Source organism: Mycobacterium sp. KBS0706 (assembly GCF_005938675.2).
GTDB lineage: Bacteria > Pseudomonadota > Alphaproteobacteria > DSM-16000 > Inquilinaceae > Inquilinus.
Genome location: NZ_VCCH02000009.1, coordinates 56400 through 138828, shown reverse-complemented (window position 1 = coordinate 138828; position 82429 = coordinate 56400). Strand labels below are relative to the sequence as shown.

Annotated in this window: 75 protein-coding genes and 1 tRNA gene (1 of these 76 running past the window's edge); 52 read left to right on the top strand and 24 right to left on the bottom strand. The window is 68.9% G+C overall.

The genetic code is table 11. From position 1 onward, the window contains the following. Window positions 1–81: 81 nt before the first annotated feature. From lepB to FFK22_RS07255, 7 genes are all read right to left on the bottom strand, one after another. Window positions 82–750, bottom strand: a complete 669-nt coding sequence (gene lepB / locus FFK22_RS07285; protein ID WP_186002350.1) for a signal peptidase I — start codon at window positions 748–750, stop codon at window positions 82–84. Window positions 751–767: 17 nt separating this feature from the next. Beyond that, window positions 768–1706 (bottom strand): acetamidase/formamidase family protein, encoded by a 939-nt coding sequence (locus FFK22_RS07280; RefSeq protein ID WP_138886091.1) that lies wholly within the window; start codon window positions 1704–1706, stop codon window positions 768–770. 50 nt (window positions 1707–1756) lie between these two features. Beyond that, window positions 1757–2608, bottom strand: a complete 852-nt coding sequence (locus tag FFK22_RS07275; protein ID WP_138886092.1) for a carbohydrate ABC transporter permease — start codon at window positions 2606–2608, stop codon at window positions 1757–1759. A 1-nt stretch (window position 2609) separates the two neighbouring features. Beyond that, complete coding sequence (locus tag FFK22_RS07270; protein WP_138886093.1) at window positions 2610–3533, bottom strand: carbohydrate ABC transporter permease; 924 nt, start codon at window positions 3531–3533, stop codon at window positions 2610–2612. A 67-nt stretch (window positions 3534–3600) separates the two neighbouring features. Further along, window positions 3601–4869: a sugar ABC transporter substrate-binding protein gene (locus FFK22_RS07265; protein ID WP_138886094.1), complete on the bottom strand. Its 1269-nt coding sequence runs from the start codon at window positions 4867–4869 to the stop codon at window positions 3601–3603. 28 nt (window positions 4870–4897) lie between these two features. After that, on the bottom strand, window positions 4898–6076 hold the full coding sequence (locus FFK22_RS07260) for a PLP-dependent transferase (RefSeq protein ID WP_138886095.1): 1179 nt from the start codon (window positions 6074–6076) through the stop codon (window positions 4898–4900). Further along, window positions 6073–6801, bottom strand: coding sequence for a FadR/GntR family transcriptional regulator (locus FFK22_RS07255; protein WP_138886096.1), 729 nt, complete (start codon window positions 6799–6801; stop codon window positions 6073–6075). Before FFK22_RS07255 ends, FFK22_RS07260 begins: the two co-directional genes overlap by 4 nt. A 149-nt stretch (window positions 6802–6950) precedes the next feature. Between FFK22_RS07255 and FFK22_RS07250 the strand changes: the two genes are divergently transcribed. From FFK22_RS07250 to FFK22_RS07215, 8 genes are all read left to right on the top strand, one after another. Further along, window positions 6951–7790 (top strand): lytic transglycosylase domain-containing protein, encoded by an 840-nt coding sequence (locus FFK22_RS07250; RefSeq protein ID WP_221938451.1) that lies wholly within the window; start codon window positions 6951–6953, stop codon window positions 7788–7790. A gap of 64 nt (window positions 7791–7854) precedes the next feature. Then, the gene (locus FFK22_RS07245; RefSeq protein ID WP_138886097.1) at window positions 7855–8493 is read left to right on the top strand and encodes an OmpA family protein; all 639 of its coding nucleotides are present in this window, start codon (window positions 7855–7857) and stop codon (window positions 8491–8493) included. Between the two features lie 115 nt (window positions 8494–8608). Further along, entirely contained in the window at window positions 8609–9577 is a 969-nt protein-coding gene (locus FFK22_RS07240; protein ID WP_138886098.1) for a thiamine pyrophosphate-dependent dehydrogenase E1 component subunit alpha, read from the top strand. Window positions 9578–9589: 12 nt separating this feature from the next. Beyond that, complete coding sequence (locus FFK22_RS07235; protein WP_138886099.1) at window positions 9590–10621, top strand: alpha-ketoacid dehydrogenase subunit beta; 1032 nt, start codon at window positions 9590–9592, stop codon at window positions 10619–10621. Then, the gene (locus FFK22_RS07230) at window positions 10618–11736 is read left to right on the top strand and encodes an acetoin dehydrogenase dihydrolipoyllysine-residue acetyltransferase subunit (RefSeq protein ID WP_138886100.1); all 1119 of its coding nucleotides are present in this window, start codon (window positions 10618–10620) and stop codon (window positions 11734–11736) included. Before FFK22_RS07235 ends, FFK22_RS07230 begins: the two co-directional genes overlap by 4 nt. A gap of 148 nt (window positions 11737–11884) precedes the next feature. After that, the gene (locus FFK22_RS07225; protein ID WP_138886101.1) at window positions 11885–12148 is read left to right on the top strand and encodes a hypothetical protein; all 264 of its coding nucleotides are present in this window, start codon (window positions 11885–11887) and stop codon (window positions 12146–12148) included. Between the two features lie 134 nt (window positions 12149–12282). Beyond that, complete coding sequence (locus FFK22_RS07220) at window positions 12283–13791, top strand: ankyrin repeat domain-containing protein (protein ID WP_138886102.1); 1509 nt, start codon at window positions 12283–12285, stop codon at window positions 13789–13791. A 116-nt stretch (window positions 13792–13907) separates the two neighbouring features. Next, window positions 13908–14171: a DUF2285 domain-containing protein gene (locus FFK22_RS07215; RefSeq protein WP_138886103.1), complete on the top strand. Its 264-nt coding sequence runs from the start codon at window positions 13908–13910 to the stop codon at window positions 14169–14171. 133 nt (window positions 14172–14304) lie between these two features. Here FFK22_RS07215 and FFK22_RS07210 read toward each other — a convergent pair. Further along, window positions 14305–14378, bottom strand: a tRNA-Gln gene (locus FFK22_RS07210). A gap of 19 nt (window positions 14379–14397) precedes the next feature. Continuing rightward, a complete protein-coding gene (locus tag FFK22_RS07205) occupies window positions 14398–14652 on the bottom strand; it encodes a hypothetical protein (protein WP_138886104.1) in 255 nt (84 codons plus the stop codon). Between the two features lie 311 nt (window positions 14653–14963). Between FFK22_RS07205 and FFK22_RS07200 the strand changes: the two genes are divergently transcribed. The 10 genes from FFK22_RS07200 to FFK22_RS07155 all read left to right on the top strand — a co-directional run bounded on the left by FFK22_RS07200 (window position 14964) and on the right by FFK22_RS07155 (window position 26820). Further along, the gene (locus tag FFK22_RS07200) at window positions 14964–15932 is read left to right on the top strand and encodes a hypothetical protein (RefSeq protein ID WP_138886105.1); all 969 of its coding nucleotides are present in this window, start codon (window positions 14964–14966) and stop codon (window positions 15930–15932) included. 258 nt (window positions 15933–16190) lie between these two features. Beyond that, on the top strand, window positions 16191–17237 hold the full coding sequence (locus FFK22_RS07195; RefSeq protein ID WP_221938450.1) for a Ppx/GppA phosphatase family protein: 1047 nt from the start codon (window positions 16191–16193) through the stop codon (window positions 17235–17237). A gap of 13 nt (window positions 17238–17250) precedes the next feature. Then, window positions 17251–17988: an RlmE family RNA methyltransferase gene (locus tag FFK22_RS07190; protein ID WP_138886106.1), complete on the top strand. Its 738-nt coding sequence runs from the start codon at window positions 17251–17253 to the stop codon at window positions 17986–17988. Between the two features lie 66 nt (window positions 17989–18054). Then, on the top strand, window positions 18055–19515 hold the full coding sequence (gene guaB, locus FFK22_RS07185; RefSeq protein ID WP_138886107.1) for an IMP dehydrogenase: 1461 nt from the start codon (window positions 18055–18057) through the stop codon (window positions 19513–19515). 84 nt (window positions 19516–19599) lie between these two features. Then, window positions 19600–21627 carry a prolyl oligopeptidase family protein gene (locus FFK22_RS07180; protein WP_138886108.1) on the top strand — a complete coding sequence of 676 codons (2028 nt, stop codon included), beginning with the start codon at window positions 19600–19602 and terminating at the stop codon, window positions 21625–21627. A 3-nt stretch (window positions 21628–21630) separates the two neighbouring features. Next, window positions 21631–22875 carry an NAD(P)/FAD-dependent oxidoreductase gene (locus tag FFK22_RS07175; RefSeq protein WP_138886109.1) on the top strand — a complete coding sequence of 415 codons (1245 nt, stop codon included), beginning with the start codon at window positions 21631–21633 and terminating at the stop codon, window positions 22873–22875. A 101-nt stretch (window positions 22876–22976) separates the two neighbouring features. Continuing rightward, on the top strand, window positions 22977–23330 hold the full coding sequence (locus FFK22_RS07170) for a DUF4406 domain-containing protein (RefSeq protein WP_138886110.1): 354 nt from the start codon (window positions 22977–22979) through the stop codon (window positions 23328–23330). Beyond that, window positions 23330–23908: an NUDIX domain-containing protein gene (locus FFK22_RS07165; protein ID WP_186002349.1), complete on the top strand. Its 579-nt coding sequence runs from the start codon at window positions 23330–23332 to the stop codon at window positions 23906–23908. The genes FFK22_RS07170 and FFK22_RS07165 overlap by 1 nt, the downstream gene beginning before the upstream one ends. Before the next feature lie 149 nt (window positions 23909–24057). After that, complete coding sequence (locus FFK22_RS07160) at window positions 24058–24972, top strand: LysR family transcriptional regulator (protein WP_138886111.1); 915 nt, start codon at window positions 24058–24060, stop codon at window positions 24970–24972. Between the two features lie 141 nt (window positions 24973–25113). Continuing rightward, window positions 25114–26820 (top strand): amidohydrolase family protein, encoded by a 1707-nt coding sequence (locus tag FFK22_RS07155; protein ID WP_138886112.1) that lies wholly within the window; start codon window positions 25114–25116, stop codon window positions 26818–26820. A 7-nt stretch (window positions 26821–26827) separates the two neighbouring features. Here the strand turns inward: FFK22_RS07155 and FFK22_RS07150 are convergent, their stop codons facing one another. Further along, the gene (locus tag FFK22_RS07150) at window positions 26828–29158 is read right to left on the bottom strand and encodes a xanthine dehydrogenase family protein molybdopterin-binding subunit (protein WP_221938449.1); all 2331 of its coding nucleotides are present in this window, start codon (window positions 29156–29158) and stop codon (window positions 26828–26830) included. 211 nt (window positions 29159–29369) lie between these two features. On the opposite strand from FFK22_RS07150, the gene secG reads away from it, so the two are divergent. From secG to FFK22_RS07125, 5 genes are all read left to right on the top strand, one after another. After that, entirely contained in the window at window positions 29370–29696 is a 327-nt protein-coding gene (gene secG / locus FFK22_RS07145) for a preprotein translocase subunit SecG (RefSeq protein WP_138886113.1), read from the top strand. A 91-nt stretch (window positions 29697–29787) separates the two neighbouring features. Next, window positions 29788–31416: a CTP synthase gene (locus FFK22_RS07140; protein WP_138886114.1), complete on the top strand. Its 1629-nt coding sequence runs from the start codon at window positions 29788–29790 to the stop codon at window positions 31414–31416. Window positions 31417–31426: 10 nt separating this feature from the next. Further along, window positions 31427–32269 (top strand): 3-deoxy-8-phosphooctulonate synthase, encoded by an 843-nt coding sequence (kdsA, locus tag FFK22_RS07135; protein WP_138886115.1) that lies wholly within the window; start codon window positions 31427–31429, stop codon window positions 32267–32269. Between the two features lie 65 nt (window positions 32270–32334). Next, window positions 32335–32568 (top strand): CopG family ribbon-helix-helix protein, encoded by a 234-nt coding sequence (locus tag FFK22_RS07130; protein ID WP_138886116.1) that lies wholly within the window; start codon window positions 32335–32337, stop codon window positions 32566–32568. Beyond that, entirely contained in the window at window positions 32565–32849 is a 285-nt protein-coding gene (locus tag FFK22_RS07125) for a type II toxin-antitoxin system RelE/ParE family toxin (protein ID WP_138886117.1), read from the top strand. The genes FFK22_RS07130 and FFK22_RS07125 overlap by 4 nt, the downstream gene beginning before the upstream one ends. A 43-nt stretch (window positions 32850–32892) precedes the next feature. On the opposite strand, the gene FFK22_RS07120 is transcribed toward FFK22_RS07125, so the two are convergent. Further along, window positions 32893–34128, bottom strand: coding sequence for a cyclopropane-fatty-acyl-phospholipid synthase family protein (locus tag FFK22_RS07120; RefSeq protein WP_138886118.1), 1236 nt, complete (start codon window positions 34126–34128; stop codon window positions 32893–32895). Between the two features lie 201 nt (window positions 34129–34329). Between FFK22_RS07120 and eno the strand changes: the two genes are divergently transcribed. The 8 genes from eno (at window position 34330) to FFK22_RS07080 (ending at window position 43048) form a co-directional block, all read left to right on the top strand. After that, complete coding sequence (gene eno / locus FFK22_RS07115) at window positions 34330–35610, top strand: phosphopyruvate hydratase (RefSeq protein WP_138886119.1); 1281 nt, start codon at window positions 34330–34332, stop codon at window positions 35608–35610. A 44-nt stretch (window positions 35611–35654) separates the two neighbouring features. Next, window positions 35655–35996, top strand: coding sequence for a septum formation initiator family protein (locus FFK22_RS07110; protein ID WP_138886120.1), 342 nt, complete (start codon window positions 35655–35657; stop codon window positions 35994–35996). Window positions 35997–36186: 190 nt separating this feature from the next. Further along, entirely contained in the window at window positions 36187–37164 is a 978-nt protein-coding gene (gene pdhA / locus FFK22_RS07105; protein WP_221938448.1) for a pyruvate dehydrogenase (acetyl-transferring) E1 component subunit alpha, read from the top strand. Window positions 37165–37222: 58 nt separating this feature from the next. Continuing rightward, the gene (locus FFK22_RS07100) at window positions 37223–38608 is read left to right on the top strand and encodes a pyruvate dehydrogenase complex E1 component subunit beta (RefSeq protein WP_138886122.1); all 1386 of its coding nucleotides are present in this window, start codon (window positions 37223–37225) and stop codon (window positions 38606–38608) included. 22 nt (window positions 38609–38630) lie between these two features. Further along, entirely contained in the window at window positions 38631–39959 is a 1329-nt protein-coding gene (locus FFK22_RS07095) for a pyruvate dehydrogenase complex dihydrolipoamide acetyltransferase (protein ID WP_138886123.1), read from the top strand. A gap of 90 nt (window positions 39960–40049) precedes the next feature. After that, the gene (gene lpdA, locus FFK22_RS07090; protein ID WP_138886124.1) at window positions 40050–41447 is read left to right on the top strand and encodes a dihydrolipoyl dehydrogenase; all 1398 of its coding nucleotides are present in this window, start codon (window positions 40050–40052) and stop codon (window positions 41445–41447) included. 86 nt (window positions 41448–41533) lie between these two features. Further along, window positions 41534–42517, top strand: a complete 984-nt coding sequence (gene lipA, locus FFK22_RS07085) for a lipoyl synthase (protein WP_138886125.1) — start codon at window positions 41534–41536, stop codon at window positions 42515–42517. Window positions 42518–42583: 66 nt separating this feature from the next. After that, the gene (locus FFK22_RS07080; RefSeq protein WP_138886126.1) at window positions 42584–43048 is read left to right on the top strand and encodes a type II toxin-antitoxin system RatA family toxin; all 465 of its coding nucleotides are present in this window, start codon (window positions 42584–42586) and stop codon (window positions 43046–43048) included. Here FFK22_RS07080 and FFK22_RS07075 read toward each other — a convergent pair. From FFK22_RS07075 to FFK22_RS07050, 6 genes are all read right to left on the bottom strand, one after another. Next, on the bottom strand, window positions 43003–44535 hold the full coding sequence (locus FFK22_RS07075; RefSeq protein ID WP_186002348.1) for an alpha/beta fold hydrolase: 1533 nt from the start codon (window positions 44533–44535) through the stop codon (window positions 43003–43005). The two genes, FFK22_RS07080 and FFK22_RS07075, sit on opposite strands and share 46 nt — an antisense overlap. A 107-nt stretch (window positions 44536–44642) precedes the next feature. After that, entirely contained in the window at window positions 44643–44924 is a 282-nt protein-coding gene (locus tag FFK22_RS07070; protein WP_138886128.1) for a type II toxin-antitoxin system prevent-host-death family antitoxin, read from the bottom strand. Between the two features lie 309 nt (window positions 44925–45233). Beyond that, the gene (locus tag FFK22_RS07065) at window positions 45234–45752 is read right to left on the bottom strand and encodes a CinA family protein (protein ID WP_138886129.1); all 519 of its coding nucleotides are present in this window, start codon (window positions 45750–45752) and stop codon (window positions 45234–45236) included. Continuing rightward, on the bottom strand, window positions 45749–46237 hold the full coding sequence (locus FFK22_RS44370; RefSeq protein WP_138886130.1) for a phosphatidylglycerophosphatase A: 489 nt from the start codon (window positions 46235–46237) through the stop codon (window positions 45749–45751). Before FFK22_RS44370 ends, FFK22_RS07065 begins: the two co-directional genes overlap by 4 nt. Further along, window positions 46237–47397 carry a bifunctional 2-C-methyl-D-erythritol 4-phosphate cytidylyltransferase/2-C-methyl-D-erythritol 2,4-cyclodiphosphate synthase gene (locus tag FFK22_RS07055; protein ID WP_138886131.1) on the bottom strand — a complete coding sequence of 387 codons (1161 nt, stop codon included), beginning with the start codon at window positions 47395–47397 and terminating at the stop codon, window positions 46237–46239. Before FFK22_RS07055 ends, FFK22_RS44370 begins: the two co-directional genes overlap by 1 nt. 76 nt (window positions 47398–47473) lie before the next feature. Next, window positions 47474–48469, bottom strand: a complete 996-nt coding sequence (locus tag FFK22_RS07050; RefSeq protein WP_186002347.1) for an OmpA family protein — start codon at window positions 48467–48469, stop codon at window positions 47474–47476. Between the two features lie 258 nt (window positions 48470–48727). Here FFK22_RS07050 and FFK22_RS07045 point away from each other — a divergent pair, with 258 nt between their 5' ends. The 12 genes from FFK22_RS07045 (at window position 48728) to FFK22_RS06990 (ending at window position 64914) form a co-directional block, all read left to right on the top strand. After that, window positions 48728–49870: a nitrogen regulation protein NR(II) gene (locus FFK22_RS07045; RefSeq protein ID WP_138886133.1), complete on the top strand. Its 1143-nt coding sequence runs from the start codon at window positions 48728–48730 to the stop codon at window positions 49868–49870. After that, window positions 49867–51321, top strand: coding sequence for a nitrogen regulation protein NR(I) (ntrC, locus tag FFK22_RS07040; RefSeq protein WP_138886134.1), 1455 nt, complete (start codon window positions 49867–49869; stop codon window positions 51319–51321). The genes FFK22_RS07045 and ntrC overlap by 4 nt, the downstream gene beginning before the upstream one ends. A 33-nt stretch (window positions 51322–51354) precedes the next feature. Beyond that, window positions 51355–53682: a PAS domain-containing sensor histidine kinase gene (locus FFK22_RS07035; RefSeq protein ID WP_138886135.1), complete on the top strand. Its 2328-nt coding sequence runs from the start codon at window positions 51355–51357 to the stop codon at window positions 53680–53682. Further along, window positions 53672–55075: a sigma-54 dependent transcriptional regulator gene (locus FFK22_RS07030; protein WP_138886136.1), complete on the top strand. Its 1404-nt coding sequence runs from the start codon at window positions 53672–53674 to the stop codon at window positions 55073–55075. Before FFK22_RS07035 ends, FFK22_RS07030 begins: the two co-directional genes overlap by 11 nt. A 20-nt stretch (window positions 55076–55095) precedes the next feature. Further along, a complete protein-coding gene (locus FFK22_RS07025; RefSeq protein WP_138886137.1) occupies window positions 55096–55950 on the top strand; it encodes a D-amino-acid transaminase in 855 nt (284 codons plus the stop codon). 118 nt (window positions 55951–56068) lie between these two features. Then, a complete protein-coding gene (gene hfq / locus FFK22_RS07020; RefSeq protein ID WP_026870608.1) occupies window positions 56069–56311 on the top strand; it encodes an RNA chaperone Hfq in 243 nt (80 codons plus the stop codon). A gap of 5 nt (window positions 56312–56316) precedes the next feature. Then, complete coding sequence (gene hflX / locus FFK22_RS07015; RefSeq protein ID WP_138886138.1) at window positions 56317–57648, top strand: GTPase HflX; 1332 nt, start codon at window positions 56317–56319, stop codon at window positions 57646–57648. Between the two features lie 10 nt (window positions 57649–57658). Beyond that, a complete protein-coding gene (locus FFK22_RS07010) occupies window positions 57659–58477 on the top strand; it encodes an inositol monophosphatase (protein ID WP_138886139.1) in 819 nt (272 codons plus the stop codon). A gap of 30 nt (window positions 58478–58507) precedes the next feature. Then, entirely contained in the window at window positions 58508–58864 is a 357-nt protein-coding gene (locus FFK22_RS07005) for an FKBP-type peptidyl-prolyl cis-trans isomerase (RefSeq protein ID WP_138886140.1), read from the top strand. A 129-nt stretch (window positions 58865–58993) separates the two neighbouring features. Further along, window positions 58994–61246, top strand: a complete 2253-nt coding sequence (locus tag FFK22_RS07000) for a calcium-binding protein (RefSeq protein ID WP_138886141.1) — start codon at window positions 58994–58996, stop codon at window positions 61244–61246. A 129-nt stretch (window positions 61247–61375) separates the two neighbouring features. Further along, the gene (locus FFK22_RS06995) at window positions 61376–62917 is read left to right on the top strand and encodes a calcium-binding protein (protein ID WP_138886142.1); all 1542 of its coding nucleotides are present in this window, start codon (window positions 61376–61378) and stop codon (window positions 62915–62917) included. 170 nt (window positions 62918–63087) lie between these two features. Continuing rightward, window positions 63088–64914: a calcium-binding protein gene (locus FFK22_RS06990; RefSeq protein WP_186002346.1), complete on the top strand. Its 1827-nt coding sequence runs from the start codon at window positions 63088–63090 to the stop codon at window positions 64912–64914. Between the two features lie 10 nt (window positions 64915–64924). Here FFK22_RS06990 and mazG read toward each other — a convergent pair whose 3' ends face one another. Further along, on the bottom strand, window positions 64925–65755 hold the full coding sequence (gene mazG / locus FFK22_RS06985; RefSeq protein ID WP_138886144.1) for a nucleoside triphosphate pyrophosphohydrolase: 831 nt from the start codon (window positions 65753–65755) through the stop codon (window positions 64925–64927). 151 nt (window positions 65756–65906) lie between these two features. On the opposite strand from mazG, the gene FFK22_RS06980 reads away from it, so the two are divergent. Further along, window positions 65907–66767 (top strand): hypothetical protein, encoded by an 861-nt coding sequence (locus tag FFK22_RS06980; protein WP_138886145.1) that lies wholly within the window; start codon window positions 65907–65909, stop codon window positions 66765–66767. 37 nt (window positions 66768–66804) lie between these two features. Here FFK22_RS06980 and FFK22_RS06975 read toward each other — a convergent pair whose 3' ends face one another. Beyond that, window positions 66805–67728, bottom strand: a complete 924-nt coding sequence (locus tag FFK22_RS06975) for a DMT family transporter (RefSeq protein WP_186002345.1) — start codon at window positions 67726–67728, stop codon at window positions 66805–66807. Window positions 67729–67799: 71 nt separating this feature from the next. Between FFK22_RS06975 and FFK22_RS06970 the strand changes: the two genes are divergently transcribed. After that, complete coding sequence (locus FFK22_RS06970; protein WP_138886146.1) at window positions 67800–68594, top strand: helix-turn-helix domain-containing protein; 795 nt, start codon at window positions 67800–67802, stop codon at window positions 68592–68594. A gap of 158 nt (window positions 68595–68752) precedes the next feature. Here the strand turns inward: FFK22_RS06970 and FFK22_RS42755 are convergent, their stop codons facing one another. Then, window positions 68753–68959, bottom strand: coding sequence for a hypothetical protein (locus FFK22_RS42755; RefSeq protein WP_186002344.1), 207 nt, complete (start codon window positions 68957–68959; stop codon window positions 68753–68755). Window positions 68960–69470: 511 nt separating this feature from the next. Here FFK22_RS42755 and FFK22_RS06960 point away from each other — a divergent pair. From FFK22_RS06960 to FFK22_RS06945, 4 genes are all read left to right on the top strand, one after another. Continuing rightward, on the top strand, window positions 69471–71924 hold the full coding sequence (locus tag FFK22_RS06960; RefSeq protein WP_138886148.1) for a hypothetical protein: 2454 nt from the start codon (window positions 69471–69473) through the stop codon (window positions 71922–71924). Window positions 71925–71991: 67 nt separating this feature from the next. Next, window positions 71992–73065 (top strand): M4 family metallopeptidase, encoded by a 1074-nt coding sequence (locus FFK22_RS06955; RefSeq protein ID WP_138886149.1) that lies wholly within the window; start codon window positions 71992–71994, stop codon window positions 73063–73065. A 22-nt stretch (window positions 73066–73087) separates the two neighbouring features. After that, window positions 73088–73420, top strand: a complete 333-nt coding sequence (locus tag FFK22_RS06950) for a protealysin inhibitor emfourin (RefSeq protein ID WP_138886150.1) — start codon at window positions 73088–73090, stop codon at window positions 73418–73420. 108 nt (window positions 73421–73528) lie between these two features. Continuing rightward, window positions 73529–75037 carry a calcium-binding protein gene (locus FFK22_RS06945; protein WP_138886151.1) on the top strand — a complete coding sequence of 503 codons (1509 nt, stop codon included), beginning with the start codon at window positions 73529–73531 and terminating at the stop codon, window positions 75035–75037. A 16-nt stretch (window positions 75038–75053) separates the two neighbouring features. Here the strand turns inward: FFK22_RS06945 and FFK22_RS06940 are convergent, their stop codons facing one another. Both FFK22_RS06940 and alr read right to left on the bottom strand, forming a co-directional pair. Continuing rightward, the gene (locus FFK22_RS06940) at window positions 75054–76382 is read right to left on the bottom strand and encodes a D-amino acid dehydrogenase (RefSeq protein WP_138886152.1); all 1329 of its coding nucleotides are present in this window, start codon (window positions 76380–76382) and stop codon (window positions 75054–75056) included. Beyond that, window positions 76379–77524, bottom strand: a complete 1146-nt coding sequence (gene alr / locus FFK22_RS06935; RefSeq protein ID WP_143956802.1) for an alanine racemase — start codon at window positions 77522–77524, stop codon at window positions 76379–76381. The genes FFK22_RS06940 and alr overlap by 4 nt, the downstream gene beginning before the upstream one ends. A 137-nt stretch (window positions 77525–77661) precedes the next feature. Between alr and FFK22_RS06930 the strand changes: the two genes are divergently transcribed. Beyond that, entirely contained in the window at window positions 77662–78120 is a 459-nt protein-coding gene (locus tag FFK22_RS06930; protein WP_138886154.1) for an Lrp/AsnC family transcriptional regulator, read from the top strand. A gap of 14 nt (window positions 78121–78134) precedes the next feature. Further along, on the top strand, window positions 78135–78482 hold the full coding sequence (locus FFK22_RS06925; RefSeq protein ID WP_138886155.1) for a DUF3088 domain-containing protein: 348 nt from the start codon (window positions 78135–78137) through the stop codon (window positions 78480–78482). 4 nt (window positions 78483–78486) lie between these two features. Here the strand turns inward: FFK22_RS06925 and FFK22_RS06920 are convergent, their stop codons facing one another. Then, a complete protein-coding gene (locus tag FFK22_RS06920; RefSeq protein ID WP_138886156.1) occupies window positions 78487–80025 on the bottom strand; it encodes an ABC transporter substrate-binding protein in 1539 nt (512 codons plus the stop codon). Then, on the bottom strand, window positions 80022–80864 hold the full coding sequence (locus tag FFK22_RS06915; protein ID WP_138886157.1) for an alpha/beta hydrolase: 843 nt from the start codon (window positions 80862–80864) through the stop codon (window positions 80022–80024). The genes FFK22_RS06920 and FFK22_RS06915 overlap by 4 nt, the downstream gene beginning before the upstream one ends. A gap of 264 nt (window positions 80865–81128) precedes the next feature. Here FFK22_RS06915 and FFK22_RS06910 point away from each other — a divergent pair, with 264 nt between their 5' ends. Continuing rightward, window positions 81129–82429, top strand: the 5' portion of a protein-coding gene (locus FFK22_RS06910; protein WP_138886158.1) for an MFS transporter. It continues 466 nt past the right edge of the window; only the first 1301 of its 1767 coding nucleotides appear in the window; it begins with the start codon at window positions 81129–81131; the stop codon falls past the right edge of the window.

The following is an 82429-nucleotide window of genomic DNA, read 5'->3' as shown; positions in this document are numbered from 1 at the left end:
ATTCCCGGCCGGCTTCAAGACGCTGAAGCCCTATCTCCGCACCACCGCGCAGCCGCGCGACTGACGATCGTGCTCCCGGGCTCAGCCGAGCCCGGGAACCGTCTCCGGTGGCACCAGCCAGCCGGAATTCGGCCGCAGCCGATAGGCGACGCGGCCAATGGTGTTTGCGACCGGTGTCGGGCCCATATCGGGCACGCGGCTGTCCATCGAGTTATCCCGGTTGTCGCCGAGCACGAAGACAGCGTCCGGCGGGACCACGGTTTCGGGAGCCTCGTCCAGCATCCCTGCATCGGACATTTCAGCGATCTGGTAGGGCCGGACGCCGCTCAGCGCCTCCTCATAGAGCGAGACCGGCGCCGGCCCCAGGGGCGGGTCCAGTTCAACCTGCCCTTTCGGCCGCCGTTCCACCACCTTGCCGTTCAGGACCAGCCGCCCGGCTTTCAGGGCGATCCGGTCCCCCGGCAACCCGATCACCCGCTTGACATAGACCGTGTCCGGGCCAGGCGGACGGAAGACGATGATGTCGCCGCGGCCGGGCATGGTTCCGCCCGTGCGCAGATCGGCCAGCAGGACATCCTGATCGCCCAGTGTCGGCATCATCGACGTGCTGCCCATCGCGTAGCTCTTCACCGGGATGCCGGCGGCGACGAAGCGGGCGGCGATGTCGGCGCCGTCCACCCAGTCGCCGAACGTCGCTGCGGCGGCCCGGCCTGCCGACAGGGCCAGCAGGGCGGACCCGGCGAGCCCCATCGCCTCGCGTCGGCGCATCATCGGCCCAGCAGGTCCTTCGCCATCATCATGTGCACGCCCTTGCAGCCGTTCACGGTCTGGGTGATCCGCAGGTCTCCGACCAGGCTGCACAGGGTGTAGGCGTCGTGGCGCGACAGCCCGGCGGTCTCCCCCAGCAGCACGATCATGTCGCGCAGCGCCATCTCGGCGCAGCGGTCGAGGTCCGGGTCCATCCCCATGGTGATGTGGTGGGTCGGGGTCTCGGCGCGGGGATAGGCGAAGTCCAGGTCGTCGCGGACGATCAGCTGGAAGGTGCCCTGCAGCGCCGTCTCGATCGCGGTGACGCAGACCTCGCCGTCGCCTTGCGCGCCGTGGCCGTCGCCGCAGGAGAACAGGGCGCCGTCGTTGAACACCGGCAGATAGAGCGTGGTGCCGGCCACCAGCTCCTTGTTGTCGATGTTGCCGGCATGGGCGCGCGGCTGGATCGAGCTGATCCGGCCCCAGCCCTTCGGCGGCGCGACGCCCATGACGCCGAAGAAGGGCCTGAGCGGCAGGTCCAGCCCCCAGGGCAGCCGGGCGGTGCCGCGTTCCGCGTCGAGCGGGATGTTGAGGAGGCGCGACTCCTCGAAGTCATAGGGCAGGGTGCCGGCCAGCGGCCGGATCACGTTGTAGCCCCAGTCCTGGCGCAGCGAGACGTCGAGGATCCGCACCTCCAGCACCTGGCCGGGCCGGGCGCCGCGGACTGCGACCGGGCCGGTCAGGATGTGGCCGGGCGTCGACCGGTCGCAGCGCTGATGGATCTCGTGGATCTCGGGCGGGATGTGGAAATCGCCCTTCGGCAACACGTCCGGCCCGCCGTTCACGGTGTCGATCACCACCGTGTCGCCGCTGTCGACCGTCAGCACCGGCTCCCGCGCGGCGTCGAAATAGCCCCAGGCACAGGTCTCGGCCGACGCGGGCACATGGTGTCGCGGCATGATCACTCCCTCCGGTGGAGGCGACACGCTCCGCCGTTTCGGGCGCCGGATCAACCCTTCACGGCGCCGGCGGTCAGCCCCTGCACCAGGTAGCGCTGGATCACGGCGAAGAAGATGCAGACCGGGATCAGCGCCAGCACCGAGGCCGCGGTCATCTGGCCCCAGTCGACGCCGAACTTGGCCACGAAGGTCAGGAGGCCGACGGCGAAGGTCTTCTGGCTGTCGGAGTTGATCAGCATCAGCGCGAACAGCAACTCGCTCCAGGCCGCGGTGAAGACGAAGCCCAGCGTCGCGCCCATGCCTGGCAGGGTCAGCGGCAGGATCACCCGGCGCAGCGCCTGGAAGCGGTTGCAGCCGTCGATCATCGCCGCCTCCTCCAGGTCCTTCGGGATGGCGTCGAAGAAGGACTGCATCAGGAAGGTGGCGAAAGCGACGTTGAAGGCGCTGTAGATGACGATCAGCCCCATCAGGTTATTGGTCAGCCCCAGCGGCGCCATCAGCCGGTAGACCGGCGGGATGATCATCACCAGCGGGAAGGTCTGGGTCAGCAGCAGCACGAACATCACCGCCGGCTTGGCCTTGAAGCGGAAGCGCGAGAAGGCGTAGCCGGAGGCCGAGGCGCAGAGGGTGACCACCCCCGCCGTGGCGATCGAGACGATGACGCTGTTCAGGAAGTAGCGCGGGAAGTTGCTGGCGGTCAGCACCGAGCTGAAATTCGCCAGCGTCCATTCCGACGGCCAGAAGGTAATGCCTTCGGAGAACAGGAGCTGGGTCGGGGTGACCGAGATCTTGATCAGCCAGTACAGCGGGAACAGCGCGAACAGCAGATAGGCGCCGATGCCGAGATAGAAGCCGGTGCCGCCGGCGAGGCGGCCGAGGGGCGAGCGTCCGACGATGGTCATCTCATTGCCCCGCGAGCAGGCTCTTGCGCATCCGGATCAGGATGGCGGCGTAGAGCAGGAGGAGAAGCAGCAGCACCGTCGCCACGGCCGAGGCATAGCCGAAGTTCAGCCGGGAGAAGGCCTGGGCGAAGATGTAGGTCGACAGGATGCTGGTGGCGTTGGCCGGGCCGCCATTGGTCATCACCCAGATCAGGTCGGCGAAGGTGGCGATCCAGATCGTGCGCAGCAGCACGGTGATGGCGATGGTCGGCGCCAGGAACGGGATGGTGATCCTGGTGAAGCGCTGCCAGGCGTCGGCGCCGTCGATCGCCGCCGCCTCGTAGTAGTCGCCCGGGATAGCCTGCAGCGCCGCCAGCAAGGTGATGGCGAAGAACGGGATGCCGAACCAGATGTTGGCCAGGATCGGGCCCCACATCGCCAGGTCCGGGTCGGACAGGATGTTCAGCGGCTCCGGCAGCAGGCCGAGATCGGCCATCCAGTAGGGCAGGGGCCCGACCACCGGGTTGAACAGCCAGGCGAAGACCAGGCCGGACAGGAAGGTCGGCACCGCCCAGGGCAGGAACACCAGCGCCTGGACCAGGCGCTTGCCGCGGAACGGCCGGTTCAGCAGCAGGGCCAGGCCGAGCCCGCCGAAGAACTGGAACACCAGGCTGCCGACGGTCCACCAGACGGTGTTCTTCAGCGCCCGCCAGAAGTTCGGGTCGCCAAGCAGCGTCTCGAAGTTCTTCAGCCCGATCCAGGTCGGCTTCCCGAACGGCCCGAAATTCTGGAAGGCATAGGACAGCCCGACGATCAGCGGCACCAGCATGCTGAGCGTCAGCAGGATGATGGCCGGGCTGAGATAGAGCCAGGGCTCCAGCGCATTGCCCAGCGCGCGGCGGAAAGATCCCGGGCGGGCGCCCGGGATCGCATGGGTCACGGTCATCTGACTCGTCTTGTGTATCGACCCGTCATCCCGCGCAGCGCGGCACGGGATGACGGGTCGGTTGACGTCACTTCTTGCTGGCCAGGAACTTCTGCTGCGCGGCGGTGAGGTAGTCCGACCAGTCCTTCGCCACGTCGGCCGTCGGCTTCTGGCCCAGCAGGGCCTCCTGGAAGCTCTGCACCGACATCACGTCGAAGAAGTAGCCGAACTCCTCGAGATGGGCCGGCCACGGGATCGGCTGCCACCGCGGGTCGTTCAGCTCCTGGAACCAGCCGGCATAGCGCTCGCCGGCGAAATGCTCGTCCTGCTCGGCGCCCTTGTGGATCGGCAGGACGCCGACGAACTTGGCCCATTCCTTGTTCTGGGCGCTGTCGAGCAGGAAGGACATCAGCTTCCAGCTCTCCTCCTTGTGCTCGCTGTTGGCGAACATCGACCAGCCGGCATAGCCGATCGAGGGATAGGCATGGCCGCCGGGCCCGAGCGGCATCGGCGCCACCGCGAAATCCTCGGGCTTCATATGGTCGAGGATGCCGATCATGGCGTCGGGGTCGTTGTCCAGCATCGCGCAGGTGCCGGAGTAGAAGCCGGTGACGGTCTCGTTGAAGCCCCAGTTCAGGGCGTCCTTCGGCGCGCCGCCGGCCTTGTACAGGTCGACCAGGAACTGCATGCCCTTGGCCGCGTCGGCGTCGCCCAGCGTCGAGGTGCCGTCGTCGTTGAAGAACTTGCCCTTGCCGTCCATGGTCAGCATGAAGAAGGCGGTGCCGCCGGTGCCGCCCTTGCCGCCGCGCAGGCAGTAGCCGGTCTTGCCGCCGCCCAGCGCCGCGATCTTCTTCGACACGTCCATGAACTCGTCGAGCGTCTTCGGCGGCTCCTTGACGCCCGCCTCCTGGAACAGCTTCTTGTTCCAATACAGGCCGCGCAGATAGAAGCCGTAGGGCACCATGTAGGGGGTGTCGTTCACGGTCTTCGAGAACTGCACCGCCCGGTCGCCCAGGGTCTTGGCCTCGTCCCATTTGGCGATGTAGGCGGAGAGGTCCTCGAGCTGGCCGTTGTTGGCGTAGAGCGACATCCAGCGCTCCGGCATCTCGGCGATGTCCGGGGTCTCGCCGGCCTGCACCATGGTCAGGAATTTTTCGAACGCCTCGCCCCAGGGCAGCGAGACGATTTCGACCTTCACCCCCGGGTTGGCGGCCTCGAACTTGCTGATCTGGCCTTTCAGGAACTCGGTGCGCTGCGGGCTGGTGATGACCTCGACCAGCTTGAGGTTGGTGTCGGCCAGCGCCGGGCCGGTGAAGGCGATGGCGGCCAGACCGGCCAGGAGCAACAGACGTTTCATTTTTGCCTCCCTGTTTGCAAAACGACGTTCAGTTCACGGAGCCGGCGAGCGCGCGCTCGAGATCGGCCCACAGGTCTTCGGTGTCCTCCAGCCCGACGGCGAGCCGGACGATGCGCTGGGTGACCCCGAAATCGGCCATGGAGTTCGGCCCCTGGGCCTGGCGCAGCGAGGCGCGGGCCGGAACCACCAGGCTCTCATGCCCGCCCCAGCTGACGCCGAGCTTGAACAGCTTCAGCGCGTCGACCAGGCGCGGCACGTCGACCTGCTCCTCGACCTCGAAGGAGAACAGGCCGCTGTGGCCGGTCAGCGTGGCGCCGCCGGGGTGGTTGGAGAAGGCCGGGTGCAGCACCCGCGTGACCAGCGGATGATCGGCCAGGCGGCGGGCGATGGTCAGGCCGCTCTCCTGGTGCTGGCGCATCCTGAGCGGCAGGGTGCGCATGCCGCGGACCAGGAGCCAGGCCTCGAAGGGCGACAGCTTGCCGCCGAGATAGGGGTGGGTCAGGTCGTTGACCCGGGCGAGGCGCTCGGCCGACCCGGCGATCACCCCGGCGACGGTGTCGCTGTGGCCCGAGAGGTATTTCGAGGCCGAATGCACAACCAGGTCGACGCCATGCCGGATCGGCTGCTGGAACAGCGGCGTGGCCCAGGAATTGTCGATGATCGTGGCCACGCCCTGCGCCTTGGCCAGGGCCGCCAGCCGCCCGATCTCCTGCAGCTCGAACATCATCGAGGTCGGGTTCTCGAGATACAGCAGCTTGGCCCCGGGAAGCGCCGCCTCGACCGCGGCCGGATCGCTCGCATCGACGTATTCCACGGTGATGCCGAGCCGCGGCAGCAGCTTCTCGAACAGGCGGTAGGCGTCGCCATAGACATGGCGGGTGCACAGGATGCGGTCGCCGGACCCCGCGATGCTCAGCACGGCGGCGCTGATCGCCGCCATGCCGCTGGCCGTGCCGCGGGCCGCCTCGGCGCCTTCCAGCGCCGCCACCTTGCGCTCGAACTCCTGCACCGTCGGGTTGTCGCCGCGGGAATAGACCGGGCGCTTCACCTGGCCGGAGAACGCCGCCTCCATCTCGGCATAGCTGGCGAAGGTGAACAGCGAGGTCTGGTAGATCGGCGGCACCACCGCGCCGGACGGGAAGCTGTCGTCATGCGCCAGCGTGGTGGCGGCCGCGTAGGCGTCGGGGGCTGGGAAATCGTCGGTCATCGGGTCCGTCTGCGGTCGGCGTCTCGGATGTCCTCATCGACCATGTCGATGATGGTCAGCGCGGCGGTGCGGGCGCCGTCCGGGTCGCGCCGGACGATCGCGTCATACATCACGCGGTGATAGGGGAAGGTGCGGCCGGCGAAGTCCGGCATGTCCAGCGGGTTCTCCCAGAACCGGTGGAAGGCGTCCCGCATGCTGGCCAGGATCTGCTCGAAGATCGGGTTCTCGGTGGCGCGGAAGATCGACTGGTGGAACTCCCAGTCCTGCTCCGGCGCGTCGCCGTATTTGGTGTGGTGCGCCTCCATGACGTCGAGGCGGCGGCCGATCTCGGCGATCTGCTCGGCGGTCGCCCGGCGGGCGCAGATCGCCGCGGCCTCGCCCTCCAGCGCCCGCCGCACCTCCAGCGTGTGCAGCAGCGTGGCGACGTCGGAGGCGCGGTCGATGGTCAGAGGCATGTGGATGCTGGCGGTCGACACCAGCACTTTCAGATAGGTGCCGCTGCCCTTGCGCATCTCGACGATGCCGAGGCCCTCCCAGCGCTTCAGCGCCTCGCGGATGGTGGAACGGCTGACCTGCAGCTGCTCCGCCAGCTCGCGCTCGGGCGGCAGCCGCTCGCCGGGCCGGATGCCGGCGCGCTCGACATGCTCCGCGATGGCCGCCAACGCCGCCTCGTCACGCGTCGGCGTGCGGATCGGCGACAGGGAGGAGCGGAGGCGGGCGGACATCGGCGGCTGATCAAAATTGGTCTGACATCCCGACCACTTTGAGCGAATGCATTGAATGCCGTCAATATCGGTTTAAGGCGGAGGCGACGGCCGCTACAAATCGCAATATCATTGCGGGATTGCCGGTGTCCGATTTGACGATGGTGTGGATGCGCATGCGTTCGTTGGGCTGGATCGCGATCGCCTGCGCCCTGCTGTCGTCGGAGGCCGCTGCCGCGCAGGGCAAGGATGAGACGGTCGAGCAGGCGGTCTGCCGGCTGATCGAGCAGTCGGCCGCCGCCGAGAACCTGCCGCTGGAGTTCTTCACCCGGCTGATCTGGAAGGAGAGCCGGTTCCGGCCGCGCGCGGTCAGCCCGAAGGGGGCACAGGGCGTGGCCCAGTTCATGCCCGGCACGGCCAAGATGCGCGACCTGGCGGATCCGTTCGACCCGGAGACGGCGCTGCCGGCCTCCGCTGCCTTCCTGGCCGAGTTGCGCGACGAGTTCGGCAATCTCGGCCTCGCCGCCGCCGGCTACAATGCCGGGCCGAACCGGGTCGAGAGTTGGGTCGGCGGCCGCGGCTTCCTGCCCCTGGAGACCGAGGATTACGTGCTGTTCGTCACCAAGCGCCCGGCCGATGACTGGGTGCCGAAGGCGGATGGCAGCGTCCCCGTCTTCGACGGCAGCCCGAAGCCCTGCCTGGAGCTTCTGGCGGCGCTGCGGACCGAAGCCGACCGGGACGAGCTGGTCTCGCCGACCGCGCCCTGGCACGTGCAGATCGCCGGCAACTTCTCCAAGGGCCGGGCGCTGGCGTCCTACAACCGTGTCCGCCGGCGCTTCCCGCAGCTGATGGCGGAGATCCAGCCGATGATCGTCGGCACCCGCATGCTCAGCATGGGCACGCGGCGCTTCTACCGGGTCAGCGTGCCGGCGCAGAGCCGGGCCGAGGGCAACCAGTTCTGCACCCGTCTGCGCCGGGCCGGCGGCGCCTGCATCGTGCTGCGCAACTGACCGGGGCTTGAAGAAGCCGCATTTCGCGCCGATCCTCACTCCTCTGCCTGCGAGAGAGGATGCCATGCGGTTCCCGAAATGCCTGATCGTGGCCGGCCTGGCCGTGTCGCTCGCCTCCTGCCAGTTCGACAGCGCGCCGAACACGATCGGCGGAGCCGCCGCCGGCGGCCTGGCCGGGGCCGGCATCGGCGCCCTGGTCAGCGGTGGCAACCGCGGCGAGGGCGCCCTGATCGGCGCCGGTATCGGCGCGCTCGCGGGCGGCGCCATCGGCAACTACATGGACCGGCAACAGGCCGATCTGCGGCGCAATCTCGCCGGCACCGGTATCGGCGTCACCCGCCAAGGCGACAACCTCGTCGTGGACATCCCGGGCGATGTCACCTTCGCCACCGATTCCGCGACCATCAAGCCGGCGTTCTACGGCCCGCTCGACAGCGTCGCGACGACGCTGAACCAGTACACCAACACCTATATCGACGTGGTCGGCCACACCGACAACACCGGCTCTGCCGACTACAACCAGCGGCTGTCGGAGGCGCGGGCGCGCTCGGTCGCCGACTACATCTCCTCGCGCGGGGTCTACCCGCCGCGGATCAATATCGGCGGTGTCGGCGAGGCACAGCCGATCGCCAGCAACGTCACGGCCGCGGGGCGGCAGGAGAACCGGCGGGTGGCGCTGACGATCCGGCCGAACGGCCAGTGATCCGGAGAGGATTTCTTCGACCAAAGGCGTAGACGGTACGCGGCGGGTTCCCAACCCGAAGCACGGCGCGTTAGGCTCATTGCCGGACATAAGATCCGCAACGGGAGGAACGGCCATGCAGTTGAGTCGCGACGACCTTTTGCGTGCCTATCGACAGATGCGCCTGATCCGGGAATTCGAGGACCGGGTGCATCTCGAATTCGCCACCGGGGACATTCCGGGTTTCGTCCATCTCTATGCCGGTGAGGAGGCCAGCGCCGTCGGCGTCTGCCTGCACCTGACCGACCGCGATTCGATCGCCAGCACGCATCGCGGCCACGGCCACTGCATCGCCAAGGATTGCGATCCGGTGGCGATGATGAAGGAGATCTACGGCCGCAAGGACGGGCTGTGCGGCGGCAAGGGCGGGTCGATGCACATCGCCGACCTGTCCAAGGGCATGATGGGCGCCAACGGCATCGTCGGCGGCGGCCCGCCGCTGATCTGCGGCGCCGCGCTGGCGGCCAAGACGCTGGGCACCGGCGGCGTCGCCGTGTCCTTCACCGGCGACGGCGGCTCGAACCAAGGCACCACCTGCGAGGCGCTGAACCTGGCCACGGTGTGGAAACTGCCGGCGATCTTCGTGTTCGAGAACAACGGCTATGCCGAGGCGACCTCGAGCAAGTATTCGGTCAGTTGCAAGGACATCGTCGAGCGCGCCCAGGGTTTCGGCATGCCGGGGGTCATGGTCGACGGCCACGACTTCTTCGCGGTGTGGGAGGCCGCGCGCGAGGCGATCGACCGCGCCCGGTCCGGCGGCGGGCCGACCCTGATCGAGGTCAAGCTGAACCGCTATTACGGCCATTTCGAGGGCGACGCCCAGACCTATCGCGCCCCCGGCGAGGTCGAGGCCATCCGGGCCGAGCGCGACAGCATCGACCTGTTCCGCAACCGGGTCACCGAGGCCGGGCTGCTGGACATCGCGCAGATGGAGGCCATCGACGCCGAGATCAGGCAGGCGATCGACCGCGCCGTGGTCGACGCCAAGGCCGCCGCGGTGCCGGGTCCGGCCGATCTCCTCACCGACGTCTATGTCTCGTACTGAAGGGGGCAGGGCATGAGCAGGAAGAGCTTCCGCCAGGCGGTCAACGAGGCGCTGGCGCAGGAGATGCGGCGCGACCCGCGGGTGATCCTGATGGGCGAGGACGTTTCCGGCGGCTCCGGCTCGCCGGGCGAGCAGGACGCCTGGGGCGGGCCGCTGGGCGTCACCAAGGGCCTGTACAAGGAGTTCGGGCCCAATCGGGTGCTCGACACGCCGATCACCGAGAGCGCCTTCATCGGCGCCGCCGCCGGCGCGGCGGCGAGCGGGCTGCGCCCCGTCGCCGAGCTGATGTTCGTCGACTTCATGGGCGTCTGCTTCGACCAGATCTTCAACCAGGCCGCCAAGTTCCGCTACATGTTCGGCGGCAAGGCGGTGACGCCGCTGACCATCCGCACCATGTACGGCGCCGGCTTCCGCGCCGCGGCCCAGCACAGCCAGTGCCTGTACCCGGTGTTCACCCACATCCCCGGGCTGAAATGCGTCATCCCGTCCTCGCCCTATGAGGCGAAGGGCCTGCTGATCCAGGCGATCCGCGATGACGACCCGGTGATCTTCTTCGAGCACAAGGTGATGTACGACATGGAGGAGGAGGTGCCGGACGAGCCCTACACCATCCCATTCGGCGAGGCGAACCTGGTGCGCGAGGGCGAGGACGTCACCATCGTCGCCATCGGCCGCATGGTGCAGATGGCCAAGGCGGCGGCCGAGGCGCTGGCCAAGGAAGGCGTCGACTGCACCATCATCGACCCGCGCACGACCTCGCCGCTCGACCTGGACACGATCCTGGAGAGCGTCGAGGAGACCGGACGGCTGGTGGTGGTGGACGAGGCCAGCCCGCGCTGCAACATCGCCACCGACATCTCGGCCCAGGTGGCCGACCAGGCCTTCGGTGCCTTGAAGGCGCCGATCAAGATGGTGTCGCCGCCGCATGTGCCGGTGCCCTTCGCGGCGGGGCTGGAGGACCTGTACATCCCCAACGCCGAAAAGGTGGCGGCGGCGGTGCGCGCGGTGATGGGCGCGCCGGACCGGCGGGAGGCCGCGGAATGACCGGGACGATCCACCCGATCACCATGCCGAAATGGGGCCTGGCGATGACCGAGGGCCTGCTCGCCGCCTGGACGGCGGAGGAAGGGGCGCGGATCGAGCCGGGCACCGAGATCGTCGACATCGAGACCAGCAAGATCACCAACGCGCTGGAATCGACGGTCGCCGGCACACTGCGCCGGCGGGTGGCTGAGGAAGGCCAGACCCTGCCGGTCGGCGCTTTGCTCGGAGTCGTGGTCGAGGGCGAGATCGACGATGCCGAGCTCGACCGCTTCATCGCCGCCTTCCAGGCCGAGGCGGCAGCCGCGGCCGAAAGCGCCGCCCCGCCGCCCGAGCCCAAGGTGATCCAGGTCGGCGGCCGGCCGGTCCGGACCCTGGTGACGGGCGAGGGCGACGGCACGCCCATAGTGCTGATCCACGGCTTCGGCGGCGACCTCAACAACTGGCTGTTCACCCAACCGGCGCTGACCGGCCGCCCGGTCCACGCCATCGACCTGCCGGGCCATGGCGGCTCGGGCAAGGATGTCGGGGCGGGCGATATCGCCACGCTGTCCGCGGCGGTACTGGCTTATCTCGACGCGGCCGGCATCGCCAAGGCGCATCTGGTGGGCCATTCCATGGGCGGCGCCGTCGCTTTGGCCACGGCGCTCGACGCACCCAGCCGGGTGGCCTCGGCGACGCTGATCTCCTCGGCCGGGCTCGGGGCGGAGATCAATGGCGGCTACATCGACGGCTTCATCGGCGCGCAGAAGCGCAAGGACCTGAAGCCCTGGCTCGAGGCGCTGTTCACCGACCCCGAGTTGGTCACCCGCGACCTGGTCGAGGACGTGCTGAAGTACAAGCGCCTGGACGGTGTCGAGGCGGCGCTGAAGACGATCGCCGGCGCCATTTTCCCCGGCGGCCGCCAGGCGTTGGTGATGCGCGACCGGCTGGGCGGCGCGACGGTGCCGATCCAGGTGATCTGGGGCACCGCCGACGCCATCGTGCCGGCCGCCCATGCCGACGGGCTGCCAGCCGCGATCCCGGTGCACCGCTTCGACGGCAAGGGCCACATGGTCCATATGGAAGCGGCGGCGGAGGTGAACCGGCTGCTCTCGACATTCGTCGGAAACGGGTAGGTCGCTGCGGCCGAAGCGCTGGATTCGCAACGGCGGATCCAGCACTTTTCCATGCATTCCCAATCTGCATCCCAGATTTCGTGAGAACTGTCATTTGTATGACATAGAGATGGACTAGTGAATCCCCTTCGAAAGGAGGGACGATCTCATGGGATCCATCCGGAATATCGAGGCGATCGGAGCAATTCTCAGGGCCTGGGAGGGATATTTCGGAACCGGAGGCTTTTTTCGTAAAGACTGGATTTATTTTGGTCTTGAATTTCTTGGTGGTGATGAAGGGCAGGTGACCCGGTCGACTGTCGCACCCGATCCGGTCAGGACCAACGTCATCCCACTCCGGGATCGTCCCAAGGCATCGCCGGCGGACGAGGCGCTGCCACAGGCTCTTGCCGCCCGCCGGAGGGCCCGCTAGCCTTCGGATCGCGTGCAAGACGCATCCGGTCCGCGGGAAGGGCAGCGCCCACTTGTCGAGAAGCTGCGCTGCCAGCGTCGATCCTTCTTTCTGCCCGTTGATGCGGATGCCGGGCATGTGAAAGGAGGAGCGTCATGCCCCATCCCTATGCCCAGGACCTGCCCGCATCGCCCGATCCGGAGCAGCAGAAGAAGCGCGCCAAGGACCTGCTGAAGGCGCTGCGTGCCGGCGAAGCCGAGGCGATCGCCCGGTTCCGCTACGGCCATCCGCGGCTGGCCCACCGCCCCGATGCCGAGCTGGTCGCCATGGCGAAGCTGAGCGACGCGCAATGGGTGATCGCCCGCGAATACGGCTTCGCCAGCTGGCCGAAGCTGCAGGCGCATCTGGCCGGCGGGCTGCCTGAGATCGCCCGGCCCTTCGAGGTCGAGTTGCAATACTACCGCGACCGCGCCGCCGGGATCCGCAGCAACCACCGCACCGGCGAGGCCGGGTCGCTGCGCCTGGTGCAGCGCTTCCACCCGCGCTTCGCCGCGGCGTCGGAGGCGGAGATCCGAGGCGTCGAACTGAGCCAGCAGGATGCCGAGCTGGTCGTCGCCCGCAGCCACGGCTTCGACGACTGGGCCGGCTTCGCCGGACGGATCGAGGCGATGCGGGCCGGCCGGGCCGAGGAGCCGTTCCGCACCGCCTTCGAGGCGATCCGCGGCGACGACCGCACGGCCCTGGCTGCGGTGCTGGCGGCGCATCCCGGCTTGGTCAACGCCCGCGGCACCAACGGCAACCGCCTGCTGATGCTGGCGATCTCGATGAACCGGCTCGCCCTGGCCGGCGACCTGCTTGATGCCGGCGCCGACCGGGCCTTGACCAACGACAAGGGCTGGGGGCCGCTGCACGACATCGCCGGTGCCGGCGGCCGCGGCGATCGCGAGGCGCGGCTGGCCCTGCTCGACCGGCTGGTCGCGGCCGGCGGTCCGGTCGAGGCCGAGGCCTATGGCGATGGCGGCACGCCCTTGGCGGTGGCGCTGTTCTGGGGCCACGGCACGATCGCCGAGCGGCTGGCGGCCGAGGTGGTGGTGCCGCTGAACCTGCGCATCGCCGCCGGGCTCGGCCGGATGGACCTGATTGCGCTGTTCTTCGACGCCGGCGGGCGGCTGCGGCCGGAGGCCGGGCATCACCGCGGCTTCTACCGCCCGCATAGCGGCTTCCCGGAATGGCACATGACCGATTCGCCGCAGGAGATCCTGGACGAGGCGTTGACCTGGGCCGCGCGCAGCGGCCGGATCGAGGCGATGGCGACGCTTTTGGCCTGCGGCGCCGACATCGACGGCGCCCCACACAACGGCGCCGCGCTGCACTGGGCGCTGCTGAGCCATCGCGCGGAGGCGGTTGACTGGCTGATCGGGCAGGGGGCCGACGTCAGCCGGGGCGTCGCCTGGGGCGACACGGCGGACGTCACCCCGCTGCACATGGTGGCCGGCTGGGCCAATGACCCGCGCGTCGCCCGCCTGCTGCTCGACCATGGGGCGGACCCGAGCATCCGCGACCGGACCTACGCCAGCACCCCGCTCGGCTGGGCCGAGCATTTCGGCCATCCGGAGGTCGCCGCGGTGCTGAAGGGCGATTCGGAGGGCGAAGCCGGCGCGTGAACAGCCGGAAGGTCCGGAGCGGGGACGCTCCGGACCGTCGTTTGACTCAGCCCCAGCGGAATATTTCGGTCCGACTGTCGTCGTATAGGTGCGGGACGCTGAAAGAGGACCGGAAAATGGTCAAGCCACCAGCGGAATATGCGCCAACATTCGCTGAGATTACGGAGTACGATCACGAACATGTGACTATATACCGAAAAATACTCGATGCGGCGGAGAAGAGGGCGGACTGGCGCGAGGCCGCCGGAGTCATCCTGGGCATTGATCCGCGTCAGAATCCGAAGCGAGCACGCCACTCCTATGAGAGCCATCTGGCCCGCGCGCGCTGGCTAGCGGAGCAGGATCATCTTCGGTGGCTGGGGCATGGCCGTTCCTCTTAGTCGGGCAGGCTGGGGACCGCACTGCGTTTGGAAATCCGCAGACTCCCTTGATTTCGTGTCGCACCGTTTTGCGATACGCCAAAACGACAAAGGACGCCTTACGGCGCCCTCAGCGATTGGTGGCCGGGAAGTTTGGCTGGGGGACTAGGATTCGAACCTAGGCTGGCGGAGTCAGAGTCCGCTGTCCTACCACTAGACGATCCCCCAGCGGCCGGCGGGAGGGTGTCTACCCCAGCGATCCGCCCGTGTAAAGGCCCGCGTGCACGAACGGCAGCCATGCCGGAAGCGGATGCGACCCTACCTCCGCCGGTTCGATCCGTTGCCGACCATCGCCGGCGCTCACAGCGGGCGGATCGCCCAGCCGGTTCTCGGACTCCCCACTCTCGGTCTCCATGAAAAAAACCATCATGGCGAGCCCCGAAGGGGCGTGGCCATCCAGGCTGTCGCCACCTGAGCGACGATTGAAAGACTGGATGGCCACGCTTCGCTCGCCATGACGGCATGGGGGTAGTGACCGCTGTCCGGATCAATCGGGATGCGGTCTCGCCAGTCCCGGAGTCGTCGTTTCGATCAAAATCGTCGTGGGACCCTTCTTCTAACCGTCATGCGAGGAGGCGAGGCCAGCGATCCCTGCCGCCGCCCGCACCGTCGCGTCGACCGCGTCGCGACAATACGGTTCCGCTTGACTTATTGTTCCTGATTTGTTCTAATGCAGGCATGGATGATGCCATCAAAGCCGGGACTCCCTCCGCCGACTCGTCGGCAACGGGGGAGACTGCCCAGGACGCAGCAATGCTGTCCGGGCTGGCGACGCTCGCCGAGGCGATGGCCGCGGGGTTCCAGGCCCAGGGCATGGCCGCCCTCCAGGCCGGCGATCTCGACCGCGCCGGAGAGGCCGAGACCCGCTTCAGCAGCCTCTCTCTCGGCATCCGCCGTGCCATCGCGCTGAAGATGAAGCTGCGCCGGCAGCGTGAGGAGGCGCAGCGCGAGGCCGAGCAAGACCGGGACTCGCGGCGCGACCAGAAGGACGACCGGCGCGACGCCGTCGCCGACCGCGTCTCCCGTGCCATCGCCAAGGCCAAGCCCGAGGCCAGGGAGCGGCTGACCGCCGGGCTCTGGGAAAAGCTGACCGAGGACGAGCGCATCGACGCCGACCTCGCCGACACCGCCTTGCCGATCGAGGCCCTGATCCGCCGCCTCTGCCGCGAGATCGGCCTCTCCCGCCATGCTCTCGCCGCCGCCCTCGACCCCGACCTGGCGACGGCCGAGCCGGCCGCCGGCCCGGCGGCGGCAGCCCCCGCAAGCCCGGCCCAGCCGGACCCTCGCTATTCCCGCTATACCAAGGGACATTACCATGCCGTGCCGGCCGCCGATCTCGGCCTGCCGGAAGGCGACACCTATCTCGTCAACATCACCACCGGCGAGGTCTTCCAGGTTAGCACCGGCGACATCGTGAAACGGCTGCCCATGGACGATCGCCCGCCCGACCCTGCCCGATCCGTCCCGCCGGTCGGCTCCGCGCCGCCCGCCGAGGCGGCCCCGCCCGATCCCGGCGGCACCGGGCCACTCGGCGGTGCCGGGCCGGCCGCGGCGCCTGCGTCACCCGACCTCGGGCCGCCGCCCTCCGCCACCGTGCCGCCGTCCGGGTGGCGCCTGCCGAGCGACTGGCGAACATGGACCCGCGCCGATTGGCTCGAATCCCGCCGCCGCCTGCGCGAGGAACAGATTCGGCTCCGCGCGCCGAAACCGCGCCCGTCCTGAGCGGATCGCCGACCCGTGCCCGCGCTGCCGAGGGATCGCAGCGCGGGATCCTGGCGCTGGCCTCGGCGGGATCCGGGCTCCGCGGCGCATCCCTGTGCCGCGGTGCCGGCCATGACGGACCACGCTGGGCGCGGCGCTGCTCCGCCGCTTCATCCGGTGGCCCCGGATGCGACTCCGGGGGGCATTTCCACTTTGGCCGTGGCTGCGCTACAGTTCGATGAAGGGACGGAGGCGCCGTTCGAAACGGGACGGACGGCCATGGAAGGAATGTCAGTGGTGGAGTCGATCGCGATCGCCGAGGCCACCGCGGCCGGCGATCGACGTCGGTCGGCGGAGCCCGAACCTCTCTATGCCGCGGTGGATCTCGGCACCAACAACTGCCGCCTGCTGATCGCCCGCGCCGCGACCGGCGGCTTCCAGGTGGTCGACGCCTTCAGCCGCATCGTCCGGCTGGGCGAGGGCGTCGGCGCCACCGGGCGGCTGCAGCCCGAGGCGATGCAGCGCACCGTGTCGGCGCTGCGCATCTGCGCCGCCAAGATCCGGCGGCAGAACGTGATCCTGTCGCGCGCCGTGGCGACCGAAGCCTGCCGCCAGGCCGGCAACTTCCCGGCCTTCCGCGACCGGGTGCGGCGCGAGACCGGCCTGCTGCTGGAGATGATTCCGGCGGCGGAGGAGGCGCGCCTGGCAGCGGCCGGCTGCGCCCCGCTGCTCGACCCCGCGATCCCGCATGCCATCATCTTCGACATCGGCGGCGGGTCGACCGAGCTGACCTGGCTGGAGTTCGATGCCGACGGCCAGGCGGTGACGCTCGACGCGCTCAGCATGCCGCTCGGCGTCGTCTCCCTGGCCGAGCTGCATGGCGGCCACGAGGTCTCGGCCGAGACCTATGCGGCGATGACCGCCACCACCGCCGCCGCCCTGGCCGACTTCGAGGCGCGCAACAACCTGCGCGGCCTGATCGCCCAGGGTCGGGTGCAGATGATCGGCTCCTCCGGCACCGTGACCACGCTGGCCGGGGTGCATCTCGGCCTGCCGCGCTATATCCGCTCCGAGGTCGACGGCAGCACCCTGACCTTCGAGCAGGCGCGGCGCGCCAGCCGCATGCTGCTCGGCCTCGACTATGCGGCGCGGTCGTCCTATCCCTGCATCGGGCGCGACCGGGCCGACCTGGTGCTGGCCGGGTGCGCCATCCTCGAGGCGATCTGCGACACCTGGCCGGTCGGCAAGCTGCGGGTCGGCGACCGCGGCGTGCGCGAGGGCATCCTGTTCGACCTCCTGGCCGAGGCGCAGTCGCGCCACGCCTGATCATCCGAGTGAAATGAAGACACCGAAGAAGCCGGGCGCCGCGAGGGCAGGGGGGCCGAGCGGCCGCGGCAGCCGCGGCCTGACCGTCCGGGTCAAGACCGCGAGCCAGCGGACCGCGTCCTCGACCCGCTGGCTCGAACGCCAGCTCAACGACCCCTATGTCGCCGAAGCGAAGCGCCTGGGTTATCGATCCCGCGCGGCCTTCAAGCTGGTGCAGCTCGACGACAAGCTGGCCCTGCTGCGCCGCGGCATGCGCGTGGTCGACCTCGGCTGCGCCCCCGGCGGCTGGGTCCAGGTGGCGCTGGAGCGGGTCGGGCCGCAGGGCAAGGTCGTGGGGATCGACTATCTCGGCATGGACCCGGTGCCGGGCGCGACCGTCCTGGAGATGGATTTCCTCGATCCCGCGGCGCCGGATCGGCTGAAGGAAGCCCTGGCCGGGCCGGCCGACATCGTACTCAGCGACATGGCAGCGCCGACCGTCGGCCACCCGGCCACCGACCATCTGCGAATCATGGCTTTGGCCGAGACCGCCGCCGATTTCGCGCTCGACGTGCTGGTGCCGGGCGGCGCCTTCGTCGCCAAGCTGTTCCAGGGCGGGGCGGAGAAGGACCTGCTCGACATCCTGAAGCGCAACTTCGCCAAGGTCCGCCACGTCAAGCCTGCCGCCAGCCGCCAGGACAGCTCCGAGGTCTATGTCGTGGCAACGGACTTCAAAGGCCGCGATCCACGGGACGCAACGCAGGCCCCCTAGATCTGCGCTTCACAACGGACCGAGGGGGGTTATATTGCGGCGCTTCCAAGCTCTGGGAGCCCCCACATGCAGTTCCGCGATGCCCTGACCTTCGATGACGTCCTGCTGGTCCCGCAGGCCTCGTCGATCCTGCCCGCCGAAGCGGACACGCGGACCCGCCTGACCAAGCGCATCGAGCTGGGCATCCCGCTGCTTTCCGCCGCCATGGACACGGTGACCGAGGCGCCGCTGGCCATCGCCATGGCCCAGGCCGGCGGCATCGGCGTGATCCACCGCAACCTCGACATCGAGCGCCAGGCCGAGGAAGTGCGCAAGGTCAAGCGCTTCGAGAGCGGCATGGTGGTGAACCCGATCACCATCGGCCCCGACGCCAGCATGGCCGAGGCGCTGGCGCTGATGGACCGGCACGGCATCTCGGGCTTCCCGGTGGTGGAGAAGAGCGGCAAGCTGGTCGGCATCCTGACCAACCGCGACGTCCGCTTCGCCACCAATCCGACCCAGCCGGTGCGCGAGCTGATGACCAAGGACAGGCTGGTCACGGTGGGCGAAGGCGTCGGCAAGGACGAGGCCAAGCGCCTCTTGCACCAGAACCGGATCGAGAAGCTGCTGGTGGTCGACCAGGACTACCGCTGCATCGGGCTCGTCACGGTCAAGGACATCGTCAAGGCCCAGCTGCACCCGAACGCCTGCAAGGACGAGCAGGGGCGGCTGCGCGTCGCCGCAGCCACTGGCACCGGCGACAAGGGCATCTCCCGCGCCGAGGCGCTGTTCGACGCCGGGGTCGACGTGCTGGTGCTGGACACCGCGCATGGCCATTCCGAGGGCGTGCTGAAGAGCGTGGAGCGGGCGCGCCGCCTGACCAACTCGACCCAGCTGGTGGCCGGCAACGTCGCCACCGGCGACGCCGCCAAGGCGCTGATCGACGCCGGGGCGGACGCGGTCAAGGTCGGCATCGGCCCGGGGTCGATCTGCACCACCCGCATGGTCGCCGGCGTCGGCGTGCCGCAGCTGACCGCGGTGATGGATTGCGTCGAGGTCTGCCGCAAGGCCGGCATCCCGGTGATCTCCGACGGCGGCATCAAGTATTCCGGCGACCTGGCCAAGGCGATCGCCGCCGGCGCCGACGTGGTGATGCTGGGCTCGCTGTTCGCCGGCACCGACGAGGCGCCGGGCGAGGTGATCCTGTACCAGGGCCGGTCCTATAAGAGCTATCGCGGCATGGGGTCGCTCGGCGCCATGGCGCGCGGCTCGGCCGACCGCTACTTCCAGCAGGAGGTGTCGGACACGCTGAAGCTGGTGCCGGAGGGTGTCGAGGGCCGGGTGCCGTACAAGGGCCCGATCGCCAACGTCGTCCACCAGCTGGTGGGCGGGCTGAAGGCGGCGATGGGCTACACCGGCAGCCGCACCATCGCCGACCTGCACCAGCGGGCGGAGTTCGTGCGCATCACCAATGCCGGACTGCGCGAGAGCCATGTCCACGACATCACCGTGACCCACGAAGCCCCGAATTACCGGCCGGGGCTGTAAGGTCGCAACCTCGCCCGTAACGCTGGCCCGATCCGGTGGCCGTGCCTATTCTGGCCGGCCACGGATTCAACCGGCACGGGCACCATGGACGCTGATCCCTACCTCTGGCTCGAGGACATCGACGGCACGACGGCCCTCGACTGGGTCCGGGCGCGCAATGCCGAGAGCACCGGCCGCTTCGCCGAGACGGCGGAGTTCGAGCGGATGCGCCGGCAGATGCTGGAGATCCTCGATTCCGAGGCCAAGCTGCCCCACGTCGTCCGCCGCGGCGACCGCTACTACAATTTCTGGCGCGACGCGGCCCATCCGCGCGGTCTGTGGCGGCGCACGACGCTGGCCTCGTTCCGCACCGCCGAGCCGGTGTGGGAGGTGCTGCTGGATCTCGACGCGCTGGCCGAGGCGGAGGGCGAGAACTGGGTCTGGCACGGCTCCGACGTGCTGGAGCCGGACTACAAGCGCTGCCTGGTCGCCCTGTCGCGCGGCGGCGCCGACGCTCATGTCGTCCGCGAGTTCGACCTGGACAGCCGCAGCTTCGTCCCCGACGGCTTCTTCCTGCCCGAGGCCAAGAGCCGCTTCGGTTGGAAGGATGCCGATTCGATCTATATCGGCACCGATTTCGGCCCGGGGTCGCTGACCCGCTCCGGCTATCCGCGGATCTCCAAGCTGTGGCGGCGCGGCCAGGCGCTGGAGGCGGCGACGACCGTCTATGAGGGGCAGGAGGACGACCTCGCGGTCGACGCCTTCCACGACCGCTTCCCCGGCTTCGAGCGCGACTTCGTCGCCCGGCGCATCGACTTCTACACCAGCGAGCTGTTCCTGCTGGGCGATGACGGCGCCTTGACCCTGGTCGACGTGCCGCGCGACGCCGAGGCCGGCACCCACGGCCCCTGGCTGCTGGTGTCGCCGCGGACGGAATGGACGGTCGGCGGCCGTACCTATGCCGGCGGCGCGCTGCTGGCCGCCCGGTTCGACGACTGGATCGCCGGCAAACGCGACATCGCGGCGCTGTTCGAGCCGAGCGAGACCACCGCGCTGTCGAGCTATTCCGGCACCCGCAACCACCTGGTCCTGCAGATCCTCGACGATGTGAAGAGCCGGGTCGAGGTGCTGACGCCGGGCGAGGGCGGCTGGCAGCGGGGGGCCCTGCAGGGGCTGCCCGAGGCCGCCACCATCGCCTATGTCGCCACCACCCCGCACCAGGACGACGAGATCCTGGTCCTGGCCTCCGGCTTCCTCGAGCCGGACACGCTCTACCGCGGCACGGCCGGGGAGTCCGGCTTCGAATCGCTGAAGCAGGCGCCGTCCTTCTTCGACGCCTCGCCCTATGCGGTGGAGCAGCATTTCGTCGCCTCGGCCGACGGCACGCGGGTGCCCTATTTCGTGGTCGCTCGAAAGGATCTGCCGCTCGACGGCAGCGCTCCGACCCTGCTGACCGGCTATGGCGGCTTCGAGGTGCCGCTGCTGCCGCACTACATCCCGGGCGAGGGGCGGCTGTGGCTCGACCGCGGCGGCGTCTATGCCGTGGCCAACATCCGCGGCGGCGGCGAATACGGGCCGCGCTGGCACCAGGCGGCGCTGCGCGAGAGCCGGCCCCGCGCCTATGAGGATTTCGCAGCGGTGGCGCGCGACCTGGTGGCTCGCGGCATCACTTCCGTCCCCCGTCTCGGCATCGAGGGCGGCAGCAACGGCGGGCTCCTGGTCGGCAACATGCTGACGACGTACCCGGAGCTGTTCGGCGCCATCGTCTGCGCCGTGCCGCTGCTCGACATGAAGCGCTACACCAAGCTGCTGGCCGGCGCCTCCTGGGCCGCGGAATACGGCGACCCGGACAAGCCGGAGGACTGGGCGTTCCTGCAGACCTTCTCGCCCTATCAGAACCTGCGCCAGGAGGCTGCGTACCCGCCGGTGCTGTTCCTGACCTCGACCCGCGACGACCGGGTGCATCCCGGCCACGCCCGCAAGATGGCGGCGAAGATGATCGGCATGGGCCGGGACGTCCTCTATTACGAGAACATCGAGGGCGGCCACGGCGCCGCCGCCAACAACGCCCAGACCGCCTTCAACCAGGCGCTGATCCACGCCTTCCTGTGGGAGAGGCTGGGCGGGCGATAGGCCATGCCGGACGTCGCCATCGTCGGGGCGGGTGCGGCCGGGCTGGCGGCGGCGCGGCGCCTCCAGGAGTTGAAGATCTCCTTCGTCGTGCTGGAGGCGCGCCCGCGGATCGGCGGCCGCGCCTCCACCGACACCGCGACGCTGGGCGCACCGGTCGATCTCGGCGGCCATTGGCTGCATTCCCCGGCGTTGAACCCGCTGACGCCGCTGGCGGAGCGCTACGGCATCCGGGTCGACCGCTCGCCCGGGCCGGCCCGGCTGGCGATCGACGGCCGGATGCTCTCCGGGGCCGAGGCGGCAACGGCCGATGCCGGCATCGCCGACGGCTTCGCCCGGGTCGCCGCCGCCCGGGACGGCCGCGACGCCGCCGTGTCCGACCTGGTCCCGGAGGGCGGGCTGTTCGAGGCCGCGTTCCTGGCCAAGCAGGGCGTACCGCCGGCCGAGTGCTCGAGCATCGACTTCGCCCGCTACATCTGGGAGGGCGACGACTGGCCGGTGCTGGACGGGCTGGGCGCCCTGGTCGCGCGCCACGCCCGCTGCGTGCCGGTGGAGCTGAACACCCCGGCGACCCGGATCGCCTGGCATGGCCGGGACCACGTTGAGGTCGAGACGCCGCGCGGCGCGGTCGAGGCCCGGGCGGTGATCGTCACCGTCCCGGCCGGTGTCCTCGCCGGCAATGCCCTGCGCTTCGACCCGCCGCTGCCGGGCTGGAAACGGCAGGCGATCGCCGACCTGCCGATGGGCAGCTGCAACAAGCTGTCGCTCGGCCTCACGGGCAATCCCTTCGGCGATGTCGCCGGGCCGATCCTGGCCGCGGGATCGGGTGCCGACCGATCGGTCGAGTTCCTGCTGCGCGAGGACGGACGCGACATCGTCACGATGATGGTCAACGGGCCCTTCGCCAAGAATCTGGCCGCTGCGGGCGCGCCGGCGATGATCGACTATGCGGTCGGCCGGTTGTCGGCGCTGTTCGGCTCCGGCATCCGCTCGGCCCTTACCAGCCGCCATGTCCTGGCCGATTGGGACCACGACCCCTGGGCCGCCGGCTGCTACGCCGTCGCCCGCCCGGGCGCGGCGGCGGCGCGCGAGGCCCTGGCCCGGCCAGTCGAGGACCGCCTGTTCTTCGCCGGCGAGGCCGTGCATGACCGTTACATGGGCGATGTGCATGGCGCCCATCTCAGCGGCGAGGCGGCGGCCGAGGACGCGGCCCGCGCCGTCTTCGGCGGGAAAGCAGCCCCTCATTCCTGAATGACGGTCGTTCAGCCCTGTCGGGCTGCCCCGGCTGCGCGCCACCCCGATCATGCCGTCGCACCACCACCTGCGGAGGCATCTTGGTTTCGACACCTCTCATGATCCTGGTCGCGGGCCCGTATCGGTCGGGTACCGGCGACGATCCCGGCTGCATCGCGGCCAATATGCGGGCCATGAACGAGGCCGCGCTGCGCCTGTTCCGGGCCGGCCACCTGCCGATCACCGGCGAGGCCCTGGCCCTGCCATTGCTTGAGACCGCCGGATCGACCGGCCTCGGTGATCCCGTCTTCGACGAAATCTTTCACCCGATCGGCGAGCGCGTGGCGCGGCGCTGCGACGCCTGCCTGCGGATCGGCGGCCCGTCTGTCGGCGCCGAGGCAATGGTGGCGATCTTCGAGCGGGCCGGGCGGCCGGTCTATCGCAGCCTGGCCGAGGTGCCGGGATGCGCCTGATGCAGGACCGGATTCGGATCAAAGCCGTCGAGACCCTGTCCGACGACTGGTACGTGCTGAAGAAGACCACCTTCGATTACAGGCGCCAGGACGGCAGCTGGCAGACCCTGAGCCGCGAGACCTATGACCGCGGCAACGGCGCGGCGATCCTGCTCTACGATCCGTCACGCGGCCGGGTGTTGCTGACCCGGCAGTTCCGCTTCCCCGCCTATGTCAACGGCCACCCGGAGCCGCTGATCGAGGCCTGCGCCGGGCTGCTCGACGACCGCGACCCCGAGACCGCGATCCGCCAGGAGGCGGAGGAGGAGACGGGCACTCGCGTGGCGGCGCCGCGCCGGGTGTTCGAGGCCTTCATGAGCCCGGGGTCGGTGACCGAGCGGCTGGTCTTCTTCGTCGCCGAATACAGCCCGGCCGACCGGACCGCGGATGGCGGCGGCGTGGCGGCGGAGGGCGAGGACATCGAGATCCTGGAGCCGACCCTGGCCGAGGCGTTGGCCATGGTCGGGCGCGGCGAGGTCATGGACGGCAAGACCATTCTCCTGCTGCAATACGCCCAGCTGCACCGACTCTTGGGCTGAGATGGGGGCCGCTCCCCTTTTTCGTCATGGCGAGCCCCGAAGGGGCGTGGCCATCCAGCGTCACGGCCCTCTGGATGGCCACGTCGCTTCGCTCCTCGCCATGACGACCCTATGATCGGGTTCAGCGAGGCTGCAGCGAAGATCTGAGCGTGACAACGGGCGAGCCGAACTGGGACGACATCCGCATCTTCCTCGCCGTCGCCCGGGCCGGCAGCCTGACCGAGGCCGCGCGGCGGCTGGGGCTGAGCCAGCCCACCATCGGCCGGCATCTGCGGTCGCTGGAGCATCTCGCCGGCGCCCGGCTGTTCGACCGGCTGCCGAACCGGCTGGAGCTGACCGCGCGGGGGCGAGCGCTGCTGCAGGCTGCCGGCGGCATGGAGGAGGGGGCGGGCGCCCTGCTGCGGGAGTTGCACCAGGCCGCCGCGGCCGAGGCGGAGCCGGTGCAGGTGACCGCCACCAGCTCGGTCTCGCTGTTCCTGACCACCCATTTGCAGGCGCTGCTGGCCGAGAGCGGCCAGGCAATCGCGATCGGCACGTCGCGCACCCGCGCCAATCTCGCCCGGCGCGAGGCCGACATTGCGCTGCGCATGCGCCGGGTGCCGCAGGAGGGGGATCTGGCCGCCCGCCGGATCGGCCGCATCGGCTTCGCCCTCTACGCCGCGCGGGCCTATCTCGAGCCACGCGGCCTGGCCGGTGATGGCAGCCTCGCCGGCCTGGACTTCATCGGCCTGCCGGAGCCGGAGCGGACGCCGTCGCAATCCGCCTGGTTCGACGCCATGGCCGCCCAGGGCATCCTGCGCTGCCGGCTGGGCGAGGTGTATCTGCGCCACCGGGCGGCGGCCGACGGGCTCGGCGTGGCGCTGCTGCCCTGCTTCCTGGGCGATGCCGACGACCGGCTGCTGCGCCTCGGCGACCCGGTGCCGGAGCTGGCCGAGGATATCTACCTGATGCTGCATGGCGACCTGCGCCGCGACGCCGCCGTCCGTGCCGTTGCCGAGGCCGTGGCCGCCCTGTTCCGGCGCCAGCGCCGGGCTCTCTCCGGCGAGGCCTGGGGTCTCTCCTAGGCTTCCGTTTCGGCTGGATTCGCTATAGATTCGTAAGGTTCATGCTTGATGTTGCCTGAGAATAGCCAAATATTTCATTCCTATTGATTGCTCGGATTTGATCCTATCGCCCATTTCGATCAGTGATTTGGAGGATTCGTGATGACGGCCTCTCGACCCGGATTGCATCGGCGGGACGCGCTTCTCGGGCTCGGCGGTGCCGCGCTGCTGGCCTCGCTGGGATGCCGGCGGCTGGATCCGGTGAAACCACTGCCGGTGATTCCGGACACGGCCTATGCCATTGACGTCCACTGCCATGTCTTCAATGCCCGGGACCTGCCGGTCGCCAGCTTCGTGCTCGACGTGGTGCTGGAGGGCAAGCCGCTCGGCCAGCTGCCACTGGTCCCGCTGGTGACCCTGGTGTCATTGGTCATGAATCGCAGCGCCTGGTCGCCGCAGCGGGAGCTTCGGGCCCTCGAACGCGGGGAGGCGACCGCCGCCGATCATCCGATCCAGGCGGATATCGAGGTCGCGGCGGCGCAGCTCCTGGCCAATACGGGTGAGGCCGCGGCGTTTCGCCAGAAGGCGGTCGAGCTACTGTCCGGTGACAGCGAGAGGCTGGCGGCGACCGTCTCCGTGGGTGACGGGGATGTCGAGCTGCTGGACATGCTGGCGAAGCGCGATCCGAGCCGCGCGGCGAGGCCCCAGGGGCTGTCGTTGCGGGACCGGGCAGGAGCGTTGCCGGCGGACGCGGCGCGGGGCGTCACGGCCGTCGAGGACGAGGTCACCGGCGTGTTCCGTCTCGCCCAGCTCGTGACCCGCCGGCGGACCGAGCTGGTGCAGCGGCTGATTACCCTGCCGGCGCGGAATGACGGCGACGTGGCGCTCCTGGTCCCGGCCCTGATCGACTACAGCAAGTGGCTGAACGAGGAGAGCAGCCCGCTGCGCGACCAGATCGACGTCATGTCCGCGATCGCACGCCGGCCGGGGTCCTACGCAGTCCATCCCTATGTGCCGTTCTGCCCCTGGCGGCAGATGGTGGAGCCCGGCCATCTGGCGATGGTCAGGGACGCCGTCGAGCAGCGCGGCTTCATCGGCGTGAAGCTGTACCCGGTCATGGGCTTCCTGCCTTACGGCAATGCCGAGGCCAACCCTGACGCCTATCCCGCGAGGCTCCGCCAGACCGGGCCCGACTGGGCGGCCCGCCTCGATCAGGGCCTGGCCGCGCTCTACGACTGGTGCGTCGCCGAGGACGTGCCGGTGATGGCGCATTGTTCCTACAGCCAGTTCCCCAACCCGGCGGCGGGTGAAAGGGGGGCGCCGGCGGCGTGGCGGCCGGTGCTCGACAGATGGCCCGGGCTGCGCCTGAATCTCGGCCATTTCGGCGGCTTCTGGGACCTTGCCGAGGTCGGGTCCAACGGCTGGACCACGGCGATCGTCGCAATGATGAAGACCTATCCCAACCTCTACGCCGACCTCAGCGACTACGACGCGGTGGCGGAACGGACGGATGGTCAGAAGGCGACGAACGAGACGGTGCTGCGGGCTCTGAACGGCATCCTGGACAGCCAGGGCGGCCCGGCCCGGTCCCGGCTGATGTACGGCACCGATTGGGTGATGCTGTCGAAGGCCCCGGGGAACGGGGCCTATTACGAGGGGATGCGGACCGGCCTGACAAGCAGGCTCGCCATGAGCACCACCCAGGCGGCCGGCTTCATGGGGATGAACGCCGCCCGGTTCCTCGGCATCGCGCTCGAGAACGGCGGCAAGCCGAAGGCCCGGCAGCGCCTCGAGGCGTTCCACGCCCGGCATGGCGGCGTCCCGGCGAGCTTCTGGACCCGCTGGGACGGCGCCGCCGCCTTTGCCTGACGGCTAGCTACTCCGCGGCCTGACGCTGCTGGCGGCTGTGGATGATCTGCCACAGCTTCTGCGGCGTCGCCGGCATGTCGACATGTTCGACCCCGAGCGGCGACAGCGCGTCGACGATGGCGTTGATGATCGACGGCGGCGCGCCGATCGCCCCGGCTTCGCCGGCGCCCTTCACGCCCAGCGGGTTCGTGGTGCAGGGGATCTCGTTGTACTTGAAGGAGACGAAGGGCAGGTCGACCGCCCGCGGCATGGCGTAGTCCATGAAGGACCCGGACAGCAGCTGGCCACTGTCGGAGTCGAACACGGCATGCTCCAGCAGCGCCTGGCCGAGCCCCTGGGCGATGCCGCCATGGACCTGGCCGGTCACCATCAGCGGGTTCAGCACCCGGCCGAAATCGTCCACCACGGTGTAGCGCAGGATCTCCAGCGACCCGGTGTCGCCGTCGATCTCCAGCTCGACGATATGGGCGCCGTTCGGGAAGGTCGCCGAGGGCGGGGTGAAGCTGCCGCGCTCCTCGAACACGATCTCGGTGTCGGCGGCGGCCTCGGTCTGGGCGGCGATCTCGGCCAGGGTCAGCGCCCGGTCGGTGCCGACCACGGTGAAGCGGCCGTCGACCAGGGCGATGTCGACCGCAGCCGTCTCCAGCAGGTCGGCCGCCCGCAGCTTCGCCTTGTCCTGCACCTTCAGCGATCCGTCGCGGATCGCGGCGCCGCCGACGGGGATCGAGCGCGAGCCGCCGGTGCCGTTGCCGGTGCGGACCAGGTCGGTGTCGCCCTGGACGATGGTGACCTGGTCTGGCTCGACGCCGAGATGCTCGGCGATGATCTGCTTGTAGGCGGTCTCGTGGCCCTGGCCGTTGGTCTGGGTGCCGACATAGACCGTGACCTTGCCGTCGCGGGCGACCCGGACATCGGCAGCCTCGTCCTCGCCGCCGGCGCAGGCCTCGACATAGGTGGCGATGCCGAGGCCTCGGTACTTGCCCTTGGCGGCTGAGTCGCGGCGGCGCGCCTCGAAGCCGGCGACATCGGCGATCTGTGCCGCCTCCTCGAGGTTGCGGGTGAACTCGCCGCTGTCATAGGTCACGCCGGTGACCGTGGCGTAGGGCATGGCCGAGGGCGGGATGAAATTGCGCCGCCGCAGCTCGACCGGATCGATGCCCAGCACTCGCGACGCGTGGTCGACGATGCGCTCGACATTGTAGGCCGCCTCCGGCCGCCCGGCGCCGCGATAGGCGTCGACCGGCTGGGTGTTGGTGAACACGCCGCGCACCCGCTCATAGACGCCCTGCAGCGTGTACAGGCCGTTCAGCATCTGGGCGCCACCGGCCATGGTCGGGATGAAGGGCGCGAAGTTCGACAGGTACGCGCCCATATTGGCGATCAGGTCGACGCGCAGGGCCAGGAAGCGGGCGTCCTTGTCGACCGCCAGCTCGACCGTGGTGACGTTGTCGCGGCCATGGTCGTCGCTGATGAAGGCCTCGGTCCGCTCCGACGTCCACTTCACCGGCCGGCCGAACTTGCGCGCGGCGTAGAGGGTCGCCGGGTATTCCGGATACATGAACAGCTTCATGCCGAAGCCGCCGCCGACATCGGTGCTGCGCACCAGGAATTGCTCCGGCGGCAGCTTGAAAATGTCGTTCGCCAGCATGTCGCGCAGCATGTGCACGCCCTGGCAGGAGACGTAGAGCACGAAGCGGCCGTCGGTGGCGTCCCAGTCGGCGTGACAGCAGCGCGGCTCCATCGGCGAGGCGACGACCCGGTTGTTGACCAGGTCGACCTTGACCACCCGGTCGGCCTGCGCGAACAACGCCTCGACCTTGTCCTTCTCGCCGAACTCCCAGTCGAAGCACAGGTTGGTCGGCGCCTTGTCCCAGATCGCCGGGCCTTCCAGCGTGCCGACGAGGTCGGTCGCCGACGGCAGCGAATCATAGTCGACCTCGATCGCCTCGGCGGCATCCTTGGCCTGCTCGATGGTCTCGGCCACCACCAGCGCCACCGCCTCGCCGACATGGCGAACCCGGCCGCGCGCCAGGATCGGCCGCGGCGGCAGCACCTGGTCGGAGCCGTCGCGGTTCTTCACCGGTGCGTAGCATTTCAGGTCGGCGATGCCGTCCGCTTCGAGATCGGCGATGGTGACGATGCCGATCACGCCCGGCATCGCCGCGGCGGCGGCGGTGTCGATGCCGCGGATCTCGGCATGGGCGAAGGGCGACCGCAGGAACCAGGCCTGGGCCTGGCCCGGGGCGGACACATCGTCGGTGTAGCGGCCGCCGCCCTTGAGCAGGCGGGGGTCTTCGCTGCGGCGCATGGGCTGGCCGATGCCGAACTTCGTCGCCACGATGTTTTCCTCCCGGGGTCTGAATCGGTTTAGGATCGGCCGTGGCGCCGCGGGCGTCAATGCCATGTCGGACAAGTGCCGCACCGGGATACGGGGCAGGATCGTGTCCGGCGCAGCGAGGGGCTGGTATTGGGGGCTGGTCTTCGCTACATAAGCGCCATCGCCGGCCGCCGGGCGCAGCCGGCCGTTTTCGTTTGTCGACAGGTGTCCCTTGCAGCAGGTCTTGCTCGTCATCCACGTACTGATCGCCGTGGCCCTGATCGGGGTGATCCTGATCCAGCGCAGCGAGGGCGGTGGCCTGGGCATCGGTGGCGGTGGCGGCGGCGGGCTGGTCTCGATCCGCGGCCAGGCCAACCTGCTGACCCGAATCACCGCCGGCCTGGCGGGCGCCTTCATGATCACGAGCATCGTCCTGGCGATCATGGCCGGCGCCCACCGCGCTGGTTCCGCGATCGTCAACGAGGTGCCGGCGGCGCCGGCGCAGAGCGCACCGGCCAGCACCGCGCCGGCCGGACCGTCGGTCCCGACGACCGAATAACCCGTCGGCATATCTGTCATGTCGGGGCGGCCCAGGTTCCGGGCCGCCTCGTTGTTTTTGGCTGGACGAATCTGGGGTAGGGTTGAATTCCATGACGCGGTACATCTTCATTACCGGCGGCGTGGTCTCCTCGCTTGGCAAGGGACTGGGCGCAGCAGCACTCGGGGCACTTCTTCAGGCGCGGGGCTTCAAGGTCCGGCTCCGGAAGCTGGACCCCTATCTCAATGTCGACCCGGGCACGATGAGCCCGACCCAGCACGGCGAAGTGTTCGTGACCGATGACGGGGCGGAAACCGACCTCGATCTCGGCCATTACGAGCGCTTCACCGGGGTCTCGGCCCGGAAGAGCGACAACGTCACCACCGGCAAGATCTATTCCGGGGTGATCGCGCGGGAGCGCCGCGGTGACTATCTCGGCGCCACGGTGCAGGTGATTCCGCACATCACCGACGCGATCAAGGACTTCATCCGCTCCGACATCACCGACGAAGACTTCATCATCTGCGAGGTCGGCGGCACGGTCGGCGATATCGAGAGCCTGCCGTTCCTCGAGGCGATCCGCCAGTTCGGCAACGAGGTCGAGCCGGAGAACGCGCTGTTCCTGCATGTCACGCTGCTGCCCTATATCCCGGCGGCGGGCGAGCTGAAGACCAAGCCGACCCAGCATTCGGTGAAGGAACTGCTGTCGGTCGGAATCCAGCCGGCGATGCTGCTGTGCCGTGCCGACCGGCCGATCCCTGCCAATGAGCGGCGCAAGATCGCGTTGTTCTGCAACATCCGGCCGGAGCGGGTGATCGCCGCCCTCGACGTCGACACGATCTACAACGTGCCGATCTCCTACCACGAGGAAGGCTTCGATGATCAGGTCCTGTCCTATTTCGGCCTCGACCAGCCGAAGGCGCCGGACCTGTCGCGCTGGACCGGCATCGTCCAGCGCGTGCGCGCGCCGGAGGGCGAGGTCACCATCGGCGTGGTCGGCAAGTACACCTCGCTGATCGACAGCTACAAGAGCCTGGCCGAGGCCCTGACCCATGGCGGCATCGCCAACAACGTCAAGGTCAAGCTCGACTGGATGGATTCGCAGATCTTCGAATCGGAGGATGCGGTCAGCCATCTCGAGCATGTCCACGGCATCCTGGTGCCGGGTGGCTTCGGCGAGCGCGGGGCCGAGGGCAAGATCCGCGCCGCCCAGTTCGCGCGTGAGCGCAAGGTGCCGTATTTCGGCATCTGCTTCGGCATGCAGATGGCGGTGATCGAGGCGGCGCGCCACATGGCCGGGCTGCCGGCGGCGAATTCGACCGAGTTCGGCCCGACCAACGAGCCGGTGGTCGGCCTGATGACCGAATGGACCCGCGGCAACGCGCTGGAGACCCGCCGCAACGACGGCGACCTCGGCGGCACCATGCGCCTGGGCGCCTATCCAGCGGTGCTGGTGCCCGGCAGCCGGGTGGCGGGGATCTACGGGGCGACCGAGATCAGCGAGCGGCACCGCCACCGCTACGAGGTCAACATCAACTATCGCGAGCGGCTGGAGCAGGCCGGGCTGTTCTTCTCCGGCCTGTCGCCGGACGGCGTGCTGCCGGAGATCGTGGAGCTGCCGGACCATCCCTGGTTCATCGGCGTACAGTACCATCCGGAGCTGAAGTCGAAGCCCTTCGACCCGCACCCGCTGTTCACCGACTTCATCCGCGCCGCGATCGAGCAGAGCCGGCTCGTCTGAGGACATGACCATGACCGCTGCCCGTGCCGTCACCGTCGGCCCCATCACCTTCGCGAACGACCGGCCGCTGACCCTCATCGCCGGCCCGTGCCAGCTGGAGAGCCGCGAGCACGCGCTGGAGATGAGCCAGGCGCTGGTCGAGATCACCGGCCGGCTGGGCCTCGGCCTCGTCTACAAGACCTCCTTCGACAAGGCGAACCGCACCTCCGCCTCGGCCCAGCGCGGCCTGGGGATGGAGAAGAGCCTGCCGATCATGGCCGAGATCCGGGAAAAATTCGGCTGCCCGGTGCTGACCGACATCCACGACGCGGCGCAATGCGCGCCGGTGGCGGAGGCGGTCGACATCCTGCAGATCCCGGCCTTCCTGTGCCGCCAGACCGACCTCTTGCTGGCCGCGGGCGCCACCGGCCGGGCGATCAACGTCAAGAAGGGCCAGTTCCTGGCGCCCTGGGACATGAAGAACGTCGCGGCCAAGATCGCCTCGACCGGCAACGACAAGGTGCTGCTGACCGAGCGCGGCGTCAGCTTCGGCTACAACACCCTGGTCAGCGACATGCGTTCGTTGCCGGTGATGGCCCAGACCGGCTATCCGGTGGTGTTCGACGCCACCCATTCGGTGCAGCAGCCGGGCGGGCAGGGCACCAGCTCGGGCGGCCAGCGCGAATTCGTGCCGGTGCTGGCCCGGGCCGCGGTCTCGATCGGCGTCGCCGCCGTGTTCATCGAGACCCACCAGGACCCCGACCACGCCCCGAGCGACGGCCCGAACATGGTGCCGATCAGCAAGCTCGAGGCGCTGCTGACCACCCTGGTCGCGCTCGACCGCATCGCCAAGGCCGATCCCGTCCGGATCTGACCGGTCCATGGCGTCACAGGGCACGGCGCATTATATTTCCTGTGGCAGCTTGCCGGGAGATCACCATGTCCGCCGTCACCGTGCGCCTTGACGACGACACCGCGAACGCCCTCGATCGGCTGGCCGAAAGCCTCGACCGGTCGCCGGACGATGTCGCTGCGCAGGCTATTCGGGAATATGTTGCCCTGCAGGCTTGGCAGCGGGCCGAGATCGAGGCGGGGCTGGCACAGGCGGATGCTGGCGATTTCGCCAGCGATGCCGATGTGGCGCGCGTGCTGAAGAAGTTCGGCCGTGCATGAAGGTCCGCTGGACCCGTCGCGCCCTCCAGCGGCTTGAGGAGATCGGCGACCACATCGCCCTGGATAACCCGGCGGCCGCATCTCGGGTTGTTGCCGTCATCGGGCAGAAGGTCGATGGCTTGGCGGCGCATCCGCTTCTCGGCCGTGCCGGCCGGGTGGCAGGAACCCGTGAACTCGTGGTCGTTGGTACGCCTTATCTTGTGGCGTATCGCATCCGTGGGCAGCAGATCGCGATCCTGGCAGTCTTCCACGGAGCTCAGCGTTGGCCTGCCACCTTGTAGGAATCGGCCCGGGTCCGCGAAGACGAACCCGGGCCGGCCTCTGCTACTCCGCCGCCGCGGCCATCGTGGCGTAGCGGCGTTCGGTGTCGGTAATATAGTCGCGGGTGAGGGGGGCGGCGTCGCGCTTCCGGGCCAACTGCATCTGAAACACCATGCAGGTGCCCATCCGGAACTCGTTCTCGCAACCCAGCAGATAGAACTCCCACATCCGGCAGAAGCGCTCGTCATACAGCTTGGCGATACGCTCCCGCTGCTCCTGGAACCGCTCGTTCCACGCCGCAAGCGTGTCGGCGTAGTGGACCCGCAGGATCTCGATATCGGTGACCCACAGGCCCTGGCGCTCGACCGCGGCCAGCACCTCCGACAACGCCGGCACATAGCCGCCCGGGAAGATGTATTTGCGCAGCCAGGGCCCGGTGTTGCCCGGCGGGGTCATCCGCCCGATCGAGTGCAGCAGCATGACGCCATCATCGGCCAGCAGTTCGCGGACCTTGCCGAAGAACTCGTCGTAGTAGGCGGCGCCGACATGCTCGAACATGCCGACCGAGACGATCCGGTCGAAGCTCTGGTCGAGCTGGCGGTAGTCGCGCAGCTCGAACTTCACCCGGTTGCCCAGGCCGCGCTTGGCAGCGCGCTCCTCGGCCAGCTTCTGCTGCTCGACCGACAGGGTGACGCCGGTCACCTCGACCGGCGCCAGTTCGGCCAGAGTCATCGCCATGCCGCCCCAGCCACTGCCGATGTCGAGCACGGACTTGGCGTCGTCGAGCAGCAGCTTGGCGGCGATGTGCCGCTTCTTGGCGATCTGCGCGTCCTCGATCGTGCCCACCCCGTCGCCGAAATAGGCGCAGGAATACTGCATGTCCTCATCGAGGAAGAGCTCGAACAGCTCGCGCGACAGGTCGTAGTGGTGGTGGACGTGCTCCTGCGCCTTGCCGACCGGGTTGTATTGCTGCAGCCGGCGCAGCCGGCGGCCGACCGAATTCAGGAACGCTTGCAGCGGATAGCCGTCCAGCGCCTGAAAATTCTGGCCGTACAGCGCGAACAGGTCGCGCAGCGTGGTCCCGTCCTCCAGCGTCAGCGTGCCGTCCATATAGGCCTCGCCGACCGCCAGCGCCGGCGAGGCGAACAGCCTCCGGTGCAATGTTGGGTCGTGCAGGCGGACCGAGGCGAAGGGGCCGGGCTGCTTGCCCGCGAAGTCGTGGACCACGCCGCCGGCATCGGTCACCCGCAGGCGTCCCGCCTGCACGAAGCGTGACAGCATATGAGAGAGAAGCCGCATTTCGGTACCCTGAGTTGCGCACTTTTGTCGCGAGGCTACTCCCCAAATTGACGCAGTTTCAACACGGCGGCGCCACAATCGCCGGATGTGAGGTCTGCCGCAGGCGCAGAGGTAAAAATCCTTGCATTTTCCGGTCCGCGGCACAGTCTGGCCGCGCCGATTCCCGCCCCCACCACCCTTGCGCCAGCGAGAGGCAGCCTTATGACCGCGATCGTCGACATCCATGCCCGCCAGATTCTCGACAGCCGGGGCAACCCGACGGTCGAGGTCGACGTCACCCTCGAATCGGGCGCCTTCGGCCGCGCCGCGGTGCCGTCCGGCGCCTCGACCGGCGCCCATGAGGCGGTCGAGCTGCGCGACGGCGACAAGTCGGTCTATGGCGGCAAGGGCGTGATCAAGGCGGTCGACGCCGTCAATGGCGAGCTGTTCGACGCGCTGACCGGCCTCGACGCCGAGGACCAGATCGAACTCGACCGCACCATGATCGAGCTCGACGGCACCCCGAACAAGGGCCGGCTCGGCGCCAACGCCATCCTCGGCGTCAGCCTGGCCGTGGCCCGCGCAGCGGCCGAGGATGCCGGCCTGCCGCTGTACCGCTATGTCGGCGGCGCCTATGCCAGCACGCTGCCGGTGCCGATGATGAACATCATCAATGGCGGCGCCCATGCCGACAACCCGATCGACATCCAGGAGTTCATGATCCTGCCGGTCGGCGCGCCGACCCTGGCCGAGGCGGTGCGCACCGGGTCGGAGGTGTTCCACGCCCTGCGCAAGAAGCTGAAGGATGCCGGCCACAACACCAATGTCGGCGACGAGGGCGGCTTCGCCCCGAATCTCAGCTCGGCCGACGAGGCTCTGAGCTTCATCGTCCAGGCGATCGAAGCGGCCGGCTACAAGCCGGGCGACGACGTGGTGCTGGGGCTGGATGCCGCATCGACCGAGTTCTACAAGGACGGCCGCTACGCAATGGAAGGCGAGGGCAAGACCCTCGATAGCGCCGGCCTCGTCGCCTATTACGAGGATCTGGTGAAGCGCTACCCGATCGTGTCGATCGAGGACGGCATGGCGGAGGACGACTGGGAGGGCTGGGCCGCGATCACCGGCGCCCTGGGCAAGCGCGTCCAGCTGGTCGGCGACGACCTGTTCGTGACCAATCCCGAGCGCCTGTCGCAGGGCATCGCCCGCGGCATCGGCAACTCGATCCTGGTCAAGGTCAACCAGATCGGCACCCTGACCGAGACGCTGCAGGCGGTGGAGATGGCGCACAAGGCCGGCTACACCGCGGTGATGTCGCACCGTTCCGGCGAGACCGAGGATTCGACCATTGCCGACCTCGCCGTCGCCACCAATTGCGGGCAGATCAAGACCGGCTCGCTCAGCCGCTCCGACCGGCTGGCCAAGTACAACCAGCTGATCCGGATCGAGGAGCAGCTGGGCCGCGCCGCCGGCTATGCCGGCCGGTCGGTGCTGTGCCAGCGCTAGGGGTATCAATTGACGCCGACCCCGACCTATGGTGACCTAGGGCCATGAGCATGTTTCGCTATCTCCGGCGGAAACTGCGGCCGGTCATCGGGCCGGTGGTCGGCGTCTGCCTGATCGCCTATTTCACCTATCACGCGATCCAGGGCGACCACGGCATCTTCGCCCGCGATGCCCTGCAGGGCGAGGTCGCCCAGGCAAAGTCCACGCTGGACGCGCTGACGGCGCAGCGCACGGAGATGGAAAAGCGCGCCGCGCTGATCGACCCGAAGCAGGTCGACCTCGACATGCTGGACGAACGTGCCCGGTCGATGCTGAATGTCGCCAGGCCCGACGACGTCGTCATTTTCTTTCCCAAGCCTGCACCGGCCCCGGCGCCGGCCCAGTAACGCCGCGCGTCTGCCTTGCGCCGATGATGGCGCGGCCATGGACCTGCGCCTTGCAAATTTCGGCCGTGCGGGGTAGCACTGGGCCAGGCGAAAGTGCTATGCGCGCCTATTAACGCGATGCCATCCGACCAGGGAGGATCCATTGGCTGCCACGAAACGTCGTCCTGCCCAGGAGAAGACGTCGGGAGCCGTGGCTCCCGCCTCCGCCGGCAAAGATGAGTTGCTGCGGTACTACAGGGATATGCTTCTGATCCGCCGCTTCGAGGAGAAGGCGGGCCAGCTGTACGGCATGGGCCTGATCGGCGGCTTCTGCCACCTCTATATCGGCCAGGAGGCCGTGGTGGTTGGCATGCAGGCGGCGCAGACGCCGGCCGACGACGTCATCACCGGTTATCGCGACCACGGCCATATGCTGGCCTGCGGCATGGACCCGCGCGGCGTGATGGCGGAGCTGACCGGGCGCCGCGGCGGCTACTCCAAGGGCAAGGGCGGCTCGATGCACATGTTCAGCCGCGAGAAGAAGTTCTTCGGCGGCCATGGCATCGTCGGCGCCCAGGTCTCGCTCGGCACCGGCCTCGGCTTCGCCCATCGCTACAAGGAAGACGGTGGCGCCTCGATCACCTATTTCGGCGATGGCGCCTCCAACCAGGGCCAGGTCTATGAGAGCTTCAACATGGCGGCGCTCTGGAAGCTCCCGGTCATCTATGTGATCGAGAACAACAAATACGGCATGGGCACCTCGGTGCAGCGCGCCTCGGCCAATGCCGACCTGCATCTGCGCGGCCAGGCCTACGGCATCCCGGGCTTCCAGGTCGACGGCATGGATGTGCTGTCGGTCAAGGCCGCCGCGGCCGAGGCGCTGGAGCGCGCCCGGGCCGGCGAGGGCCCGACCATCCTCGAGATGATGACCTATCGCTATCGCGGCCACTCCATGTCCGATCCGGCCAAGTACCGGAGCAAGGAGGAGGTGGCGAAGATGCGCGAGACGCACGACCCGATCGATCTGGTGCGCAAGAAGATCGACGCGATCGGCGGCGTCAGCGAGGACGACTTCAAGGCGATCGACAAGGAGATCCGGGGCATCGTCAACGATGCGGCGGAATTCGCGCAGCAGAGCCCGGAGCCCGATCCGTCGGAGCTCTACACCGACGTCCTGATCGAAGCCTGAGTCATCACGCCCCGGCGGGCGCCGCGACGGGCGCCGCCGGCTGCCGGAGAATTCCCCAATGCCCACCGAAATCCTGATGCCGGCGCTGTCGCCGACCATGACCGAGGGCACGCTCGCGAAGTGGCTGAAGCGCGAGGGTGACGCGGTGAAGTCGGGCGACGTCATCGCCGAGATCGAGACCGACAAGGCGACCATGGAGGTCGAGGCGGTCGACGAAGGCACGCTCGGCAAGATCCTGGTGCCCGAGGGCACCGAGGCCGTGGCCGTGAACACCCCGATCGCCATCCTGCTCGGCGACGGCGAGAGCGCGGGCGACATCGCCCATGCCAATGGCAAGGCGGCCCCGGCGGCCGAGGCCCCGGCAGAGGCGCCGAAGTCCAAAGCCCGGGCGCCCGCCGCCCCGGCCGCGCCTCCGGCGACCAAGGCGCCGCCCGCGACCGACGAGGACAGGTTCTTCGCCAACACCAAGCGCCTGACCGTGCGCGAGGCGCTGCGCGACGCCATGGCCGAGGAGATGCGGCGCGACCCGACCGTGTTCCTGATGGGCGAGGAAGTCGCCGAGTACCAGGGCGCCTACAAGGTCAGCCAGGGCCTGCTCGAGGAGTTCGGCGCCAAGCGCGTGATCGACACCCCGATCACCGAGCACGGCTTCACCGGCCTCGGCGTCGGCGCCGCCTATGCCGGGCTGCGGCCGATCGTCGAGTTCATGACCTTCAACTTCGCCATGCAGGCGATCGACCAGATCATCAACTCGGCCTCCAAGACGCTGTACATGTCCGGCGGCCAGATGGGCAGCCCGATCGTGTTCCGCGGCCCGAACGGCGCGGCCTCGCGTGTCGGCGCCCAGCACAGCCAGGACTACGCCAGCTGGTACGCCCACTGCCCGGGCATGAAGGTGGTGTCGCCCTGGTCGGCGGCGGACGCCAAGGGCCTGCTGAAATCGGCGATCCGCGACCCGAACCCGGTGATCTTCCTCGAGAACGAGATGCTCTACGGCCAGAGCTTCGACGTGCCGGAGGATCCCGACTTCATCGTCCCGATCGGCCGCGCCAAGATCGTGCGTCCGGGCAAAGACATCACCATCACCGCCTATTCGATCATGGTCGGCAAGGCGCTGGAGGCGGCCGAGACCCTGGCCGCCGAGGGCATCGACGCCGAGGTCATCGACCTGCGCTCGATCCGGCCGCTCGACATCGAGACCATCGTCGCTTCGGTCAAGAAGACCAACCGCCTGGTCTCGGCCGAGGAGAGCTGGCCCTTCGCCGGCATCGGCGCCGAGCTGGCGGCGCTGATGATGGAGCACGCCTTCGACTATCTCGACGCCCCGGTCGGGCGCGTCTGCTCGGTCGACGTGCCGCTGCCCTACGCCGCGAACCTGGAGCACCTCGCGCTGCCCCAGGCCTCGCACATCGTCGAGGCGGCCAAGGCCGCCTGCTACCGCTAGGCGCCGGACAGGGGAGGGATCGATGACGATCAACATTCTGATGCCGGCGCTGTCGCCGACGATGACCGAGGGCACGCTCGCCACCTGGCACAAGAAGGAAGGCGACAAGGTCAAGTCCGGCGACGTGATCGCCGAGATCGAGACCGACAAGGCGACCATGGAGGTCGAGGCGGTCGACGAAGGCACCATGGGCAAGATCCTGGTCGCCGAGGGCACCGAGAACGTGCCGGTCAACGAGGTCATCGCCATCCTGCTGGAGGAGGGCGAGGATGCCGGCGCGCTGAAGGGCGGCGCGCCCGCGCCGAAAGCCGAGGCTCCGGCCGCAGAGCCCAAGGCGGAAGCCAAGGCCGAAGCCCCGGCGGCGCAGCCGGCTCCGACCGCCAAGCCGGCGACCAACGGCCATGACGACGGCCGCGTCTTCGCCAGCCCGCTGGCCCGCCGCATGGCGCAGCAGGCCGGCGTCGACCTGGCCGCGCTGAAGGGCAGCGGCCCGCATGGCCGCATCGTCAAGGCGGATATCGACGCGGCGCTGGCGGGCGGTGCCCCCGCGGCCAAGCCGGCCGCTGCGGCGCCCGAGGCGGCGAAGCCCGCCGCTGCCGCTGCCGCCCCGGCTGCGAAGCCGGCGGCCGCCGGTGGCCCGAACGCCAAGCAGCTCGCCGATGCCTTCGGCATCCCGTACAGCGAGCAGAAGCACAGCAACATGCGCAAGACGGTGGCGCGCCGGCTCCTGGAGTCGAAGCAGTCCGTCCCGCATTTCTACCTGACGGTCGACATCGAGCTCGACGCGCTCCTGAAGCTCCGCAAGGAGCTGAACGACCGCGGCGACGTCAAGCTGTCGGTCAACGACCTGATCATCAAGGCGGCGGCGCTGGCGCTGCGCAAGGTCCCGGCGGCCAACGCCTCCTGGACCGACGAGGCGATGATCCAGTACGAGCGGGTCGACGTCTCGGTCGCGGTGGCGACGCCGGGCGGCCTGATCACCCCGATCATCAAGGACGCCGACCGCAAGGGTCTGGGCACGATCTCGGGCGAGATGAAGGACCTGGCGGCGCGCGCCCGCGACGGCAAGCTGAAGCCCGAGGAGTACCAGGGCGGCACCTTCTCGATCTCCAATCTCGGCATGTTCGGAGTCAAGGATTTCGCGGCGATCATCAACCCGCCGCAATCCTGCATCCTGGCGGTCGGCGCCGGCACCCAGCGGCCGGTGGTCAAGGACGGCGCGCTGGCCATCGCCACGGTGATGAGCTGCACGCTGTCGGTCGACCACCGCGCGGTCGACGGCGCGGTCGGGGCCGAGTACCTGGCCGCCTTCCGGGCGCTGGTGGAAGCCCCGCTCAGCATGATGCTCTGACCGGGATCGGGGCCGGGTCCGTCCCGGCCCCCGACCGGCGACCCGCGACAGCCTCCGCCGGGATGCGGGGGGCAGCAAGGAGACACGACAGTGGCTGAGACCAGCTTCGACGTCCTGGTGATCGGCGGCGGCCCGGGCGGCTATGTCGCCGCGATCCGTGCCGCCCAGTTGGGGCTGAAGACCGCGCTGGTCGAGCGCGAGCATCTGGGCGGCATCTGCCTGAACTGGGGCTGCATCCCGACCAAGGCGCTGCTGCGCTCGTCCGAGATCTCGCATCTGCTGAAGCATCTCGACCAATATGGCTTTTCAGCCAAGGACATCAGCTTCGATCTTAAGAAAGTGGTTGATCGGTCGCGCAAGGTGGCCGCGCAGCTGTCGGGCGGCGTCAAGCACCTGCTGAAGAAGAACAAGGTGCCGGTGTTCGACGGCACCGCGAAGCTGCTCGGCGGCGGCAAGGTCGAGGTGGCGCTGAAGGCCGGCGGCAAGGAGACGCTGGCGGCCAAGCACATCATCATCGCCACCGGCGCGCGGGCCCGGAACCTGCCGGGGCTGGAGGCCGACGGCAAGCTGATCTGGAGCTACAAGGAGGCGATGGTCCCGCCGACCATGCCGAAGTCGCTGCTGGTCATCGGCTCGGGCGCCATCGGCATCGAATTCGCCAGCTTCTACCGCAACATGGGCGCCGAGGTGACCGTGGTCGAGATGCTCGACCGCGTGCTGCCGGTGGAGGACGAGGAGATCTCGGCCTTCGCCAAGAAGCAGTTCGAGAAGCAGGGCATGCGCATCCTGGTCGGCGCCAAGACCCAGAAGCTGGAGAAGGGCGCCGACAGCGTCACCGCCACCGTCGAGGTCGGCGGCAAGACCGAGAAGATCACCGTCGACCGGGTGATCCTGGCGATCGGCATCGACGGCAATGTCGAGAATATCGGCCTGGAGAACACCAAGGTGAAGGTCGACCGCGGCCACATCGTGGTCGGCAAGTATCTCGAGACCGACGAGCCGGGCGTCTACGCCATCGGCGACGTCGCCGGCGCGCCCTGGCTGGCGCACAAGGCCAGCCATGAGGGCGTGATCTGCGTCGAGAAGATCGCCGGCCAGCATCCGCACCCGATGGATGTGGGCAACATCCCCGGCTGCACGTACTGCACGCCGCAGGTGGCGTCGGTCGGACTGACCGAGGCCAAGGCCAAGGCGGCGGGCTACGAGGTCAAAGTCGGCCGCTTCCCCTATATCGGCAACGGCAAGGCGATCGCGATGGGCGAGCCGGAGGGCATGGTCAAGACCGTGTTCGACGCCAAGACCGGCGAGCTCCTGGGCGCCCACATGGTCGGGGCCGAGGTGACCGAGCTGATCCAGGGCTATGTCGTCGCCAAGACCGGCGAGCTGACGGAAGCGGAGCTGATGCACACCATCTTCGCGCATCCGACGTTGAGCGAGATGATGCATGAGAGCGTCCTGGACGCCTACGGCCGCGCAATCCACTATTGAGCAAAGTGAGCTTGGCTTCCGGCGGGGTTCCTCCAATCTCTGAAGGAACGTCGCCGAGCCAGGCCGCAACCCAGCAAGGACGGACCATGTCCGCTGTCGAGCCCCATCTCCGCCACCCCGAAAAGGCCAACCGGCCGGACAACCCGATCCAGCGCAAGCCGGCCTGGATCCGGGTCAAGGCTCCGGTCTCGGCCGAGTACAACCAGACCCGCAAGCTGATGCGGGACCTCAAGCTGAACACGGTGTGCGAGGAGGCGGCCTGCCCCAATATCGGGGAGTGCTGGGCCAAGGGTCATGCCACGGTGATGATCCTGGGCTCGGTCTGCACCCGCGCCTGCGCCTTCTGCAACATCGCCACCGGCCGGCCCGACCAGCTCGACCCGCATGAGCCGCAGCACGTCGCCGAGGCCGCCGGCCGGCTGGGGCTGAGCCACATCGTCATCACCTCGGTCGATCGCGACGACCTGGACGACGGCGGGGCCCGGCATTTCGCCGAGACCATCCGCGCGGTCCGCGCCGCGACGCCGGACACAACCATCGAAATCCTCACTCCCGACTTCAAGAACAAGCCGGGAGCTGTTGAGATCGTTGTCGAAGCGCGACCGGATGTCTTCAACCACAACCTCGAGACCGCGCCCCGGCTGTACCCCTCGATCCGGCCCGGCGCCCGCTATTTCACCTCGCTGCAGCTGCTGTCGCGGGTGAAGGAGCTGGACCCGACTATCTTCACCAAATCCGGCATCATGGTCGGGCTGGGGGAGACGGCGGAGGAGGTCGGGCAGGTGATGGACGACCTGCGCGCCGCCGATGTCGACTTCATGACCATCGGCCAGTACCTGCAGCCAACGCCGAAGCACGCGAAGCTCGACCGGTTCGTGACCCCGGAGGAATTCCAGAGCCACGAGAAGATCGGCCGGGCCAAGGGCTTCCTGATGATCTCGGCCTCGCCGCTGACCCGGTCCTCCTATCACGCCGGCGCCGATTTCGAGAAGCTGAAGGCCGCCCGCCTGGCCAAGCTGGCGGCCGCGTCCGGATCGATCGACCTTGTCGCGCTGGCGCAGGGCGCCTGAAGGTCGCACTGGCGGGACGCCGCCGACGGTCTAATCTAGGTCGTCGAGCCGTCCCGCGGATCCATCATGCCGACACACACTGAACGTCGCGTCCTGCCCTTCACCCCGCAGCAGCTCTACGAGCTGGTGGCGGATATCGAGGCCTATCCGAGCTTCCTGCCCTGGTGCCTGGCCGCGCGCATCCGCAAGCGCGAGGGCAATGTGCTGACAGCCGATCTTGTCATCGGCTTCAAGATGATCCGCGAGCGCTACACCAGCCGGGTCACCCTGACTCCCGGCCGCCAGATCGACGTCGCCTATGTCGACGGGCCGATGAAGCGGCTGACCAATTGCTGGCGCTTCGTGCCGCATCCGAATGGCTGCGAGATCGACTTCCATGTCGATTTCGAATTCCGCTCGCGGGTGCTGCAGACCCTGATCGGGGCGGTGTTCCACGAGGCCTTCCGCCGCATGGTCGCCGCCTTCGAGACGCGGGCCCGGGCGCTCTACGGCGATCGCGCCTCGGTGGCCGCGGAAGCGGCCGAGGGCTGATCCGACAGGCCGGCCGTGGTGAAGCGCGGCGCCAGGGTGCGGTCGTCGCAGAGTGCGTCGAGCGGCGCCGCCGGCATGTCGATGAAGCGGGCCACCAGCTCCGGGGCGCAGGACTCGGTGGTCAGGATCGAATGGCTGCCGGCCCGGAACTCGACCACCCGGCCGTTGGTCAGGGTCCGCGCTGCGATATAGGCGTATTCCGGCGGGGTGATCGGGTCGAAGCTGCCGGTCAGCAGCAGGGTCGGAATGGTGCTCGACACGGCCACCGCATCCACCGCCGAGATCGGCGGCACATGCCAGGAATCGCAGACCTGCCACTCCAGCGCATAGGCGGCGTCGCCGCCATAGGGCTCTGAGGCCGCGACCGACGCCGCCAGCGCGTCGCGGGTGGCGAAGGGCCAGCTCTCGCTGCAGGCGACGCTCAGCGCCAGCCCGTCGGAGCGGTTCGGCCCGCCGCTGAACACCGGGCCGATCCAGGGGGCGAGGGCGCTCAGGTCGCCGCGCGCCACCTTGTCGATCAGCTCCGGCAGGTCGGGCAGCACCGTCGGGTCGTAGAAGGTGGCGTAGAGCGCGTCGAGCACGATGCCGTCATCGACCCGGATACTCCGTCGGCCCTGGCGGATGGTTTCCGGTTGGGACCGCAGCTGCGCCAGCATGCCATCGAAGCGGGCCTCCAGCAGCGGATACGCGGTGTCGCAATCGGGGCTGGACTTGCATTCGCCGAACAGCCGGCGGAACACGCGGGCGATCAACGCCGGCTGGGTGTCGAGGTCGAAGATCCCCGGCGGATAGACGCTGTCCAGCACCGCGCTGCGCACCCGGTCGGGGAAGTCGCGCATCACCGCCAGCGCCACCCGGGTGCCGTAGGATACGCCGATCAGGTTGTAGCTCTCGTAGTTCAGCGCGGCGGCGATGTCGTCGACATCGGCCGCGGCCTCGGCGCTGGTGTAGGCCGACAGGTCGATGCCGGACCGGGTCAGGCGGTCGTGGCAGCGCACCGCCGCCGGCCGCTCCAGCGCCAGCACCTCGGCCCTGCCCATCCCGGGCTTCCAGTTCCGCTCGGAGATGCGGTCCAGCTCCGGGCAGTCCAGGCTGGGCCGCGACTGGCCGACGCCGCGCTGGTCGAAGACGATGAAGTCCCGCGCCTGGCGGATCGGCCGACTGATCTGCCACCAGGTGTCGGCATCGTCGCCGAAGGCGGCGTCGCCGGGGCCGCCATTGAGGAAGATCACCGGGTCCGGCAGCGGCGACGGGGCCTGGCTGTGCAGCACCGCGACATAGAGGCGGAGGTTGCGGCCGCGCTCGCCCTCGCGATGCGCCGGCACGGCGACGAAGCCGCAGGTCGCCCGCTCGCCGCGCGGCACGGCGAAGACGCAGCGCGCGCTCTCGAAGCCGGGGGCCGCGGCAGCCGGAAAAGCGAGCAGGATCAGGGCGCCGAAGGCGAGAAGGGGCCAGAGATTCGAGGCCGGGGACAGGCGCACTGGCACGATACTTTCGTGTGAGTCTCGCCGGCCATGATGCGGTGCGCTCCGCCGCCCGGCAACCCGCGTCAGCCGGCGTGGGGGGATGCGGTTTTCGCAGCTTGCGCGCCGGATCAGTCCCGACGATCGACGGCGGCAGAGGCCCTGGCCAGCTTGCCGTTGACGATGTCATCCAAGGCGGCAAGAAGCTCCGCACGGACCTCGGCGGGTTCCTCGCCCGAGACGTAGGCGTTGCGCGGGTCTTCAGCCCGATGGCTCAGGCGCTCGAAATCCTCGATCGCCATGAGGACCAGCCGGGGCTTGTTCCGCTGGGTGATCGTGACCGGGTGCCGCAGGGCTTCGGCGATGACGTCGCCTGACCTGCGCGACAGGTCACTGGTGGAGTATGACGACATGCAGCGATCTCCTGTGATGCTGCAAAATACAGCAAAGGCAGCATTGCTGGGAATTTCAGGAGCGGAGATGCGGCTTGCGAGGCCTTTTCGAACTCCCCCGATCCGTCATCCCCGCGAAAGCGGGGATCTCGCAACGCTCTGACCGGACAGAGATTCCCGCTTTCGCGGGAATGACGGCAAAGGGATGGGGCGGTGTGCCGAAAAAGTCCCGCATGCGGGAAAGGCAGCGCCGAGACGCTGGACACCCCAGCGTGATCCGACTTCAGTTCATTCCGCTCGAGTTCAGGAACCAGTGGCTCTCAACCCGCGTCAGCCGGCGTGGGGGGATGCGGTTTTCGCAGCTTGCGCGCCGGCCAGCAGCAGGTCCAGCGCCAGCCGTAGCGCCTGGGCCCGGACCGCGGTCCGGTCGCCGGCGAAGACGCGCTGCTCCGTGCGCGTCGGGGCGCCCTGGCGGGAGAGGCCGAAATGCACCAGCCCGACCGGCTTGCCCGGAGTGGCGCCGCCCGGCCCGGCGATGCCGGTGATCGAGACCGCCAGGCCGACGCGGGCGCGGGCCACCGCCCCTTCGGCCATCGCCGCCGCGACCTCGGCGCTGACCGCGCCCTTGTCGGCGATCAGCGGCTCGGGCACGCCGAGCAGCTCGGCCTTCGCCGCGTTGGAATAGGTGACGAAGCCGCGCTCGACCACGTCGGAGGAACCGGCGATCGCGGTCAGCGCCGCCGCCACCAGCCCGCCGGTGCAGCTCTCCGCCGTCGCCAGCATCAGCCCCTGGGCCCGGCAGGCCTCCAACACCTGCGTCGCCAAGGCGAGATCCGCATCGTCGATCATGCCAGCCCTCCCGCCAGCACCGCCGCGCAGACCGCGGCGGTGACCGCGCCGGCGGCGATGTCGTCCATCATCACGCCCCAGCCGCCGCCGAGCTCGCGGTCGAGCCAGGAGATCGGCCAGGGCTTGGCGATGTCGAGCAGCCGGAACACGCCGAAGGCGAGGGGGTAAAGCCATGGCACCCCGGCGACCGGCGCCAGGGCCAGCAGCTGGCCGGCCACTTCGTCGATCACGATCGCGCTCGAATCCGGCTCGCCGCCGCGGCAGACGGCCCCGGCCGCCCAGACCCCGACCAGACCGATGGCGACGCCGGCGATCGCTACCGCCGCCGGTCCGCCCAGCCACCACAGCAACCAGGCAAGTGGCAGGGCGGCGAGCGACCCCCAGGTGCCGGAGGCCACCCGGATCAACCCGATCCCGCCGACCGTCGCCAGCAGCGTGGAGGGTTGCCAGAAGGCGCAGCCGGGCGGGAGCGGCCGGAACGGCATCAGCGCTCGATCCGCACGCTCGCCGAGGCCTGGGCGGCAATGCCCTCCTCGCGGCCGGTGAAGCCCAGCCGCTCGGTCGTGGTCGCCTTGACACTGACCCGATCCGGGTCGAGCTGCAGGATCTCGGCGATCCGCGCCACCATGGCGGTACGGTGCGGGCCGATCTTCGGCCGCTCGCACAGCAGCGTCACATCGACGTTGAGGATGGTGCCCCGGGCCCGCACCAGCTCGCCGGCATGGGCCAGGAAGGCGGCGGAATCGGCGCCGCGCCAGCGCTCATCCGAGGGCGGGAAGTGCTGGCCGATGTCGCCGGCGCCGATGGCGCCCAGCAGCGCGTCGGTCAAAGCGTGCAGCCCGACATCGGCGTCGGAATGGCCCTCCAGCTTGAAGCCGTGGGGGATGCGGAGGCCGCACAGGATGACGGCGTCGCCCGGGATCAGGCGATGCACGTCGAAGCCGGTGCCGGTCCGGATGTCGGCGGCGCCGCCGAGCAGTCGTTCCGCGCGGGTCAGGTCCGCCTCCGTGGTGATCTTGAAGTTGTCGACATGGCCTTCGACCAGGCGCACGGCGATGCCCTGGCGCTCGGCCACTGCGGCGTCGTCGGTCAGCGCCTCGCCGGCGGCGGCACGGTGGGCAGCCAGCAAGGCCGGGAAACGGAAGCCCTGCGGCGTCTGCGCCTGCCACAGGCCGCTGCGGTCGACCGTGCCGGCGGCGATGGGAGTTTCGACCTTGCCCTCGGCCCGCTTGATCGTGTCGACCACGGGCACCGCGGCGATCGCCGCCTCGGCGTCGGCCAGGGCGTCGAGCACGCGATCGATCGTCGCTCGGTCGACCAGCGGCCGCGCCGCGTCATGCACCAGCACGAGATCCGGCGCCCGCGGCGCCAGCCATTCCAGCGCGGCGCGGACGCTGTCCTGCCGGGTGGCGCCGCCGGTCACCGGCTCGGGCAGGCCGAGGCCGGCCGCGGCGGCGTCGTACAGCGCCCGGTGCTCGTCGCGGATCACCACGACGATATCGTCGAACCGGCCGGTGGCGCGGAACGCCTCGACCGACCGGCGCAGCACCGAGCTGCCGGCCAGCGGGCGGTACTGCTTGGGCAGGGAGCCGCCGAACCGCTCGCCGGTTCCGGCGGCGACGATGACGGCGGCGTGGCGTGGCATGATCCGCTCGGGCTCCTGGACGAAAGGCGCCGCACGATAGGGCGGCGCCTTGCATGAGACAAGCGGAAGGCGGGCGCTACTGCGGGATCAGCTCGACCCGGCGGTTCCTGGCCCGGTCCTCGTCGCTGTCGTTCGGCGCCACCGGTGCCAGCGGGCCGACGCCTGCCGGGTTCAGCCGGCCGGCGGAGATGCCGTACTGCTTGACCAGCGCCGCCACCACCGCCGCGGCGCGGGCCCGCGACAGCGTCATGTTCGTGTCCAGGCCACCGACATTGTCGGTATGGCCGACGACGTGGAGCTTCATCGCCGGGTCGTCCTTCAGGAACTGCGCCACCTGGTCCAGCGCCGGCTTGGATTCCGGCTTCAGCTCGGCCTTTGCGAAGTCGAAAAAGATGCCGTAGAGGGCGATGTGGCCCTGCGCCGTCAGGCCCTCGCCGATTTCCGCCGCCGACACCGTCACCATCTTGTCCTGCAGCGTGCCGGATTCGATGACGTCGAGCTGGACGATGACCTGGCCCTTCGCGACCTCGATGCCCGGGGTGTAGCCGTCCTCGAACTCGGTGACGTAGAGGGCGATGTCGACCGTGGCGCCGTCCTTCGCCAGCTCGGCGGTCAGGAAATGCGCCGCTTCCGTGCTGTAGTCGAACAGCTGGGTGCCGATGCCGGCAAAGATGTCGCCCTGGCGCTTGCCGATGGCGTCGCCGTCGGCTTTGAACAGCACCTGGTAGCCTTTGGCCGCCAGCTCGTTCTGGTAGTTCTCGAACACGTCGTCGGAGGAAATCCCGGTCGGGATGGTGTAGCTGAGGCGGGTCAGCGCGCCGCTGACCTCCTTCGAGGCGGCGAAGACCGGCTTGTCGCCGGCGTCGACCTCGTCGGCGGGGCCGAGCGGCAGGGTGTAGCGGGTGAATGTCTGGGTGCTGTAGGCCACGATCGACGCGCCGTCGAAGCGCTTGATCCCGGAATAGTCCTTCGCCCCCTTGACATCGGCGGCCGCCGCCGGCGCCGCCACCGCGGCGGCCAGCGCGAACGCCAGGACGGCGATGCGACCGATCGTCCCGATCATCGAGTTCATAGGATTCTGCTCCGTCATCGCCACCGGACCGGGCCTGGCGGCATCATGCTCCAAATCGCGGCCGTTCTTCCGGCAGGGAAAGTGTCAATGTCCGCCCCGACCATCGGCCGGCTTCGATGTAGCGCCGCTTGCGAGGAACTTCTTCCCCCTCAAAATCGGGGGTCACGCCATTTCTGCTCATTGGTTAGGCAAAACTTTCATTGGACAAAATTTAGGCGATGGGCTGATCTGGCACCTGTCAGTCCCTTGTCGCCGCCCATGCCCAACCTGAAACCGATCCCTGCCGTCGCGGCCGAGCCGCAACCGGATCCTTTCGCGCTTCTGGCCTCGCTGCCGGTGGCGGTACTCGCGGTCGGCCGCGACCGGGTGATCCGCTTCGTCAACCTGGCCGCGCAGCAATTGCTCGACGCCAGCGAATCCGCCCTGCTGGGCCAGGACCTGACCGGCTTCGTGCCAGGCGACAGCCCGCTCTTCACCCTGATCGACCAGGCGATCCATCAGGACCGCAGCGTCGCCGATTACGGCATGCTGCTGGAAAGCCCGCGGATCGGCCGGCGCACCGTGTCGGTGACGGTGGCGCCGCTGGTCGACCCGCCCGACCTCGCCGTGCTCAGCCTGTTCGAGGAATCGGTGGCGCGGCGGATCGACACCCAGCTGAACCGCCGCCATGCCGCCCGGTCGATGACCGCGATGGCGGCGATGCTGGCGCATGAGATCAAGAACCCGCTCTCCGGCATCCGCGGCGCCGCCCAGCTGCTGGAGCAGACGGTCGGCGACGACGACCGGGCGCTGACCCGGCTGATCTGCGAGGAGACCGACCGCATCGTCCGGCTGGTCGACCGCATGGACGTCTTCTCCGACCCCAGCCCGCTGGGCCGCGAACCGGTCAACATCCACGAGGTGCTGGAGCGGGCGCGCCAGGTGGCGCAGACCGGCTTCGGCCGCCATGTCCGCTTCGTCGAGCGCTACGACCCGTCGCTGCCGCCGGTGCCGGGGCACTTTGACCAGCTTGTCCAGGTCTTCCTGAACCTGATCAAGAACGCGGTCGAGGCAGTGGCCGAGGATGGCGAGATCGTCCTGACCACCGCCTATCAGCGCGGCGTGGCGATCGCGGTGCAGGGCACCAGCCAGCGCCTGAACCTGCCGCTGATGGTGGCGATCCAGGACAACGGCCCGGGCATCCCGGACGATCTGAAGGACCATCTGTTCGACCCCTTCGTCACCACCAAGGCGGAAGGCTCCGGCCTGGGCCTGTCGCTGGTGGCCAAGATCGTCGGCGACCATGGCGGGCTGATCGGTTTCGAGAGCGAGCCGCGCCGCACCGTGTTCAAGATTTCCCTGCCGATCCACGCCGAACCGGTGGCGACCGGCGACAGCGAACACAACGGAAGCGAACGATGACCAGCGGGACCATTCTGGTCGCGGATGACGATCGCGCCATCCGCATGGTGCTGACCCAGGCCCTGTCGCGGCTCGGCCACGAGGTGCGCAGCACCGGCACCGCCTCGACCCTGTACAAATGGGTCCAGGACGGCGTCGGCGACCTGATCATCACCGACGTGATGATGCCGGACGAGAACGGACTCGACCTGCTGCCGCGGATCAAGAAGCTGCGGCCGGACCTGCGCGTGATCGTGATGAGCGCGCAGAACACCCTGCTGACCGCAGTCAAGGCGACCGAGCGCGGCGCCTTCGAGTACCTGCCCAAGCCGTTCGACCTGAAGGAGCTGGTCGGGGTGGTCGAGCGCGGCCTGACCCTGCCGCGCCAGGACGGCGGCGAACGCCGGGAGATCGAGGACGGCGAGGAGGCGATGCCCCTGATCGGCCGGTCGCCGGCGATGCAGGAGATCTACCGGGTGATGGCCCGGCTGATGGCGACCGACCTGACCGTGATGATCACCGGCGAGAGCGGCACCGGCAAGGAGCTGGTGGCGCGAGCCCTGCACGATTACGGCCGCCGCCGCTCCGGCCCCTTCGTCGCCATCAACATGGCGGCGATCCCGCGCGACCTGATCGAATCCGAGCTGTTCGGCCATGAGAAGGGCGCCTTCACCGGCGCGCTGTCGCGCTCCACCGGCCGGTTCGAACAGGCCCAGGGCGGCACGCTGTTCCTGGACGAGATCGGCGACATGCCGATGGAGGCGCAGACCCGGCTGCTGCGGGTGCTGCAGGAGGGCGAATACACCACAGTCGGCGGCCGCACCCCGATCCGGGCCGATGTCCGCATCGTCGCCGCCACCCATCGCGACCTGCGCACCATGGTGCGGCAGGGCCTGTTCCGCGAGGACCTGTTCTACCGCCTCAACGTCGTGCCGATCCGGCTGCCGCCGCTGCGCGAGCGGTCGGAGGACATCCCGGCCCTGGTCAGCCATTTCATGCGCCGCGCCGCGGCCGAGGGGATGAGCGAGAAGGCGCTGGACAAGCGGGCGATGGAGCGGCTGACGCGGCACCGCTGGCCGGGCAATGTCCGCGAGCTGGAGAACCTGGCCCGGCGCCTCTGCGCCCTCTATTCGCAGGAGACGATCGGCGTCGACGTGGTGGAGGCCGAGCTGAGCGACGCCCTGTCGCAGCCCGGCATCGCCGAGCCCGGCGCCGAGCCGGCCGGGGAGGGGCTGTCCGCCGCGGTGGAGCGTCATCTGCGCGACTATTTCGCTGCCCATGCCGGGAGCCTGCCGGCCAGCGGCCTGTATGACCGGGTGCTGCGCGAGGTCGAGCGGCCGCTGATCACGCTGAGCCTGGCAGCGACCCGCGGCAACCAGATCCGGGCGGCCGAGCTGCTGGGCGTCAACCGCAACACCCTGCGCAAGAAGATCCGCGAGTTAGACATTCCGGTGGTCCGTGGCCTAAGTTAGACGCTTGATCGTACCGCCTGCAGAACAGCGTCCATGACCACCAACGCCGCGAGCCCGTCCACCCTCTGGCGGCAGCTTTACCAATGGGCGGCCCGGGTCGGGCTGGAGAACAAGCTGGCGGTGGTGCTGATCTTCGCCGCCGTCGCGTCCGGCATCGCCACATACACCGCGCTCAGCACCAACTCGCTGTTCGGCAAGGACGCCGACCGGGTGTCGCTGCTGCTGGTGCTCGACCTGACCATCCTCCTGATGCTCGGCGCCATCGTGGCGCGGCGGCTGGTGGGGATCTGGGCGGCACGGCGCCGCGGCTCGGCCGGATCGCGGCTGCATGTCCGGCTGGTGGCGCTGTTCGCGGTGGTGGCGGTGGCGCCCGCCATCCTGGTCGCGATCTTCTCCGCCGTGATCTTCAACATCGGCGTGCAGACCTGGTTTTCCGAACGGGTCTCGACCGCGATCAACGAATCGCTCTCGGTGGCGCAGGTCTATCTGGAGGAGAATCAGAAGAGCATCCGCTACGCGGCGCAGAGCATCGCCTACACGGTCGAGCGGGCCTACGCCCAGTACCCGGAATTCATCTCCGGCAACCGCTCCGCCCTGGTCGGCATCCTCAGCAGCATGACCTCGACCTACGGCATCCCGGACATCCGGATCATCGACCGCAAGGGCCAGGTCATCGCGGAATCGGCCTTCGCCAAGGGCCTGAAGCTGGAGATGGTCGGCCAGGAGCATTTCGAGCGGGCGACAGCCGGCGACGCCGGATTCGGTCCGGTCGAGCTGATCGTCGACAGCGAGAGCGACCGGGTGCGGGCGCTGGTGCGGCTGAACGGCTTCCCCTTCGAGGCCTTCCTGCTGATCGGCAAGCAGGTCGATCCGGAAGCGCTGGCCTATGTCGAGCAGACCAAGGGCGCGGTTGCCGACTATCGGGCGCTGGAGGGGCGGCGGTCGCAGCTGCAGCTGATCTTCACCGCGATCTACGTCACCGTCGCGGTGCTGCTGCTGATGGCCGCGGTCTGGATCGGCCTGGTCTTCGCCGACACGCTGGTGCGGCCGCTGCGCGAGCTGATCATGGCGTCGGAGCGGGTGCGGGCCGGCGACCTGTCGATCCGGGTCCAGGGCAGCGACAGCACTGACGAGCTCGGCAGCCTGGCGCGGTCCTTCAACCGCATGACCAACCAGCTGGAAAGCCAGCGCCGCGAGCTGATCGAGGCCAACCGCCAGCTCGACCAGCGCCGGCAGTTCACCGAGACCGTGCTGTCCGGCGTCTCGGCCGGCGTGCTCGGCCTCGACCACGACGGCCGGGTCCATCTGCCCAACCGCTCCGCCACCGACCTGCTCGGCCGCTCGGTCGACGAGCTGGTCGGCCATCCGCTGGAGGCGGCGGTGCCCGAAATGGCCGACCTGATCGAGAACGCCCGCAGCCGCCAGGGCCGGGTGGTCGAGGGCCAGGTGAAGATCCGCCGCCATGGCGAGATGCGCACGCTGTTGGCCCGCATCGCCGCGGAACGGCTGGATGGCGAGATCCAGGGCTTCGTCGTCACCTTCGACGACGTCACCGAGCTGCTGTCGGCCCAGCGCAAGGCGGCCTGGGCTGACGTGGCCCGCCGCATCGCGCATGAGATCAAGAACCCGCTGACCCCGATCCAGCTCTCGGCGGAGCGGCTGAAGCGCAAATACCTCAAGCAGATCTCGGACGATCCGCAGACTTTCATCACGTGTACGGAGACGATCGTCCGCCAGGTCGGCGACATCGGCCGGATGGTCGATGAATTCTCGGCCTTCGCCCGCATGCCGACGCCGGTGATGAAGGCGATCGACCTGTCGGAGACCTGTCAGCAGGCGATGTTCCTGCAGCGTAACGCCCATCCGAAGGTCGCCTTCTCGTTCAGCCAGCCCGACAGCCGCCCCACGGTGCCGTGCGATTCCCGGCAGCTGTCCCAGGCCGTCACCAATCTGCTGCAGAATGCCGCGGACGCGATCGACGGCCGCATCGCCGAGGGCCGCGACCTGCCGAAGGGGCAGGTGCGGATGGTCCTCGACTATGCCGACGGCGAGGCCTGGATCACGGTCGAGGACAACGGCAAGGGCCTGCCGACCGTCGACCGCGACCGGCTGACCGAACCCTATGTCACCACCCGCACGAAGGGCACCGGATTGGGGCTCGCCATCGTCAAGAAAATCATGGAGGATCACGGCGGCCGGCTGGTCCTCGAGGACCGCCCGGGCGGTGGGGCCCGGGTGAGCCTCGTCTTTCCGTTGGAACAGGCGGGCGTGCCGGCCGTTCCAACCGGCGACGAGCCGGGTGCATCGACCGATCAAGTGACGGCTGCGGGCTCCAAGGACGCGGTGGGCCATGGCGCATGACATTCTCGTCGTCGACGACGAGGCGGATATCCGGATGCTCATCTCGGGCATCCTCGACGACGAAGGCTATACGACGCGGGAAGCGGGCGACACGACGCAGGCGCAGCACGAGCTCGCCGCACGCCAGCCCAGCCTGGTGGTCCTCGACGTGTGGCTGCAGGGCAGCCCGATCGACGGGCTCGAGCTGCTCGACATCATCCGGCGCGACCACCCGGGCGTGCCGGTGCTGATGATCAGCGGCCACGGCAACATCGAGACCGCGGTCACGGCGATCAAGCACGGCGCCTACGATTTCATCGAGAAGCCGTTCAAGTCGGACCGTCTGCTGCTGATGGTCGAGCGCGCCATCGAGGCGGCGCGCCTAAGGCGCGAGAATGCCGAGCTGCGGCTCCGCGCCGGCACCGAGGTCGAGCTGGTCGGCCAGTCGCCGATGATCGCCCAGCTGACCCAGCAGATCGAGCGCGTGGCGCCGACCGGCAGCCGGGTGCTGATCACCGGCCCCGCCGGCGTCGGCAAGGAGGTGGTGGCCCGCCAGCTGCATGCCCTGTCCAAGCGCGCGGAGGGACCGTTCATCGCGCTGAACTGCGCGGCGATGCATCCGGACCGGCTGGAGGAAGAGCTGTTCGGCGTCGAGGTCCTGGTCGACGGCGCCATCACCACGCGCAAGATCGGCACCTTCGAGCAGGCGCATGGCGGCACGCTGCTGCTGGACGAGGTGGCGGACATGCCGCTGGCCACCCAGGGCAAGATCGTGCGGGTGCTGCAGGAGCAGACCTTCGTCCGGGTCGGCGGTGCCACCAAGGTCGAGGTCGACGTCCGGGTGATCGCCTCCTCGAACAAGGACCTGCCGAGCGAGATCGGCGAGGGCCGGTTCCGCGAGGACCTGTACTACCGGCTCAACGTCGTGCCGATCGCGGTGCCGCCGCTGGCCAGCCGGCGCGAGGACATCCCGCTCCTGGCCCGCCATTTCATGCAGCGCGCCGCCGACGGCCAGGGGCTGATGCCGCGGCAGGTCGGCGAGGATGCGATGGCGGCGCTGCAGGCCTATAGCTGGCCGGGCAATGTCCGGCAGCTGCGCAACGTCATCGAATGGCTGCTGATCATGGCAGCGGGCGACAACTCCATGCCGATCCATGCCGACATGCTGCCGCCGGAGATCGGCGCCATCGCCCCGGCGGTGCTGCGCGGCGACCGCGGCAGCGAGATCATGGGGCTGCCGCTGCGCGACGCGCGCGAGCTGTTCGAGCGCGAGTACCTGATCGCCCAGGTCACCCGCTTCGGCGGCAACATCAGCCGCACCGCCGAGTTCATCGGCATGGAGCGCTCGGCCCTGCATCGCAAGATGAAGAGCCTGGGCGTGCACGGCGCCGGCGACCGCAAGCTGGTCGACTGAAGGCGGGGAGAGACTAGCCGATGGCGCGTGACGCCTATGTCAACGGGCGTTATGTGCCGCATGCCCGGGCGGCGGTGCATATCGAGGACCGCGGCTTCCAGTTCGCCGACGGCGTCTATGAGGTGGTGTGCATCCGCCGGGGGCTCCTGATCGATGAGGAAGGCCATCTCGACCGGCTCGACCGCTGCTTGAGCGAGCTGCGCATCGCCTGGCCTTGCGAGCGGCGGGTGCTGCGGCAGATCATGCGGCGCCTGCTGGAGCGCAACGGCGTGCGCGATGGCCTGATCTACATCCAGATCACCCGTGGTGTCGCGCCGCGCGACTTCCGCTTCCCCGCCGCGGCCCGGCCGACCCTGGTGATGACCACACGGCGGGCGGCGTTGGCGCCGCATGGCCGCACCGGCGTCCGCGTCATCACCATCCCCGACATCCGCTGGCAGCGCCGTGACCTCAAGACCGTCGGCCTCCTGGCCCAGGTGTTGGGCAAGCAGGAGGCGGCGGAGCGCGGCGCCTTCGAGGCCTGGCAGGTGGACGAGGATGGCTTCGTCACCGAAGGCACCTCGTCCAACGCCTGGATCCTGACCGCCGGCGGCGCGCTGGTCACCCGCCCGGCCAGCCACGCCATCCTCAACGGCATCACCCGCCAGTCGATCCTCAGGATCGCGGCGGCGGAAGGTTTGAGCTTCGAGGAGCGGCCGTTCAGCCTGGAGGAGGCCTTCGCGGCCCGCGAAGCCTTCGTCAGCAGCGCCACCAGCTTCGTCACGCCGGTGCTGAAGATCGACGACCGCATGGTCGGTGACGGCACGCCCGGCCCGCTGGGCCGCCGGCTGCTGGAGGCCTATGTCGGATACGCGTCGGGCGCCGGCGCAACGTGACCATGCACCATTGCTCCCTTTTCTCCGGGCCGGCGCTTCCCATATTGTCGGACGGTGCCACATCGTGTGGCTCGGGCCCCTCGGGGCTCCAATAAAATCAAGCAGCAGGATCCAACTAATGTCGGAAAAGGCACAGAACGTTCAGGACGTGTTCCTCAACAACGTCCGGAAGAACAAGATCCCGGTGACCATCTTCCTCGTCAACGGGGTGAAGCTGCAGGGTATCATCACTTGGTTTGACAACTTCTCGGTCCTGCTCCGCCGCGATGCCCATTCGCAGCTGGTGTACAAGCATGCGATCTCGACGGTGATGCCGGCGCATCCGATCCAGCTGTTTGAGCCGCAGAAGGAAGAGGCCTGATCCCTTTGGGCCAGACTTCAGGGCCAAATCCCGGTGCGGATGGCGCGTCCTCGGGACGCGCCATCGTCATCCACCCGGTCCTTCCGGGTGCTCGCAATGACAGCGGCCGGACCGCCGAAGCCTCGCTGGAGGAGGCGGTCGGGCTGTCGCGCGCCATCTCCCTCGACATCGCCGAGTCCCGCTGCGTCCGGGTGTCGCGGCCGCAGCCCTCGACCCTGATCGGCGAGGGCGCGCTGGAGGAGCTGTCCTCGGTGGTCGCCGCCACCGAGGCCGGGCTGGTGGTGGTCGACGCCACGCTCAGCCCGGTGCAGCAGCGCAACCTCGAGCGCCGCTGGAAGACCAAGGTGATCGACCGCACCGGTCTGATCCTCGAGATCTTCGGCGAGCGCGCCCGCACCCGCGAAGGCCAGCTGCAGGTCGAACTGGCGCATCTCAGCTACCAGCGCTCCCGCCTGGTGCGGTCCTGGACCCATCTGGAGCGGCAGCGCGGCGGCGCCGGCTTCCTCGGCGGCCCCGGCGAAACCCAGATCGAGCTGGACCGCCGCCAGATCGACGACCGCATCATCCAGATCAAGCGCCAGCTGGACGACGTCCGCCGCACCCGGTCGCTGCACCGCGACGCGCGGGCCCGGGTGCCGTACCCGGTGGTGGCGCTGGTCGGCTACACCAATGCCGGCAAGTCGACGCTGTTCAACCGCCTGACCCGGGCCACGGTGCTGGCCAAGGACATGCTGTTCGCCACGCTGGACCCGACCATGCGGGCGATCGAGGCGGGGCAGGGGCGGCGGATCATCCTGTCCGACACGGTCGGCTTCATCTCGGACCTGCCGACCCATCTGGTCGCCGCCTTCCGGGCGACGCTGGAGGAGGTGCAGGCCGCCGACCTGATCCTGCATGTCCGCGACATCGCCCATCCCGATACCGAGGCTCAGCGCGAGGATGTCGAGGGTGTGCTGCGCGACCTGGACATCGACATCGATTCCGATGGCCGCGTGATCGAGGTGCTGAACAAGGCCGACCTGCTGCCGGAGGCCGAGCGCGAGACCCTGTCGACCTCGGTGCGACGGCGCGGCCATGACGCGGCGGTGATCTCGGCCCTGACCGGCGAGGGCTGCGACGGGCTGATGGAGTTGATCGCCCGCCGCATCAACGCCGACCGCGAGACCATGACGGTCAAGCTCGACATCGCCGACGGCCGCACTTTGGCCTGGCTGCATGAGCATGGCGAGGTGCTGGAGGCGCGCGACGACGGCGCCCATCTCTTCATCCGCGTCCGCCTGCACCCGAACGACGCCGCGCGGCTGCATCGCCAGCTCGGCACCGCCCCCCGTCACTGAGAGTCCTCCGATGCCGCGCCTGCCCGAGATCGACACGGTCGCCGCCCTGATCGCGGAGACGGCGCAGGAGCTGATCCTGCCGCGTTTCGGCCGGCTGGAGGAGGGGGCGGTGATGGAGAAGGCGCCCGGCGACCTCGTCACCATCGCCGACCAGGAGAGCGAGATCCGCCTGGCGGCTCGGCTGCCCGACCTCCTGCCCGGCTCCCTGGTCGTCGGCGAGGAGGCTTATGCCAAGGACCCGGCCGTGCTCGACCTGCTGGACGGCGGCGACCCGGTCTGGATCGTCGACCCGGTGGACGGCACCGCCAATTTCGTCGCCGGCCGGCCGCGCTTCGGCACCATCGTCGCCCTGGTGCAGCGGGGCGAGACGCTGATGGGCTGGATCCACCTGCCGGTGCAGGACCGCACCGCCTGGGCGATCCGCGGCGAGGGCGCGTTCATCGACGGGCGGCGCCTGACGCTGCCCGTGCCGGGGCCGCTGGCGATGCTGCGCGGCGGCTTCAACCTGGCCAAGCGGCCGCCCGGCTATGCCGAGGCGGTGCTGCGGCTGCGCGACGCCGTCGCCTCGCACATCCATGTCAACTGCGCCGGTGCAGACTACATCGACGCCGTCGAGGGCCGGATCGACATCCTGGCCTACCGCAAGCTGTTCCCCTGGGACCACGCCGCCGGCACCCTGCTGCATGCCGAGGCGGGCGGCTGGGCCGCGGTGCTCGACGGCACCCGCTACCGCCCGACGCTGCGCCAGGGCCCGATCCTGGTGGCGCCGGACGAGGCCAGCTGGCGCGCCGCGCGCGCCGCCATGGGCGAAATCGCGGCCGCGGCCTGAACCCCGATACCAACCCGAGAAGGAAGCATCATGTCCCGCACCGTCACCGCCTCCGGGCTGGAATACGAGGATACCGAGGTCGGCACCGGCGCCGAGGCGAAGGCCGGCGTCACCGTGACCGTGCACTACACCGGCTGGCTGCAGAACGCCGACGGCAGCGCCGGCAAGAAGTTCGATTCCAGCAAGGACCGCAACGAGCCGTTCCGCTTCCCGCTCGGCGGCGGCCGGGTGATCCGCGGCTGGGACGAAGGCGTGCAGGGCATGAAGATCGGCGGCAAGCGCCGCTTGGTGATCCCGGCCGCGCTGGGCTACGGCGCCCGCGGCGCCGGCGGCGTGATTCCGCCGAACGCGACCCTGATCTTCGACGTCGAGCTGCTCGGCGTCTGATCGCGCCGTCCGGGCCGGGCTTGACCCGGCCCGGCCTCTCCTAGGACAATAGACCGAGCACGGGCGGCGGTGCTGCCCTGAACGCAGATATTTGTCTCAATATTTTGACGTCTGATTGGGGAGGGGCACGTGGCGATCATCGACGGCGACGACAACCCGAACACTCTCACCGGCACGCCGGACAACGACACGATCAACGGCTTCGGTGGCGACGATAGCCTCGACGGCGGTTCCGGCGGCGACGATGTGCTCAACGGCGGCGACGGCAACGACGTGCTCAACGGCGAGGACAGCTCGTGGGGCAGCCAGGGCAATGATCTGCTGCATGGTGGGGCCGGCGCCGACAGCCTCCGCGGGAACGGCGCCCTCCATGACGAGTTTGGGAAGGACACCGCGACCTATTACGACAGCATCTCGGCGGTGACGGTCGATCTCCACGCCGGCACCGGCGCCGGCGGCGACGCCGAGGGCGACACCCTGATCGCCATCCAGAATGTCACCGGCTCCGATTTCGGCGACACGCTGATCGGCACCTACGGCAACGATATCCTCCGCGGCGGTGGCGGCGACGATGTGCTGAGCGGCGGGCTCATCGGCCGCGACGTCTTCGATGGCGGTGACGGGGTGGACACCGTGACCTATTTCGACTTCGTGGTGGGGAGAAAGGTCGATCTCGCCACCGGATGGGAAGACGAATACTACGCCGACAAGCTGACCAGCATCGAGAATCTGATCGGCTCCAATGTCGGCGGCGACGATCTGACGGGAAACAGCGGCGCTAATGTCCTGAGGGGCGAGGCCGGCAACGATCTGCTCCGTGGCGGGGCCGGCGCCGACACGCTCGACGGCGGCGTCGGGTATGATGCTGCAAGCTACTATGCCGGAGCATCGGCGGTGACGGTCGATCTCACCACCGGCACCGGCACCGGCGGCGATGCCCAGGGCGACACGCTGATCGGGATCGAGGCCGTCACCGGCACCAATGCCGGCGGCGACACCCTGACAGGCGACGCCAATGGCAACACCCTGATCGGCCTGGCCGGCGCCGATGTGCTGCGCGGCGGGGCCGGGGATGACTCGCTCGCAGGCGGGACTGGCAACGACATCCTCGATGGTGGGGCCGGGGTGGATACGGTGAACTATGCCGACGAGGTCGGGAACGTGACGGTCGATCTCACCCTCGGGATCGGTGCCGGCGGCGACACTCTGACCGACACCCTGATCGGCATCGAAAATGTCGTAGGCTCGAATGTCGGCTTCAACACGTTGATCGGCAACAGCGGCGACAACTTTCTGCGGGGAAGCGGCCTGCTCCGCGGCGGAGCCGGCGCCGACAGGCTCGCCGGCGGTTACGGCGGGAACGACACGGCGACGTATTCCGACAGCCCGTCGGCGGTCACGATCGAACTCGCCTCCGGCAGCAGCCCATACGATTCCGGCACCGGCAAGGGCGGTGACGCCGAGGGGGACACCCTGGTCGGGATCGAGATCGTCATCGGCTCCGCCTTCAACGACACGCTGACCGGCAGTTGGCGCTATCACGAGACCCTGCGGGGCGGGGGCGGCAACGATCTGCTCCGCGGCGGTGCCGGCGCTGACACGCTCGACGGTGGTGCCGAGGTGGACACCGCGACCTACTATGCAAGCGCCTCGGGGGTGACAGCCGGCCCTGGCTCTGGCTCCGGCGGCGACGCCGAGGGCGATAGTCTGAGCGGCATCGAGAACTTCACCGGCTCGAATATCGGTGGTGACATCCTGCGGGGTGACAGCGGTGCCAACATCCTGAGCGGCTGGGGTGGCGACGACAAGCTCTACGGTGGGGCCGGGGCCGACAGGCTCGACGGCGGCGCCGGTGTCGACTTCACGTCCTATTACAACAGCACTGCGGCGGTGCGGGCAAATCTGGCCGCCGGCACCGCCTCCGGCGGCTTCGCCCAGGGCGATGTCCTGGGCTCGATCGAGAACATCAACGGCTCCAGTTTCAACGACACCCTGACCGGCAGCAGCGCCGACAATGCGCTGGGCGGCCTGGCCGGGCGCGACACGCTCACCGGCGGCGGCGGCGCGGACCGCTTCGTCTATGTGGCCGTCAGCGACAGCGCGGTCGGGGCCAATGCCGACCTGATCACCGATTTCAGCCACGCCCAGGGCGACCGGATCGACCTGTCGGGGATCGACGCGAATGGCGGGGGGCTCGGCAACGCGGCCTTCACCTTCATCGGCACCGGCCTCTACACCGGCGTGGCCGGGCAGTTGCGCTACGCCGTGACGAGCCCCGGCGTGACCACAATCGCCGGCGACATCGACGGCAACGGCACCTCCGACTTCCACATCACTCTCACCGGCAACCTGACCCTCGTCGCCGGCGATTTCGTGCTCTGACAAGGGCGCCTTGACCCGCCCCGGCCCCTGCCAGGACAATGGATAGAGCAGGGGAAGGGGCGGCTAGGCCCCGAACCCCGGCATTTGTCGCGACGTTTTTTTGATTTCTCATTTGGGGGGGAGGGGCACGTGGCGATCTACAATGGCGACGACAATCCGAACACATACACCGGCACGCCGGACAACGACACGATCAACGGCTGGGGCGGCGCCGACATCCTGAGCGGCGGTGACGGCGACGATACGCTGACCGGCGGGACCGGGGCGGATACGCTGAGCGGTGGGGCCGGCATCGACGCGCTCCGCTACAACCTCAGCAGCGCCGGCGTGACGGTGAACCTGACGACGCTCGCAGCGTCGGGCGGCGACGCCCAGGGCGACGTGATCGCCGCGGATTTCGAGTATATTTTCGGCACCGATTTCGCGGATACGCTGACCGGATCGGCCGCCGATAACCAGTTCTATGCCGGCGTCGGCGACGACATCCTCTCCGGCATGGCCGGCACCGACGTGCTCGACGGTGGCAACGGCGATGATGTGCTGGACGGCGGCGACGGCGGCGACACGCTCTATGGCGGGAATGGAGCGGACCAGATGATCGGCGGCGCCGGCTACGATTATATCGGCTACTTCGGCCCCGTCGGCGTGACGGTGAACCTGACGACGCTGGCCGTATCGGGTGGCGAAGCCGAGGGCGATGTCATCAGTGCCGATTTCGAGGCGGTCATCGGCGGCGCGGGCGGCGACACCTTGACCGGAAACGCCGGGGACAACTCCCTCTGGGGCTTCAATGGCAACGACAGCCTCAGCGGCATGGCCGGTGCCGACAACCTGATCGGCCATGCCGGCGACGATCTGATGCGGGGCGGGGCCGGCAGCGACAGCCTCAATGGCGGCGACGGGACGGACACTGCGACCTACTATGACAGCGCCGTGGCGGTGACGGTCAATCTCGTCCTCGGCACCGGCGCGTTCGGCGACGCCCAGGGCGATATCCTGACCGGCATCGAGAATCTTTCCGGCTCCAATGCCGGCGGCGACGATCTGATCGGCGATAGCGGCGCCAATAGCCTGCACGGCTATGGCGGCGACGATGTGCTCCGCGGCGGGGCCGGCGCCGACACGCTCGAGGGCGGCACCGGAACCGACCTGGCGTCGTACTACAACAGCGCCGCCGCGGTGACGGTGAACCTGGCCGCAGGCACCGGCTCCGGCAGCGATGCCCAGGGCGACATCCTGGTCTCGATTGAGAACCTCAACGGCTCCAACTTCGCCGACACCCTGACCGGCAACGGCGGCACCAATGTGCTGCGCGGCCTGGCCGGCCGGGATACCGTCACCGGCGGGGCCGGCGCGGACCGCTTCGTCTATGCGGCGACCGGCGAGGCCGGGATCGGGGCCAATGCCGACCGGATCACCGATTTCAGCCATGCCCAGGGCGACCGGATCGACCTGTCGGGGATCGACGCGAATGGCGGGACTCCCGGCAACGGGGCCTTCACCTTCATCGGCACCGGCCTCTACACCGGCGTGGCGGGTCAGTTGCGCTACGCCGTGACCAGCCCCGGCGTCACCACGGTCGCCGGCGACGTCAACGGCGATGGCGCCTCCGATTTCCATATCGCCCTCACCGGCACCATCACCCTCGTCGCTGGCGACTTCGTGCTCTGAGACGGGTGATCACGAGCCCAGCCGGCGCCGGCCGCGCCGCGACGGATGAGATCCCGGCCTTGACCCGGCCTACCTCCTGCTAGGACAATCGAGCAGGGGTAGGCCAGGGGCGCGCCCTAGACTTGGACATTTATCGAACCATTCTTGTGTATCATTGGGGAGGAGCGCGCGTGGCGGTCATAAACGGCGACGACAATTCAAACACTCTCACAGGTACATCGGACAGCGACACGATCAACGGCTTCGGCAGAGAGGATTCGATCAGGGGCGGCGACGGCAACGACATCCTGAATGGCGGCGACGGCGGCGACTATCTGGCTGGCGGGGCCGGGGCGGACACGCTGATCGGCGGGAGCGGCTACGACACGCTCGTCTACGACGGAATCGGTTTCGGCGGCGTGTCGGTGAATCTGACGACCCTGGCGGTTTCGGGCGGTGAAGCCGATGGCGATGTGATCAGCGCAGATTTCGAGAGCATTTTGGGTTCCTGGTTCGCGGACACGTTGACAGGGTCGGCCGGCGACGAATGGCTCTACGCCAGCAGCGGCGACGACGCCCTCTCTGGGCTGGGCGGCAACGACTCGCTATTCGGCGAAAGCGGTGCCGATGTGCTGAACGGCGGCGACGGCAACGACACGCTCGAGGGCGGCGACGGAGCGGATCACCTGAGTGGCGGCAGCGGCTTCGACGTCCTCAGTTACATCGGCTCTGGCCTCAACCCCAGCAGTAGCGGTGTGACGGTGAACCTGACGACGCTGACCGCATCAGGCGGCCACGCTCAGGGTGATGTCATCGGCGCCGATTTTGAAGGGATCGTTGGCGGAAGGTTCGCTGACAACCTGACCGGAAATGCCGTGAACAACACTCTCGACGGTTACAGCGGCAACGACAGCCTCAGCGGCATGGCCGGCAGCGACATCCTGATCGGATATTTCGGCGGTGATCTGCTGTGCGGCGGGACCGGCGGCGATAGCCTCGATGGCGGTGACGGGGTGGACACTGCGACCTATTACGACAGCGCCTTGGCGGTGACTGTCGACCTCGCCGCCGGGATCGGCTCGGGCGGCGACGCCCAGGGTGACACCCTCAGCGGCATCGAGAATCTCACCGGTTCCAATATCGGCGGCGACACCCTGACCGGCGACGGCGGGGCCAACATCCTGCGCGGCTATGGAGGCGACGATTTGCTCCGCGGCGGGGCCGGTGCCGACAGCCTGTTCGGCGATGCCGGGACGGACATCGCGACCTATTATAGCAGCGCGTCGGGGGTGACGGTCGATCTCGCCGCCGGGATCGGCTCGGGCGGCGACGCCCAGGGCGACACGCTCAACGGCATCGAAAACCTCACCGGCTCCAATGTCGGCGGGGACACCCTGATCGGCGGCAGCGGCGCCAACATCCTGCGGGGCTGGGGCGGCAACGATCTGCTCCGAGGCGGCACCGGGGCCGACACGCTCGACGGCGGCGTCGGAACCGATCTGGCATCCTACTACAACAGCGCTGCCGCGGTGACGCTAAATTTGGCCGCCGGCACCGGCACGGGCGGTGACGCCCAGGGCGACATCCTGGCCGCGATCGAGAACCTCAATGGCTCCAACTTCAACGACACCCTGATCGGCAACGGCGGCGACAATGCGCTGCGCGGCCTGGCCGGCCGCGACACGCTCACCGGCGGCGGCGGCGCGGATCGCTTCGTCTATGCGGCCGCCAGCGAGAGCGCGGTCGGGCCGAACCGGGACGTGATCACCGATTTCAGCCACGCCCAGGGCGACAGGATCGACCTGTCGCTGATCGACGCGAACACCGGGGCGAGCGGCAACCAGGTTTTCAGCTTCATCGGCGCCGGCCCCTTCACCGGGGTGGCGGGGCAGCTCCACTACGTCATGGGGAGCGGCCAGACCGTGATCGCCGGCGACGTCAACGGCGACGGCACCTCCGACTTCCACATCGCCCTCACCGGCGCGATCACCCTCGTCGCCGGCGACTTCCTGCTCTGAGCGGTGCGGGCTAAGCGGTCTCCGCCCGCTTGGCGGCGACCCACAGGGCTTCCATCTCGTCCAGGCTGGCCCCGGCGGGATCGCGGCCCTCGGCCCGCAGCGCCGCTTCCAGGTGGCGGAAGCGGCGCTCGAACTTGGCGTTGGTCCGGCGCAGCGCGGAATCGGGGTCGACCTCGTAGCGCCGGGCCAGGTTGACGGCGCAGAACAGCAGGTCGCCGATCTCGTCCTCGATCCGCTCCTTCGGCGCCCTGCCGTCGATCTCCGCCCGGATCTCGCCGACCTCCTCCTCGATCTTGTCGAGGATGTCGGCCGGGTCGGTCCAGTCGAAGCCGACCCGCGCCGCCCGCTTCTGCAGCTTCAGCGCCCGGGTCAGGCTGGGCAGGCCGCCGGCGATGCCGTCCAGAACCCCGGCGGGCCGGCCCTCGGCCTCGGCCTTGGCGGCGCGCTCCTCCGCCTTCTGCCGCTCCCACTGCGCCGGCATGCCGTCGGCGTCGACCGGCGCGTCGCCGAACACATGCGGGTGGCGGCGGATCATCTTGTCGACGATGCCTGCGGCGACGTCGGCGAAGTCGAAGGCGCCGCGCTCCTCCGCCATGCGCGAATGGAAGGCGACCTGGAACAGCAGGTCGCCCAGCTCGTCCTTGAGCTCGTCCATGGCGTCGCGCTCGATCGCGTCGGCCACCTCATAGGCCTCCTCGATCGTGTAGGGCGCGATGGTGCGGAAGCTCTGCTCCACGTCCCAGGGGCAGCCGGTCTCGGGGTGGCGCAGCCGCGCCATCACCTCGATCAGGCGGCGCGTGGCCTCGGCGGCATCGGGGGGAACGTCGGGACGATCGGTCATCAGCGGTCTCCGGGCGGATGCCCTCTGGTATCGCCCCCTCTGGTATCGCATCAGGGCGGCGCCGGCAAATCGCACTCCGGCTTGCCAACGCAGCGTCCTCGCATTCCTATATCCGGCCGGGGCGCTTGGCTCCGGTCCGGAGGGGACAATCATGACATTCCTGCGATCTCTCAGAACCGTCGCGCTCGCGACCAGCCTGGCGACGACCGTCGCGCTCGCCGCCTGCGCGCCGAAGCCCGCACCGGCGCCGGTCGAGCCGGTCGGCCCGACCCAGCTCTTCTCCTACGAGGCGCTGACCTTCAAGCCGCTCGGCCTGAACGACAAGAAGGCCAGCTATGCCGACCGCGCCGCCTTCACCGAGCAGGTGAAGGACACCGAGCTGCCGAAGATCCTGGCGCTGCTGAACATCCCGGCCGACCAGGTGCAGACCGAGGTGACGCCGGGGGGCTACCAGCTTGAAACCAACGCCTCGCTGCAATCGGCCTTCGAGGCCGACGCGAAGACGTCCGATCTGTTCGCCGCTTCGATCGGCTACACCTTCCGCCAGTGGAGCGTGCTGGTCACCGACTTCACGCCGGAAGGCCAGGGCAACACCGCCTATGCCGTGGTCACCTTCAAGGACCACGCGCCGAGCGGCGACGAGGCTCAGGCCTTCTTCCAGCATGCGGCCTCGGTCAACAAGGGCCTCGGCGGCGGCTACACCGCCTTTGGCCGCGACCTGTACTTCCTCAACATTGGCGATTCCGAGGGCAAGGCCTATAGCGGCCTCGACGACGCCACCTTCGTCGCCGAGCTGACCAAGGCGGCGGGCAGCTTCGCCGGCACCCCGGTCTCGGTCAGCCGCTCCGGCCGGGTGGACGCCCGCTTCGTCGAGAACGACTGGGACAAGGCCAAGACCGGCCAGGATTACGGCAAGATCCTGGGCCGCGACCTGACCCGGAAGCTGACCCAGCTGCGCCGCGACCACGAGAAGGCGCTGCGCAAGTTCGGCACTGAGCACGGCTGGAAGTAGGCGAAGCCGGCGCCGCCCCGCCGCGGGCGGCGCCGCTTCACTCGGCGGCCTCGACTACCGCGACGGGCCGCGCCGCGCGCCGGCCGAAGCGCTGGGCCAGGACGACGCCCAGCAGCACCAGCGCGCCGCCGGCCAGATGGTACGGGTGCAGGCTCTCGCCCAGCACCGCCACCGCGATCGCCGCGGTCATCACCGGCGACAGGTTGATGAACAGGCTGGTGCGGCTGGGCCCGAGCAGGCGGATCGCCTCCATCCATAGAAACGGCGCCAGGATCGAGGTCGGGATCCCGGCATAGAGGATCATCCCGATCGCCGTCATGCTGTGCGGCGCCGCCGGCGCCAGCAGCCAGCCGGGCAGCAGGAACAGCGTGGCGAAGGCGATCTGCAGATACAGCGACGGCCAGGCCGGCAGCGGCATCGGCCAGCGCCGCAGCAGCACGCTGTAGCCGGAATAGGCGACGCAGGCGATCAGCATCATGCCGTCGCCCGGCACCAGCCCGCCGCTGAACGGCGCCAGCGGGTCGCCCTGGCCCAGCAGCAGCGCCAGGCCGAACAGCGACAGCGCCCCGCCGCCCATCATGCCCAGCGTCGGCGCTTCCGCCAGCAGCAGGCTCGACAGCGCCATGGTCAAGAGCGGCACCAGCGACACCACGAAGCCCATCTTGGTGGCCGAGGTGGTCTCCGCCGCGAAATAGGCCAGCCCCTGATAGGCCGCCATGCCGAGCAGCCCCAGCACCGCCAGCTTCGCCAGATGCGGGCGGATCTCCCGCCGCAGCCGCCATACCGGCCGGATCAGGAACGGTGTCAGCAGCAGCAGCGCCAGGGCCCAGCGCTCGAAGGCGATGACGCTCGGGTGGATCTCGGTGGCCGCCAGCTTGGTGACGACCACATTGCCGGACCAGATCGTAACGGTGACGACCGGCAGGGCGAACCAGCGCATGGGAGTGGGCGATACGGACATGACAGCAACCTAGCGTCTGGCCGGTTCGATATATATAACGATGATCGGACAGGCGATAGGGAGGACTGGACATGGGTGAGCGCATGCCCGCACTGCGCGGCGAGCCGCCCGATCCGCTGTCCTTCCGCACCGAGGATTATCCGGCCGGCATGGTGTGGCCCGAGGCGTCGCTGCCCTGGGGCAAGCTGAACTACGCCGTCCGCGGCCTGATGGTGTCGACGGTCGACGGCGTGCGCTACCTGTCGCCGCCGCATTACGCGATCTGGACCCCGCCCGACGTGGTGCACGCCTGCCACAACCGCGACGCGGTGCGCTATGTCTCGGTCTATGTCGTGCGCGAGCTTTGCGTGGATCTGCCGGCGGAGCCCTGCACCCTGGCGCTCAGCCCGCTGATCAAGGCGATCCTGGCCGATGTCGACGCCCGCGGCGTGAAGGTGCCGAAGAGCGTCGAGGACCTGCGGCTGGCGCAGGTGCTGGTCGATCAGATCCGGCTGGCGCCGCGCCATTCCTCCTACCTGCCGCTGTCCGACGACCCGGCCCTGCGCGTCGTGCTGGAGGCGCTGCAGCGCGAGCCCGGGGACCGCCGGTCGCTGGCGGAATGGGGCCGGATCACCGGCACCACCGAGCGTACCCTGTCGCGCCACTGCCAGCGCGACCTTGGCATGTCCTTCGCCGAATGGCGCCAGCGGATGAAGCTGGTCGCGGCGCTGTCGCGGCTGGAGGAGGGGGCCTCGGTCGGTGCGGTGGCGCGCTGGCTCGGCTACGGCAACGCCTCGGCCTTCATCGCCATGTTCCACCGCCTGACCGGCACCACGCCGGAGCAGATGCGCAAGGACGGCCTGCGCCGCGACCGGGAAGCGGCGTAAGGCACGCCACCGACCTTTCCCGCCGCCCATGCCCCAGAGCGTGTTGGCGCCGGCATTGCCGGTCAGCGTGTCGGCGAAGGCCGAGCCCAGCACCTGCTCGATGCTGCTGAAGGTGTCGCCCGCGGCATCGCCCCCGGAGACGACGCCGGTCGCCAGGTTCACCGATACCCCGGCGGCGGACCGGCATAGCTCGCCGTATCGATGCCGGCGCCGCCCTGGAGGATGTCGTTGCCGCCCAGGCCGTTGAGCGTGTCGCTGCCGGCGAGGCCATTGATGATCTCGATGCCGTCGAGGTTGGCCGGATTGCCCGGATCGGTGCCGGTGAGGCTGTCGTTGCCGGGCATGCCGTTGAGGGTCTGGGTCACGGGTCGTCCTCCTGTCTGTCGGGTCGACGCCGCCCCTTCTGCGGGAGCGGCCGAACATCCAATGGCGCCGGGCGAAGCTGGGCAGGGACGGGCTGGGGCAGATTTAGCAGGTCTCGACGTCAACGGCGACAAGGCGCCGGATTTCGCCAGCAACGTCACCGCCGACCACGCCCTGACGGCCGGAGATTTCGTGCTTTAGACCGTCCCCACCGTCCTTGCCCGGCCCCGCCGGGCGCCATCGGATCGTCGCACGTTCCCGCAAAGATGGCGGCGCCATCCCGAAAGACAGGAGGAGATTCCCGCTTTCGCGGGAATGACGGCAAAGGGATGAATCGGCGTTCTGCAACGGTCTCGCCTGGCGTGACAGCCTGACCCGGGCCGGCGCCGGCATCCAGCCGCGCATCGGCCCATATCAAAAGCGGAATTCCCATCGGTGTCCTTGAGGCCAATCCTGACGCGATCGTGTCAGGCGTAACAATCTTGGTTTCCGAGCAGCGTTGGGAGAGTGGGGATGGAAGACGGTTCGCGGCAGCCAACGGGCGGAGGTGGCCCAAGCCACGAGCAATCGGCAGACCTGGATGGGAATCTCATCGGTTGGTTGGCTCAGCTGACGCACACTGACCCTGCCCGGATACGGACCGCCGTCGAAGCGGAACATCTTCGGGGTCTGGCACGGCGCCAGACGGACGAAAATCTCACCACCAGCTACAACGAAGCGGACACCCTGCTCGACAATCGGCTGAGAGGGTCGGAGGAGCAACTGGCGCTTCTGGACAGGCTGGATGGGCTCGAACGGACGCGGGAAGACCAGTTCAGGAAAATCGAGCAGCTTACGGCAGCGGAGCAGCAAGCCTTTCAGGCTATAGACGGCCAGCAGGATGCCTCGAATGCGCTCCTGGACCAGATCGCTGTGCAGCGACAAGCCGTGGACCGCTATGAGACCGAGCTCGGAAGGTTGTACGATTCGCTCGAAGACCGGTGGACGGAGGCCGGCGAGGCGCTGAATGCCCAGGGGATCGCGGTGGGCGAGGAGGCGAGGGACCTCGACCGTCTGAGGACTCTGATCGCTGACCGGCGTGGCACTCTCGGCCGGGAGCTCGACGATCTGGAGCGGCGGACGCAAGAGGCGCAAGCGGAAGAGCAGGCCGCCAGGGCAGGAAATGCGGAAGCGACCGCACGCTCCGAGGTGCTGCGGCGCGAAATCGAAGCCCTCGGAACCCCCTCGGAAGATCCGCAGGATGCGGAGCGTGCGGCGAAAATTGCGGCAAGGCTCGAAGCCCTCGAGACCGAACGTTCCGCAGCCGATGCGAAGGCGGAAATCAGCAAGGCAGCACTCGATCGGCTCGGCACTGATCTGACAGATCTGGAAACACAGAAAAAGAACGTGACCCGCGCCATCGGCGCTTTGGACAACCTTGTGGATGGCGAGGATTCAGCCATCAACGAACTTCAGTCCATTGAGGATGAATACCACTCGATATTGCAATCTCAGCTACAGGCGGACGAAACGATCGCTGAATTGGAGAAAAATATTGCGGAAAATGACAACAGGATTCAAGAATTCCAAGAAAATATAGCGAATATCAGAACCAAAATCAGCCAAAATCAGCTACAAATTTCAGGTGTTGAAGAGGAAATTCAAAAAAATCGAGATAGGGATGCCGCATCTGGACGAGAGATGTCCGAGATGGATCGGCAGAAGACGGATCTCGATAGAACGATCGATCAGCTTTTGCAGACTTCGGCACAGCTGGACAGCGACGCGCTGCGCCGCGCCATTCAGCAATTGCCGGAGACGCTGCAGGACGAGATCACCTTCGCGCCGACAACGACGGAACCGCAGGATCCCCCCCAAACCCAAGGCGATCTCCGGGAGACGAGGCAGAGAATCGAGCAACTCGTCGTCGAGGCCGAGGAGGCTGGGGCGGAGGGAATGGATGCGGCGGCGAGCGCAAGCATGCTACGCGCCGGCCGGGATATCGGAAAGATTCTTCTGCGCGACGCCGTGCTGCTGGGCACATTGGCCACCGTCCGGGAAGCGAGCGCCTATGGCATCGGCGCAAGCAGCGACAAGACGCAGCAGGATCTCGCCGCATTGCTGATCGGGCTGAACTTTCTGCCGATCGCGGTGAAGGTCGGCGGCCTGATCTATGACACCAGTGCCAGTCGACCGGAAGAAGACCGGTTGGTGCCAACAGGAAAGCAATATGCTTCGGTGGTCACCAACACCCTCATGATGATCGGGGCGACCGTCGCCGCCGACAAGGTCGGGGGCGGGGTCGCCGCCCAGGCGCCCGCGGCTGCCAGGGCGCTGATCATCGGCCTGCGCGACATGGCGAACCTGTTCATGCCGGTCGCGCAGAATCGTCGCGGCAACCTGCTGTTGAACATGCGGGCGGTTCTCGGCGACAATCTGGCGTACTCGCTGTACTCCCAGCTGACGACCATCCTGATCGCTCTGGGATTGGTGCATAGCGGCGCCGGTACCCAGGCGATCGGCCTGGCCGGAACGGAAGCCGCCAAGGAGGTGGGCAAGTATGTCGCGGCCTATACGGCTGTCGAGCTGTTGGAGACGATTTCGTACCGTGCCTTCAACCAGTATTTCGACAGGATTGCGCAGGGCCTCGAGCCGGCGATGCCGGGCGATCCGAACGCCAGTCAGGGCCTGCAGGGCATCGCCCGATTCCGGGCCAAGGTGGGGTTCAAGCTCAAGCACACCTTCGCCGAGGTTCGTCGCCAGGGGACCGATGTCGCGCATGCCCGTCAGGCCTTCACCTATATCGTTCTCCTGCTCGGAAACGTCGTCTCCGAGCTGACCAAGGACCGCAGCGTGACGTCACAGACTCTCATCTTGGCGGGAGCCATGTTCGCCGCGACCTTTGCTGCGTATTTCCCCTTCGTCGGGCTGTCGGAATACGCAGCCGCGCCGGCACGGGATCGGGACGAGGAGGCCGGGAACCAATAGGGGCACCGTGGCTTCTATGGGGAGCCCCCGTCCGGGGAAGATCGTCCGTCGGAACAGGGAGAGCCCCATGTGCAGCCGGCATCACCGCCACTCGATCTTCTGCATCCTGCCGCCCTATCTGCTGCGCGACATCCTCGCCAACGGCAGCAAGGCCCAGAAGGCGGCCGCCAGCCGGGCGCTCGGCATCGATACCACCTTCCGGTCGATGCGGGCCCAGCTGGCCGTGGCGCAGTCGGTGCCGGCGCGCCGCAGCCGCAAGCTGGCCCTGCCGCCGTCGCGCCAGCGCAGCGTCACCACCGCCGGCAACAGCGAGACCCTGCCGGGCACGCTGGTGCGCGCCGAAGGGCAGGGGCCATCGGGCGACGTCGCGGTCGACGAGGCCTATGACGCGCTGGGCCACACCTTCGACTTCTTCCTCGAAGCCTATCGCCGCAACTCGATCGACGATGACGGCCTGCCGCTCGACGCCACGGTCCATTACGGCGAGGATTACAACAACGCCTTCTGGAACGGCCGGCGCATGGTGTTCGGCGATGGCGACGGCGACCTGTTCAACCGCTTCACCGCCTCGCTCGACGTCATCGGCCACGAGCTCGGCCACGGCGTCACCGAGGACGAGGCCGGCCTCGTGTACATGCAGCAGCCCGGGGCGCTGAACGAATCTCTGTCCGATGTCTGGGGATCCCTGGTCAAGCAATGGGTGCTGAAGCAGACTGCCGAGGAGGCCGACTGGATCATCGGCGCGGGGCTGTTCACCGCCAGGGTGCAGGGCGTCGGCCTGCGCTCGATGAAGGCGCCGGGCACCGCCTATGACGACCCGGTGCTGGGGAAGGACCGCCAGCCCGGCCATATGGACGACTACGCAGACACGATGCAGGACAATGGCGGCGTCCACATCAATTCCGGCATCCCGAACCGGGCCTTCTACCTGGCCGCCGTCGCCCTCGGCGGCAACGCCTGGGAGAAGGCGGGGCGGATCTGGTACGATGCGCTGCGCGACGCCAGGGTGACCGAGACCACGAAGTTCGCCGATTTCGCCGCGGTGACGGTGGATGTGGCGGGCCGGCTGCCCGGCATGAAGAAGGCCGAGGTCAAGGCCGTGGCCGACGCCTGGAAGCAGGTCGGGATCCCGCCCGGCTGACGCCCCGGGGCAGGAGGGGACGATGCGGATCACCTTCGCGATGTCGAGCCCGGGCCTGTTCTATGCGCCGGGCCTGGCCGAGCCGGTGGTGCTGGACCTGGCGGCGCTGCCGCCGGCGGCGGCCGCCAGGATCGAAGCGCTGGTGCGCGACGCCCGGGTGCTCGACCGCCCGGCGGCACCCGAAAGCCTGTCGCGGCCAATGCCCGACGCCCGTTGCTTCACGCTGACGGTCGAGCAGGACGGCCGCAGCCGCACGCTGGAGTTGCCCGAGCCGATCGCCGACCCGGCGCTGAAAGCCCTGGTCCGCTGCCTGCAGGACCAGGTCCGGGCGCTCAAGGGGCGATCGGGGCGATGAGGCGTCGCTTGCGGTCTGAACCTGCGGCCCGAATTCATGCCGCAATTTGATGCGACATTGCCACTCGAGACCGAGTTTCCATGACAGATTTTCCAGAGGGGCAAGGCAGTGGTCATCAATGGAACGGCGGGCGACGACTATCTCAACGGCACCTCGTCCAGCGACCAGATCAGCGGCGGCGGAGGCGACGACACGATCTTTGACGGGGATTCCCCGCCCGGTTCGGTGGATACCATCAATGCCGGCGACGGTGACGACTTCGTCTATACCTATGGCGGCGCCGACATCCTCGATGGCGGCGCCGGACAGGACACCCTCCAGTTCTACTACTGGAACGCGACGGCGGCATTCAGCGTCACGCCCAACCCGACGCCGGGCGGAATCACGACCACATCGACCGGCGTACAGTTCAGCAATTTCGAGAAGCTGGCCTTCTATCTCGGCACCGGCAACGACGCCGTGAATGGAGGGGTCGGCGACGACAGCTTCTCCGGCAACGCCGGAAACGACACGTTCCACGGCGGCAGCGGCCGCGACAACGGCTATGGCGGCCTGGGCAATGACGTCATGACCGGGGATGCCGGCGGCGATTACCTGGCCGGCGAGGACGGGGACGACATCCTCTACGGCAACAACGGCGGCGACAACCTCAATGGTGGCGGCGGCGTCGACACACTCTACGGCGGCGAAGGCAACGACTACATCGAAGGCGGTGCCGGCGGCGATACGACCGGCGGCGGCGCCGGCTACGATACCGTGACCTACTATTCCTCCGCCGCCGCGGTGGCGGTCAACCTGGCGTTGGGGACCGCCGGCGGCGGCGACGCGCAAGGCGACAGCATCTCGAACTTCGAGGGGGTCTACGGCGGCGCATACAACGACGTGCTAACCGGAAACGACGCCAGCAACAACATCATCGGCAATGACGGTGACGATATCCTCTCCGGCGGCGGAGACTATGATTCACTGTACGGCGACAACGGCAACGACACCCTCTCGGGGGACGCCGGAAACGACTACCTCTCCGGGGATGACGGCGACGATGTGCTGCGCGGGGGCGCCGGCGCGGACACCCATTACGGCGGCAATGGCAACGATACGGCCAGCTACTACACCAGCGCGATCGGGGTGTCGGTCAACCTGGCGGCCAACACCGCCAGCGGCGGCGACGCTCAGAACGATAGCTTCAACGGGATCGAGAACCTCTCCGGCAGCCAGGGCGCTGACACCCTGGTCGGAGATGCGGGCGTCAACCGGCTGCAGGGCTGGGCCGGCAAGGACACGCTCACCGGCGGCGGCGCGGCCGACCGTTTCATCTACAACAGCACGGCACAGAGCCCGGTTGGGGCCGGCGCCGACCGGATCACTGATTTCAGCCACGCCCAGGGCGACAAGATCGACCTGGCAGGAATCGACGCCAGGACCACCGTCGCCGGCGACCAGGCCTTCAGCTTCATCGGCACCGCGGCCTACCACCATGTCGCCGGCGAACTGCGCTATGCCGTCGCCGGCGACGTCACCACCATCGCCGGCGACGTCAACGGCGACGGCGCCTCCGACTTCCACATCCAGCTCACCGGTGCGATCGGTCTCGTCGCCGCCGACTTCGTGCTCTGATCGCGGCGGCCGGGCCTTACCCCGCCTGTGGCACCGGCACTCCGACCGGGCGGCCGCCCTTCGGCGTGCGAATGCCGGTCAGGTCGGCCCAGCGGTAGCGATCCATCGCCAGGCCCTCCAGATCGATCTCGGCGCGGCGGCCGGAGACGATGTCCGACATCACCCGGCCCGAGCCGCAGGCCATGGTCCAGCCCAGCGTGCCATGGCCGGTGTTGAGGAACAGGTTGCCATAGGGCGTGCGGCCGACCACCGGGGTGCCGTCGGGCGTCATCGGCCGCATGCCGGTCCAGAAGCTGGCGCGGGAGACGTCGCCGCCCTGCGGGAACAGGTCGGTGACCGAATGCTCCAGTGTCGCCCGCCGGGCATCCCACAGGCGGGTGCTGAAGCCCGCCAGCTCGGCGGTGCCGCCGACGCGGATGCGGTCGCCCAGCCGGGTGATCGCGACCTTGTAGGTCTCGTCCATCACTGTCGAGACCGGCGCGCTCTCCCCCTTGGTGACCGGCACGGTGATCGAGTAGCCCTTGACGGGATAGACCGGGATCTCGATGCCCAGCGGCTTCAGCAGCAGCGGCGAATAGCTGCCCAGCGCCAGCACGTAGCCGTCGGCGCGCAGGGTCTCGCCATCCTCCAGCGCGACGCCGCCGATCCGGTTGCCGTCGGTCATCAGGCCGGCGATCCGGGCGCCCCAGCGGAAGGTGACGCCGAGGCCGGCCGCGAGCTTCGCCAGGTTGTTGGTGAACTTGAAGCAGTCGCCGGTCTCGTCGCCCGGCAGGCGCAGGCCGCCGGCCAGCTTGTCCTGCACCCCGGCCAAAGCAGGCTCGATCACGGCGCAGCCGGCCGGGTCCAGCACCTCGTAGGGAACGCCGGCCTCCTGCAGCACGGCGATGTCCTTGGCTGCGGCGTCGACCTGCTTCTGGGTGCGGAACAGCTGCAGCGTGCCCTGGGCCTTGTCGTCATAGGCGATGCCGGTGTCGGCGCGCAGCTGGCGCAGGCAGTCGCGGCTGTACTCGGCCAGGCGGACCATCCGCTCCTTGTTCACGGCATAGCGGCCGGCGGTGCAGTTGCGCAGCATCTGCGCCAGCCACAGCCATTGCCGGGTGTCCAGCTGCGGGCGCAGCACGAAGGGGCTGTGCTCCATCAGCATCCACTTGATCGCCTTCAGCGGCACGCCCGGCGCCGCCCAGGGCGCCGAATAGCCCGGCGAGACCTGGCCGGCATTGGCGAAGCTGGTTTCGTTCGCCGGCCCGTCCTGCCGGTCGACCACCGTCACCTCATGGCCGGCGCGGGCGAGGTAATAGGCGGTGGACACGCCGATGACGCCGGCGCCGAGGACGATGACCTTCACGACGGAACTCCTTCGAGAACCAAAGCGGGTGAGGGGGATGGCTGGCTGTCGCGGTATTGGCGGCGGAAGCGCCGGCCGAGCCGGGTCAGGATCTCGTAGCCGATGGTGCCGGCATCGGCGGCGACGGCATCGACGCTGCGATGCGGCCCGATCAGGTCGACCATGGCGCCGGGGCGCAGCGCACCCTCCGGCAGGGCCGAGACGTCGAGCGTGATCGAATCCATCGACACGGTGCCGGCGACCGGCAGGGCGATGTCGCCGAGATGGGCCGTGCCGCTGCTGCGCGGGAAGCCGTCGGCATAGCCGACCGCCACAGTGGCGATGCGGCTCGGCCCTTCGGCGCGCCAGGTCAGGCCGTAGCCGACCTCATCGCCGGCCGCGACGTCGCGCAGCTGCACCACCCGGGCCTGCAGCCGCACCACCGGGCGCAGCGGGTTGGCCGCGCCGGCCACCGGGGTCAGGCCATAGAGGGAGGCGCCGGGCCGGGCCAGGTCGTAGTGGAAGTCGGGGCCGAGAAAGATGCCGGAGGAATTGGCCAGCGACGCCGGGGCCTGCGGCAGGCGGCGGCGGGCGACGTCGAAGCGCAGCCGCTGGGTGCCGTTGGCCGGATGGTCCTGCCGCTCGGCGCAGGCCAAGTGGCTCATCACAAGCCGGAGATCGAGCCCATCGAGGCGCTGCGGCTCTGCCGCGAGCCGGTCCAGCTCGGCCGGCGCCAGCCCCATGCGCGACATGCCGGTGTCGAGCTGCAGCGCCGCCGGCAGCGCCCGGCCGAGGCGACGCGCCAGGGCGGTCCAGCCCTCGACCTGCTCCAGGCTGTTCAGCACCGGGGTCAGGCGGTGCGCCAGGGCGATGTCCTCGCAGCCGGGCATCAGACCATGCAGCACGAAGACCTCCGCCGCCTCCGGCACATGCGGCCTGAGGGCGATGCCCTCCTCGAGATGGGCGACGAAGAAATGGCGGCAGCCTTCCGCGGCCAGCACCGGGGCGACCCGGTCGGCGCCCAGCCCGTAGGCATCGGCCTTGAGCACGGCGGCGCAGGCGGTGCCGCCGAGGCGGCGGCGCAGCGCACGATAATTCTCGCGGATCGCGGCCAGATCGACGATCAGGGTGGCGCCGGAGGCGTCGGGGAAGGGAGTGGTCATCGGGCCGAACCGCAGGGGATCCAACGTCCTCAGAATACGGCCGCAGGCCCTCGGCGATCCTTGATTTCCGTTGATCCTTCTGCGGCCGGATGGTCTGGTGTTCGCAGCAAATTCACCGGTTTTCGCAGAAACCACACATGAACTCGCTCGATACTATCGACCGCAAGATCATCGCGCTGCTGCGTGCCGACGGCCGCATCAGCAACGCCGACCTGGCCGAGGCGGTCGGGCTGTCGCCCTCGGCCTGCCTGCGGCGGCGCCAGCTGCTGGAGCATGCCGGCATCATCCGCGGCTACACCGCGCTGATCGACGAGCCTGATGTCGCCAACCCGACCATCGCCATCGTCCAGATCACGCTGGAGCGCCAGACCGAGGAGTACCTCGCCCGCTTTGAGGCGGCGGTGCGGAAATGCCCCGAGGTCGACCAATGCTACCTGATGACCGGCATGTCGGATTACCTGCTGCGCGTCGTCGCCCGCGACACTGCCGATTACGAGCGCATCCACAAGGAGCAGCTGTCGCGCATGCCCGGCGTGTCGCGCATCCAGTCGGCCTTCACCCTGCGCAGCGTGATCCGGGGCAATTCCGGGACCTGAGGAGAGCAACTGCTATGACCCGTGACCGCCTCTTCCTGCTGCGACCGGGGTTCACCGACCCGGCCTATCCCGGTCAGGTCTTCTATTGCTGGCACTGCGCCCTGATGGAAGGTGTTCTGGCGTCCTTCCCGGATCTGGCGGCGCAGCTGGATGTCGAGCGGATCGCCTGGCCGCGGCCGCGCCAGGCCGTGGCGGCGCTGGTCGGCGAGCAGAACCAGTCGGTGCCGCTGCTGGTGCTGGGCGAGGGCAGCCCGGCCGATGCCGAGGCCGAGAGTTACGGCAGCGTCCGCTTCATCGCGGGCAAGGATCGCATCCTCGCCGCCCTGTCGCGGCGCCATGGCTTCCCCGACCCGCATCCCTGATCGGCTACGGCTCCTTCCACACGCCCCAGAGGCGGGCGTTGCCCGGGCCCCAATCGGCATAGCCGCGGACCTTGGGCCCGACCGCCGTCACCTGCACCGGGTTGAACAGGCCGATCACCGGCACCTGTTCGGCCATGCGGGCGTGCAGCTGGTCGAAGATCGCCTGCCGCCCGGCCTTGTCCTCCACCGTCTTGGCCTCGGCCAGCCAGGCGATCGCCTGCGGGTCCTCCCACTGGCTGGTCGGGTCCTCGTCCTTGCTGCCGATGATCGAGTCGAAGGCCAGCGCCGGGTCGGGCCGGCCGGAGAAGGTGAAGACCGAGGCCTGGAATTTGCCCTCGCGGTAGTTCTGCAGCTGCGTCGCCCAGTCCAGCGTCTCGATCTGCGCGTCGATGCCGGCGCCGGTGAGCAGGCCCTGGATCATCAGCGCCGCCTCGTACTGGCCGGTCGGGCGGTTGTTGGTCTGGATCCTGATCGTGGCGCCGGCGCGGCCGGCCTCCTGCAGCAGCCTTGCCGCATCGGCCGGGTCGAAGGCGGGCCAGGCCGCGTCCTCCTTGTCGTGATAGTCACTGGCGACGGCGATGGCCGATGGGTTCGGGGCGGCCAGGCCGAAGCTCGCCGCCTCGGCCACCTGCTTGCCATCGATCGCCCGTGCCAGCGCCTGGCGCACCCGCACGTCGGACAGCAGCGGGTCGCGGGTCTGCAGCAGCAGCACCGCCCAGGACAGCGTCGCGGTGACGGTCACCTGCGCCCCGGCCGTCTTCATCGCATCGATCTCGGTGGCCCCGACGTCCGGGACGATGTCGACTTGGTCGGAGAGGAGGGCGGCGTTCATCACCGAACGGTCGGGTATGACGACAAAACGCAGCCGCTCGGCCAGGGCCTGCTTGCCGCCGGCGGCACCGTCGCGGTCGCCGGGGAGGGGCTTGTAGTCGGTGAAGCGGGTCAGCTCGAGATAGCGGTTCTTCTGCCAGTCGGCGAAGACATAAGGACCGGTGCCGACCGGCTTGACCCAGGCGCCGTCAGGCCCGAGCGAGGAGGGGCTGAGCACCGCCGCGCCGCACTGGATCGTCGCCATGTTGACCAGGAACAGCGCGCTGCGCCGGTCGAGCCGGAACATCACGGTGCGCGGATCCGGCGTCCCCACCGCCAGCACCTTCGGACCGCTGCGGCCGTCGAAGCGGTCGAGGCACTGCCATTGCGTCGCCGGGTCGAGATAGCGCTGCCAGCTCCACGCCACCTCGGCCGAGGTCAGGGGCTTGCCGTCGTGGAAGACGATCCCCTCTCGCAGCCGGAACGTGTAGGCGGTGCCGTCGGGCGAGACCTCGACGCTCTCGGCCAGCATCGGCACCGGCGTCTGGTCCTCGCGCAGGGCGACCAGCCCCTCGGTCACATGCTGCAGCACGACGTCGGAGTTGAAGTCGCGCTGCACGCCCGGGTTGCTGCTGCGGATGTCGGCGTTGAGCGCGATCGACAGCAGCGGCGTCGGCTCCGCCGCGGCCGCGGGGACGGCGAGGAGCAGGGCTGCCAGGGCGAACGCCCTCATGGTGCGGCCGCCAGCGTGCGCGCGAAGAAGTCCTTCACCGGCTCCAGCACGCGCGTGCCCTCATGGCCGATGCCGGGGACGATGTCATGGCGCACGGCGATACCGTGGCGCTCGAAGCCGTCGCGCAGCGACCGCATCCGCTCCTGCCGGTTGCCGCCGGCCAGGTCGGCGCCGTCCATCCAGCCCGGATCGATCGGCTTGGTGACGATCTCCCAGGTCTCGGTGTCGTCGCCGCCGATCACCATCTGCACCGCCACAAGGCGCATCGCCGCGAGTTCGACCGGCCGGCCGAAGCGCGCCTCGAAGTCGCGCAGGCCGACCCACCAGTCGTAATCCCAATTGAGCAGCGTGACCGAGCCCGGCGCGCCGATCGACACGCCCAGCAGCCGCTCGGGGTGGACGTAGAGGAAGCGGTGAACGAAATGGCCGCCGCCGGAGAAGCCGAACATCAGGAAGCGGTCGGCGCGGACCCGGTATTTCGCCTTCACTTCGTCGACCATGGCCAGCAGCAGCAGGTCGAAGCGCATGTCGTGGAAGGCCAGGCGCTTGTAGTTGGAGAGCTCGCCCGGCTTGATCAGCCCGGCCGGGAACAGCGGCGCCAGCAGGATGCAGTCATGGGCGTCGGCGAAATCCATGAAGCCGTCGCGATAGGCGGTGGCGGTGCGGCCGGTGCCATGCATCAGCACCGCCAGGCCGTAGGTCTTGTCGCCGTCCTCTTCGTAATCCTTCGGCACGTAGAGGCAGTAGGAGACGCGCTGGTCGGCCTGCAGCGCGAAGAACGGCGTCTGGCCGAAATCATAGTAGGACAGCGTCACGCCATGGCCCGGACGGTCGCGCATTCTTCGGCCTCCCCTGCGCCGACCCCACCGGCCGGCCCGGGCATCTTAGGACGGCTGACGGGCGTCGCAAGGCCGAATGTATTTTGATCTTTCAAAATTCTATCGCTTCGACCGGAATGTAGCTGTCTGCAACCCCGAAAGTAGCCGTCAGAAAGGCCGAAAGTAGCCATCATGCCGAACCGGATGTAGCCATCGCGCCCTTTGCGTGGACGAACCAGCCATGCCTAGAGTTGTGGAGACCTCGGACAAGCGGGGCGGAACCGGATGCAACAGGCCGTCGGCGCCAAGGACGATCTTCGGGTTGAGCGCGCCGCCGAGCCTGCGCCGTCCGGTCTGCTGTTGCCCTTCGTCGAGGCGCTGGCCCATCCGGTCTTCCGTCTGGTCTGGTTCACCGGCCTGTTCGCCAATCTCGGCGACTGGGCCCAGTCGGTCGCCGCCGCCTGGGTGCTGACCGTCACGGCGGCCAGCCCGCTGCTGATCGCCCTGATCCAGGTGGCGACCGCGGTGCCGCTGGTGCTGCTGTCACTGCCCACCGGGGCGCTGGCCGACATCTACGACCGCCGCAAGATGATCCTGGCGGGCGAGGCGTGCTGCGTCCTGGGCGGCCTTGGCCTGACCGTGCTCGGCTTCCTCGACCTGCTGGAGCCGGTCGGGCTGATCGGGCTGACTTTCCTGATCGCGATCGGCTATGCGCTGGAGGGGCCGGCCTGGCAGGCGGCGGTCGGCGACATGGTGCCGAAGCCGGCGGTGGCCAGCGCCGTGCTGCTGAACTCGATCAACTACAACGTCGCCCGCGCCCTCGGCCCGGCGATCGGCGGCCTGCTGCTGGCCTGGCTCGGCGCCCCTTGGGTGTTCCTGATCTCGACCGTCAGCTTCGCCGGGCTGCTGGCGGCGATCTGGTCCTGGAAGTGGCGGCCGGCGCGCACCGCCCTGCCGCCGGAGATGCTGGGCGAGGCGGTGACCGGAGGCCTGCGCTTCGCCCGGCACTCGCCGGTGACCCGGCGGGTGGCGACGCGGTCCTTCATCTTCGGCTTCTGCGCCAGCTCGGTCTGGGCGCTGCTGCCGCTGCTGGCCCTGGCCCAGCTCGGCCAGGACGCGCTCGGCTATGGCATCCTGCTCGGCGCGCTCGGCATCGGCGCGGTCTGTGGCGGCTTCGTCGTCCATCCGGCGCGGGAGCGGCTGGGCACCAGCTGGCTGATCTCGACCTCGGCCTTTCTCTTCGCCGCGGTGCTGCTGGTGCTCGGCACGGTCCATGTCGCCGCCGTGGTGGTGCCGGTGCTGTTCCTCGGCGGCGTGGCCTGGATCGCGGTGGTGTCGACCTACAACACGGCGGTGCAGCTGCTGGTGCCGGACTGGGTCAAGGCCCGGGCCATGGCGATCTACCAGATGGCGCTGTATGGCGGGCTGGCGCTCGGCTCGGTCGCCTGGGGCGCGATGGCGGAGAGCACCGGGGTCGCCGCCGCGCTGGCGGCCAGCGGCGTGGCGCTGCTGGTCGGCGCGCTGTGGGCGCTGCGGCTGAAGATCCCGGATATCGCCCTGGTCGACCTGCGGCCCGCGCCGCTGCG

Coding starts and splice junctions, on each gene's coding strand:
- FFK22_RS07005 (WP_138886140.1), top strand. CDS start 58,508: ATGTCCCGCACCGTCACCGCCTCCGGGCTGGAATACGAGGATACCGAG.
- guaB (WP_138886107.1), top strand. CDS start 18,055: ATGCAGTTCCGCGATGCCCTGACCTTCGATGACGTCCTGCTGGTCCCG.
- hfq (WP_026870608.1), top strand. CDS start 56,069: ATGTCGGAAAAGGCACAGAACGTTCAGGACGTGTTCCTCAACAACGTC.
- FFK22_RS07235 (WP_138886099.1), top strand. CDS start 9,590: ATGAGCAGGAAGAGCTTCCGCCAGGCGGTCAACGAGGCGCTGGCGCAG.
- FFK22_RS06950 (WP_138886150.1), top strand. CDS start 73,088: ATGCGGATCACCTTCGCGATGTCGAGCCCGGGCCTGTTCTATGCGCCG.
- FFK22_RS07110 (WP_138886120.1), top strand. CDS start 35,655: ATGAGCATGTTTCGCTATCTCCGGCGGAAACTGCGGCCGGTCATCGGG.
- FFK22_RS06920 (WP_138886156.1), bottom strand. CDS start 80,025: ATGAGGGCGTTCGCCCTGGCAGCCCTGCTCCTCGCCGTCCCCGCGGCC.
- FFK22_RS07140 (WP_138886114.1), top strand. CDS start 29,788: ATGACGCGGTACATCTTCATTACCGGCGGCGTGGTCTCCTCGCTTGGC.
- FFK22_RS07195 (WP_221938450.1), top strand. CDS start 16,191: ATGGAAGGAATGTCAGTGGTGGAGTCGATCGCGATCGCCGAGGCCACC.
- FFK22_RS07025 (WP_138886137.1), top strand. CDS start 55,096: ATGGCGCGTGACGCCTATGTCAACGGGCGTTATGTGCCGCATGCCCGG.
- FFK22_RS06955 (WP_138886149.1), top strand. CDS start 71,992: ATGTGCAGCCGGCATCACCGCCACTCGATCTTCTGCATCCTGCCGCCC.
- mazG (WP_138886144.1), bottom strand. CDS start 65,755: ATGACCGATCGTCCCGACGTTCCCCCCGATGCCGCCGAGGCCACGCGC.
- FFK22_RS06970 (WP_138886146.1), top strand. CDS start 67,800: ATGGGTGAGCGCATGCCCGCACTGCGCGGCGAGCCGCCCGATCCGCTG.
- FFK22_RS07100 (WP_138886122.1), top strand. CDS start 37,223: ATGCCCACCGAAATCCTGATGCCGGCGCTGTCGCCGACCATGACCGAG.
- alr (WP_143956802.1), bottom strand. CDS start 77,524: ATGACCACTCCCTTCCCCGACGCCTCCGGCGCCACCCTGATCGTCGAT.
- FFK22_RS07155 (WP_138886112.1), top strand. CDS start 25,114: ATGACGGCCTCTCGACCCGGATTGCATCGGCGGGACGCGCTTCTCGGG.
- FFK22_RS07190 (WP_138886106.1), top strand. CDS start 17,251: ATGAAGACACCGAAGAAGCCGGGCGCCGCGAGGGCAGGGGGGCCGAGC.
- FFK22_RS07270 (WP_138886093.1), bottom strand. CDS start 3,533: ATGACCGTGACCCATGCGATCCCGGGCGCCCGCCCGGGATCTTTCCGC.
- FFK22_RS07280 (WP_138886091.1), bottom strand. CDS start 1,706: ATGCCGCGACACCATGTGCCCGCGTCGGCCGAGACCTGTGCCTGGGGC.
- FFK22_RS07255 (WP_138886096.1), bottom strand. CDS start 6,801: ATGTCCGCCCGCCTCCGCTCCTCCCTGTCGCCGATCCGCACGCCGACG.
- FFK22_RS07170 (WP_138886110.1), top strand. CDS start 22,977: ATGATCCTGGTCGCGGGCCCGTATCGGTCGGGTACCGGCGACGATCCC.
- FFK22_RS07070 (WP_138886128.1), bottom strand. CDS start 44,924: ATGTCGTCATACTCCACCAGTGACCTGTCGCGCAGGTCAGGCGACGTC.
- FFK22_RS06915 (WP_138886157.1), bottom strand. CDS start 80,864: ATGCGCGACCGTCCGGGCCATGGCGTGACGCTGTCCTACTATGATTTC.
- FFK22_RS07245 (WP_138886097.1), top strand. CDS start 7,855: ATGCGGTTCCCGAAATGCCTGATCGTGGCCGGCCTGGCCGTGTCGCTC.
- FFK22_RS44370 (WP_138886130.1), bottom strand. CDS start 46,237: ATGCCGTTCCGGCCGCTCCCGCCCGGCTGCGCCTTCTGGCAACCCTCC.
- FFK22_RS07200 (WP_138886105.1), top strand. CDS start 14,964: ATGCTGTCCGGGCTGGCGACGCTCGCCGAGGCGATGGCCGCGGGGTTC.
- FFK22_RS07215 (WP_138886103.1), top strand. CDS start 13,908: ATGGTCAAGCCACCAGCGGAATATGCGCCAACATTCGCTGAGATTACG.
- FFK22_RS07225 (WP_138886101.1), top strand. CDS start 11,885: ATGGGATCCATCCGGAATATCGAGGCGATCGGAGCAATTCTCAGGGCC.
- FFK22_RS07275 (WP_138886092.1), bottom strand. CDS start 2,608: ATGACCATCGTCGGACGCTCGCCCCTCGGCCGCCTCGCCGGCGGCACC.
- FFK22_RS07130 (WP_138886116.1), top strand. CDS start 32,335: ATGTCCGCCGTCACCGTGCGCCTTGACGACGACACCGCGAACGCCCTC.
- FFK22_RS07265 (WP_138886094.1), bottom strand. CDS start 4,869: ATGAAACGTCTGTTGCTCCTGGCCGGTCTGGCCGCCATCGCCTTCACC.
- FFK22_RS07125 (WP_138886117.1), top strand. CDS start 32,565: ATGAAGGTCCGCTGGACCCGTCGCGCCCTCCAGCGGCTTGAGGAGATC.
- FFK22_RS07250 (WP_221938451.1), top strand. CDS start 6,951: ATGCGCATGCGTTCGTTGGGCTGGATCGCGATCGCCTGCGCCCTGCTG.
- FFK22_RS06980 (WP_138886145.1), top strand. CDS start 65,907: ATGACATTCCTGCGATCTCTCAGAACCGTCGCGCTCGCGACCAGCCTG.
- FFK22_RS07035 (WP_138886135.1), top strand. CDS start 51,355: ATGACCACCAACGCCGCGAGCCCGTCCACCCTCTGGCGGCAGCTTTAC.
- FFK22_RS07080 (WP_138886126.1), top strand. CDS start 42,584: ATGCCGACACACACTGAACGTCGCGTCCTGCCCTTCACCCCGCAGCAG.
- FFK22_RS07180 (WP_138886108.1), top strand. CDS start 19,600: ATGGACGCTGATCCCTACCTCTGGCTCGAGGACATCGACGGCACGACG.
- FFK22_RS07030 (WP_138886136.1), top strand. CDS start 53,672: ATGGCGCATGACATTCTCGTCGTCGACGACGAGGCGGATATCCGGATG.
- FFK22_RS07120 (WP_138886118.1), bottom strand. CDS start 34,128: ATGCGGCTTCTCTCTCATATGCTGTCACGCTTCGTGCAGGCGGGACGC.
- FFK22_RS07230 (WP_138886100.1), top strand. CDS start 10,618: ATGACCGGGACGATCCACCCGATCACCATGCCGAAATGGGGCCTGGCG.
- FFK22_RS07050 (WP_186002347.1), bottom strand. CDS start 48,469: ATGAACTCGATGATCGGGACGATCGGTCGCATCGCCGTCCTGGCGTTC.
- FFK22_RS07055 (WP_138886131.1), bottom strand. CDS start 47,397: ATGCCACGCCACGCCGCCGTCATCGTCGCCGCCGGAACCGGCGAGCGG.
- FFK22_RS06930 (WP_138886154.1), top strand. CDS start 77,662: ATGAACTCGCTCGATACTATCGACCGCAAGATCATCGCGCTGCTGCGT.
- FFK22_RS07175 (WP_138886109.1), top strand. CDS start 21,631: ATGCCGGACGTCGCCATCGTCGGGGCGGGTGCGGCCGGGCTGGCGGCG.
- FFK22_RS07065 (WP_138886129.1), bottom strand. CDS start 45,752: ATGATCGACGATGCGGATCTCGCCTTGGCGACGCAGGTGTTGGAGGCC.
- lipA (WP_138886125.1), top strand. CDS start 41,534: ATGTCCGCTGTCGAGCCCCATCTCCGCCACCCCGAAAAGGCCAACCGG.
- FFK22_RS07095 (WP_138886123.1), top strand. CDS start 38,631: ATGACGATCAACATTCTGATGCCGGCGCTGTCGCCGACGATGACCGAG.
- FFK22_RS07045 (WP_138886133.1), top strand. CDS start 48,728: ATGCCCAACCTGAAACCGATCCCTGCCGTCGCGGCCGAGCCGCAACCG.
- FFK22_RS06925 (WP_138886155.1), top strand. CDS start 78,135: ATGACCCGTGACCGCCTCTTCCTGCTGCGACCGGGGTTCACCGACCCG.
- FFK22_RS07010 (WP_138886139.1), top strand. CDS start 57,659: ATGCCGCGCCTGCCCGAGATCGACACGGTCGCCGCCCTGATCGCGGAG.
- FFK22_RS06960 (WP_138886148.1), top strand. CDS start 69,471: ATGGAAGACGGTTCGCGGCAGCCAACGGGCGGAGGTGGCCCAAGCCAC.
- FFK22_RS07165 (WP_186002349.1), top strand. CDS start 23,330: ATGCAGGACCGGATTCGGATCAAAGCCGTCGAGACCCTGTCCGACGAC.
- lepB (WP_186002350.1), bottom strand. CDS start 750: ATGGGGCTCGCCGGGTCCGCCCTGCTGGCCCTGTCGGCAGGCCGGGCC.
- ntrC (WP_138886134.1), top strand. CDS start 49,867: ATGACCAGCGGGACCATTCTGGTCGCGGATGACGATCGCGCCATCCGC.
- FFK22_RS06975 (WP_186002345.1), bottom strand. CDS start 67,728: ATGTCCGTATCGCCCACTCCCATGCGCTGGTTCGCCCTGCCGGTCGTC.
- FFK22_RS07220 (WP_138886102.1), top strand. CDS start 12,283: ATGCCCCATCCCTATGCCCAGGACCTGCCCGCATCGCCCGATCCGGAG.
- kdsA (WP_138886115.1), top strand. CDS start 31,427: ATGACCGCTGCCCGTGCCGTCACCGTCGGCCCCATCACCTTCGCGAAC.
- FFK22_RS07240 (WP_138886098.1), top strand. CDS start 8,609: ATGCAGTTGAGTCGCGACGACCTTTTGCGTGCCTATCGACAGATGCGC.
- FFK22_RS07260 (WP_138886095.1), bottom strand. CDS start 6,076: ATGACCGACGATTTCCCAGCCCCCGACGCCTACGCGGCCGCCACCACG.
- eno (WP_138886119.1), top strand. CDS start 34,330: ATGACCGCGATCGTCGACATCCATGCCCGCCAGATTCTCGACAGCCGG.